Annotated in this window: 94 protein-coding genes, 2 tRNA genes, 1 rRNA gene and 2 riboswitches; of the genes, 20 read left to right on the forward strand and 77 right to left on the reverse strand. The window is 44.9% G+C overall.

All coding sequences use genetic code 11. From position 1 onward, the window contains the following. A partial coding sequence (locus tag BXO87_RS18985; RefSeq protein ID WP_139337736.1) for a type I polyketide synthase occupies window positions 1–2,085 on the reverse strand: 2,085 nt, incomplete at its 3' end. A gap of 878 nt (window positions 2,086–2,963) precedes the next feature. On the opposite strand from BXO87_RS18985, the gene BXO87_RS18990 reads away from it, so the two are divergent. Further along, window positions 2,964–3,317 (forward strand): hypothetical protein, encoded by a 354-nt coding sequence (locus BXO87_RS18990; protein ID WP_038457192.1) that lies wholly within the window; start codon window positions 2,964–2,966, stop codon window positions 3,315–3,317. A 61-nt stretch (window positions 3,318–3,378) separates the two neighbouring features. On the opposite strand, the gene BXO87_RS18995 is transcribed toward BXO87_RS18990, so the two are convergent. The 14 genes from BXO87_RS18995 to BXO87_RS19065 form a co-directional block, all read right to left on the reverse strand. Further along, on the reverse strand, window positions 3,379–4,119 hold the full coding sequence (locus BXO87_RS18995; RefSeq protein WP_038457190.1) for a hypothetical protein: 741 nt from the start codon (window positions 4,117–4,119) through the stop codon (window positions 3,379–3,381). Further along, complete coding sequence (locus BXO87_RS19000; protein WP_038457187.1) at window positions 4,116–5,045, reverse strand: ABC transporter ATP-binding protein; 930 nt, start codon at window positions 5,043–5,045, stop codon at window positions 4,116–4,118. The genes BXO87_RS18995 and BXO87_RS19000 overlap by 4 nt, the downstream gene beginning before the upstream one ends. A 183-nt stretch (window positions 5,046–5,228) precedes the next feature. Further along, the gene (locus BXO87_RS19005; protein ID WP_079978469.1) at window positions 5,229–10,127 is read right to left on the reverse strand and encodes a type I polyketide synthase; all 4,899 of its coding nucleotides are present in this window, start codon (window positions 10,125–10,127) and stop codon (window positions 5,229–5,231) included. 3 nt (window positions 10,128–10,130) lie between these two features. After that, window positions 10,131–10,973 (reverse strand): hypothetical protein, encoded by an 843-nt coding sequence (locus BXO87_RS19015; protein WP_139337737.1) that lies wholly within the window; start codon window positions 10,971–10,973, stop codon window positions 10,131–10,133. Between the two features lie 256 nt (window positions 10,974–11,229). Then, a complete protein-coding gene (locus BXO87_RS19020; RefSeq protein ID WP_038457185.1) occupies window positions 11,230–11,472 on the reverse strand; it encodes an acyl carrier protein in 243 nt (80 codons plus the stop codon). Window positions 11,473–11,923: 451 nt separating this feature from the next. Next, complete coding sequence (locus BXO87_RS19025) at window positions 11,924–12,682, reverse strand: polyketide synthase (RefSeq protein ID WP_038457184.1); 759 nt, start codon at window positions 12,680–12,682, stop codon at window positions 11,924–11,926. Further along, window positions 12,675–13,448 carry an enoyl-CoA hydratase/isomerase gene (locus tag BXO87_RS19030; protein ID WP_038457183.1) on the reverse strand — a complete coding sequence of 258 codons (774 nt, stop codon included), beginning with the start codon at window positions 13,446–13,448 and terminating at the stop codon, window positions 12,675–12,677. Before BXO87_RS19030 ends, BXO87_RS19025 begins: the two co-directional genes overlap by 8 nt. 99 nt (window positions 13,449–13,547) lie before the next feature. Next, window positions 13,548–14,444 carry a sensor histidine kinase gene (locus tag BXO87_RS19035; RefSeq protein WP_038457182.1) on the reverse strand — a complete coding sequence of 299 codons (897 nt, stop codon included), beginning with the start codon at window positions 14,442–14,444 and terminating at the stop codon, window positions 13,548–13,550. A gap of 19 nt (window positions 14,445–14,463) precedes the next feature. Beyond that, window positions 14,464–15,264 (reverse strand): ABC transporter permease, encoded by an 801-nt coding sequence (locus tag BXO87_RS19040; protein WP_038457181.1) that lies wholly within the window; start codon window positions 15,262–15,264, stop codon window positions 14,464–14,466. Beyond that, a complete protein-coding gene (locus BXO87_RS19045; protein ID WP_038457180.1) occupies window positions 15,261–16,181 on the reverse strand; it encodes an ATP-binding cassette domain-containing protein in 921 nt (306 codons plus the stop codon). The genes BXO87_RS19040 and BXO87_RS19045 overlap by 4 nt, the downstream gene beginning before the upstream one ends. Before the next feature lie 96 nt (window positions 16,182–16,277). Then, window positions 16,278–16,958, reverse strand: coding sequence for a response regulator transcription factor (locus BXO87_RS19050; protein WP_038457179.1), 681 nt, complete (start codon window positions 16,956–16,958; stop codon window positions 16,278–16,280). 536 nt (window positions 16,959–17,494) lie between these two features. After that, on the reverse strand, window positions 17,495–18,880 hold the full coding sequence (rlmD, locus tag BXO87_RS19055) for a 23S rRNA (uracil(1939)-C(5))-methyltransferase RlmD (RefSeq protein ID WP_038457178.1): 1,386 nt from the start codon (window positions 18,878–18,880) through the stop codon (window positions 17,495–17,497). A 147-nt stretch (window positions 18,881–19,027) separates the two neighbouring features. Next, window positions 19,028–19,939 carry a diacylglycerol kinase gene (locus BXO87_RS19060; RefSeq protein ID WP_007609891.1) on the reverse strand — a complete coding sequence of 304 codons (912 nt, stop codon included), beginning with the start codon at window positions 19,937–19,939 and terminating at the stop codon, window positions 19,028–19,030. A 152-nt stretch (window positions 19,940–20,091) separates the two neighbouring features. Further along, the gene (locus BXO87_RS19065) at window positions 20,092–23,235 is read right to left on the reverse strand and encodes an efflux RND transporter permease subunit (RefSeq protein WP_076851438.1); all 3,144 of its coding nucleotides are present in this window, start codon (window positions 23,233–23,235) and stop codon (window positions 20,092–20,094) included. A gap of 128 nt (window positions 23,236–23,363) precedes the next feature. Here BXO87_RS19065 and BXO87_RS19070 point away from each other — a divergent pair, with 128 nt between their 5' ends. Further along, window positions 23,364–24,212 (forward strand): TetR/AcrR family transcriptional regulator, encoded by an 849-nt coding sequence (locus BXO87_RS19070; RefSeq protein WP_032871752.1) that lies wholly within the window; start codon window positions 23,364–23,366, stop codon window positions 24,210–24,212. Between the two features lie 64 nt (window positions 24,213–24,276). On the opposite strand, the gene gatB is transcribed toward BXO87_RS19070, so the two are convergent. The 3 genes from gatB to gatC are packed head-to-tail and all read right to left on the reverse strand — an operon-like array spanning window position 24,277 to window position 27,483. Continuing rightward, window positions 24,277–25,707, reverse strand: a complete 1,431-nt coding sequence (gene gatB / locus BXO87_RS19075) for an Asp-tRNA(Asn)/Glu-tRNA(Gln) amidotransferase subunit GatB (RefSeq protein ID WP_003155730.1) — start codon at window positions 25,705–25,707, stop codon at window positions 24,277–24,279. A 13-nt stretch (window positions 25,708–25,720) separates the two neighbouring features. After that, complete coding sequence (gatA, locus tag BXO87_RS19080) at window positions 25,721–27,178, reverse strand: Asp-tRNA(Asn)/Glu-tRNA(Gln) amidotransferase subunit GatA (RefSeq protein WP_007609878.1); 1,458 nt, start codon at window positions 27,176–27,178, stop codon at window positions 25,721–25,723. 14 nt (window positions 27,179–27,192) lie between these two features. Further along, entirely contained in the window at window positions 27,193–27,483 is a 291-nt protein-coding gene (gene gatC, locus BXO87_RS19085) for an Asp-tRNA(Asn)/Glu-tRNA(Gln) amidotransferase subunit GatC (protein ID WP_003155732.1), read from the reverse strand. Between the two features lie 421 nt (window positions 27,484–27,904). Here gatC and putP point away from each other — a divergent pair, with 421 nt between their 5' ends. Together putP and BXO87_RS19095 are read left to right on the forward strand one after the other, a co-directional pair. Continuing rightward, window positions 27,905–29,383 carry a sodium/proline symporter PutP gene (putP, locus tag BXO87_RS19090; RefSeq protein WP_012117009.1) on the forward strand — a complete coding sequence of 493 codons (1,479 nt, stop codon included), beginning with the start codon at window positions 27,905–27,907 and terminating at the stop codon, window positions 29,381–29,383. 119 nt (window positions 29,384–29,502) lie between these two features. Beyond that, window positions 29,503–30,195: an MgtC/SapB family protein gene (locus BXO87_RS19095; protein WP_007609875.1), complete on the forward strand. Its 693-nt coding sequence runs from the start codon at window positions 29,503–29,505 to the stop codon at window positions 30,193–30,195. Between the two features lie 37 nt (window positions 30,196–30,232). On the opposite strand, the gene BXO87_RS19100 is transcribed toward BXO87_RS19095, so the two are convergent. The 5 genes from BXO87_RS19100 to pcrB form a co-directional block, all read right to left on the reverse strand. Further along, window positions 30,233–31,228 (reverse strand): phosphotransferase enzyme family protein, encoded by a 996-nt coding sequence (locus BXO87_RS19100; RefSeq protein WP_038457175.1) that lies wholly within the window; start codon window positions 31,226–31,228, stop codon window positions 30,233–30,235. A 238-nt stretch (window positions 31,229–31,466) separates the two neighbouring features. After that, on the reverse strand, window positions 31,467–32,663 hold the full coding sequence (locus tag BXO87_RS19105; protein WP_007609871.1) for a CamS family sex pheromone protein: 1,197 nt from the start codon (window positions 32,661–32,663) through the stop codon (window positions 31,467–31,469). 15 nt (window positions 32,664–32,678) lie between these two features. Next, window positions 32,679–34,685: an NAD-dependent DNA ligase LigA gene (ligA, locus tag BXO87_RS19110; RefSeq protein ID WP_038457174.1), complete on the reverse strand. Its 2,007-nt coding sequence runs from the start codon at window positions 34,683–34,685 to the stop codon at window positions 32,679–32,681. A 24-nt stretch (window positions 34,686–34,709) separates the two neighbouring features. Continuing rightward, entirely contained in the window at window positions 34,710–36,929 is a 2,220-nt protein-coding gene (gene pcrA, locus BXO87_RS19115; RefSeq protein WP_076851439.1) for a DNA helicase PcrA, read from the reverse strand. A gap of 57 nt (window positions 36,930–36,986) precedes the next feature. Further along, complete coding sequence (gene pcrB, locus BXO87_RS19120) at window positions 36,987–37,676, reverse strand: heptaprenylglyceryl phosphate synthase (protein WP_003155740.1); 690 nt, start codon at window positions 37,674–37,676, stop codon at window positions 36,987–36,989. 195 nt (window positions 37,677–37,871) lie between these two features. Here pcrB and BXO87_RS19130 point away from each other — a divergent pair, with 195 nt between their 5' ends. Then, window positions 37,872–39,446 carry an FMN-binding glutamate synthase family protein gene (locus tag BXO87_RS19130; RefSeq protein WP_038457169.1) on the forward strand — a complete coding sequence of 525 codons (1,575 nt, stop codon included), beginning with the start codon at window positions 37,872–37,874 and terminating at the stop codon, window positions 39,444–39,446. 36 nt (window positions 39,447–39,482) lie between these two features. Here the strand turns inward: BXO87_RS19130 and BXO87_RS19135 are convergent, their stop codons facing one another. Genes BXO87_RS19135 through BXO87_RS19145 form a run of 3 tightly spaced genes read right to left on the reverse strand, consistent with a single transcriptional unit; the run spans window position 39,483 to window position 42,559 of the window. After that, window positions 39,483–39,794 (reverse strand): YerC/YecD family TrpR-related protein, encoded by a 312-nt coding sequence (locus BXO87_RS19135; RefSeq protein ID WP_029326169.1) that lies wholly within the window; start codon window positions 39,792–39,794, stop codon window positions 39,483–39,485. A 2-nt stretch (window positions 39,795–39,796) separates the two neighbouring features. Continuing rightward, entirely contained in the window at window positions 39,797–40,792 is a 996-nt protein-coding gene (locus tag BXO87_RS19140; protein ID WP_038457167.1) for a DUF3048 domain-containing protein, read from the reverse strand. 24 nt (window positions 40,793–40,816) lie between these two features. Beyond that, a complete protein-coding gene (locus BXO87_RS19145; RefSeq protein ID WP_038457165.1) occupies window positions 40,817–42,559 on the reverse strand; it encodes an adenine deaminase in 1,743 nt (580 codons plus the stop codon). 121 nt (window positions 42,560–42,680) lie between these two features. On the opposite strand from BXO87_RS19145, the gene BXO87_RS19150 reads away from it, so the two are divergent. Further along, entirely contained in the window at window positions 42,681–42,911 is a 231-nt protein-coding gene (locus BXO87_RS19150; protein WP_032872536.1) for a YgaP family membrane protein, read from the forward strand. 169 nt (window positions 42,912–43,080) lie between these two features. Here BXO87_RS19150 and purD read toward each other — a convergent pair whose 3' ends face one another. The 23 genes from purD to BXO87_RS19265 form a co-directional block, all read right to left on the reverse strand. Next, window positions 43,081–44,349, reverse strand: a complete 1,269-nt coding sequence (gene purD, locus BXO87_RS19155) for a phosphoribosylamine--glycine ligase (RefSeq protein WP_038457163.1) — start codon at window positions 44,347–44,349, stop codon at window positions 43,081–43,083. A gap of 15 nt (window positions 44,350–44,364) precedes the next feature. Further along, window positions 44,365–45,903 carry a bifunctional phosphoribosylaminoimidazolecarboxamide formyltransferase/IMP cyclohydrolase gene (gene purH, locus BXO87_RS19160; protein ID WP_038457161.1) on the reverse strand — a complete coding sequence of 513 codons (1,539 nt, stop codon included), beginning with the start codon at window positions 45,901–45,903 and terminating at the stop codon, window positions 44,365–44,367. Further along, the gene (purN, locus tag BXO87_RS19165; RefSeq protein ID WP_007408902.1) at window positions 45,900–46,487 is read right to left on the reverse strand and encodes a phosphoribosylglycinamide formyltransferase; all 588 of its coding nucleotides are present in this window, start codon (window positions 46,485–46,487) and stop codon (window positions 45,900–45,902) included. Before purN ends, purH begins: the two co-directional genes overlap by 4 nt. Further along, on the reverse strand, window positions 46,484–47,524 hold the full coding sequence (gene purM / locus BXO87_RS19170) for a phosphoribosylformylglycinamidine cyclo-ligase (protein WP_007609857.1): 1,041 nt from the start codon (window positions 47,522–47,524) through the stop codon (window positions 46,484–46,486). The genes purN and purM overlap by 4 nt, the downstream gene beginning before the upstream one ends. Before the next feature lie 91 nt (window positions 47,525–47,615). Next, window positions 47,616–49,046, reverse strand: a complete 1,431-nt coding sequence (gene purF / locus BXO87_RS19175) for an amidophosphoribosyltransferase (RefSeq protein WP_007609856.1) — start codon at window positions 49,044–49,046, stop codon at window positions 47,616–47,618. Further along, complete coding sequence (gene purL / locus BXO87_RS19180) at window positions 49,022–51,250, reverse strand: phosphoribosylformylglycinamidine synthase subunit PurL (protein ID WP_038457159.1); 2,229 nt, start codon at window positions 51,248–51,250, stop codon at window positions 49,022–49,024. Before purL ends, purF begins: the two co-directional genes overlap by 25 nt. Next, window positions 51,234–51,917 (reverse strand): phosphoribosylformylglycinamidine synthase subunit PurQ, encoded by a 684-nt coding sequence (gene purQ / locus BXO87_RS19185; RefSeq protein ID WP_038457157.1) that lies wholly within the window; start codon window positions 51,915–51,917, stop codon window positions 51,234–51,236. The genes purL and purQ overlap by 17 nt, the downstream gene beginning before the upstream one ends. Continuing rightward, window positions 51,914–52,168, reverse strand: coding sequence for a phosphoribosylformylglycinamidine synthase subunit PurS (purS, locus tag BXO87_RS19190; protein WP_003155758.1), 255 nt, complete (start codon window positions 52,166–52,168; stop codon window positions 51,914–51,916). Before purS ends, purQ begins: the two co-directional genes overlap by 4 nt. Further along, window positions 52,168–52,887, reverse strand: a complete 720-nt coding sequence (purC, locus tag BXO87_RS19195) for a phosphoribosylaminoimidazolesuccinocarboxamide synthase (protein WP_038457155.1) — start codon at window positions 52,885–52,887, stop codon at window positions 52,168–52,170. Before purC ends, purS begins: the two co-directional genes overlap by 1 nt. 75 nt (window positions 52,888–52,962) lie before the next feature. After that, window positions 52,963–54,255: an adenylosuccinate lyase gene (gene purB, locus BXO87_RS19200; protein ID WP_038457153.1), complete on the reverse strand. Its 1,293-nt coding sequence runs from the start codon at window positions 54,253–54,255 to the stop codon at window positions 52,963–52,965. Then, the gene (gene purK, locus BXO87_RS19205; RefSeq protein WP_046702362.1) at window positions 54,255–55,436 is read right to left on the reverse strand and encodes a 5-(carboxyamino)imidazole ribonucleotide synthase; all 1,182 of its coding nucleotides are present in this window, start codon (window positions 55,434–55,436) and stop codon (window positions 54,255–54,257) included. The genes purB and purK overlap by 1 nt, the downstream gene beginning before the upstream one ends. After that, the gene (gene purE / locus BXO87_RS19210) at window positions 55,390–55,878 is read right to left on the reverse strand and encodes a 5-(carboxyamino)imidazole ribonucleotide mutase (RefSeq protein ID WP_007609846.1); all 489 of its coding nucleotides are present in this window, start codon (window positions 55,876–55,878) and stop codon (window positions 55,390–55,392) included. The genes purK and purE overlap by 47 nt, the downstream gene beginning before the upstream one ends. A 132-nt stretch (window positions 55,879–56,010) precedes the next feature. Next, window positions 56,011–56,112: riboswitch (purine riboswitch) on the reverse strand. Between the two features lie 78 nt (window positions 56,113–56,190). Beyond that, window positions 56,191–56,388 (reverse strand): NETI motif-containing protein, encoded by a 198-nt coding sequence (locus BXO87_RS19215; protein ID WP_007609843.1) that lies wholly within the window; start codon window positions 56,386–56,388, stop codon window positions 56,191–56,193. After that, window positions 56,385–56,939 (reverse strand): DUF2179 domain-containing protein, encoded by a 555-nt coding sequence (locus BXO87_RS19220; RefSeq protein ID WP_007609840.1) that lies wholly within the window; start codon window positions 56,937–56,939, stop codon window positions 56,385–56,387. Before BXO87_RS19220 ends, BXO87_RS19215 begins: the two co-directional genes overlap by 4 nt. Before the next feature lie 121 nt (window positions 56,940–57,060). Next, window positions 57,061–57,234 carry a Fur-regulated basic protein FbpA gene (locus BXO87_RS19225; protein ID WP_012116994.1) on the reverse strand — a complete coding sequence of 58 codons (174 nt, stop codon included), beginning with the start codon at window positions 57,232–57,234 and terminating at the stop codon, window positions 57,061–57,063. A gap of 138 nt (window positions 57,235–57,372) precedes the next feature. Beyond that, window positions 57,373–58,155, reverse strand: coding sequence for a hypothetical protein (locus BXO87_RS19230; RefSeq protein ID WP_038457149.1), 783 nt, complete (start codon window positions 58,153–58,155; stop codon window positions 57,373–57,375). A gap of 197 nt (window positions 58,156–58,352) precedes the next feature. Then, a complete protein-coding gene (locus BXO87_RS19235; protein ID WP_003155780.1) occupies window positions 58,353–59,675 on the reverse strand; it encodes an NCS2 family permease in 1,323 nt (440 codons plus the stop codon). 131 nt (window positions 59,676–59,806) lie between these two features. Further along, window positions 59,807–59,908, reverse strand: a riboswitch (purine riboswitch). Between the two features lie 123 nt (window positions 59,909–60,031). Beyond that, complete coding sequence (locus BXO87_RS19240) at window positions 60,032–61,471, reverse strand: DUF4179 domain-containing protein (RefSeq protein WP_038457147.1); 1,440 nt, start codon at window positions 61,469–61,471, stop codon at window positions 60,032–60,034. After that, entirely contained in the window at window positions 61,453–61,986 is a 534-nt protein-coding gene (locus tag BXO87_RS19245) for a sigma-70 family RNA polymerase sigma factor (RefSeq protein WP_038457145.1), read from the reverse strand. Before BXO87_RS19245 ends, BXO87_RS19240 begins: the two co-directional genes overlap by 19 nt. A 103-nt stretch (window positions 61,987–62,089) precedes the next feature. Beyond that, on the reverse strand, window positions 62,090–63,631 hold the full coding sequence (gene guaA, locus BXO87_RS19250) for a glutamine-hydrolyzing GMP synthase (RefSeq protein WP_007408887.1): 1,542 nt from the start codon (window positions 63,629–63,631) through the stop codon (window positions 62,090–62,092). Between the two features lie 163 nt (window positions 63,632–63,794). Next, window positions 63,795–66,002, reverse strand: a complete 2,208-nt coding sequence (locus BXO87_RS19255) for a DUF4129 domain-containing transglutaminase family protein (protein ID WP_038457143.1) — start codon at window positions 66,000–66,002, stop codon at window positions 63,795–63,797. Window positions 66,003–66,020: 18 nt separating this feature from the next. Beyond that, window positions 66,021–67,205: a DUF58 domain-containing protein gene (locus BXO87_RS19260; protein ID WP_038457141.1), complete on the reverse strand. Its 1,185-nt coding sequence runs from the start codon at window positions 67,203–67,205 to the stop codon at window positions 66,021–66,023. Further along, window positions 67,205–68,167, reverse strand: a complete 963-nt coding sequence (locus BXO87_RS19265; protein ID WP_007609822.1) for an AAA family ATPase — start codon at window positions 68,165–68,167, stop codon at window positions 67,205–67,207. Before BXO87_RS19265 ends, BXO87_RS19260 begins: the two co-directional genes overlap by 1 nt. Before the next feature lie 334 nt (window positions 68,168–68,501). On the opposite strand from BXO87_RS19265, the gene gabP reads away from it, so the two are divergent. The 4 genes from gabP to BXO87_RS20905 all read left to right on the forward strand — a co-directional run bounded on the left by gabP (window position 68,502) and on the right by BXO87_RS20905 (window position 72,205). Further along, window positions 68,502–69,887 carry a GABA permease gene (gene gabP / locus BXO87_RS19270; protein ID WP_012116987.1) on the forward strand — a complete coding sequence of 462 codons (1,386 nt, stop codon included), beginning with the start codon at window positions 68,502–68,504 and terminating at the stop codon, window positions 69,885–69,887. A 108-nt stretch (window positions 69,888–69,995) separates the two neighbouring features. Then, on the forward strand, window positions 69,996–71,534 hold the full coding sequence (gene cotA, locus BXO87_RS19275) for an outer spore coat copper-dependent laccase CotA (protein WP_014417082.1): 1,539 nt from the start codon (window positions 69,996–69,998) through the stop codon (window positions 71,532–71,534). 204 nt (window positions 71,535–71,738) lie between these two features. Further along, on the forward strand, window positions 71,739–71,948 hold the full coding sequence (locus tag BXO87_RS19280) for a cold-shock protein (protein ID WP_007408879.1): 210 nt from the start codon (window positions 71,739–71,741) through the stop codon (window positions 71,946–71,948). A gap of 98 nt (window positions 71,949–72,046) precedes the next feature. Continuing rightward, complete coding sequence (locus BXO87_RS20905; protein ID WP_038457140.1) at window positions 72,047–72,205, forward strand: hypothetical protein; 159 nt, start codon at window positions 72,047–72,049, stop codon at window positions 72,203–72,205. 30 nt (window positions 72,206–72,235) lie between these two features. On the opposite strand, the gene BXO87_RS19285 is transcribed toward BXO87_RS20905, so the two are convergent. After that, the gene (locus BXO87_RS19285; RefSeq protein ID WP_038457138.1) at window positions 72,236–73,282 is read right to left on the reverse strand and encodes a TolB family protein; all 1,047 of its coding nucleotides are present in this window, start codon (window positions 73,280–73,282) and stop codon (window positions 72,236–72,238) included. 65 nt (window positions 73,283–73,347) lie between these two features. Beyond that, complete coding sequence (locus tag BXO87_RS19290) at window positions 73,348–73,716, reverse strand: septal ring lytic transglycosylase RlpA family protein (RefSeq protein ID WP_014417081.1); 369 nt, start codon at window positions 73,714–73,716, stop codon at window positions 73,348–73,350. Between the two features lie 363 nt (window positions 73,717–74,079). Between BXO87_RS19290 and BXO87_RS19295 the strand changes: the two genes are divergently transcribed. From BXO87_RS19295 to BXO87_RS19310, 4 genes are all read left to right on the forward strand, one after another. Next, the gene (locus BXO87_RS19295; protein ID WP_003155800.1) at window positions 74,080–75,120 is read left to right on the forward strand and encodes a 2,3-butanediol dehydrogenase; all 1,041 of its coding nucleotides are present in this window, start codon (window positions 74,080–74,082) and stop codon (window positions 75,118–75,120) included. Between the two features lie 188 nt (window positions 75,121–75,308). Then, window positions 75,309–75,806, forward strand: coding sequence for an RNA polymerase sigma factor (locus BXO87_RS19300; RefSeq protein WP_003155802.1), 498 nt, complete (start codon window positions 75,309–75,311; stop codon window positions 75,804–75,806). Further along, the gene (gene rsiV, locus BXO87_RS19305) at window positions 75,806–76,666 is read left to right on the forward strand and encodes an anti-sigma-V factor RsiV (protein ID WP_038457135.1); all 861 of its coding nucleotides are present in this window, start codon (window positions 75,806–75,808) and stop codon (window positions 76,664–76,666) included. The genes BXO87_RS19300 and rsiV overlap by 1 nt, the downstream gene beginning before the upstream one ends. A 271-nt stretch (window positions 76,667–76,937) precedes the next feature. Next, window positions 76,938–78,869 carry an acyltransferase family protein gene (locus BXO87_RS19310; RefSeq protein WP_038457133.1) on the forward strand — a complete coding sequence of 644 codons (1,932 nt, stop codon included), beginning with the start codon at window positions 76,938–76,940 and terminating at the stop codon, window positions 78,867–78,869. Window positions 78,870–78,910: 41 nt separating this feature from the next. Here BXO87_RS19310 and BXO87_RS19315 read toward each other — a convergent pair whose 3' ends face one another. The 8 genes from BXO87_RS19315 to gutB all read right to left on the reverse strand — a co-directional run bounded on the left by BXO87_RS19315 (window position 78,911) and on the right by gutB (window position 86,705). Then, window positions 78,911–79,915: an SPFH domain-containing protein gene (locus BXO87_RS19315; protein WP_029973761.1), complete on the reverse strand. Its 1,005-nt coding sequence runs from the start codon at window positions 79,913–79,915 to the stop codon at window positions 78,911–78,913. 26 nt (window positions 79,916–79,941) lie between these two features. After that, window positions 79,942–80,703 (reverse strand): TPM domain-containing protein, encoded by a 762-nt coding sequence (locus BXO87_RS19320; protein WP_038457130.1) that lies wholly within the window; start codon window positions 80,701–80,703, stop codon window positions 79,942–79,944. Further along, on the reverse strand, window positions 80,703–81,728 hold the full coding sequence (locus BXO87_RS19325) for a TFIIB-type zinc ribbon-containing protein (RefSeq protein ID WP_003155811.1): 1,026 nt from the start codon (window positions 81,726–81,728) through the stop codon (window positions 80,703–80,705). The genes BXO87_RS19320 and BXO87_RS19325 overlap by 1 nt, the downstream gene beginning before the upstream one ends. Window positions 81,729–81,778: 50 nt before the next feature. Further along, on the reverse strand, window positions 81,779–82,465 hold the full coding sequence (locus tag BXO87_RS19330) for a PspA/IM30 family protein (protein ID WP_015239300.1): 687 nt from the start codon (window positions 82,463–82,465) through the stop codon (window positions 81,779–81,781). Between the two features lie 113 nt (window positions 82,466–82,578). After that, the gene (locus BXO87_RS19335) at window positions 82,579–82,896 is read right to left on the reverse strand and encodes a YjdJ family protein (protein ID WP_038457128.1); all 318 of its coding nucleotides are present in this window, start codon (window positions 82,894–82,896) and stop codon (window positions 82,579–82,581) included. Window positions 82,897–83,129: 233 nt separating this feature from the next. Beyond that, on the reverse strand, window positions 83,130–84,092 hold the full coding sequence (locus BXO87_RS19340) for a carbohydrate kinase family protein (RefSeq protein WP_038457127.1): 963 nt from the start codon (window positions 84,090–84,092) through the stop codon (window positions 83,130–83,132). Between the two features lie 101 nt (window positions 84,093–84,193). Beyond that, window positions 84,194–85,570 (reverse strand): MFS transporter, encoded by a 1,377-nt coding sequence (locus BXO87_RS19345; protein WP_038460658.1) that lies wholly within the window; start codon window positions 85,568–85,570, stop codon window positions 84,194–84,196. Between the two features lie 73 nt (window positions 85,571–85,643). Then, the gene (gene gutB, locus BXO87_RS19350; protein ID WP_038457126.1) at window positions 85,644–86,705 is read right to left on the reverse strand and encodes a sorbitol dehydrogenase; all 1,062 of its coding nucleotides are present in this window, start codon (window positions 86,703–86,705) and stop codon (window positions 85,644–85,646) included. A gap of 200 nt (window positions 86,706–86,905) precedes the next feature. On the opposite strand from gutB, the gene BXO87_RS19355 reads away from it, so the two are divergent. Beyond that, window positions 86,906–89,395, forward strand: coding sequence for a tetratricopeptide repeat protein (locus tag BXO87_RS19355; RefSeq protein ID WP_038457124.1), 2,490 nt, complete (start codon window positions 86,906–86,908; stop codon window positions 89,393–89,395). A 95-nt stretch (window positions 89,396–89,490) separates the two neighbouring features. On the opposite strand, the gene BXO87_RS19360 is transcribed toward BXO87_RS19355, so the two are convergent. Genes BXO87_RS19360 through BXO87_RS19375 form a run of 4 tightly spaced genes read right to left on the reverse strand, consistent with a single transcriptional unit; the run spans window position 89,491 to window position 96,081 of the window. Further along, on the reverse strand, window positions 89,491–92,649 hold the full coding sequence (locus BXO87_RS19360) for a type I restriction endonuclease subunit R (protein WP_038457123.1): 3,159 nt from the start codon (window positions 92,647–92,649) through the stop codon (window positions 89,491–89,493). A 21-nt stretch (window positions 92,650–92,670) separates the two neighbouring features. Continuing rightward, window positions 92,671–93,909 (reverse strand): restriction endonuclease subunit S, encoded by a 1,239-nt coding sequence (locus BXO87_RS19365; RefSeq protein ID WP_038457121.1) that lies wholly within the window; start codon window positions 93,907–93,909, stop codon window positions 92,671–92,673. Next, window positions 93,899–95,491, reverse strand: coding sequence for a type I restriction-modification system subunit M (locus tag BXO87_RS19370; RefSeq protein WP_038457119.1), 1,593 nt, complete (start codon window positions 95,489–95,491; stop codon window positions 93,899–93,901). The genes BXO87_RS19365 and BXO87_RS19370 overlap by 11 nt, the downstream gene beginning before the upstream one ends. A 20-nt stretch (window positions 95,492–95,511) precedes the next feature. Beyond that, a complete protein-coding gene (locus BXO87_RS19375) occupies window positions 95,512–96,081 on the reverse strand; it encodes a restriction endonuclease subunit S (RefSeq protein ID WP_038457117.1) in 570 nt (189 codons plus the stop codon). A 416-nt stretch (window positions 96,082–96,497) separates the two neighbouring features. Here BXO87_RS19375 and BXO87_RS19380 point away from each other — a divergent pair, with 416 nt between their 5' ends. Both BXO87_RS19380 and cdiI read left to right on the forward strand, forming a co-directional pair. Continuing rightward, window positions 96,498–98,390, forward strand: a complete 1,893-nt coding sequence (locus BXO87_RS19380; protein ID WP_038457116.1) for a T7SS effector LXG polymorphic toxin — start codon at window positions 96,498–96,500, stop codon at window positions 98,388–98,390. 21 nt (window positions 98,391–98,411) lie between these two features. Further along, window positions 98,412–98,771, forward strand: a complete 360-nt coding sequence (cdiI, locus tag BXO87_RS19385) for a ribonuclease toxin immunity protein CdiI (RefSeq protein WP_038457114.1) — start codon at window positions 98,412–98,414, stop codon at window positions 98,769–98,771. A 229-nt stretch (window positions 98,772–99,000) separates the two neighbouring features. Here the strand turns inward: cdiI and groL are convergent, their stop codons facing one another. Continuing rightward, window positions 99,001–100,635 (reverse strand): chaperonin GroEL, encoded by a 1,635-nt coding sequence (gene groL, locus BXO87_RS19390; protein ID WP_038457112.1) that lies wholly within the window; start codon window positions 100,633–100,635, stop codon window positions 99,001–99,003. Window positions 100,636–100,676: 41 nt separating this feature from the next. Continuing rightward, window positions 100,677–100,961 carry a co-chaperone GroES gene (gene groES, locus BXO87_RS19395; protein WP_003155970.1) on the reverse strand — a complete coding sequence of 95 codons (285 nt, stop codon included), beginning with the start codon at window positions 100,959–100,961 and terminating at the stop codon, window positions 100,677–100,679. A gap of 236 nt (window positions 100,962–101,197) precedes the next feature. Here groES and BXO87_RS19400 point away from each other — a divergent pair, with 236 nt between their 5' ends. Together BXO87_RS19400 and BXO87_RS19405 are read left to right on the forward strand one after the other, a co-directional pair. Continuing rightward, on the forward strand, window positions 101,198–101,932 hold the full coding sequence (locus tag BXO87_RS19400) for a CPBP family intramembrane glutamic endopeptidase (protein WP_038457108.1): 735 nt from the start codon (window positions 101,198–101,200) through the stop codon (window positions 101,930–101,932). Continuing rightward, the gene (locus BXO87_RS19405; protein WP_003155975.1) at window positions 101,929–102,120 is read left to right on the forward strand and encodes a YdiK family protein; all 192 of its coding nucleotides are present in this window, start codon (window positions 101,929–101,931) and stop codon (window positions 102,118–102,120) included. The genes BXO87_RS19400 and BXO87_RS19405 overlap by 4 nt, the downstream gene beginning before the upstream one ends. Window positions 102,121–102,157: 37 nt before the next feature. On the opposite strand, the gene tatC is transcribed toward BXO87_RS19405, so the two are convergent. Genes tatC through moaC form a run of 4 tightly spaced genes read right to left on the reverse strand, consistent with a single transcriptional unit; the run spans window position 102,158 to window position 104,268 of the window. After that, complete coding sequence (gene tatC, locus BXO87_RS19410) at window positions 102,158–102,916, reverse strand: twin-arginine translocase subunit TatC (protein WP_007609791.1); 759 nt, start codon at window positions 102,914–102,916, stop codon at window positions 102,158–102,160. Between the two features lie 6 nt (window positions 102,917–102,922). Further along, a complete protein-coding gene (locus BXO87_RS19415) occupies window positions 102,923–103,093 on the reverse strand; it encodes a twin-arginine translocase TatA/TatE family subunit (protein WP_003155981.1) in 171 nt (56 codons plus the stop codon). A gap of 18 nt (window positions 103,094–103,111) precedes the next feature. Continuing rightward, complete coding sequence (locus BXO87_RS19420) at window positions 103,112–103,759, reverse strand: redox-sensing transcriptional repressor Rex (protein WP_003155984.1); 648 nt, start codon at window positions 103,757–103,759, stop codon at window positions 103,112–103,114. Further along, window positions 103,756–104,268: a cyclic pyranopterin monophosphate synthase MoaC gene (gene moaC, locus BXO87_RS19425; protein WP_038457105.1), complete on the reverse strand. Its 513-nt coding sequence runs from the start codon at window positions 104,266–104,268 to the stop codon at window positions 103,756–103,758. The genes BXO87_RS19420 and moaC overlap by 4 nt, the downstream gene beginning before the upstream one ends. 139 nt (window positions 104,269–104,407) lie before the next feature. Between moaC and BXO87_RS19430 the strand changes: the two genes are divergently transcribed. Beyond that, on the forward strand, window positions 104,408–106,336 hold the full coding sequence (locus tag BXO87_RS19430) for an ABC-F family ATP-binding cassette domain-containing protein (protein ID WP_020953910.1): 1,929 nt from the start codon (window positions 104,408–104,410) through the stop codon (window positions 106,334–106,336). Window positions 106,337–106,558: 222 nt separating this feature from the next. Here the strand turns inward: BXO87_RS19430 and tsaD are convergent, their stop codons facing one another. The 8 genes from tsaD to rrf form a co-directional block, all read right to left on the reverse strand. Continuing rightward, a complete protein-coding gene (tsaD, locus tag BXO87_RS19435) occupies window positions 106,559–107,599 on the reverse strand; it encodes a tRNA (adenosine(37)-N6)-threonylcarbamoyltransferase complex transferase subunit TsaD (protein ID WP_020955419.1) in 1,041 nt (346 codons plus the stop codon). Next, window positions 107,592–108,047: a ribosomal protein S18-alanine N-acetyltransferase gene (rimI, locus tag BXO87_RS19440; RefSeq protein WP_003155993.1), complete on the reverse strand. Its 456-nt coding sequence runs from the start codon at window positions 108,045–108,047 to the stop codon at window positions 107,592–107,594. The genes tsaD and rimI overlap by 8 nt, the downstream gene beginning before the upstream one ends. A gap of 10 nt (window positions 108,048–108,057) precedes the next feature. Continuing rightward, complete coding sequence (gene tsaB / locus BXO87_RS19445; RefSeq protein WP_038457102.1) at window positions 108,058–108,747, reverse strand: tRNA (adenosine(37)-N6)-threonylcarbamoyltransferase complex dimerization subunit type 1 TsaB; 690 nt, start codon at window positions 108,745–108,747, stop codon at window positions 108,058–108,060. Continuing rightward, entirely contained in the window at window positions 108,728–109,204 is a 477-nt protein-coding gene (gene tsaE / locus BXO87_RS19450; protein WP_038457101.1) for a tRNA (adenosine(37)-N6)-threonylcarbamoyltransferase complex ATPase subunit type 1 TsaE, read from the reverse strand. The genes tsaB and tsaE overlap by 20 nt, the downstream gene beginning before the upstream one ends. A 15-nt stretch (window positions 109,205–109,219) precedes the next feature. After that, window positions 109,220–110,197: a thiamine-phosphate kinase gene (thiL, locus tag BXO87_RS19455; protein WP_038457099.1), complete on the reverse strand. Its 978-nt coding sequence runs from the start codon at window positions 110,195–110,197 to the stop codon at window positions 109,220–109,222. Between the two features lie 183 nt (window positions 110,198–110,380). Then, window positions 110,381–110,457 (reverse strand) — tRNA-Asp (locus BXO87_RS19460). Between the two features lie 7 nt (window positions 110,458–110,464). Then, a tRNA-Met gene (locus BXO87_RS19465) sits at window positions 110,465–110,541 on the reverse strand. Window positions 110,542–110,560: 19 nt separating this feature from the next. Continuing rightward, a 5S ribosomal RNA gene (gene rrf / locus BXO87_RS19470) occupies window positions 110,561–110,676 on the reverse strand. Window positions 110,677–110,687: the final 11 nt, after the last annotated feature.

Raw genomic sequence — 110,687 nt, forward strand, 5'->3', positions numbered from 1 at the left:
AGCTGACTCCGGCAGATAAGCAGAGCTTTCGTTAACGGAATAGAAGAAATCTTCTGTCTCAGATAATACAGAAGTGAAACGCTGCCTACTAAGATCAGATGTATTTTCATGGACCAACGGGTGTATGGTACTTTGCTGCAGCTCCGATTCAATATCTTTGAAGTTTTCAATATGATTAGTCCCCTCTGCCAAAACTTTTACTGGAGGCATCCAACAACTTTCTCTAGCAAAAGGATATGTAGGAAGACTTATTCTCCGACCTGTAGTATAAAAAACTTTTTCCCATTCAAAATCGCATCCTGCCACATAAAATTTTGCCAGATGAATGAGCTGATTTTTATATTTCACCGTATGACAATTTTTTATTTCTTTTATAGCTTCTGCCGCTTTTTCGATTTTTTTTGATAAGGCATTCCAATCTTCATTACCAAGCATATTGCTTCTGATACATTCATCTCTTTCTTGATTTTCCAGCACTGCTGCAAGCTTTTCCCGCAAATCGGATACACCATCTGCGATGACTGCGACTCTCTTTTTAAAAAGCTCTCGTCCAAAAAGCAAAGTAGCACTTACATCCGCAATTTCCACCTGATCACTATTTTTTTCAAGCCAATTTTTCAAATCCATTATTTTTTGTTTTAAGGATTCGTCAGTTTTCGCAGATAAACCAAAAAAATAATGAGATTTTGAAGGTTTTTTTGTCTTCTTGACCACTCGATGTTCTTCTAAAATCACATGGCCATTCGTTCCGCCAAATCCAAATGAACTCACTCCCGCTCTACGCGGAATAACCTCTTCCCCATCTTTTAAAGATTCCCACTCTTTTAATTGATCAACAATTGAAAAAGGACTATTATCAATCGGAATTTTTGGATTGATCTGATGATAACCCAAATTCTCTGGCAATTTACCGTATTTCATAGCCATCAGCACTTTAATGACTCCTGCAATTCCAGCTGCAGATTCCAAATGCCCGATATTAGTCTTAACTGATCCTAAGCCGCATTGAGCTTTTGTCTTGTCCTTTTCTTTTAAAAGAACTTGAGAGGCCCTCATTAGCCCTTCAAATTCTATCGGGTCACCTTTTGGAGTTCCTGTTCCGTGCGCCTCGATGTAATTAATGCTGTCAAAAGAAACATTCGCTCTGTTTACAGCCTCAATAATGACATCCGCCTGAGCATCAGGATTCGGATATGTCAATGTGAATGTTTTCCCGCCATGATTGATGGCGGATCCCTTGATAACTCCATGGATCGGATCTCCGTCAGTAAGAGCTTTATGAAAGGGCTTTATTAAAACTATGCCCGCCCCCTCACCACGTACATACCCATCTGCACTTCGGTCAAAAGTCTTACACGAACCCGAAGGAGATAACATCCCCATCTGGGAAAATGCAATTTGTCTGGAGGGAGAAAGTAATATACTGACCCCTCCAGCTAAAGCCATCTCACAATCTCCGTTCATAATTGATTGACATGCTGTATGTAATGCAGTGATAGATCCAGAACATGCATTATCAATTTCAAGGCTTGGACCTTTTAAATTATAATAATAGGAAATACGATTAGGAATAATTCCAGAAGAAGTGCCCGTTGAATGATGCGGGACAATCCTTTCCTGACTTCTTTCCACTAGCTCCTTATAATCAAAATTAAATGCACCGAGGAAAACCCCGATTTTATCCCCTGATACATTAGAAGGGCGGATTCCTGCATCTTCAAAACAAGACCATGTGAGCTCCAGCATCATTCTTTGTTGAGGATCCATGGCATCTACTTCTCTGTTAGATAGCCCAAAAAACCTTATATCAAAGGTGTTAACATTGTCTATAAATCCCCCCCACTTACTTACACTATTACTTTTATACTCCCCTCTAATGGTACAAAATTCTTTCCAATTCCATCTATCTTTTGGGATTTCTTTAATACTCGATCGTCCCTTTTTAAGATTATCCCAATATTCCTCATAATTCTCTGCTTCCGGAAAACGACATGCAATTCCGACAATAGCCATATCTGATGTTTTAGCACCATAGCGGGTTGTGGTTGATGAAATCCTCTTGCCCTTTGGCATGTCTTTATTCATATATATCCCTCCATAAAAATAGTGGATGAACTTATTAAATTTAAATTAAATAGTGAAACTTGTATTAATCTTCAGAAAAAACGAAATAAATTAGAAATAGAAGATCAGGGAGTGTTTAAAAAATGTTGAGTAGTCCCAATTTGAAGGATTCAGACATATTAATATAAGAGAGAACAATTGGTCAAAGAAGTATTGGTAAAGAAAAAATTATCATTTTTAACTGCATCAAAAAAGCTTTATTCACTTCATTAGTCCTTATAGAATTCTTTAGTGAAATTGTGATTTTATTCGGTTTGAACTTTTTTCAAAAAATAAAGCTCATATCACTGACTTAGATCCTGAATTTACATTCATCCTAAGACAATTCAATTTAAATATATATATAAAGGCTTCCCTTCTCTCATTGCGTAGGGATTATCTCCTGGTCATTATATCACTTATATCCATTAATGGCCATTTTTCTCCGTAAAAATAGCCCAAAAAAGTGAAAATAGACTAAATGATTTTCACCGTGTTTTGGACTTAGTCGTATTGAATGGAATATAATAGAATCACTTTTGATTTCACTATGCAAACGAATTTTCTATTTAGACAGAATGATACGTTCCTTTGATAGAAAAAATGAAAATCCTCCAACTAACCCCCACATGAAGACTGTTATAATTAAATAAATGAATGTAAATTTCCAAGAGGTGATATCCAGATAATTTGTGATCGACCCTAGAGGTACACCCGCTAACAATATTAATGCGATGAGATAAGAAGGTGCGATTGACATTTCAGAAGAATAGATCATAGACAACTGAATCGTAAGTACTGTCAATCCTAGAAATAATAAGGGAGTAATTAAAAAAATAGATAGCAGGAGTGACACTGAAATGCTCACTACATTATTTGCGACCAGCAAAACAACTAATGGCGATAAAATTGAAACAATAAAATTCGGCAAAAAAACAGCAAGACTTTTGCCGATCCAGATTTCAATCGGCTTCAGCGGAGTGGATAAAAGAGATGAGATTATTCCGTTTGCTTTTTCTTTAGTAAATGTACCGCTTGTAAAAAATGGTATGCTTATCATGAGTGGAATCAGTGTCAGCATAAAAAGGATATTGGAAATAATAGTACAAGAAATCATCCCGGAAGAAATTAGGAATCGATCAGGTAATAACCAATTAATAGAAACAACTGCTGCCGCTGTAAGAACGAGGAACATAAGCAAAAGAATCTTATAAGATTTCCAACTGGAATATTCATCGTAGTCTCTCTTAAAAATCACTTGTATTCGATTGAATTTTATTTTTGACATGATAAAATAATTTTCTCCTTTCTAAGTTTATAACGGAATATCATACATACACTAAAAAGAATTACTGCGAGACAGATATTCGAAATGAAAAATACAGAAGAATTTATGTCTAAAATTTGACGTGCCAAAAGATTAATAACCAAACCTGCAAATACCGGTAAAAATATAGTCGCAATCACATTGCCAGCCTCAGTATTTCCAACAAGTCCGACAAAATGGATTAATAAGCTTAAACATAGGTAGATAACCTGTACTGCAAAATACGTGCATAGAACAATCCAAACATTTGAAAACACAACAAAACTTGAGGATAAGTAAATTGAGCTAAAAATAAAAGTTAAAAATAATGGAATAATCGTTCCTAATAAAAAACCTGGCAAGAAAAGCGCAATACTTTTTGCAACCCAAAGCTCCTTAACACTGGAAATGGTAGCTAAAAGAGATTCTATATTTTTATTAACCTTTTCACGTGTTAAAGGAACTGAAAATAAAACACAATAATTAACGCCTGTTAAAATAACAGCAGCACAATATTCAAGAATACCGATGTAATAGACAAGCGTACTTTCATCAATTCTGCCGGATGCAGGTTCAATGATGAGCTTTGCCCCAGCTATACCAATAACAGCCGTACATATAAGTACGATCCCTAGATAAACCATTATCAATGACTTAAATTGAAAAATACTCTTCAAACTGACATTGATAATTGCCATTATTCTTCTCATTGGTTAACATCGCTCCTTATGATCTTGTTATACACATCTTCTAATGAAGCATCGTTTTTAGATACTCCCTCTACTTCAACTCCCTCTTTTGCAAGCATATTAATAATATCAGGCACTTTTATGTTTCCTGAGGGTTTAAAAATTAGATCTGTTTCATTTATTTCAGATAGACCAAATTCCTTCATACTCTTAAGTTTGTTTTTTGTATGATCATCAATCGTGGTATTGGCATGCACGACAATGATATTCCTACCTGCCTGTCTGCACAATTCATCCAAACGTCCATAAAGCTTAATTTCACCTTTGTTAAGCAAAGCAACCCGGTTGCAAATTTTTTCAACTTCATCCATATTATGAGAACTCAACAAAACCGTCTTATTCTCTTTATGAACAAGATTAAGTAAAATTTGTCTAATATCCAATTGAGCAGAAGGGTCAATCCCGGATGTAGGCTCATCAAGAATAAGGACTTCCGGTTTATAAACAAGGGCTCTTGCCAAGGCAAGTTTTTGTCTCATTCCTTTTGAAAATGTTCCAACTTTATCCTGTGCTCTATGAGCCAGTCCCACCATATCCAATACTTTTCTTATATGGGTTTTGTCTAAAGGTTTTTCATAAATTTTCAGGTAATATCCTAAGTTCGCTTCAGCTGTCATGTTATCGTATAATCCATCTCCGTCAATGACAAAACCAACTTTTTTCCTTGATTCATCGTTAGAAACATCATAACCCATAATTGAAGCACTGCCCTCATCCGCTGCGTACAATCCGAGCAAAATTCTTATTGTTGTCGTTTTTCCTGCACCATTTGGCCCAATGAAACCAAAAATATCTCCTTTTTCAACATTGAAGCTTATTCCTTTTAAAATTTCACGTCCTTGCAAAGACTTTTTTATGTTTTTAACTTCAATTGGTGAACTAACCATGGTTTACCTCTTTTCTTTTAAAAATTATCCGGCTGACAAATTAGAAGACCTTCCTAAGCGCTAGCTAGTAATACTTTCATCCTTAAACGAAAAACTCCGGAGTTAACGGATGAAACAGCCAGAATTTAAGAGGTCAATAAATCCTGGCTTGTTTGCTCCGTCTAGTAATTTTTAACACACTCATCAATCTATTTTTTGTATCATAGACTCATAAATTTCTTTATTTAAAAGCTCGATAATTCTTTCTTCTGATTGGCTCTTATCAATAAATACATGGTCGCCTGCCATTGTGTAAAGTGTAAATGAATTTGTTGTAATATCTTCCCAAGCATTCATATCCTCAAATAAAACCCTTTGGTCATCAATTCCGTGGAAACCGACAATAGGTATGTCAAAATCCTCTAAATGATTATATTGGAATTTTTCAATAATGCGATACGCAGAAATAATCAATGGCAGTGTCAATTTTGTTCCTTCCAACATGCCGTCTGTAACCTCGTCTTCTACGCCCCAACCTAATAAAAAGGCTCTGCTTACCATGTCAATAGATGATGTTGCCTTTATTTCATCAAAATCAGGAATATGATTGATACCTAGCAATTTTAATTCTTCAAGAATTTGCATAAGACTTGTATTCGGTAAAATGGGTGCAGTATACCCGGATACAAATAATTTCACATAATTTACACCGGGTGTCTTAGCAAGTTTGTTTCCCAGTCTGTACGCGAATAAAGATCCCCAGCTATGACCGAAAGTCATACAAGGTATGTCATAAATAACATCTGAAATCGCATCTATAAGGGTATCCATGAATTCATCGATATCCGTGGGAGTTTCTTCTTTCATTCTTTCAAAATCAAGTCCTGGGAGTTTAATTGGACAAACATCAACTTCAGGACCAAGCTTTTCTTTCCACTCCCTGTACATATCTGCACTTCCAAATCCATATGGGAAACAGAATAAGCGAACTTTTGCCTCACTGTTCGGCTTATAATCGTAGATCCATTTCCCTATACCTTCTTCAGCTTGAGGCTCTGTTATTTTGCGCTCTTCGGCAAGTGATTCTCCTCCAGGAAGAAATTTAGTCAATTCTAAAGCCATCGTTGTTATAGTTGTCGATTGAATTACTTCAACAAATGAAAACTCTGCTCCAAGTAGCTGTGAAAGCTTGCCATGGAAACGTAATCCCATCATGGAGTCTAGCCCGAAATTATCCAACTGCTCATTAACATCTAATTCCTCAGGCTCCATTTCCACAATTGAAGCGAGGATACCACGTACATATTCTATTAAGAGTTCGACCTTTTCTCTGTGATCTGCCTCTGAATATTTCAATAAAAAGTCTTTGTCTTCGTCAGTCTGAGATGCTGAGGTTGATTCTAACAGCTCCTTCATTGCTCCCATGTATTCTTCATCGAATTCTTTCATAATGACATTATCAATCATAATAATGGTTTTACCGTCTTCGCCAAGGATTTTTATATCTCCCTTGATTTGCATACTTTTGTCGTTATATTCTGAAATCCTGATTTGCGCAAACAGCTTTCCTTTATAATTGATCGATCTGAAAGTTGATTCTCCCAGATTTGAAATCATAAATTTTTTACTGCCCGACGAAGTACTTGTTGAAATAAAATTAAATACTTGAGCACAACTGTCGATAACGCCGGGGTGTAAATATAATGCATAATCATCTCCTGAGTTGGTATTTTGTTTAATACTGATTAATGCTTCCCCTTCTTTATGCCATATCTCATCAACCCAGCGTACAGACGGTCCAAAATGGAACCCCTCTTCTTCCAGGAGCTTATAAAAGTCTTCTCCAGAATCATGCATGTCTGATACAGAAATAACAGATTCAACTGACAATGACTCATCCGTTGCAAGGGAATTTTCTTTTAATGTCATATTTCCTTGAACATGAAGATTCCATTTGATTTGCTCATTATCTTTACTGTAGAAATGGAACTCAATTATTCCGTCATTATCTTCTAACACCAGTAAGATATCTTTCATTTCACCCTCAAATATCATAATCGGACTAAAAAAGTCCATATTCTTCAAACTGAATTTTACATTACCGTAAAGATTCCTAATCGTATCTGCAAGCATTTCTATATAGTAGCCCACATGTACTACTCCCGAGTTATCCATAAGTTCCGGTAAATTCTTATATGACAAGGTGTATTCATATTGCTTATGTCTGTAAGGCAGACTGATTTCCTTTCCTTTTAAAGCATTACTCAATTTTAAATCTGTTTCATTGAAGGAACCGGCATCTGGTTGAGTAATCCAATGTTTTGTTTTTGCAAAAGGATAGTTTGGCAAAATAATCTTATAATAAGAATATCCTTCATAAAAGCTGTGCCAATTGATATTCATTCCTAGACATATTAGTTTTGCCATTCCCTGCAGCATTTTATATAAGCTATTCTGGTCATCACTGATTAATGGGATATGTACCACACCATCCTTTTGGTACATTGTCGTTTCACTCTCTTTCAGGCTACTGGAATCACCTATCTCCACAAAGTAACGATAACCTTGCTGATAAAGAAACTCGAATGATTTCTCGTATTGCACCGGTGAAAACAATTCCTTCTTCCAATAATCGGTAGTAAGTCTTTGAGAGTTACGGATGGTTTCTCCTGAACTTTCTGAAATATAACGGCATTTAGGCTTGAAATAAACTTCATCCACAATTGTATGACCATAATCATTTGCATAATCTTCGAAAAGTCCAGATGGCCAGTCAGACTCAACCTCTTCAACTGTTTTAATTCCCCTACTTTGGAATTCTAAAACCATTCTATTAATATCCTCTGCCTGACCAGATAGCACAAATTCGTTTTTCGAATATATTGCAGAAATATGAACCTTACCTATAAATCTATTTAATATCTCTCCCGCATTCTTTCTATCGGCAAAAATTCTGTAATGAGTTGCTCTGTTTACTTTACTGATAATATTCTGAGCTTCTACAAAGTGTTTTACTGCCGATTCAACACTCATAATCCCCGCCGTTACAGCAGCTATATATTTGCCAGTTCTTTCACCAAAAGTGATTTCGGGTTTAACCCCAAATGATTCTATAAGCTTCATCATGGCATACTGAACAGCAAAGAGGTACATATATCTATGTTTATGTTTTGTAAACTTTTTATGCAGAAAAGCATCGACAAGCCCAGTTCCGTAATATGGTTCAAAATGCTTCAAGCACTCATCAAACTCACGTTTGAATATTGGGAATAAATTATAAATAAGGACTGAACTTTCTAGAGTTTTATTCGTATTTCCGTTAAAAACAAAGGCAATTTTAGGTGGGAACTGCTCATTGATTTTTGCTGTATAAACCGTATTATTCTTCAATAAATTAAACGGCATTCGAAATGCCAATTTATTGCTATAGTTATCACTGTCCGCATAAATGGTATTTTTCTTTTCGGCTTCATTTAGAACCTGTAAGAACCCTTCTCGGAAATCATCAATGCTATTTCCTACAAATACGGCACGATGGACATAACTCGAACGACATGCATTTGTAACATAACAAACATCCTCAATATTTACTTCAGGGTGTTTCACAAAGTATTCGTCGTATCTAGAAATTAACTCAATTAATGCTCTTTCATCCTTAGCGCTTAAAAATAAAATATTAGATTGAAAATTGTTTTTTGAAGAAAATTCCCTTAATGGTGCTTCCGATAAAATCATATGTGCATTTGTTCCGCTAAATCCAAATGAGCTGATACCGGCTATTCTTTCTTTTTCTCCGGATACCTCCCATTTCATATGCTCACGAGGAAGCACTGCCGGAATTTTTTTAAGGTTAATTCTCGGATTAGGAACATCAGAGTTAACAATACGTGGTATCTCTTTATAGTGAAGACTAAGAACTATTTTGATCACACTGGCAATACCCGCTGCACTCTCAAGGTGTCCAATATTCCCTTTAACCGCTCCAATGACTAAGGGATTATCTCTTTGTTGACCATTTTTATTCCCAAAAATCTCAGTAACTGCCCCGATTTCAATCGGATCACCTAATGGAGTCCCAGTGCCATGAGCCTCAAGATAACTAATCTGTTCAGGTTTTAAAGAGCATGCGTCTAATGCTGACTCTATGACCATCTTTTGTGCTTTTCCATTCGGAACTGTTAGACCGCTGCTGGATCCATCATTGTTAACTGCACCGCCGCGAATCACCGCATAGATGGTATCGCCATCTTTTTCTGCATCTGAAAGTCTCTTTAGCACTAGTACTCCACAACCTTCACCACGTCCATAGCCACTTCCATTAGCATCAAATGGCTTACATCTTCCATCTCTCGAAACCGCATCCATCATACATAAATTTGACATAACAATCGGTGAAAGCATTAAATTCACACCGCCAGATAATGCCATGTTACATTCTCCGCGCCGCAGAGATTCTACAGCTAAATGTGTGGTAACCAATGAAGAAGAACACGCAGTATCAATAGATAAAGACGGTCCATTTAGGCCAAAAACATAAGATATTCTTCCTGAGGCGATACTGGAAGTTGTACCAGTCCCAATATATTGATTTACTTTTGACTTATCCTGAGGAAGCATGGCATATTCACATGCTCCTGAAATACCTATAAACACACCTGTTTTACTTCCTCTAAGTTCAGTTGGATTTTGTCCCGCGTTTTCTAATGACTCCCAACAAACCTCCAACAACTGACGATGCTGAGGATCCATTGAATTGGCTTCGGCCGAAGAGATCTTAAAAAACTTCGCATCGAATTCAGACACATCTCTCTTTAAGAAACTTCCCTGCTTAACATACATTTGACCAATAGTCTCCGGTGATGGATCATAATGATCATCCGCACTCCATCTATCTTCAGGAATGTCGATAATTGTTTCAGTCCCTGCCTTTAGTAATTCCCAGTATTCCTCTGGAGAGTTACATCCCCCTGGGAATCTGCAAGCCATCCCAACGACTGCCACAGGCTCACTGCTCGATTTCTGCGCATCATCCAGTTGATTACGCAGTTTCTGAATAGTATAAAGTGACTGTTTTAATAATTTACTATTTATCGCATCTGCCATAATTTAATTTCCTTCTTCCTTTAGTAACTCATTTTGATTGGGATAACCTGCAGCGTATACGATAGGCGGTTGATTTTTTTTCGTTTGCACCATGTTCACTTCCCATGTGTAGCCCTCAACCTCAATCGAATGAACGATTTCTTCTAAATCCTTCTTTGTATAAATCCGCACAATTGATACAAAACCATCAAACATCATTACTAACGGAGCAATCGGAATCAAGTATGTAAAAATCAACCTTGCAAAAACAGTCTGAATATCCCCTCTAATAACTTTAGCAAACTGAACCCAATAAAAAACCAAAAATAATGGAGATAAAAGAATTAAGATAGGTAGTATAGTCCATGCAAACCCGGGAGGCATTAACATTGATTCTCCAACAACAATTCCCTGACGCTCCTCTGCGGCATTTTTGAAAATAGCCTTAGCAACAGAAGAATTCATGTGATGGAACCCTCCGAATATGGTCCTCATCCCTTTTAAATCGGCAGGTACTTCCGCTGCATCAACGGACTCAGGTATATATTCCAGTTTATTATTATAATCCCTTGTAACCCTCTCAATTGCTTCTTTATTTGGAAACTTATCTGTAAGTATTAGTTTCACAGACTCATCTTCCTTTTGAAGGGTATCAATCATTCCAAGCCAAGGTCCGCCGCCGCCAGAGCATAGATCAACAATCTGATTTGTATCTGACTTTTTCATTACCTTTTTTATCACCGGAATAACATCATCATAAGGTGATCCCTTTTTTAGCATAGAGTTAAGAACATCTGTAATTAGATCTCTTAAAAATTTAGGAAACCATTCAAAGTCCATAAACTCAAATAATTGCAAACGCTTCATTTTCATCCCCACTTCTACTCTTTATTTTATAAAGCCATACCATTAGGAATTCTATTAACCTTCAGTTAACAGGCTTGGTTGATATAATCGATACCAGACAAAGAAAAATCAGATCCTAAAGTACTTTCTTAAAGCATTATTAAACTCTACTTATTTATGACTTAAGCAGAGAATAGACACCGATTCCAGTTCATATACCACACTCTTAAACATTCCACAGAGACCCTTCTTTGATTATCTACCTATTCTGCTGGAGTCATATCAATCTGGCTGCTATAATTTCAATAATTTCTCTGATAGTTTTCAACTTTCCGAATTCAACCATAGGGATAGAAACTTTGACAGACTCTAATGTACTCATAATAATCTCAGCTCGATCGATCGAGTTTGCCCCCAAGTCTTGCAAGCTATCCTCAATCGTAATCTTTACACCCTCAATTTCAGGAACAACTTCGTAAATATTTTGTTTGAACACTTCAAAAATTTCTTTTCTATTCATTGGTATAATTTCCCTTCTAATGTTCAATTCATCCTCAATCAGGATTATTAAATTAGAACCGTTTTATCTAAAACAAGAAAACATTGATCAAAATATAATTCTCAATATTGAATCTTCACTTTTGGCCTAATCTCTCAAAATCATAATATGACTAACAGTTATTCACTCTTAGAAAGTTAATTAAAAATAAGACTTATCCTCGCACTCATTATCCCTCTATTGTTACTTAGAAGATTATGATGCATACAGCAGTGTTTCCCTTCCCCCTCTCACAATAATTGTGGTTAAATTTTCTTTTATTTACAACACACTAGTTAATATTACAATAAATTCACTCTTTTCACAATAAACACCTAACGACAAAAAGCCCAGAAGAAACATCAATCTGGGACCATTTTTCAATAACTTATTAAATTAATCGAGAGGAAATACACATAATAAAAAGCCAGCATTAATTATATAATTTCATAATTTTTTCTTTAACTTCCGATTGATGAAATGTTAAATCATGCATCTCTACTTCCAGTTTAATAACCTCAGAAATCTTTTTACGGTGCTCTGCAACTAGGTGATCCTTTAATGTAACCAATGATATTCTCGGCTTTTCGGCTATTATTTCTGCCAGTTCTAAAGCACGCTCTATCACTTCTTTCCTTGGATGTACTTCAAAGGGAACACCCCTTTTTTCCAATTCAGACCCACGAAAAGTACGAGCACTCAGCAAAAAGTCCTGTGCTAAAGTTAATCCTAATTTTTCAGGAAAAATATAAGTTGATCCAAACCCCGGAGTAAACCCATATTTCATAAAGTTAGCTGTATAAACACTTTCTCTTGATAAAATAATAAAATCGGCAAACAGTCCAAAAGCTAATCCCCCACCGATAGCATGTCCCTGCATAGCCGCAATCACCGGAATTCTGCAATCCAATGAAAGACTGTAGATATTCTTATCTCCAGGTGATTCATCAAAATTGGCCTTGCCTTCCTGGATAGCAATTAAGTCTTCTTTCGTGCCGCCCGATGCAAAATAATTATCATAGCCAGTAATAACTACCACTTTAAAATGTATATTTTCTTCTATTGTTTTAAAAGCTTTTTCCAGCCCAAGTAATAGCTCTCTGGTGAATGTATTTTTGTTTACTCTGTCTTGCATTGTTATGAGAGCAACGCCTGTACTTATCTCCTTTAATTCAACTGGCAAATTACTCATCGTTCCCCTCCCAAGGATATATCCCCTTTTCCACAAATAGACGAATTCTCTCCAAGTTATAACTATCTGAAAAAATTGATTGATTTGTTTCAACAGCGTGTTTCTTACTCTTAAATACAAAATCATTTAGTTCCATCATATAGTTCTTATATTGCTTAATTCCGGACTTTGGCAGTTTTATAACACGAGCTAACTGGCGTTTTAAAAGGCCGTTGCTATTTTTTTGATATTCGTCCACTAAACCTAATTCATAGGCCAATTGTACATTTACTGGTCTTGTCGTAAGAGTCAAATAATTTGATTTTTGATAACCTATTTTACGAATTAAAAAAGGTAAAACCATTGCTGGAAAGAGACCAAACAATAACTCCGATAAACTAAAAACTGCGGTATCGTCAGCTATTACAATATCACTAGCAGCAACAAATCCTATTCCACCAGCGTTTGCAACTCCCCGCACATGTGATATTGAAATAAATGGACCACTCGCCATTTTCAACCACAGGTCATAAAGCAAATCAGGACCGTGTGCTCTTTGTGTCTTACTATTCCCACTAAACTCAACTTCATTAAAATCTGCACCAAAGCAAAATGCTTGTGGCGAGCCTTCGAAAATAACAACACTGCTTTTCTTTTCACATAAGCTAACGGCTCTATGACATTCTTCAATTAGCAAATTATTTATGGCATTCTTTGTATTAGGGCGATTAAACTTTATATAACAAATAGGACCATCAAATTCGACCTTAATTGTTTTCCACTCCATTATTACACCTGCTTGTAATTTTTCATTCTAACAAATAAAATCAGCCTAGAGTTATATTAATTTTATACTCATTTTATAGATTAGCCCATCTAACTTTAACTAACCTTTATATAAAGGCAAACTTACTCTGATATCCAGTGATTCATTATGTACTGCTGCCTCTGTACTTCCTCCCATTTGTTCTGCAAGGAGTTTTACAATCGCTAAACCTAATCCGGTCGACTTACTTCTCGCCTTATCAGCTGTATAGAAACGATCGAAAAGTTGCTCTTCATCCACATTATAGGCGTCCTTAATTGGATTTTTGAATGATATTATAACTCTATCCTTCATTAATAGTAACTTAACCTCAATATCACCTTCTGAATGCTGAATACAATTCCTAGCAAGATTTTGAATGATTCTTTTAAGCATTTTCTTATCGACCAATGCAAATATCGGTTTAGTTTCTTTAAAGTGTAAAGACAAACTTTTTTCTTCGAGCAATGGTATAAATGTTATAAGAGATTCTGCGACAAAATTGTTAAGATTTGTTCTTTCAAGATCGATATCAGGTTCCGAATTTGTAAGATAGGAATATTCAAAAAAATATTGAATCAAGTTTTCTAGTTCATTTGTGTGTTTTATCGCAATCTCAAGTTTTTTAAGCTGTTCATATGGCAATTCGCCCTTTTTGATTAGTTGTTGATATCCTTTTATTGCAGTCAGAGGTGTCCGTAAGTCGTGAGAGATATTAACAATTAACTCTCTAAACTTTCTATCCTCACGAATCCTCTTAAGGCGAAGACTTTCCTCCGCCTTAAGGTATTTATTAATATTAACCACTAGTTTATTTAAATCTTTATTAATCAACTCAACACTAACAGGCTGACGGGTGTATTCAGTTAAACGTTTTTCAAGCTGGTAATTGATATTGCGAAGCTGCAACTGTATTAAAACAATATATAACACTAAAAAAATAATCAATACCGTCAAAATACCAATTACAATCTCCACGTTTTAACCAGCCTTCCAATTATTTAACTTCTGATTTTCTAAAAATCCCATTTGTGATACTAAGGAACCATACACAAAACAACAAACTGACACCTAAAGCCTTCAAAATTACATCTGGATCTGCATCCATTGTTAATACTGAGCTGCCTATTGAAAAAGGTGTATAAGATAAAATATTATTCACTACATCAGATTTACTGCCCAAACCTCCAAGGATTTGCAGGACCAATATTAAACCAAAACCGGTGAAGATAACCAAAGAGGACTTTCTGAATAAAAAGGAAAGAAGCACACATACAGTCATTTCTGATGCATAGACAAGTAACATAACAATCATGATAACAATCATTTTCCCAAAAACCAAAGGGGTTAAATCCAACCCATTTTCATTTGCTAAAATACTAAGGAATACTGATGCAGCAAACGGCTGAGAGAACTCTGCCCCAGTAGCAAATGCAATCAAAGTCACAACTACATAGGGTACAAGCATTAACATTACAATTAAATAGTATACAATTGCTTTACTAATGATAACGACTAACCGACTGATTCCACATGAAGAAATAGCATCATGTATTGTTTTATTATCAAAATCACCACATATATAGACTCCGGCTAAGAATGGTCCGACGATTGCTACCATCATAATATCAGTCAGTCCAGATAGAGGCCCGCTCAGTTCTTGGTCAATTTTCCCTTGTGCAACTAAATATGACACCAATGCAACTACCGCAGCAGCGACCCACATAATTAAAAATAATATTTTGATCGCTTTTGATTTCCTTAATTTATATAAATCGGATTGAATGAGATTCATCATTCTTCTTCACCACCAATAACAGAAATAAAGTAGTTTTCCAACGTATCTCCTTCTATTGAAAAATTTGTCGTTAAAATTCCTTTATTAAGAAGAGCTTGTGCTACTTTTTTCTTTTCATCAACTAGGTCATAAAGTTTAATCGTCTTATCAGGTAAGACCTTGAAGTTCGTTGTGTTAAATTCTGTTTCTAATATACTCAATAGTTTTTCAGGTTCTTCACATTCTATAAGGATATGTTTCCTGCATCGGTTCTCTAATTGTTCAAGAGTTAAGGTTTGCTTTATCTCTCCGTCATGAATAATAATATAATCTGTTGCCACCTGAAATAACTCTGGAAGATTATGACTTGAAATAAGAATGGTGATATGTCTCTCTTCACACAACTTGATAAGTAAATTTCTTACTTCTTTGACTCCGAGCGGATCAAGCCCATTTATGGGTTCATCTAAGATTAACAATTCAGGATTGTTGATAAGCGAAATTGCTATCCCCAATCTCTGTTTCATTCCCAGAGAAAAGTTTTTAACTTTTTTTTTCCCTGTATCACTTAAACCCACTAAGTGTAAAAGCTCATCTTCTATTTCCGTATTTGGAATCCCTCTCATAGTCCGGTGCGCTTTCATGTTTTCCTTAGCAGTCATATTCATAATGAGACTTGGAGATTCTATCATAGAACCGATACGTTTACGTTCAGATTGGATGGCTTTCGTACTTTTCTTCCCGAATAGCTCCACACTCCCTGAGGAAGGATAACTAAGCCCTGCTATTATTCTCATTAGAGTGCTTTTACCGGCTCCATTTCTTCCAATTAACCCATATATTTTCCCGGGTTCCAAAGTAATTGATACATTGTGCAATGCATTAAAGCCTTTATATGTTCTTGTTAATTCATTAGTTTTCAAAATGAATTTTTCCATTTAAATCCCCTCTCCTCTTTTCCTAAGGATAATATGCAAAGGTTAAGAAAAGGTTAAGAAATTTAAAATAAATGACAGCAGAATGTAATTAACGGCTTAAACCTTATATAGTCGATAACCCAACCCCCAAACTGTTTCAACATATTCTTCACATGGATTGGAGTTTTTTAACTTGTTTCGTAAATTACTCATATGTGTTTTTACTGCATTATCATCTCCAAGGTATTCTTCTTCCCATATTGATTCATAAATATTGATTTTTGAAAACACCTTTCCAGGGTTCTGCATTAATAATTCAATAATACAATATTCCTTGGCTGTAAGTTCCAATTCCTGTCCGTTTAAAATAACACGCTTTTTACTAACATCCAATTCCATATCCTTATATTTTAAGACTGTATTCTTCTTCTTTTCATTATCAAAACGGCGTAAGTTTGTTGTTACACGTGCAGCGACTTCCCCTAAATCAAAAGGTTTTGTAATATAATCATCAGCACCCAATTTCAATAAATTAATTTTGGTTTCAACTAAATTTTTCGAAGATATAATAATTATCGGAATGGAGGATTTTTTTCGGATTTCTACTAGAATCCTTTCGCCGCTTTTGTAAGGAAGCATTATATCCAATAAGACTAAATCATATTCCTTTTCCTTCGCCTCCTGCATACCTTTAGCTCCATCAAAAACTGAAGTTATTTCAAATCCTTCACTCTCTAAAAACTCAGCTAACATCAGATTTATATCTTTATTATCTTCAATAATAAGGATTTTGTTCAATTATAATTCACCTCTTCATGCGGTTCTCTTATTACACAATTTTATAACAATGATTATTTATAGAAATTTTTAAAAATCGCTAAATAAAATACATGAATGTAAGGAGACTTTTTTATTTTAGAATACTACGCTTTACCATTCTTAGCAGTAAATTCGTGTACTCATAATAACGTACGATTATCTTCTAAATGTCTTTTTTATTAAACCCGGTTTGCCTTGTGGAAATAACAAAAATTAATAAATGAAGTACCGAACAATTAATTCAGTGAGAAAAGTATTGATAACTAAAGAGGAATTATTTTTCAAATAATATTATACATGAAACGCCTTTATTTAGATATCTGTTTGAGGCGCGGTAATAATTTGTTTAACATTTTATAATAAGAAAGGTTCGTCTGATTAACTTGGTTTAACTAAAGAAATACTGAGGCATAAAAACCACCATTATGCTTTAGATAACCGTCACACCTAAACTTGACACAGAAATACGGTTGTTAAGCCGTCGTAAATAAATAAAAGGCAACCATCCCTAAGGGCTAGTTACCTTCTCTTAATTCCAGCACAGCCACACACTCCACATGATTCGTATGCGGGAACATATCCACAGGCTGCACTTCGAGCGTCTGATACCCGCCATCCTCAAGCACCCGCAGGTCTCTTGCAAGCGTTCCTGGATTGCAGGACACGTACACCACTCGCTTCGGTTTCATCTCGATGATTGTCCGCAGGAGGGCTTCGTCGCAGCCTTTTCTTGGCGGGTCGACAACGAGGGTGTCGGCCGTGATGCCTTCTTCATACCATTTCGGAATGACTGTTTCCGCTTCTCCGACTGCGAATTCCGCGTTTGTGATGCCGTTCAGCTCAGCGTTGCGTTTTGCATCCTCGATGGCTTCCGGCACGATTTCGACGCCGTATACTTTCTTCGCCTGCTTCGCTAAGAAGAGAGAAATCGTTCCGATGCCGCAGTAGGCGTCGATGACGGTTTCTTCCCCTTGCAGCTCCGCGTACTCAAGCGCTTTGTCGTAGAGCACTTTTGTCTGTTCCGGGTTGACCTGATAGAACGATCTGGCGGAGATGGCGAATTTGACGTCTCCGATGAGGTCGTAGATGTATTCTTCGCCCCAGATGACGTTTGTTTCGTTCCCAAAGATGACGTTTGTTTTGTTTGGATTGATGTTTTGCACGATGGATTTGACGTGCGGGAATTGCGCTGTGATGTCTTCGATGATTTTCGCTTTGTGCGGAAAATCGCTTGTTCTTGTGATGAAGACGATCATCATTTCGCCTGTGACGACGCCGTATCTGACCATGATGTGGCGGAGCCAGCCTTTATGGCGTTCTTCGTTGTAGGCTTTGACGCCGTAATTTGCACAGATGTCTTTGACGGCTTGGACGGCTTCGTCGTTTTTGGATTGCTGGATCAGACAGGCGCTCATGTCGATGATGTCATGGCTTCTTTGCTGATAGAATCCGGCGACGAGTCCGCCTTCTCTTTCACCGACAGGCACCTGTGCTTTGTTTCTGTAGTTCCACGGGTCTTCCATGCCGAGCGTCGGATGCACGGTGACATTGGACAGATCCAGCTTGCCGATCCGTTCTAAGACGTCTTTGACTTGTTTCTGTTTAAACAAGAGCTGGCCTTCATAGGTCATGTGCTGAAGCTGGCAGCCGCCGCATTGTTTGTAGATTGGGCACGGGGCATCCGTTCTGTGCGGGCTTTCTTCCTTCAGCTCAATCAAGCGGCCGAAAGCGAAGCCTTTTTTGACGCGTGTCACTTTGATTTGCGCTTTTTCCTCAGGCAGGGCGTTCGGCACGAAGATCGGGAAGCCCTGAACCTTTGCGACGCCCGCTCCTTCGTGCGTCAAATCCTCAAATGTCACATCATAGTATTCATTTTTTTCTATCGGGGGTTTCATTTTCATCTATAATCACCTCTAGTTTTACCAATAGCCTTGTTTCAGCGTGCTGGCAAACCTTCAAATTCAATGTCAGCCTTCAAAGGTTTCCGATCACGCTGAAAAGATGACAAAATCCTAAAACGAATACTGTTTTAGGATTTTGTCCGCGTATTAATCATCCAGCTGTTCCGCTTTCTCTTTCGGCATGATGACGTGAATATGCCTGTACAGATTCACGAATTCACCTGGCAGCATGCCGCCGTATTCGCCGTCCAGGTTCAGCTGCATCTTTTCTGATACATTGACTTTCACACGGTTCGCTTTTGTGTAAATAATGTGCTGATCGTTAATATGATCGCCTCTGAGCGCCATGCTCGCGACTCTGATAAACTCCGCGAGATTAGCTTTTTTCAAAATAATCAAATCAAACATGCCGTCATTCAGGCTGGAATCAGGGGCCAGCTTCTCGAATCCGCCGACCGAGTTGGTCAGCGTCACTAAAAACAGCATAATTTCCCCTTGAAACAGCTTGCCGTCATATTCAATCTCGACTTCTGTCGGTCGAAGTGAAGGCAGCATTTCCATTCCCTTTAAATAATAAGCAAGCTGGCCAAGCATCGTTTTCAGTTTGCTTGGCACATCATACGTCAGCTCCGTCAGACGGCCTCCGCCGGCGATGTTGATAAAGTACTGACCGTTCACCTGTCCGATGTCGATCGGGCGGGCTACGCCGTTAATGACGGTATCAGCGGCATTCAGTATATTCTCTCTCGGAATGCCCAGCGCTCTGGCGAAGTCATTTGTCGTGCCGACCGGAATGATGCCGAGTGTCGGGCGTTTGTCTAACGGCGCAAGACCGTTGACGACTTCATTAATCGTTCCGTCTCCGCCGGCAGCGATAATCAGGTCAAACTCCCGCAAAGCGGCTTCTGTTGCGGCGTGGGTGGCATCCCCCGCGCATGTGGTGGCATGGGTGGAGGTTTCATAACCGGCTTGTTCAAATTTTTGCAGGACCTGGGCAAGATTTTTCTTAAAAAGCTCCCGTCCTGAAGTCGGATTGTATATTATGCGTGCACGTTTCATTATCTCATCATCCTACTTAAGAGTATCCGATCCATTATTAACACTAACAACCTTTAATTATACTATGACTTGAGAAAATCGCAACAATATGTACAGGAATTGCCAGAAGAAAAAAGGCCTCGGCTCCGTTTAAGGAGCCAAGGCCCGCTGTCTTACTCTTCTTCCGTTCCAGGTTTTTTCTTACGGAATTTCGCCAATACTTCATATACGATCGGCACAATCAGAAGGGTAAGCAGAGTCGAACTGATTAAACCGCCGATAACAGTGACACCGAGTCCTTTAGAAATGACCTGGCTGCCGCCTTCGAAGCCCAATGCCAATGGAAGCAGGGCGCCGATTGTCGCGATCGCCGTCATCAGAATCGGACGCAATCTCGTAGAGCCGGCTTCAAGGAGCGCTTCTCTCGTCGATAAGCCTTCCGCTTCTTTATGGATGACGCGGTCAATTAAGACAATCGCGTTTGTGACGACGATTCCGATCAGCATCAGCATACCGATCATGGCATTCAGACTGATCGTCTCTCCGGATACATACAGGCCGGCTAATGCGCCGATGACTGTAAACGGAAGCGAGAACAGAATCGCAAACGGCGCTAATGCTCCGCCGAACGTGATCACAAGAACGAGGTATACGATGGCGATTGCGGCAAGCATCGCTAACCCAAGTTTCGTAAAGGAATCAGCAATATCCGCTGATACACCGCCGGTATCAATGGATACATTGTCCGGCTTATCCAGTTTGTCAACTTTCTTTTGAACGGCTGATGACACCTTCGTGACATTGTCAGAAGTGACGGTTGCCGTTACGTCAGCGTACACTTTGCCGTCGCGTTTGGAAATGGTATCGGATGTCGTGCCATTTTTCACTTTCGCCACATCGCCGATTTTTACTTCTTGGCCTGCAGGCGATGTGATGGTTTTATCCTCTAATTCTTTTACACTCTTATACTGGTCTTTTTCTGTTTTGATGTTGACGTCAAGCTCTTTGCCGTCCTTTTTCACCGTTGTCAAAGGAGACTGTGACGTTTGGGACATCAGGGCTTGGGAGATTTGCGAAGCCGTCAGGCCCTGCTTGCTGAGTTTCTCCTGGTCAGCGGTGAACGTGTACTCATCATATGTGCTGGAAAGGCCTGAGTTGATGTCTTTCAGATCCTTCTGCTTTTTCATGATGCCTTCGATGTCTTTGACCGTGCCTTTAATATCAGACTCTGAATCTCCGTACACATAGTACGTTAATTCGTTGTTGTTGCCTGACGAACTGAAATTTTGTGATTTCCATTCGCCGCGGCTGGATGTTTTTTTGATTTCTTTTAAGACATTGTCTTTTTCTTTGTCAAAATCAGGCGTGTCATCCTCGTATTTCACGTAGAACAATGCGCCGTTTGAGCTTCCGCCGAGCGGACTTTGCGAGCCTAAAGAATACTGAACGGTATCGACATGTTTGCGTTTAAGCAGCATGTCTTCCGCTTTTTGCGCAGCTTTTTCAGCTTCGCTTTTCGTTTCGCCCGGTTCAGGCGTATATGTGAGCTGCATCGTTTTGTCCGCTTGCGCAGGCAGGTAGCTCGCGCCGATCAGAGGTACGAGGAACAAACTGCCGACAAGCATCAGAACCGCGATGATAGATGTAATCCATTTATGTCTTAATGACCAATTCAGCACTTTTTTATAGAAATTGGCCAATCTGCCCGGCTTATGCTCTTTCGCTTTAACAGGCGCGCCTGTGAGCGATTTTTTGAATAAGCTGTGCGCAAGCATCGGCACCAGTGTGATCGAAATCAACAGCGATGCGGCAAGCGCGAAGACGATTGTTAATGCAAACGGCATAAACAGTTCGCCGATCTGTCCGCCGACCATGGCAAGCGGCAGGAATACGGCAATGGTTACGATCGTTGATGACATGATCGGTTTAAACATTTCTTTCGTCGCTTCACGCACCAATTGCTTCCCGCGTAAAGGTTCATCTTTCAGCCTCATGCGGCGGTAAATGTTTTCGATCACGACAATCGAGTCGTCGACTACCCGTCCGATGGCGACCGTCATCGCACCGAGCGTCATTATGTTCAATGTGACATCAAGCTGATTCAGCACAAGAAGCGCAATCAGCAGTGACAGCGGGATGGAAATGATAGAAATCATCGTTGATTTAATATCTCTTAAGAATAAGAGAATGATCACGACCGCAAAGATCGCGCCGAAAATCGCTTTGCTTAACATCGTATCCACCGACTCTGTAATCGGCTCTGCCATATCAAGAGTCGAGCTGTACTTGAACCCTTTATGGTCTTTTTTGTATTGATTCAGTTCATCTTTAATCGCATCGGCCACTTCTACCGTGTTGGCGTCATTGGCTTTTACGATATTAATTCCGATGCTGTCCTTTCCGTTCGTGCGGGAAATGGATTCAGCTTTTTTCACATCTTTAATGTCGGCAATATCAGAAAGCTTGACTGTCGGCACCCCTGCTGACGCGCTTTTCTGTGCCTGCTGCATAGCCTGAGCGTCCGCCGCAGATGCCGCACCGGCTCCGCCCGCTTGACCTTGAGCGGCAGAAGAAGATGCGACCGGAATTCTCATATCTTTCAGATCTTTAATTGACGTAATATTTCCGTTAACGACAACTGATTTTTCTTTGTTGCCGAACGTGTACAATCCAAGCGGCGTATTGACATCAGAGCCTTGGATCACTTTCTTGACGGTATCTTCATCAAGTCCGTACTCTTTCATTTTTTTGTCTTTGAAAGAGAATTCCACCTGCTCTTCCTGCTGTCCGGAAACTTGCACGGACGCAACACCCTGAATGCCTTCAAGCTTAGGAACGAGAGTGTTTTCCACATTTTTGGTCAGGTCTTCAAGCGAGCTTTTGCCGCTTGTCACACTGAGCGTCAAAATCGGGAAAGAGTTGAGGCTGTAACGGGAAATGTCAGGTTTTTTCGAGTCGTCAGGAAGGCTGACACTGTCCAGCGCTTCAGCGACTTCGGTTTTCGCCTTGTCCATATCCTTGCTGTAATCATATTCAATCATAACCGATGAGACGTTTTCAGAGGAGGTGGACGTTACGACGCTCACTCCTTCTAAATTCTGGACCGCCTGCTCGATCGGTTTTGTCACGTCATCCGCAACTTGACTCGGAGCCGCTCCGGGATAAGTCGTATTTACTGAGAGATAAGGCATGTTGACGTCCGGTATGGATTCCTGCTTCATATTCAGACCGGCATACAGCCCTGCTACAGTAACGATAATCGTCATCAGCCAAACTGCGAATTTGTTCTTCAGTACAAAGTTAATAATGTGGTTCATCATGTCCTCCGTTAATTTTTATTGACTGACTGGTCATTCTATATAATACTAAACGGTATAACTCAACATCGTCAACTAATAAGGCAGTAAATTTTTCTAAATTTTTCAGGATTAAGGGGAAGCACGTCATGAACGAAAAAAAAGAGAAAATCATAAAAACAGGCATCCATTTATTTGCCAAAAAAGGGTTTTCTTCAACAACCATTCAGGAAATCGCCGGTGAATGCGGAATTTCAAAAGGGGCCTTCTATCTCCATTTCAAATCAAAAGAAGACCTTTTGCTCTCAGCATGTGAGTATTACATCGGCATGTCTATGGAAGAAATAAAGAAAATTAAAACAGAACATCAGCATAAACCGCCTAAGGACGTATTCCGAAAACAAATCGCATATCAATTCCAGGAATTTATGGAACACAAGGACTTTATCATTCTCTTGCTGAGCGAAAAGGTCATTCCTGAAAATCAAAAGGTCAAGCAGTATTTTCATGAGGCCAATATTCAATTTAACATGCTGTACCGGGATGCGTTGCTCTCCGTTTACGGAGATGCCGTCACACCGTTTTTAGCGGATGCGTCCGTTATGGCGCAAGGAATTGTGAGCTCCTATATTCATTTCTTGATTTTTAATGAACATACGGCATTCCGGACGGAAAACGTGGCGGCCTTTCTGATTGCCAGAATCGATGATCTGATTACGGGGCTGATAAGAGACAATCCCGATCCGCTGCTGCCTGAGGATATCTTCACTCAGCCCGCGGCGGACAGAGAAAGACTGCTTGCGGATATTCAAAAGATTAAAACACAGCAGGAGCTGCCTGAGGACGTCCTCGTATCGCTTGAAGTCATTGAAGAGGAATGTGCAAAGGAAGAGCCGCGAAAACCGATTATTAAAGGAATGCTGTCCAACTTGGCAGGCAGCGGTAATGAGCAGATTGAAATGCTGCGGGCTTCCATTGAAACCTATTTCAGCTTATAAAAAAAAGAGACCGGCGCTTACCGGTCTCCATGTCAGCAGCGCCCTTACAGGCGGCTGCTTTTTTTTATCGTTTTTTGATTTCTTCAAGTAAGATCTTGTTGACCATCGGCGGGTTGGCCTGTCCTTTTGAGGCTTTCATAATCTGCCCGACAAGGAAGCCGATCGCGCGGTCTTTTCCGTTTTTGAAGTCTTCAATTGACTGCGGGTTGCTGTCAAGCGCATCTGTTACCAGCTTCAGAAGCACGCTTTCGTCAGAAATCTGCACAAGGCCTTTTTCTTTGACGATTTTTTCTGCGTCGCCGCCTTTTTCAATTAATTCTTTAAAGACTTTCTTCGCGATTTTGGACGAGATGGTTCCTTTTTCAATCAGCTTAATCATGCCGGCAAGGCCTTCAGGAGTCAGTGCGACATCCTCAAGCTCTTTTTGTTCGGCGTTCAGGTAAGCTGAGACTTCACCCATCAGCCAGTTTGATGCCTGCTTGGCTTCTGCGCCTTTATTGACCGTTTCTTCGAAGAAGTCAGCCATTTCTTTCGTCAGCGTCAGAACCATTGCGTCATAAGCCGGCAGGCCGAGCTCTTCGATATAACGCTTGCGGCGCTCATCCGGAAGCTCAGGAATGGTTGCTCTTACGCGTTCTTTCCATTCGTCATCAATGTAGAGCTCGACAAGGTCAGGCTCAGGGAAATAACGATAGTCGTCCGAACCTTCTTTGACACGCATCAAAATGGTTTTTTTCGTCGCTTCATCGTAGCGGCGCGTCTCCTGCTGAATGACTCCGCCTGACAGAAGCACCTGCTCTTGGCGTTTTTCTTCATGCTCAAGGCCTTTTTGCACGAATGCGAAAGAGTTGAGGTTTTTCAGCTCCGTTTTTGTGCCGAATTTCTCCTGGCCGATCGGACGGAGGGAAATGTTGGCGTCACAGCGCAGTGAACCTTCTTCCATTTTACAGTCGGAAACACCTGTGTATTGGATAATTGATTTCAGCTTTTCGAGATATGCGTAAGCTTCCTCCGGTGTGCGGATATCCGGCTCAGATACAATCTCGACAAGCGGCGTGCCCTGGCGGTTGAAGTCAACGAGGGAATAGCCGTCGCCCGTATGCGTCAGTTTTCCCGCATCTTCTTCAAGGTGAAGACGGGTGATGCCGATTTTTTTCGTTTTTCCGCCGACTTCGATTTCGATCCAGCCGTTTTCGCCGATCGGCTTGTCAAATTGAGAAATTTGATATGCCTTCGGGTTGTCCGGGTAGAAATAGTTTTTCCGGTCAAACTTCGTATCCGTTGCGATTTCGCAGTTCAAAGCCATTGCGGCTTTCATCGCGAATTCGACCGCTTCTTTGTTCAAAACGGGCAGCACGCCGGGATAGCCGAGGTCGATGACGCTCGTTTGGGTATTCGCTTCCGCGCCGAATGGCGTCGGTGAGCTTGAGAAAATTTTAGATTTTGTTTTTAATTCCACATGGACTTCAAGTCCGATTACCGTTTCAAAGTTCACTTCATTTCACCCCTTACAGTTCAGGTTTCGCTTTATGATGATCTGTTGCCTGCTCAAAAGCATGAGCGACGCGGTATACAGTGCCTTCATCGAAGTGTTTTCCGATGATTTGCAGTCCGAGCGGCAGTCCGTCCGCAAATCCGCACGGCACGCTGATTCCCGGCACACCCGCGAGGTTGACAGGAATCGTTAAAATATCGTTGGCGTACATTGTGAGCGGATCGCTGGTTTTTTCGCCTATTTTGAATGCCGGTGTCGGCGTTGTCGGTCCGACGATGACATCGTATTTCTCAAATACGTCTTCAAAATCTTTCTTAATAAGCGTGCGCACTTTTTGCGCTTTTTTGTAATACGCGTCATAGTAGCCGGAGCTGAGCGCGAAGGTGCCGAGCATGATGCGGCGCTTCACTTCATTGCCGAAGCCTTCTGAGCGTGTCTGTTTATAAAGGTCGATCAGGTTGTCCGCATTGTCTGAGCGGTAGCCGTAGCGGATGCCGTCAAAGCGCGCAAGGTTTGCAGACGCTTCGGAAGAAGACAGCAGATAATAGGTCGCAAGCGCGTATTTGCTGTGCGGCAGAGATACTTCTTCCCATGTCGCTCCGAGGTCTTCAAGCACTTTTAAAGCGGCTAAAACCGATTCTTTCGCTTCTTTGCCGACGCCTTCTCCGAGATATTCTTTCGGTACGGCGATTTTTAAGCCTTTAATATCGCCAGTTAATGAAGAAAGAAAGTCCGGCACTTCGACATTGGCGCTCGTAGAGTCCATTTTGTCCGGGCCTGAAATCGCCTGAAGGAGGAATGCGTTATCTTCTACGTTTCTTGTGATCGGTCCGATCTGGTCTAATGAAGACGCAAAAGCGACCAAACCGTAACGTGACACGCGTCCGTATGTAGGCTTTAATCCGACGACGCCGCAGAAAGAAGCCGGCTGGCGGATGGAGCCGCCCGTATCAGATCCGAGTGAAAACGGCACTTCGCCCGCGGCAACCGCAGCTGCTGAACCGCCGCTTGATCCGCCGGGAACCGTATCGAGATTCCAAGGGTTTTTCGTCGCTTTGTACGCGGAGTTTTCAGTAGAAGAACCCATCGCGAACTCGTCCATATTCAGCTTTCCGATCGTGACGGCTTCAGCAGCTTGAAGGCGCTCCACAACCGTCGCATCGTAAATCGGATCGAAGTTTTCGAGGATTTTGCTTGAGCATGTTGTGCGAAGCCCTTTGGTCACGATGTTGTCTTTGACGCCGATCGGCATTCCGAAGAGAAGACCGTGTTCAGACCGTCCGTCAACCGCTTCGTCAAGTTCTTTCGCGTAAGCGCGGGCTCTTTCTTCATCAAGCTGCAAAAACGCCTGCACCTTATCATCCACGGATGCGATCCGTTTGTAAGATTCATCAACAAGATCGGAAATCTTGATTTCTTTTTTATGTATCATTTGTTTCAGTTCTGTGATTTTGTGATCAAATAATGACATACTGTCTCCCTCCTTTAATCCAGAATAGATGGCACACGGACATAGCCGTCTTTATGATCGGGAGCATTTTTCATGACATCCTCGACCGGAAGGCCTTTACCCGCTTCATCTTCTCTCATTACGTTTTTCATTTTCAGCACGTGTGTTGTCGGTTCCACGTTATCCGTGTCCACTTCATTAAGCTCCTCGGCAAACGAGATAATGCTGTCAAGCTGTTCTGTGAACATTTCAGCTTCTTCATCCGTAATGGCGAGTCTCGCCAAATGAGCGACATGCTTTACTTCTTCTATAGAAATTCGTGACATAAGATCCACCTCCGCATAATTCTCCGTTTCGTCATATAATACTGATCATATCAAAAACGAGCCCTCTAAAGCAACAAAACGCCGCCTTCTGAGGCATGATGAAACCCTCTCTATTTTATCCTAAATCGGGGAGAAAGAGAAACGAATTATATGTCAGAAAATTTTTACTTTTATAATCTATTGGTAGCGTTTTCATCTCTAAGCTGTTCTATGTTGGCGGGGATTTTTTCCTTGAGTGGGCCAGGTTTCGAGAGTTGATTGATCGGGGATACTTTGTTAGGTTTAGTAACCATAGCCAGCACTAAATCATGCGATCCGCATGGAATGATGACTAAAGGCTGGATCGCCGGCGCATATTCCGGCACTACTAATCTACAGAGGTGATGCAACATTTACATGAAAGAAGAGAGGGACCAAAAACGTGAGTATTGAACTAATTATATCTCTTGGCATTTACTTTGCTGCCATGCTGTTAATCGGCTGGTACGCATTCAGGAAGACAACGAATATTAATGATTACATGCTGGGCGGAAGAGGACTCGGCCCGTTCGTAACGGCGCTGTCCGCAGGTGCGGCCGATATGAGCGCATGGATGCTGATGGGAGTTCCCGGCGCAATGTTCGCAACGGGGTTATCGACCTTATGGCTGGCGCTCGGTTTGACGATCGGCGCGTATTCAAATTATCTGCTGCTTGCTCCGAGGCTGCGCGCTTACACGGAAGTTGCAGATGATGCGATTACGATTCCCGATTTTTTCGATAAACGGTTCCGCCACTCGTCATCATTGCTGAAAATTGTTTCCGCCGTGATTATTATGATCTTTTTCACACTGTACACATCTTCCGGGATGGTATCCGGAGGCAGGTTATTTGAATCGGCATTCGGCGCCGACTACAAATTCGGTTTGTTTTTAACGGCCGGTGTTGTTGTGCTTTACACGCTGTTTGGCGGTTTCCTCGCTGTCAGTCTGACTGACTTTGTGCAGGGAGCGATCATGTTTGCGGCATTAGTGCTTGTGCCGATCGTTGCTTTTACCCAGCTCGGGAGTGTTTCAACGACGATTGATTCGATCAACGCCGTTAACCCGAAACTATTGGATATCTTTAAAGGCGCGAGCGTCATTAGCATTATTTCTTATTTGGCATGGGGACTCGGCTATTACGGCCAGCCTCATATCATCGTACGATTTATGGCGATTAAAGAAGTGAAAGATTTAAAACCCGCCCGCAGAATCGGGATGAGCTGGATGGCCATTTCAGTTGTCGGTTCATTGCTTACCGGGATTATCGGGGTTGCGTATTCTCATCACTTCGGAGTCTCCGTAAAAGATCCGGAAACGATTTTCATTATTTTTTCTAAAATCTTGTTCCATCCGCTGATTACGGGCTTCTTGCTGTCCGCGATTTTAGCGGCGATCATGAGTTCCATTTCCTCACAGCTTCTCGTAACGGCAAGCGCCATTACGGAAGATTTATACCGCGCCTTTTTCAGACGGGAAGCGAGCGATAAAGAATTGGTCATGACCGGACGCCTGTCGGTATTGATCGTAGCCGTTATCGCCATCCTGCTTTCCATGAATCCGAACAGCACCATTCTCGATCTGGTCGGATATGCGTGGGCAGGCTTCGGTTCGGCTATCGGCCCGGCGCTCTTGCTCAGTCTGTACTGGAAACGGATGAATGAATGGGGAGCGCTTGCGGCGATGATTACCGGGGCCGCGGCCGTTTTAATCTGGATCACCACAGGGCTTGCCGCTTCAACCGGCGTATACGAAATCATTCCGGGGTTCTTCCTCAGTCTGATTGCCGGTATTGCCGTCAGCCTGCTGACCAAAAAACCGGCCGATGCTTCTTATCAGCTGTTCAGCCGGATGGAAGCTCTTTTGAAAAACAAGAAATAGACAAAAAGCCGTCAGATTTATCCCTGACGGCTTTTTTCTTCCGCACTTGTCCTGCTATAAATACTGTGAGAAAATCATATCAATTTATTATAAGAAAAATTGCGGAGGTGCTGTGCAAATTGAGCTGGCCTATCGAACCAGACATTTTATTAAAGCTGGGCATTGCCACGCTGATCGGCATGATCATCGGTCTTGAACGCGAGCTGAAAAACAAACCGCTCGGACTGAAAACCTGTATCGTCATCGCCGTCAGCTCCTGTATGCTGACGATCGTCAGCATTAATGCGGCATATCATTTCCCAAAATATTACCGTATCATGATGGATCCGCTCCGCCTCCCCGCCCAAATCATTTCCGGCGTCGGTTTTATCGGCGCGGGCGTGATCCTGCGTAAAAGCAATGACGTCATATCCGGCCTGACGACATCGGCCATCATCTGGGGCGCAGCCGGGCTCGGTCTGGCTACAGGCGCCGGCTTTTATAAAGAGGCGTTCGCAAGCCTCTTGTTTATCCTGATCAGTGTCGAATTTCTTCCGTGGCTGATCAGAAAAATCGGTCCCAACCGCTTGAAGGAAAAGGATATCCGCGTGAGAATGTCTCTTTCCGATAAAGACAAAATGACCGAGATTCTAAAAGAAATGAAAAGCAAACGGCTCCGCATTCACTCCGTCCGGATTGATGATTTGCGCGAAAAAGAATTTCCGATTATGGAAGTGAAAGTCAGTGTTCACAAAAACCGCTACACCACTGACGTCTATTATGATATTAAAGAAATTCAAGGTGTCGTCGGAGTGAAGTGTGATACGTTATAAAAAAACGCCGGGCTGGATTCAGCCGGCGTTTTTCTATTTATACGAATGCAGAAAAGTTATACTCCGTAATCGGGGTTTCGTTTTCGATATCGCGCCTGAAGGCTTTCAGCATCTCACGTTCCTCGTCCCCGAGTGAATTGAGGTCAAACGCCTGATGCAATAATCCGTAGATCAGCATATGGCGCAGCCGGAGAAAATCCGGGATGTGTTCAAGCCAGGCGGGGTCAAGGTCATTTTCTTCCCTGTAGCCTTTCATAAAGTGTGTCATGAACTCACCCGTAAACGCGGCCTTGTCTTCATACGGGATGACCGGATACCACAACATGTTGTACAGCAGAATACTGATATCATTCACAAACCAATTGTAGCCGATATCATCAAAATCAAATGCAGTAATTTTTCCGTTGTCCCAATTGAAATTGCCATGATGCAGATCGGCGTGCACAAGGCCGTAGTTTTCAGGATTCTTCGGCAAACGGCGCAGTTTTTCCATTAGAGCATCCGCCTGCTCAAATACGAGATGCTGATCTGCGGGCACGTATTTTCTCAGCTTCAGCTGCTCCTCCTCATCCCATTCCTGCCTTTTATATGCCGGGTCGCTCAGACGGTAGCTTTTTGTCAGCCGGTGCATGTTCCCCGTGTACTTCCCAAGCTCGTAAAACAGAGTTCCGTTCCAGTCTGATTCCTCCACTTTGCGTCCGGGCGCTTTTTCATAGACTCTTACTAAAAACGCTCCGCCTTTTCCATCCGGCACTTCTTCGACATCTCTGCCATTTAATGAAGGAATCGGCTTTGCTGCTGAAAGCCCTCCCTTTGCCAGATGATGAAGCCATTCCATTTCTCCGAGAATATATTCCGGTGTTCTTCTGATCGTATGCGTAATTTTTAAGATATACGGTTCGTTATCTTTCACAATTTCGTATACGTAGTTCTCTGCGTCCGCAATAAATTGAAACTTGGTAAAGCCGTATATTTCACCGGCCTCAGCCAGTACCTTATCTTCCTCAAAAATCGCTTTAATATCTTTATGCATGCTGATTCACCCTTTTCATAACGTTTGTAGGCGGTGTGTGTACTCAGCAAATGTCATTCATCAACATTCCTGCCCTTCTTTTTTTCACAGCAGATTAGTAACATCCGCTTAGAAACGAAATGTGTTTTCCTGTTAATTCCTAATTATACAAATATCTTAACATACCTCATCCCTCTCTCCAACGATATTCACAATAAAAAAACCCTTGCTCATACAGAAATGAACAAGGGCATCTTGGTTAATCGTAAATATGGACGGTCGGTTCTTTGTCACCCGCATTGCGGACGATCAGCGCTTCCTGGCCGTCAGACGAGGTAATGTTAATCTCGACATCAACTGAGCCTTTTGAATAATAATCCATCAGCTCACCTGTTAAGTATTGGGTAAAGGCGATAACTTCGCTTTTCCCGTAAAATTGCATCGGGATTTCAATCTTCATTTTTCTCATTTCATCGTTTTCGTACATTGCCGTTCCGACGACTCCGGTGTAATTCGGGAAGTAGCTGTCGATGGCGTTTTTGAAGCGTTTAAATACTTCGGAATCATCAGGGTATTTCTTTGCCGTGTCTGTATCCGCCGGATAGAAGACGTACTTTTCTTTGACATCATCCCAGTTTGAAATGGTGGATGAGCCGGCCTTGACTTCTGTTTTCGCAATGTAATTCCCCGGTACGATTGATGTTTTCGGCGCTTGTTTATAAAGGGCGACGGTGATCGGCACATTTTTCAGGTTATCCATTTTCCGAAGGCGGTTAACGACTTCCTGGGCGATTTCTTCACCGTGGCTGCGGATCGTTTTGTCGCTGAGCTCAACTTCCTGCTGCGGATCACCTGTGTTTTCGCGGTAATAGTATACAGAGTTGAGAGCGAGACCGATCATGACACCGCCAAGCTGGATGGAATTTTTATCTTTTCTTACTAAGTAATCCTGTTCAAGCATGGACGCTAAGTAAATCGGGCTGTTTTCATTTTTCTCTTTTGCCGATCCCGAGCTTGGCAGCACAGGGTTTAAGCCGAGATTCTGAAAATTGGCATCTGCCTTTTTCGCCTTTTTCAGATCACTGCCCTCTTTTTTGCGGTCAAGCCAGCTGAGTACCGTGTCCTCATCTAAATACTGGCCTTCCTGATACAAATAGTCATCCGTCGGGAACGTGTCTTGAGCGAGCCGCATCAGACCCGTCTCGAATTCATCGATGTCCAGCCTCGTGTTCAGCCGGTCCGCGGTCAGGCCGCGCGCTTTTCCGGCCTTAAACGGAAGCACCATTTTATAGTAGGAATCAGAGATATTATATTTCGGTATGATCGCTTTTTCAGAAGACTTTGCCGTTTTCTGCGTGATCTCTTCCTCTTTGTTCCCCCCGAAACTCGGCGAACAAGCCGACAGCATGAGTACTGCCGCCGTTGCCGTCGCCGCCAATGCCAACATCTTTTTCAATAGAAAACACTCCTCTTATTTCTTTAGCTCTCCCAATAGCTGTGCTTCATTCCATACTTCAATGTTTAATTCCTGCGCTTTTGTCAGCTTGCTTCCGGCCGCTTCTCCGGCAATCAGCAAGTCTGTTTTTTTGCTGATAGATCCCGTCAGCTTTCCGCCGAGCGCTTCAATCTGCGCCTTGGCTTCATTTCTGGACAGCTCTTCAAGCTTTCCGGTTAACACGATGGTTTTGCCGGCAAAATAAGAGTCGCTGTCCTCCGCTTTTACTTTTTTCGGGCCTTTGTAGAGTGTGTTCACACCGAGTTCCTCAAGTTCATTCAAAAGCTCAAGCATTTCTTCTTTGCGGAAATAGGTGACAACGGCATCGGCCATCTTTTCGCCGATTTCATCTACCGCAAGCAGCTCTTCTTCCGTGGCTTGTTTCAGATTTTCCAGGCTTTCAAAATGCATGGCGAGTGTTTTGGCCGCTTTTGAGCCGATAAAACGGATGCCGAGACCGAACAGCAGGCGTTCCAGCGAATTCTCTTTTGACTTTTGGATGGAGCTGATCAGATTGTCAGTTGATTTTTCCCCCATCCGCTCAAGCCGGATAACCTGTTCTTTCGTCAGCTTATACAAATCAGCGACATTACGGACGAGATGTTCACGGAAAAGCTGTGTGATGACACGTTCTCCGAGCCCGTCAATATTCATCGCGTTGCGTGAGACAAAGTGAATCAGGCCTTCTCTGATCTGCGCCGGACATTCCGGATTGATGCAGCGCAGCGCGACTTCCCCTTCAATGCGGACAAGTTCGCTTTCGCACTCAGGGCAGCTGGTCGGCATATTGAATTCTTTTTCTTCCCCGGTCCGCTGTTCGATTAAGACATTGACGACCTCAGGGATGATGTCGCCCGCTTTTTTGACGACCACTTTATCGAGAATGCGGATATCCTTCTCTTTAATTAAATCTTCGTTATGAAGGGATGCTCTTGAGACCGTCGTTCCCGCGACTTTTACCGGTTCCAGAACGGCGGTCGGCGTAATGACGCCCGTTCTTCCGACATTCAGTTCGATATCGAGCAGTTTTGTCACGACCTCTTCCGCCGGGAATTTATAAGCAATCGCCCAGCGCGGGCTTTTTGCCGTATACCCGAGCTCTTCCTGCTGGTCGAGCGAATCGACTTTGATGACGATTCCGTCAATTTCATACGGGAGATCGGCCCGCTTCGCCTGCAGCTCTTCGATCATTTCAATGACTTCATCTATCGTGGCGCATTTTTTCCGTTCCTGGTTTGTTTTAAAACCGAGCTCATCCAGAAAATCCAGGCCCTGACTCTGTGTTTCCACACCCATCTCGTCAAGCTTCGCTATACTGTAGACGAAGATGTCAAGATTTCGTTTCGCTGCAATTTTCGGATCGAGCTGTCTGAGTGAACCCGCAGCCGCGTTCCGGGGATTGGCGAACGGCTCCTCTTCATGTTTCAGCCGTTCTTCATTGAGCGCTTCAAATGACTGTTTCGGCATGTACGCCTCTCCGCGCACTTCTATGGAAAGGTTCCGTTTCATTTTCAGCGGAATGTTGCGGATCGTTTTTAAGTTTTCCGTGATATCTTCGCCTGTCGTTCCGTCTCCTCTTGTCGCGCCTCTGACGAAATAGCCGTCTTCATAACGGAGAGAAACAGCAAGACCGTCTATTTTCAGCTCCACATTATAAGCGACGCCGTCACCGACAGCCTGACGGACGCGGCGGTCAAAATCGCGGAGATCATCATCGTTAAATGCATTGCCGAGACTGAGCATCGGCGTGCCGTGCTGCACCTTTTGAAACGATTCAAGCACTGCTCCCCCGACCCGCTGTGTGGGCGAATCAGGCGTTCTGAGCTCCGGGTGCTCTTCCTCTATGGCAATCAGCTCCTGCATCAGTCTGTCGTACTCGGAATCCGGCACGCTCGGTTCATCTAAGGTGTAATATTCATAACTGTACTGATCGATGGTGCGGCGCAATTCTTCTGCCCGGTGTTTCGCTGTTTCTTTGTCCATCATGTTCTTCCTTTCCTCTTCAGGTTACTGCTTTTCAATCGGCGCAAAAGCGGCAAGCAGACGCTTCACGCCGACTGGGCTCGGGAATGCGATATCAAGCTCGGTGCTTTCGCCTTCTCCTTTTACGCTGACAACCGTTCCGGTGCCCCATTTTTTATGGCCCGCTTTATCGCCGACCGCCCAGCTGAGCGAGTCGCCGCCTGTTTTGTTCGCATAGGAAACGGGACGGGATACGGGCCCGCGTTTCGGCTGCACTTTTCTTCCCGGCTGCATGCGAGGTGTTTTCTTCTCATTTAGGTTCTCCAATAAATCGCCAGGTATTTCCCTGATAAAGCGGGATTCCGGATTCATATTGGTGCGGCCGAATAAGGTGCGCATTTTGGCATTCGTTAAATACAGTTCTTCTTCCGCCCTCGTAATGCCTACATATGCGAGCCTGCGTTCTTCTTCCATCTCGGCTTCTTCCATCAGGGAGCGGCTGTGCGGGAACACGCCTTCTTCCATGCCCATTAAGAACACGACAGGAAATTCAAGCCCCTTAGCGGCGTGCAGTGTCATTAAAGTGACGGCATCCTTTCCGCCTGATTCCTCTTCCTTCTCGTCGAGCTGGTCAATATCCGCGATCAGCGCCAGATCAGTCAGAAACGCGACGAGAGACTTGTCTTCGCTTTTTTGTTCGAAGTTTTTCGTCACGGAAAGAAACTCGTCGATATTTTCAAGGCGGCTTTGGGCTTCGATGGATTTTTCGGCCTTCAGCATTTCTCTGTATTCCGTTTTCTCGAGAATTTCTTCCGTGAGTTCCGTAATGGACAGGTAATCCTGCATATTCGTCAGATTTTCAATCATCGCGCCAAAGCCGTCAAGCGCGTTTGCCGCTTTCGCGCTGACGCCGATGAAATCAACCTGTTTGATCGCCTGGAACATTGACATTCCGTTCATCGCCGCATATGAAGCGATTTTTTCTAGTGAAGTTGCGCCGACGCCCCGCTTCGGCACATTGACGATCCGCGTAAAACTGATGTCGTCGTCCGGGTTTGACACAAGTCGCAGGTATGCGAGAATGTCTTTAATTTCTTTCCTGTCGTAGAACTTGGTTCCGCCGACGATATTGTAGTTCAGACCGGATTTTAAAAGGGTTTCCTCAATGACGCGCGACTGGGCGTTTGTCCGGTATAAAATCGCGATATCGGAAAGCTTCCGCCGGCCCGAGCTGTGCAGCTCATAAATTTTGCCTGCGACGAATTGGCCTTCGCCGAATTCATTGTCTCCGCTGTAATAAGAAAGCTTGATGCCTTCGTCATTTTCCGTCCACAGGTTTTTCGGCTTGCGGTTTGAGTTGTTTTTGATCACTTCGTTAGCCGCTTGCAGAATACGCTTTGTTGAGCGGTAGTTTTGCTCGAGCAGAATCACGTTTGCGCTCGGGTAATCTTTTTCAAAGGAAAGGATATTCGCGATATCCGCCCCGCGCCATCTGTAAATGGACTGGTCGGAGTCACCGACGACGCAGATATTTTCAAGACGGGCCGCAAGCTGCTTCACAAGCAGGTATTGCGCCCTGTTCGTATCCTGATACTCGTCTACGTGAATGTACTGGAATTTGCGCTGATAAAACTCAAGCACTTCCGGCACACGCTCGAAAAGCTTAATTGTCGTCATGATTAAATCATCAAAATCGAGCGATTGGTTTTTCAGCAGTTTTTTCTGATAATCGGTATACACGTCACTCGTGACCTGATCGTAGTAGCCGCCGGCCGTTTTTGCGAATTCCTCAGGTTCGATCAGCTCGTTTTTTGCGCTGCTGATGGAGCCTAAAATACTTCTCGGATCAAACTTTTTTGGATCGATATTCCGCACTTTCAGAATCCCTTTAATAACGGAAAGCTGATCAGCCGTATCAAGAATGGAGAAATTTCGGTTGATGCCGATTCTGTCAATATCCCTGCGCAGAATCCGCACGCACATGCTGTGGAAAGTGGATATCCAGATTTCATCCGCGCCGGGTCCGAGAATGCTCTCCACCCGCTCCTTCATTTCTCTGGCGGCTTTATTTGTAAATGTAATCGCCAGAATGTTCCATGGCGCCACGTGTTTTTCCGCCATTAAGTATGCGATTCTGTGCGTCAGCACACGTGTTTTTCCGCTTCCCGCGCCCGCCATCAGAAGCAGCGGACCGTCCGTCGTCTTGACTGCTTCCTGCTGAACGGGATTTAATCCGCTTAATAATTGATTGCTAATGTAATTCATATCCGTTCACCGCCTATCAAACATATGTTCTATCACAAATCAATTTCGTCCGCTTGGCTACTTTGTCTTTACAGCCGCCACCGTTTTAAGCGCCTGATCAAAATCTTCATATACGGCATTTCCGACAACGATGACATCGGCATGACGGCCGAACCGTTCCGCCGTTTCCGCGTCCTTAATGCCGCCTCCGTAAAACAGGACGGACTTGTCCAGCACAGCCTTCGTTTTCTCCACCGTTTCTATGTCCGCCAGCATCCCGCTGTATTCCAGATAAAAAATCGGGAGATGAAGCAAATGTTCCGCGACCCGCGCATAGGCGAGAATATCTTCTGTTTCTATATGTGTATCCGCCTCCGTCAAAGCGGCCGCCTTACAATCAGGGTTGACGATGCAGTAGCCCTCCGTCACGATTTCCTCCATTGACATGAGCTCTCCGTATTCTTTCATCGCCTGATGATGCATGCCGACAATCCAGTCCGCCTTTTTGCTGTTGAGCACACTCGGAATGAAATAAAGATCAAACCCGGGCACAATGGAATCAATCGTCGACACCTCAAGTACGCACGGCACTAAAAACCGCCGCACCTTTGACATCAGTCTCAGCACATTGTCCTCGGTGATATTGTCGCTTCCTCCGATCACAATAGCGTCAGTCCCTGATTCACAAAGCCGTTCCAGCTGTTCATCCGGTAAATCTTTATTCGGATCGAGTTTAAAAACATGCTTCCACTCGTTAACATCGTACATGCGTTTTCGTTCCTCCATTCGTTTCTTGCCATTTAAACATTATAACAAATTCGTTTGGCCCGGAAAAACGGAAAAAGACGTCATTCACCTGATTCACAAAAAAAGATTGCGCTCCGCCGGACGGGAAACGGCTATGTTTGAAAACAGACAATATGTGGAATGTCAAAGAGAAAAAAGACAAGGAGTCTGATCTCAATGGAACAAGCCATTATCGTACTGATTTGTATATTGATTTTTATTATTTTAGTTCCCGCCGTATTGTTTCTCTGGATATACATAAGAGACGAAAAGCAGGAAGAACATTCAGTGCTGCGCAATTATCCCGTAGCGGGAAAACTGCGCTATATATTTGAAAAAATCGGACCTGAGCTGCGGCAGTATTTATTCAGCAATGATAACGAAGAACAGCCGTTTTCCCGGAGAGAATATGAACAGACGGTCATGTCGGGAAAGTATAAAAGCAGAATGATGGGCTTCGGCTCAGAACGGGATTTCGATCAGCCGGGCTATTATATCCGTAACGCCCTTTTCCCGAAACAAAGGGAGGAGCTGCGCGCAGATCAGACGCCGAAGATCGACACGATGGTATACAAGATTGACAAAGACAACCTGCTGAAACGCAGCGAACACCGCGAAAAAGCAAAGGCGGACCCTTATTACCTGCATCCGGACGATGTGCAAGTGATCGGCCGCGATACATGCAAGAAGCCGTTTTATGTGAAAGGGTTAATCGGACAATCAGCGATGAGCTACGGCTCACTTGGCGACCGGGCAATCACCGCCCTGTCAAAAGGGCTGCACCAGGCCGGCGGCACATGGATGAATACAGGCGAAGGCGGCCTGTCTGAGTATCACCTGAAAGGCGGCGCGGATATTATCTGCCAAATCGGCCCCGGGCTGTTCGGCGTGCGCACTGAAGATGGAGAATTTTCATGGGAAGAATTCAAGAAAAAAAGCCGCCTCGAACAGATTAAAGCCTTTGAATTAAAGCTTGCGCAAGGGGCGAAAGCAAGAGGCGGGCATATTGACGGTTCAAAGGTGACCGAAGAAATTGCCGCCATCAGAAATGTGCAGCCCGGACAATCCATTGACAGCCCAAACCGCTTCAACGAGTTCTCAAATGTTCCGGACATGCTTGATTTCATTGAGAAATTAAGGACTGTCGGTGAAAAACCGGTCGGCATCAAAATTGTCCCGGGCAGCCGCAAAGACCTTGAAGACCTTATTTCCTGTATGAGTTCATCAGGCAAACTTCCCGACTTTATTACGATTGACGGCAGTGAAGGGGGAACAGGAGCTTCTTTCCATGAGCTGGCGGATTCCGTCGGCCTGCCGATTCTGAGCGGTCTCCCCCTTGTTGACGGCCTTTTGAAGACATACGGGATAAGAGATAAGCTGAAAATTTTCGCATCCGGAAAGCTGCTCACTCCGGATAAAATTGCCGTTGCCCTCGCGTTAGGCGCGGATTTTGTCAATATTGCCCGGGGAATGATGTTTTCAGTCGGCTGTATCCGCGCTCAAGTATGCCACACCAATCATTGTCCTGTCGGAGTGGCGACAACCGATCCAAAACTTCAGCGCGCGCTCAGTATCGAGGATAAACAGCACCGCGTCTGCAACTACGTGCTCTCGTTGCGTGAAGGGCTGTTTCACCTCGCCGCGGCGGCGGGCATCAGCTCGCCGATTCATTTCTCAGCTGAACACATCGTATACCGGGAGGAAGACGGAAGCCTGAGGGAACTTCCCGGCCTTTTGAATCAGCACGCATAAAAAAAAACCGCCTGCCGTCATCGGCAGAGCGGTTTTTTACGTAGCTGAGGAGGATTCTCCTTCGTTTACGCGGTCAAGCGCCATTTCATAGGCGTCGTTACCGTAATTTAAGCATCTCTTCACCCGGGAAATCGTCGCTGTGGAAGCACCCGTTTCGCTTTCTATTTTGTGATACGTATTTCCTTCGCGGAGCATTCTTGCCACTTCCAAACGCTGCGCCAGCGATTGGATTTCATTAATCGTACAAAGATCATCAAAGAAACGATAGCATTCCTCCAGATCTTTCAGCGATAAAATAGATAAAAATAACTGGTCCAGTTCTTTTCCGCGTAATTTATCGATTTGCATCGTCAAACACCTTCTCCTTTACTAATGGAAGCTGCATCGAGATCAGGCACGATATTAATCCATGTCTTTCCTGGCACAAACGGAAGAATCTCACCGCCTTTTACGGGCAGAATACGGCCGTCTTTATATTCCCAGTCTGACTCCATAACATCGCCGTGCTGAAGCAGGAGGCCCTTCCCCCCTGACTGAATATCGATGGCCCGCCTTCCATCTTTGTCTGTCATGCGATGGCCGGCTTCAACAATAAAAATATTGTGCATGGCTAAAGGCTTTCCGGTCTCCCGGTCTGTCGCTTTCACACCATCAGAGCTTCTTGTATAAGTATCAGCTTTTTTATCATAATCGTATTCGACAAGATTTGTAACGTTTTGTGTTCCATAATCTATCCGAATATTGTAGGTTTCGTTTCCGGGTTTTGCATCTGATGTCTGAAATGGGAGCGGTTCTGTTTTTCCGTTCAGCTTGTATCCTTTTTGTTCCGCCGCCTTCCTGATATTGTCATACGACGTGTAGGAATTGTGGGGCGGCTTGCTGAAATCGGCTCTCAAAAACAGGCTTCCGTCAAAATCCAAACCGTTTATATAATCGTAAGCTCCGGACTCCAGCTGCTTTTTTGCGCCGGGACTCCAGCCATGATGGACAAATATGCTGTTAAACCCGCTGCTGAGCGTGACAAAATATTCCCTCGCGCTCCGCACAGGCCCGACCGTTTCCGGCATCTCACTTTGAAAAATCGCGAGAAACCGCGTAATCCGGCCCTCCGCGAGCGCTTCGATGACAACATCCGCCTTTGACAGCCCGGATTGGGGCCTCGCCTTCGGATGATTGTTCACTGCGACTGCAATCGGACGGCGTTCTGCAAGCTTCTGCTCAGTTTTCAGCCCCGTTAAAGGAGCTTCCGCTTCTTTCGGCTGCACCTGATCGGCATTGTTCTGCCGGCAGGCGGCAAGCAGCAAAAACGCAAAACAAAGCATACAAACGGTTTTCCATCTTTTCATATGTCGGCTCCCTGCTTTTATATTTTAACGCATTATCGATGGAAAGAGTACAGTTTTTTTCATCACGTCGAATATTCCTCTCGGCGTAATGCGGATATAAGGCAGGTGTGTGCTCTGCAAAAAGAGCAGCGTATAGATCGGATCGCAGAATCGGTAGCCCCGCTCCTCCAGCAGCGTCCTCAGTTTTTGCTCTTTCTCAAGCACTTCTTCATACTTCTCCGCAGATGCAGAACCGTTTAAGGCGAGGGGAATCTCATGAAGAATCTTCCCGTTTTCGGCAAGCACGATTCCGCCGCCGATTTCTTTCATCCGTGAGAAAGCGAGCAGGATATCTTCCTTATTTTTTCCGACAGCGATAATATCTCCGGTTGTCGTGTAGGAACTGACAAAGCCCTGCACTCGATCGGCAAAACCTTTCAGCATTGTATTGACCCGCCATTTTCCATGCTTATCGAGAAGCGTGAGATAGCATTCATCATGATCAAAAGAAAGCTGGTCAACAGAATTATCAATCGCAATCATATACGGCTCCATAATGACCGCGTTGCGCATGGTCACACCCATCGGCATTGAAAACTGTAAATCATCCATCGTCATATCATATGAAAGCTCAAGAGGGACAAGACCGCCCTTTTTCCAATCCGTTTCTGTAAACGCATTCATATTTCGGCCGTCTTCCCTCAGCAGGATGCCTTTGGAGATCACCGTGACCGGGTCCGGATTCATCGGGTCATCGAGAATGTTCAATGAAGCAAGCCGGCCCGGACCGACCACACCGAGAAAGTCGTCCATCTGATAATACTTCGCGATATTAAAGGAGGCCATATTATAGGCATCGATCGCCGGAACTCCTTCCTCCAAAGCGATTTTGATCAATTCATTCGTCATGCCGCCTTTATAAAAATGCGGCGTCGCTCCATCCGTCGTGTAGAAGAAATGATCATAATGCCGGAAGCCTTTTTGATGGAGATCCTGCAAAATCGTTCTCAAATCAGGGCGGATGGATGAATGTCTGAGCGAAACATAGTAGCCCAATTCAAGCCGTCTCATCACCTCGCCGCCATTCATCGCCTCGTGGTCGGAATCCGCTCCGAACAGTTTCATCTTCGTCAGTGTTTTTTCAGAGGCTCCGGGAAAATGCCCTTCTATCCGCTTGCGCAGTTTCTTTGTCGCCTGCATGCAATGAAGCATCAAGTCATCGCCGTCCATGAGGCGCGGCCATCCGGTCAATTCTCCGCCTTGAATGACATCCGGGTGCTCCATCCATTGCTTGCGGACATCAAAAGAAAGAAGCTGATCCTCATTCAGCACTTCAGTCTGCAGATCATATCTGGACCACCAGAAGTATTGCACCGGCTGTTTTTTCAGTTCCTCTAATATAGTAAGCGCTTTCTTTTTACCGCTGTGCAAAAGAAAAAACAAGTTATCATTAACAAACGTCGTTGTTCCGAATTGAGACACATATTCGGCGAGCGTTTGGGGATTATATATTTGAAAAGGATGTGTATGCGGTTCAATGTAACCTGGCACAATGTATTTTCCTTCACAATTTATGGTATGAATGTGCTCTGCTGCATCAGGAAGCTCATGACCAACATATACAATTCGGTCTCCATAAATCCAGACATTCTTTTTCAGCCATTGTTTTAAAAAAGGATTTAATACGAGAGCATCCCGTAAAAGTAGCGTTGGAAGCAGCTTTGAGTCTACAACATCCGCCTGTGATCTGATGTCTTTATTTTTCCAGTTAAAGGTACGTTCGGACATTCACATACTCTCCTTCGCTTATATTAGACCCATCGTATCACATCCGCACAATTATCGCACGGCTAAAACGTTACAAATTATTGAAGATGAATGAAAAACTTTTTCTAAGGGAGCTGAAATGATGAAACCGAATATCAGTTTATTAAATGCCGTTATGCGCATCACTTGCGGCCTCACCATTTTGTCTGCTGCGTCAGCGAAATACACGAGAAAACCATGGTGCAAGATGCATCTCTTCTGTATGATAATGGGCGCGATGAAAGCGGCGTCCGGCATCCTCCGCTTCTGTCCGGTGACATATATGTTCCAAACCGGAATGAATCAGGATGACAGCCATCAGCAAGAAAAATAACAAGCCGTTTCGGCTTGTTATTTATTTTCTCCTGTCCCGCGAGTCTGAGAAGAATCCGTCTATACGCCGGAAGACTTCATCGATGACTGCGTGTCACACGGCAAACCGACAGTCTTAGTCGTCTTTTCAGAAGAAAACCCGCATCTTAGATGACACGGGGTTTTCCTCTTTATCGCTGAGAAACTTTCAGCGCACGGGCGCCGATGTCGCTTCTGTAAAACAGTCCGGGTTTTGTCAGCCCTGAAACGGCGCTGTACACTTTATCTCTCGCCGCTTCAAATGTCTCAGCAAATGCCGTGACATTGGCGACCCGGCCGCCGTTTGTAACAAATTTTCCGCCGTCTTTTTTCGTTCCGGCATGAAAAACGGCGATCCCGTCTTCAGCGGACGTCAAACTGCCGATCGGCGTGCCTTTCGCATAGCCTTCCGGATAGCCCTCAGAAGCCAGTACAACGCTGACAGCGGCCGTATCCTTCCACCTTAGGTCAACATCCTTCTCCTGCAGCAGATCTAAGAGCACCTGGATGAGGTCAGATTCCATTCTCGGCACGACTACCTGTGTTTCCGGATCTCCGAAGCGCGCGTTGAATTCAATGACTTTTGATCCGTTTTCCGTCAGAATCAGCCCCGCGTACAGCACGCCCGTGAAGGAACGTCCCTCTTTTACCATTGCTTTTGCCGCCGGCTTCACAATCGTTTCGACTGCGCTTCTGACGATATCATCGGAAATGTGCGGCACCGGTGAGTAGGCGCCCATTCCGCCCGTATTCGGCCCTTTGTCTCCATCGAAGGCGCGTTTATGATCTTGAGCGATTACCATCGGATAGACGGCCTCCCCTTTTACAAACGCCATTAAAGAAAATTCTTCGCCGGCGAGGAACTCTTCAATGACAACGGATGCGCTCGCCTCGCCGAATTTCTCATCCTCAAGAAAATCGTGCAGGCATTCAATCGCTTCTTCTTCCGTCATCGCGACCGTGACACCTTTTCCGGCGGCAAGTCCGTCCGCTTTAATGACAATCGGCGCACCTTTTTGCTGCACATATGCTTTCGCCTCTTCAAATGAAGTAAACGTCTCATACTCCGCCGTCGGAATGCCGTATTTTTTCATTAAATCCTTGGCAAACTGTTTGCTCCCTTCAATGATTGCCGCTTTTTCAGACGGTCCGAAAACAAGCAGTCCGGCTTTTTCAAACTCGTCGGCTATCCCTTCAATCAGAGGAACTTCGGGGCCGATAATCGTCAGCCCGACATGATGTTCTTTCGCAAACGCAATGAGTGCGGCATGATCGCCTTCTTCAATGTTGACCAGCGTCGCGCAGTCTGCCATACCGTCATTTCCGGGCGCGGCGTACACCGTGTCAACAAGCGGGCTTTGCGCCGCTTTCCAAGCCAATGTATGCTCTCTGCCGCCTTTTCCGATAATCAATACATTCACGCTTCGTTCCCCCTCTTAATGTTTGAAATGTCTGATCCCGGTGAATACCATGGCGATCCCGTATTCATCCGCTTTTTTAATCGAATCTTCATCGCGGACCGATCCGCCTGGCTGGATAATCGCCGTGACACCGGCTTTTGCGGCTTCTTCGACTGTATCCGGCATCGGGAAAAACGCGTCTGATCCGAGCGCGCTGCCTTTTGCTTTTTCTCCGGCCTGCTCAATGGCGATTTTAGCTGAACCGACGCGATTCATCTGCCCCGCTCCCACACCGACCGTCATATGGTCTTTTGCAAGAACGATCGCGTTGGATTTCACATGTTTGACGACTTTCCAGGCCAGCTTCAGATCTTCCCATTCCTGCTCGCTCGGCTCTCTTTTTGTCGGGATGCTGATGTCGGCGTCATCAAATCCATGGACGTCTAAATCTTGAATCAAAAGACCGCCCTGTACGGATGTCAGCTGTTTTTCTTTCTTCCCTGATGCGGACACGTCAAGCGTGAGCAGACGAAGGTTTTTCTTCGCCGTCAGTACGTTCAGCGCTTCTTCACTGAAAGAAGGGGCGATAATGATTTCTAAAAAGATGCCGTGAAGGACTTCAGCCGTTGCCTGATCAACTTCACGGTTCAGCGCGATGATGCCGCCGAAAATGGAGGTTTTATCAGCTTCATACGCTTTATTGAATGCTTCCTCAATTGAAGCTCCCGTACCGACTCCGCACGGGTTCATATGTTTAACGGCAACAGCTGCGGGTTCTGTAAATTCCCGGACGATTTGAACGGCCGCATCTGCGTCCTTAATATTGTTGTAAGAAAGCTCTTTGCCGTGAAGCTGTTTTGCCGCCGCGATGGAACCGGAGACGGGAAGTGCGCTTTGGTAGAAAACCGCCTCTTGGTGAGGGTTTTCACCGTAGCGGAGCGATTGTTTTTTCTCAAATGTAACGGTGAATTGCTCAGGGTCTTTCTCACCGGCCTCGCGTGTTAAGTAATCAGCGATTAATGCGTCGTATGCCGCGGTATGGCGGAATACTTTGGCCGCAAGCTCGCGTTTTCTTTTAAGAGAAACGCCGCCGTGTTCTTTAATCTCATTGAGCACGGAGCTGTAATCGGCCGGATCTGTGATGACCGTCACATCCTGATGGTTTTTCGATGCGGCGCGCAGCATGCCGGGACCGCCGATATCAATGTTTTCTATCGCTTCATCGTATGTTACGTCTTCTTTTGAAATCGTTTCTTTAAACGGATAAAGGTTGACAACCACAAGGTCAATGGGGGCAATGCCGTGCTCATTGATCTGCGCCATATGCTCTTCATTGTCTCTTACGGCAAGCAGGCCGCCGTGAATATTAGGATGGAGGGTTTTTAACCGTCCGTCCATAATTTCAGGAAATCCGGTCACTTCTGAAATGCCGATGACATCCACACCGTTTTCCTGAAGAAGTTTTTTTGTTCCTCCGGTCGAAATGACTTCGACGCCGAGCTCTGTCAGTTCCTTTACGAAAGGTACGAGATTTGTTTTATCAGAAACACTGATTAGTGCGCGTTTGATTGTCATGCCTTTTCACCTCTGTTATTTAGTCCCAGCAGCTGTTTCACAACGCTCGGATACCATTTGTGCTCAAGCTCGTGTATTGTATGCTCTATGTCTTCAAGCGTATCGTTTTCCTGTATTTCGAATGCTTTTTGCGCGATAATCGGTCCTGTGTCCATGCCTTCGTCGACGTAATGAACGGTAATGCCCGCCACTTTCACACCGGCCCGATACGCCTGTCCGACAGCGTCAATCCCGGGGAATGCCGGAAGAAGCGAGGGATGTATATTAATAATGCGGCCCCCGTATGCTTCAAGCAGCGTATCTCCAATCAGTCTCATATAGCCGGCGAGAACGATTAATTCCGCCCCGTGCAGGCGCAGCTGTTCAATAACGGCCCGTTCAAAGGCCGCTTTGTTTTCAAAAGATGACGGTTCAAAGGCGAATGACGGAATGTGTAAAGCCTCCGCCCTTTCCACCGCCTTTGCCTGAGGCTTATCGGTCACGAGAAGCGAGAGCTCCGCATCCCACTTCTCTTCTCTCATGCGTTTGGCAATGGCCTCGAAGTTCGATCCGTTTCCTGAAGCAAATACCGCAAACTTTTTCATGAAAGAGCCGCACCGCCGAAAGAAATGCCTTCGCCCCGCTTGACCCGGCCGATCAGATAAGCCTTCTCGCCCTGAGCTTCAAGCGTGTCGATGACGTCTGTCAGGTTTTCTTCTTTAACGGCAAGGACAAAACCGATGCCCATATTAAAAACATTGAACATTTCTTCTTCTTTCAGCTTGCCGTGCTCCTGCAGAAACGGAAAAATCGGCGGGATCGGCCATGATCCGTGATCAATTTCCGCGCTCAATCCGTCCGGCAGCATCCGCGGGATGTTCTCGATGAATCCTCCGCCTGTCACATGCGCCATGCCGTCCACCTTACCGCTTTTCACCGCCTTGAGCACCGGCTTCACATATATTCTCGTCGGTTCCAGCAATTCTTCTCCGAGAGGACGCGCAAACGGTTCATAGACAGTATCCAAATCAAGTCCGCCGTCATCAAGAAGCACTTTTCTCACAAGGGAAAATCCGTTGCTATGAAGGCCGCTTGAAGTAAGTCCGATTAAGAGATGCCCCTCTTCGATATGTTCACCGGTGACGATTTCGTCTTTTTCCGCGACGCCGACTGAAAAGCCGGCAATATCGTATTCATCAGCCGTATACAGCCCCGGCATTTCCGCCGTCTCACCGCCGATAAGCGCTGATCCTGACTGCTCGCATCCGTCCGCCACGCCCTGAACGATCTGCTCAATTTTTACCGGATCAGCCTTGCCGACTGCTAAATAATCAAGGAAAAACAGCGGCTCCGCTCCTTGGGCAAGCACATCATTTACACACATCGCGACCGCATCGACGCCGATCGTGTCATGCTTATCCATTGAAAATGCGAGTTTCAGCTTGGTGCCGACACCGTCTGTTCCGGAAATTAAAACAGGCTTTTGATACGGAAGCTCTGACAGATCAAACATTCCGCCAAAACCGCCCAGGCTTCCCATAACGCCGAGCCTTTTCGTGCGCTCCACGTGTTTTTTCATTCGTTTGACGGCTTCGTATCCGGCTTCGATGTCAACTCCGGCATTTTTATAAGCATCAGACATCCCTATCACTCCTTGTCAATTCGTTTCTCCTTAAAAGGCAGAAAGAGAAAGGCAGCCTGAATTCCCGCTGCCTTTATATCATTTTCAGATTTTATTTTGTCAGCACCGCTTCTTTTACGTGAGGAAGCACTGTATCCTGATAAATTTCCGTCGGATATTTGCCCGTAAAACAAGCGAGGCATTGTCCGCAGTTGGTGTCTTCAAATTTTCGGCCGACTCCTTTTAACAATCCGTCTACACTTAAGAAAGAAAGCGTGTCGGCACCGATGATCTGACGGATTTCTTCCACAGAATGAGAAGAAGCGATCAGCTCCTCATGTGTTGATGTGTCAATGCCGTAAAAGCACGGATGAGCGATCGGCGGTGAACTGATCTTGACGTGCACCTCTGTCGCTCCCGCTTCTCTGAGCATTGTGACAATCCGGCGGCTTGTCGTCCCGCGCACGATGGAATCATCAACCATGACGACCCGTTTTCCTTCAACAACACCGCGGACGGCGGACAGCTTCATTCTGACGCCTTGCTCACGGAGAGCCTGTGACGGCTGGATAAACGTTCTGCCGACATAACGATTTTTAATGAGACCGAGTTCGTACGGGATGCCCGTTGCCTCGGCATAGCCGATGGCTGCAGAAATACTGGAATCAGGCACGCCTGTGACGACATCCGCTTCAACCGCGGACTCCTGGGCAAGCATTTTTCCGAGGTTTTTCCGGGCGCTGTGCACGTTAATGCCGTCGATATTGCTGTCAGGTCTTGAGAAATAAATGTACTCCATGCTGCAGATGGAACGGTTGATATTCATGGAGAAACGCTCTGATTTCATGCCTTCATCATTGATGATCAGCATTTCGCCCGGCTCTACCTCACGAAGGTATGTCGCACCGACCACATCGAATGCGCACGTTTCTGAAGCGACGACGTAAGCATCACCCATCATGCCGATTGACAGCGGTCTGAGTCCGTTCGGGTCAAGCGCTACGATCATTTCTGTTTCAGTCATAATCAGGAACGCGTAGGCGCCTTTCAGCATGGACAGCGAATTTTTGATTTGATCCTTCAGCGAAAAGTGTCCGCTGCGTTTAATCAGGTGAGCCAGTACTTCCGTATCGGAGGAAGTCTGAAAGATGCTCCCTTGGTTTTCAAGCTGCTGCTTCAACTGTGTGGCGTTGACCAAGTTGCCGTTATGGGCGAGCGCGAGGCTGCCGTTGTTTTGCGAACGGAACAGGAGCGGCTGAACATTTTCATATCCGCCTCCGCCTGCCGTCGCATAACGGACATGCCCGATCGCGCCTTTTCCCTTCACTTTGCTCAGTTCGCCGTTTTGAAAAACCTCGGTAATAAGCCCCTGTCCTTTATGTGCCGTCAGTTTTTCACCGTCAGTTGCGACAATTCCCGCGCCTTCCTGTCCTCTGTGCTGGAGGCTGTGCAGGCCGTAATATGTGATCTGCGGAGCTTCTTCATGTCCCCAGATGCCAAACACACCGCATTCTTCATTCAGGCCTTTGATTTCAGCAAGCATGGAATAGCTCCTTTCCACGCGCGCTCAAGTTCTTTCGTTTGCGCGTGAACCAATTGTTGTCCGTCCTGGTTTTGAATCGCCAGAAGTCCGTCAGCCGTTACCTCGCCGATATGAACCGCATCAGCCACAGCCGCTTCAAACGCCGCTTGGTGTTCTTTTTTCACCGAAACGACGAAGCGGGATTGAGATTCAGAGAATAATAATGCCGCTTCCCCTTCTACAGTCACGTTGGCGCCAAGGTTTTCCGTCGTCATGACGCTTTCTGCAACCGCTACGCCTAAGCCGCCTTCTGATACGTCATGCGCTGATTGAACGAAGCCTTTTTTAATCGCGTCAAGTAATGCTTTTTGACGTGACAGCTCTATATCAAGATCGATTTGCGGCGCTTTGCCGTAAATGCGGCCTTCTGTCATTTTTTGCAGTTCGCTTCCGGCAAACTCAGGTTTTGTTTCGCCGATCACGTATACAAGATCCCCCGCTTGTTTGAAATGCTGTGTCGTAATATGAGCGGTATCTTTAATTAAGCCGACCATGCCGATAACAGGCGTCGGGTAGATCGCCGTTCCGTTCGATTCATTATAAAGTGATACGTTACCGCCGATGACGGGAGTGCTGAGAACATTGCACGCCTCGCTGATGCCGTCGGCCGCTTTTTCGATCTGCCAGAAAATTTCAGGTTTTTCCGGGTTTCCGAAATTCAGATTATCCGTGACCGCAAGCGGTTCGGCGCCTGAGCATACGATGTTGCGCGCCGCTTCGGCAACTGCGATTTTCCCGCCTTCTTCAGGATCAAGATAGAGATAACGCGCGTTACAATCCGTCGTCATCGCCAGCGCTTTTTTCGTGCCGCGGATTCTGAGCACTCCCGCGTCAGAGCCCGGAGCGACCACCGTATTTGTGCGCACCATGTAGTCATATTGATCGTACACCCACTCTTTGCTGGCGATTGTCGGCTGCTGCAGCAGGGCAAAAAGCGTCTCTGTCGCATCTTTTACTTCAGGCGCGGGAACTTCTGTTTCCTGAAACTCGCGGTAGTACGCGGGTTCTGCTGACGGCTTGTGGTATACAGGCGCTTCTTCCGCCAGCGCGTCGACCGGAAGCTCGCAAACAACCTCTCCGTTATGGCGGAGGCGGAGCATTTTATCATCCGTAACATGACCTACGGAAACCGCTTCGAGATCATATTTATCAAAAATATCGACAATTTCCTGTTCACGTCCGCGTTCAATGACGAGAAGCATGCGTTCCTGAGACTCGGAAAGCATCATTTCGTAAGCGGTCATACCTGTTTCCCGCTGCGGAATGAGATCAAGGTTCATTTCAATGCCTGAGCCGGCTTTGCTTGCCATTTCAGCACTCGAACTTGTCAGTCCGGCCGCCCCCATATCCTGAATGCCGACTAAGGCGTCGCATTGGATGACTTCAAGGCATGCTTCCAGGAGAAGTTTTTCCATGAAAGGATCGCCGACCTGCACCGCGGAACGTTTTTCTTCAGATGAATCTGACATTTCTTCCGATGCGAAAGTAGCGCCGTGTATGCCGTCGCGGCCCGTTTTAGCGCCGACGTACATGACCGTGTTGCCGACACCTTTCGCCTGGCCTTTTTTAATATCTTTATGATCAATTAAGCCGACGCACATTGCATTGACAAGCGGATTGCCCTCATAGCTTGCGTCAAACTGCACTTCTCCGCCGACCGTCGGAATTCCGATACAGTTTCCGTATCCCGCGATTCCCGCCACTACTTCTTCAAACAAGTACTTCACACGAGGTGAAGTGAGCTCACCAAATCGAAGAGAGTTTAATACAGCTATCGGACGGGCGCCCATTGAGAAAACATCACGGATGATGCCGCCCACTCCCGTCGCAGCACCTTGGTATGGCTCAAGCGCTGACGGGTGGTTATGAGATTCAATTTTGAATACGACCGCCTGATTGTCACCGATGTCAACGATTCCCGCGCCTTCCCCGGGACCCTGCAGCACGCGTTCGCCGCTAGTCGGGAATTTGCGTAAAATCGGTTTTGAGTTTTTATAGCTGCAGTGCTCTGACCACATGACGGAAAAAATCCCGATTTCCGTGTAGTTCGGCAATCTTCCGATAATAGATTCAATGAGTGCGAACTCGTCATCACTGACACCCATTTGCTGATAGAGTTTCTCTTCTTTTATTTGTTCTTTACTTGGTTCAAGCAGTAGCGACATGAGTTTCCCTCCAATTTTTCACGATAGACCGGAACAATGTAAGACCGTCTGCGCTGCCGAGCAGTTCATCGACTGCGCGCTCAGGGTGAGGCATCATGCCTAATACGTTGCCTTTCTCATTCACGACACCGGCAATGCCGCTGACGCTTCCGTTAATATCGCCGCCGTATGTGAAGGCGATTTGATTGTTTTCTTTTAATCTTTCAAGCGTTGCGTCATCACAGTAGAAATTGCCTTCGCCGTGGGCAACCGGAATCGTAATCGATTGTCCATTTTCATATGAAGATGTGAATAACGTATCGCCGTTCTGCACGATTAATTCAACCGGGCGGCAGATGAACTTTAAATCTTTGTTGCGTCTCATCGCGCCTGGCAGAAGTCCGAGCTCCTGCAGAATCTGGAATCCGTTGCAGACGCCGAGAACCGGTTTTCCTTCGGCAGCCGCTTTTTTCACGGCCGGCATGATGTTTGCGAATCTGGCGATGGCGCCGCATCTCAAGTAGTCGCCGTATGAAAACCCGCCGGGGATGAGCACGCCGTCAAATCCGTCAAGGCTTGTTTCCTCGTGCCAGACATACTCGACTTCTTCGCCGAGTTCGTCCTTTACGGCGTGGAACATATCAATATCACAGTTGGAGCCGGGTAACACAATCACCGCAAATTTCACTGTGCGACAACCTCCTCAACTTCATATCGGTAGTCTTCAATGACTGTATTGGCAAGGAGCTTTTCACACATTTCTTTCACGAGCGCGTCAAGATCGCGGTCAGATTTTTCAATCGTCAGCTCCATGTATTTTCCGATACGCACATCCTGCACTTCATTGTAGGTCATGCTGTGCAATGCATGCTGCACCGCGCTTCCTTGAGGATCGAGCACACTTTCTTTTAAGCTGACATAAACTTTCACTTTATACATTATGAAATGCCTCCCAGTCTTTTGAAAATCTCTTCATATGCGTCGGTTAAGCTTCCCAGGTTCCGTCTGAACAAATCTTTATCGAGCTTTTCGTTTGTGTCTTTGTCCCACAGACGGCACGTGTCAGGAGAAATTTCATCCGCTAAAAGCACCCGTCCCTCTGCGTCTAAGCCGAATTCCAGCTTAAAATCTATTAATCTGACGCCGCAGTCTTCAAAAATATGCTGCAGTTCTTGATTCACCTGGCTTGTAATCGATTTGATCATTTTGACCTGCTCAGGAGCCGCCGCTTTCAAGAGCCAGATATGATCTTCTGTGATGAGCGGATCGCCCAGCGCGTCATCTTTATAATAAAATTCGATAATCGGCTGCGGAAGCTCAGTTCCTTCCGGGATGCCGAGACGTTTCGACATGCTTCCGGCAGCAATGTTTCTGACCACGACTTCAAGCGGAATGATGCTCACTTTTTTGATAAGCTGCTCTGATTCTGAAACACGCTCCACAAAGTGGTTGTCAATTCCTTTGGCGTGCAGATGTCTGAAAATCAGGCTTGAAATTTCATTGTTCAGACGGCCCTTTCCGCTGATCTCCGCTTTTTTCTCACCGTTAAAGGCTGTTGCGGAATCCTTGTAGACCACGCGGAGAATCTGTTCGTCTTCTGTTTGATAAATTCGTTTCGCTTTTCCTTCATAAAGAAGATTATTGTTCACAATATTCACGGAAGGCCTCCTAACCCGAATGTTGGGAATATTCAATCTATGGCGGCTGAAGAAGCCGCCTCCGGCTGGCTTCTTCTATAAACCTAAACGCTCAAAGATCAAGTCGACGTTTTTCAGATGATAATTGTAGTCAAAGCAAGCAGCAATCTGTTCCGGTGTGAGACGGGACGTGATTTTTTCCTCCGCTTCGACAAGCTGGCGGAACGGCACTTGTTTTTCCCACGCTTCCATCGCTTTCGGCTGAACCGTGTCATATGCTTCTTCACGAGGCAGACCCGTGTCGATTAAAGCAAGCAGCACGCGCTGAGAATAGATCAAACCGAGTGTGCGGTCCATGTTGCGTTTCATATTTTCCGGGAATACCGTTAAGTTTTTGACGATATTGCTGAATCGGTTCAGCATGTAATTCAGCGCGATTGTCGCATCAGGAAGAATGATGCGCTCAGCTGATGAATGAGAAATATCACGCTCATGCCATAACGGTACATTTTCGTATGCCGTCAGCATATACCCGCGGATCACGCGCGCCATGCCCGTCATATTTTCCGACCCGATCGGATTCCGTTTATGAGGCATAGCCGATGAGCCTTTTTGTCCTTTAGCAAAAAACTCTTCCACTTCACGTGTTTCACTCTTTTGCAGACCGCGGATTTCCACTGCGAATTTTTCAATGCTCGTCGCGATCAAAGCCAGTGCCGCCATGTAATCCGCATGACGGTCGCGCTGTAATGTCTGAGTGGAAATCGGCGCCGCTTTCAGGCCGAGTTTTTCACAGACATACTGCTCTACGAACGGATCAATATTTGCATATGTGCCGACCGCGCCGGAAAGCTTCCCGACCTCGATCCCTTCTTTTGCCTGCTTGAAACGTTCAAGGTTGCGTTTCATTTCTTCGTGCCAAAGCGCGAGCTTCAGGCCGAATGTCGTCGGTTCCGCGTGTACGCCGTGCGTGCGGCCCATCATGACCGTGTATTTATGTTCTTTCGCTTTTTCTTTTATAATGTCAACAAATCTCTCAATGTCCTTGAGCAAGATCTCATTCGCCTGTTTTAATAGATAGGAAAGAGCGGTATCCACGACATCTGTTGACGTCAGGCCGTAGTGAACCCATTTTCTTTCTTCGCCTAATGATTCTGAAACCGCACGGGTGAATGCAACGACGTCATGGCGCGTATCCTGCTCGATTTCCAAAATGCGGTTGATGTCAAAAGACGCGTTTTCGCGCATGACCTTGACGTCTTCTTTCGGAATGACGCCAAGCTCAGCCCAGGCTTCACAGGCTAAAATCTCGACTTCCAGCCATGCCTGGTATCTGTTTTCGTCCGTCCAGATCGCGGACATTTCAGGTCTTGAATAACGTTCGATCATTATGCTCGTCCTCCGTCTCTTTTCATCCATATGTTCGTGATGTCCTGAATCCATGTTTCATCAGGCTTCCGCAAAAATGTCATATGTCCCATTTTGCGGCCTTTTTTTATCTCATGTTTCCCATACAGGTACAGTTTGGCTTCCTTTAAAAGCTCCGTATGCTCCTCCGCAAGCTTCACTTCATCACCGAGCAGATTCACCATCATTCCCGATTTGAGAAGATCGGTTCTGCCGAGAGGAAGTCCGCAGACCGCTCTGATGTGCTGTTCGAATTGGCTCGTTTCACAAAGGTCGAGCGTATAATGCCCGGAATTGTGAGGACGCGGCGCCAGTTCATTAATCAAAAGGTCTCCGTCTTCCGTGACGAACATTTCCACCGCAAGGGGCCCGACAAGTTCCAATTTCTCCGCGAGCTGAACGGCAAGCGCCTCTGCCCGCTTTTGAACCGTTTCCTCCGCTCTCGCGGGTACGATGCTTTGGAACAGAATATTATTTTTGTGGATATTTTCAGCAGCCGGAAAGGTTGAAATCTCACCGTGCACCGATCTCGTCACGATAACGGAAAGCTCCATCCGGAACGATACCCAGCTTTCAAGTATGCATGTGCCGTTTTCTAACAGCGCAGCCGCTTCATCTGTCTGTCCTTCTTCCTTAATGACAAATTGGCCTTTGCCGTCATATCCGCCGCGGCATGTTTTCAGCACCGCCGGGAGCCCCAGTGCCTGAACGGCTTCCTCAAGCTCCCGTCCGCTGTTTACGATCCGATAAGGAGCGACTTGACAGCCTGCTGACTGGATCGCCTTTTTTTCCGTTTCCCTGTTTTGGGTGATGAGCAGCAGCTCGCTTCCCTGGGGAAGATATGCATGTTCTTTGAGCCAGTTGAGCGCCTCGTAATCGATATTTTCAAATTCGTAGGTAATGATGTCACTGACTCCGGCCAATTTTTGAATCGCTTCACGGTCATTGTACTGGGCGGTAATCTCAATATCGGCGATCTGTCCGCATGGCGAGTCTTTCACGGGATCGACGACAGCGACTTTATAGCCCATCTGTTTTGCGGCGACAGCCATCATTTTTCCGAGCTGTCCGCCTCCGATAATGCCGATGACGGCGCCGGGAAAAATCGTTTTTTTATCAGACAAGCTGATCACTGCTTTCCAGCACCGTTTGTTTTGTCGCATTTCTTCTCGCCTCTAGTTTATCCGCAATGTCATCGTCAAATGCCGACAAAATTTGCGCGGCTAACAGACCCGCGTTCACTGCGCCCGCTTTCCCGATCGCCGTCGTCGCGACCGGCACGCCGCCGGGCATCTGTACGATAGACAGAAGAGAATCAAGCCCGTTAAGCGATTTCGTCTGAACCGGTACGCCGATCACCGGCAGCGTCGTTTTGGCCGCCGTCATTCCCGGCAGATGCGCCGCTCCTCCGGCTCCGGCAATAATGACTTTTAAACCCCTGTCTCTTGCGCTTTCTGCATATTCAAACATCAAATCAGGCGTCCGGTGCGCGGATACCACCTGTTTTTCATAAGGAATGTGAAGTTCGTCAAGTATGTCGCATGCATGTTTCATTGTCTCCCAATCGGAAGTGCTTCCCATGATGATTCCTGCTAGCGGCTGCATTCTGTTCCCACCTTCTCATGCTTTGTTTTTCAGAAAAAAAAGCCCGGCTCGTATTGCAACTATGAGGAAGCAATACAAACCGGGCATGGCGCGCGTATCGTCAGTCGTTCGCTTCTGCGATATCCATGTCAGCTGTTTATCACTTTCCTGCATAGTCCGGCCGTTTACGGCAGCCGGGTAGAAACTTATGGGCCATATTCCCAAGATTATATGAGGTCGTGTTTTGATTTCATGTTTATCTTAACAACGGACTTGGATAATGTCAACGACATTATCGAACGATATAAAAATTCTTTCTTTTAATGTTCGTGTTTAGATCAATTTCCCTTCAAATACGATTTTTTTCCCGCAAGGAACGACTTGAATTGATCCATTTTCTTTCTTTTCTGTAAAGATCGGCTCTTCCATCCGCCGGACGGGCATATAGCCCTCTTCCTTCATTAAAGTGAGAATGGTGTCAATCGTTTCGTCTTCCGTTACTTCAAACCGTTTCTTTTTTGGCTTTGTCATTCCTTAATTCTCCTCTTCTTCACTGCTTTCACCCAGAATCCGCCATGGATCGTTTTCGGCTCAAAGGCGATCATAAACGCTTTTTCATCAAGCGTTTTAATCGTATCATAAAGCTGAAGCTCATATTTGCGCGGTGTCAGTATCTGCATGGCGGTCCGGTCTCCTTCAAGTCCTCCCGCAACCCAGCTTGTAACCCCGTATCCTTTTTCCCGGAGCTGTTTTGGCAGGTCCAGATCGAGCTCCTTCGTAATGACGTTGACTGTAATATAGCCGAGCGCCAGTTTTTCTTCAATTTTCATTCCCACTATGACGCCGAGACCGTAGCCAAGTGCATAGGCAATGACGTTTTGAATTTGATTCAGATTGCCGAGCACGAGACTCAGGCCGGTCACATACACAAGGATTTCAATCGTACTGATGCCTGCGGCGAAATAGCGCTGTCCCTTTAATGTCAGAATCATCCTGATCGTAAAGAAAGAGACATATATAATGTTAATGATGAGAATAATGAGAACCATACCTATACTGTTGGATAAAATCGTCTGCATCATTGATTCCCCCTCCTCTGATAATTTGAAAAGCCAATCTTTCAATTAAGGATAGTTTACCCTCTTTTGATCATTTTCAAAAGAAAAAAAAGCCCGCCCCGCAAGGCAGACTTTCAAGCTCTTATCAGTGAAGCTCGGCTTTTTTCAATCGTTTGACGGCTTCATATTCCTTCTCAAGCTCACTCAGCGTGTATCCGGACAGTTCCTGAACATGGTTTTGGTAAAACCCTGAGCGGATCAGCTTTGTCCTCAGATGCTGTTTTTTCCGATTAATGGCTTCTCGCAACAATGGGGCCATCTTCATCATCCCTTTCCGAATCATAAAGAGTAGTGCCGCTTTCGAATTGCTGTTGCTCTCATCATATCTCGGCCGGGTCTTCAAAACAACACGCTTTATTAGAAATATTTGTAAACATTGTGAAAGACAAATTTCGACTTATAAAGGGATCAGCGAGGCAGTAAAGTACTCTGAAATAAGCGGCCATGTCACAGCCGTAAAGACGAGCATGATGATGACCGCCGCAGAAATACAGTACATCACGTCAGCCGCAGGCTTTTCAGCCGATTTGTAAAGAATCTGCACAAACTGCACCATCGCCGAGGCGGCCAGAAACAAGGTCAGCGCCGTAAACACCACGGTGACGACCGGCAGATTCAATATCGCGAAAATCATCCACACGATAGAGCAGGCGACAGCCGGAACCAAAAGCGATCCGACCCCCGCGGCCGCATCCCGCATCGTAATTTTCTCTTTCATCATATAACGTGATACAAGCCAGACCGCGCCGGCCGCAGCGGCAAAAAAGACGAGCGTATACACGAGAACGACGGTAAAGCCGTCAAAAAACGTATGATGCCGCTCTCCGTATCCGAGAGGCCTTTGCTGGCTTGCCCTCAGCTGAAACCAATTTCCGATTGAGAAAAAGATACTGAATACAAGCATTGAAATAAGAGCATATTTAAAGCGGGAAAAGCCGTCTTCCCCAACGACCTTCACCGGTGATGTCAAAATGCGCAGCGCGAAACGGCAATAACGTTTGACCGCGGCCCATACAGAAGCGAGTTTTTCCGTAAAAGCCGGAGCCGGGCGCCGTTCCTTTTCTTTCTTCTTTTGCTTTTGATAACGTCCCGCTTTTCTGGACATTCTCGAGAGCGGTTCTTCATCAGTTCCCTGATGCTGTTTTTCTTCTTCCAACGTTTCTTTTCTTTCTTCCGTCATGTCAGCAACTCCTATCAAAAAAATACGGCGGAATTTGTTAAGCAAGAAAATAAAACACTTATATAAGGTACCGAAGCGTCCTTAAACAGTCAAGCGGTTTTCTTCACCCGGACACCCACATGACGTTTTATATTATGTATTGGTTTTACGGAATAGGACAAAAACAAAAAACCGGCTGAATTCAGCCGGTTTTTCCGTTATTTCAAGAAGATAAAATACAGAATAAAGATGACGAACAGCCCGTACATAATCGGATGAACGCTTTTTCCTTTTCCTTTGCAGATCATTGTAATCGGGTAGAATATAAAACCGATCGCAATCCCTGTCGCAATGCTGTACGTCAGCGGCATCATAATCATCGTTAAGAATGCCGGCACAGCCACCTCGAATTTATCCCAGGCGATCTTACCGAGCGGCGCCACCATCAGCGCGCCGACAATAATTAAAGCCGGAGCCGTCACATTCGTGGTGACAACTGACAGAAGCGGCGAGAAAAACATCGCCAGCAAAAAGAGAATGCCCGTCACAACAGCCGCGAAGCCGGAGCGCGCCCCCGCCGCAACGCCTGAGCTGGATTCAACATAAGAAGTCGTTGTAGACGTACCGAGTACGGCTCCGATAACGATTGATGTCGAATCCGCCAGAAGCGCTCTTCCCGCACGCGGAAGTTTATTTTCCTTCATCAGCCCGGCCTGTGTCGCTACAGCCACCAGCGTTCCGGCCGTATCAAAAAACCCGACGAACAGGAACGTTAAAATGACAATCAGCATTTGTACGGAGAAGATATCCGGAAGATGCATCCACGCCTGTCCGAAAGTCGGCGCAAGACTCGGCACGCTGCCGACAATGTGCGTCGGAACCGGAATCAGTCCGCAGATCATGCCGGCAACCGCCGTCAGAAGCATTCCGATAAATACGCCGCCGTTTACGCGAAGCACCATCAGAATGACAGTCACAATAACACCGAAAACCGTCAGCAGCACAGGGCCGCTGTGAATATTGCCGATAGACACCAAAGTCGATGAGTTCGCTTCAATAATGCCCGAACCCTGCAAACCGACAAATGTGATAAACAAACCGATACCCGCGCCGACCGCCAATTTCAGCTCAGGCGGAATCGCATTAATGATTTTTTCCCGCAGTCCCGTCAGTGAAAGCGCCACGAAGATAATTCCGGAAATCAAGACGCCGGAAAGCGCAGCCTGCCATGAAATCCCCATGCCGAGGACGACAGAGAAAGCAAAAAACGCATTTAATCCCATACCCGGCGCAATCGCGATCGGATACTTTGCAATGAGCCCCATTAAAATACAGCCGGCCGCAGACGCCAAGGCTGTAGCGGTGAACACCGCGCCCTGATCAATTTTTAATGCTTCGGGAAATCCCTTCACACCGTTTAAAGACAATGTCAGCGGATTGACGAACAGAATGTACGCCATTGACAAAAAGGTCGTTAAACCGCCGATGATTTCATTACGATAGCTTGTCCCCAGCTCATCAAACTGAAAAAATTGCTTCAAGCCAATTGCCTCCTTCATTCTCTCCCATTTATTCTGCCCGATATCCGCCAAATAAAAAACGCCCCAAATACATTTGGGACGCTTGACTACATACGTTCAGTCTGAATAAATAAGAATGGATTATTTATATCAAACGATTGAGATTGATCCGTAGTCAAGCCATTTACGGTAGCTTGGTAGAAACTTGCGGGCCATATCCCCGCCATTATACGATATCTGCATATTTGATTTCTGAGTCTATTGTATCAATTCAATTTTGAAAACTCAATAAAAAAAACGAACAATCCCGTTAAAAAAATTTGGTTTATTCGTTAATTGACCAAAAATGGAAGACGGCAAAAGCCGCCTTCCCGACATCATTTTCCGTCCGCAGGCCGGACCGGCACCGAGAATGTAATCTTGCCGTCACCTGCTAAAATGTTCATGAACGTTCGATTGACATACAAAGCGTATGAATCGAATGAGAAATCGCGCAATGAATAGTCTTTATCGGATGAATCATCTAATTCAAAAACGGATTCCATTTCACCCGTTTTAAGGTTCGTGACTTTCGCCTTATTTCCTTTCAGATAATAGCCTTTTTCATACTCATTAAGCGATGGCCAGGTTTTCATTTTTTTCGTATTGCCGAGACCGATAGACTCACCGATATTCATCAGCTGATCTTCATCCGCCTTGCTGTAATTGATTCCGGTGAATTGATAATCAACGATTACCCGTCTGCCTTGCTGTTTGATCTTTTTGATGGTAATGCCGACATGATGATGTTTCGTTTTATAGCTGGCGGGCAGTTTTGTTTTCAGAGGGACGATTTCTCCCGGCTCTGATTCTGATTTTAAATTACCCGTTATGAAAAGTGTTTTCGCTTTCGGGTCTATCGGTTTGCTGAATTGAGTTTGGCCGCGTACTCTTTTCCCGCCGCCGTGAAGGTTCTGCCTGTTGCCAAGTTCAATATTCGACATCGTCATTTCATAATGGTTTCCAGCATCATCCGATGCCTCGTCAATCGAGATGGCATCATTTTTAGCGGCATCTTGAAAGTCGACTGAATACAGGAGAGCCGATCCCATCGTTCCGTTTTCCGCCCGGATATCGAAAAAGCGGTATAACCCGTTTACATTCACAGCTTTCGTTCCTTCAAGAGAAACGGACTTTTGTTTTTTAATCGGGAGTGTAAAGCGCCAGTTTCCGGGAATATCCTTGATTTGTGTAATGACAAGCGGAAGCTTATCACCGTCTTTCATCTTTGGGCCGTCCGCAAAAAAGCGAAGCTGCCCCCCGTACTGCCCGTCTTTCACTTTTTTCATGCCCTGACTGTCATAATCCAAAGATAATATATTCCGGCTGTCTTTATAATCTACTTCAAAAGGAATATCCTCCTCATCAGATTTCAAATTGTCAACAGTAAAATTGTAAACGAGCTGTCCGCTGTCGTAATACACACTTTTCACTGTAACCGTAATCCCGCGCGATTCCGCTTTCTCGTTCAGTTTTGTCACCAAATTGCTTTTAAACAGCGCAGAACCTGCCTTATCCTGAAATACCCTGTAAATCTGCCCGGCAACAGGAATGTTTCCCATAGCCGTATTAACGGAGGGCATGAATAAGCCTGAGGACAAATACAGAATAAACAAAGCAGCAGCAACCGCGAGGCCGTTTATCACTTTTCGTCCCCATCTCCGTCTGACGGCGCCTTCTTTTCCGGCACGGACAGCAGCGCTATGTATCACGTTTTTCAATTCAGCTTTCGGCACGTCAATGTCCTGATACAATTGCTTCATTTGATGCTTTTCCATATATGTTTATCCTCCTTTTCCAGCTCCTGCTTCAATGCTTTTCTCGCCCTGTGGAGATGCGTTTTTACAGTGCCTTCCGCCATACCGGTCTGTTCAGCGATCATAGCAATCGAGAAATCTTGAAAATAATAAAGCTGAATGGTCAGCTGTATATGTTCGTCAAGCGTTTCCAGAGCATTCCGAAGATCTATGTATTCTTCAATGTTCTTATTCTCCGCGCGTGTATCATGTTGCGGCTCAAACGGGATGACGTCTCCGTTCTTTTTCCTCATTGCAAAAATCGTATGAAGCAAAATCCGGATCAGCCACGTTTTAAAATATTTCGGCTCCTTCAGCTGCGCGATATGAAGAAAAGCCTTGTAAGCTGTTTCCTGAACAGCGTCCAGTGTATCTTCCTTGTGATGCAAATAGAGATAAGCTGTTTTATATAAAGTATCCTGGTGTGCTGTGATCAGTTTTTCAAAGGCTGCGGCATCACCTTTTTTCGCCTTTTTGATCAATCGTTCTTCCTTCACCTTATCCACCTCCTATGCTGTTAGATATGAATCGAGGCAAAACGGTTTCAAAAAGATGAAAAAAAACGCCTCTTTTTTAAAAAGAGACGTTTTTTATCTTCATTTATTCCCACTCAATCGTTGCAGGCGGCTTGCTCGTAATGTCATACACGACGCGGTTGATGTGTTTCACTTCGTTGACGATCCGTGTCGAAATCACTTCAAGCACATCCCAAGGGATACGCGCCCAGTCAGATGTCATGCCGTCAATTGATGTTACGGCACGGATACCGATTGTGTAATCATACGTTCTCGCATCTCCCATGACGCCTACGCTGCGGATGTCAGGAAGAACCGTGAAGTACTGCCAGATGTCGCGCTCTAGGCCGTGGTTCGCCACTTCTTCACGCAGAATCGCGTCTGATTCACGAACGATCTCAAGTTTTTCTTCCGTTACTTCACCGAGTACGCGGATGCCAAGGCCAGGGCCAGGGAACGGCTGACGCCATACGATATCATCCGGAAGGCCGAGCTCCGTGCCAAGCGCGCGCACTTCGTCTTTGAAAAGGGTGTTCAGCGGCTCGATCAGTTCAAACTGCATATCTTCAGGAAGTCCGCCGACATTGTGATGCGATTTGATCGTTTGCGCCGTTGCAGTACCGCTCTCGATAATATCCGTGTAAAGCGTTCCTTGCGCAAGGTAATCGATGCCTTTCAGCTTGTCCGCTTCATCATCAAACACGTAAATGAATTCGTTGCCGATGATTTTGCGTTTTTGCTCAGGATCAGAAACACCTTTCAGCTTGTTTAAGAATCTGTCTTTCGCATCAACTTTAATGACATTCATATTAAAGCCTTCGCTGAACGTTTTCATGACGCCTTCCGCTTCGCCTTTACGAAGCAGGCCGTGATCGACGAAAATACAAGTCAGCTGGTCGCCGATGGCTTTATGAATTAAAGCAGCCACAACAGAGGAATCAACACCGCCGCTTAGCGCGCAAAGAACCTGCTTGTCTCCGACTGTTTCACGGATTTTTTGCATTTCGATTTCGATAAAGTTTTCCATTGACCATTTGCCTTCACAATCGCAAACGCCGAATACAAAGTTTTTCAGAAGATCATTGCCGTATTCAGAGTGGCGCACTTCCGGGTGGAACTGAACGCCATACCAATTCTTGTCCGCTTTGCTCATCGCTGAATTCGGGCAGTGATGGCTTGTTGCGTCAACAGTGAAGCCTTCAGGAACTTCTACAACCAAATCGCCGTGGCTCATCCACACAACCTGTTCTTCCGGAAGATCTTTGAACAAGTCAGGAGTTCCTTGAATCTGAATGTTCGCTTTTCCGTATTCGCGCTGGCTTGCCGCCTCGACTTTCCCTCCGAGGTAATGAGTCATCAGCTGCATGCCGTAGCAGATGCCCAATACAGGAATATCGAGTTCAAAGATTTTTTCGTCACAGCGGAAAGATCCTTCATCATATACACTGTTCGGTCCGCCTGAAAGGATAATTCCTTTTGGATTCATTTCTTTGATTTCCTCAGCTGTCAACGTATGGGGGTGCAGCTCGCTATATACGCCAAATTCACGGATCCGGCGGGTAATCAGCTGGTTATACTGACTGCCGAAATCAAGAACAAGAATCATTTCATTCACTAACTTCGTCATGGTTGTCACCTAATCTCCTCTAAGTTTTTGACACAGAAAAAACGGAGGACAAACGTTCAGCCCTCTGTCGCGCAAGACTTGTACGGAAGCCCGGCTTTTTAACGCTCCCGGGCTCCCATTTAACATTCATTTATTCTAACAACAGGACGATATGCGGTCAAGACTATCTTGTTTTAATTATATTTTCCCACAACTGTCCCGATTCATTCCAAAGCTCCGCCGCATTATCCCTGCGGTATAAGGCCCGCTCATAGCGCAGCGTCAGCTCGGACATGTCGTTTGTATGGTGCGCCTCGTCAATCCTCGCAGCAAAATCGCGCAGTGTTTCTCCGTCTCCCCTGCTGAATCCTTTTCGTTTCAGCTGGCGGAGCAGCGCGGCATATGCATCGAAAAAGACGTCTTCATCCGTACGCCGCTTCAATCTGGCTGCTGTAACGTGCGGAATCCAGCGCGCCCGGAGCACCCAGGCGAGTGCCGCCGCGGCTGAAATCACGATGACGATGGCTGCATACGGCCACAGGTGTGCCGCGGTTTTGTTGCGGATCACAGGATGCGGTGCCGCGCTGTGATCCCGCTTTTTCGGTGTTTCTTCTTTTTCCGGCTTTGTTTCCTGACGCTGCTTGTCAGACGGTGAATCCGAACCCCCCGCTGAGCCTCCGCTGTCTTTTGCCGCGGTATGATTTTGCTCTGACGTAAACTCCGTCGGATTGGTGAAGCCTTTTGTCGGCTCAAACGTCACCCAGCCCTGATCGGGAAAATACACTTCTACCCACGAATGGGCGTTGTTGTTTGTGACTTCATAAATGTGGCCGTTATGGTCGCCTGCCCCTTTATATTCGCCGGATGTATAGCCCTTCACCCAACGGGCGGGAATTCCCGCGGAGCGGAGCAGCACCGCCATTGCCGATGAAAAGTTATCACAATATCCTCTTTTCGTTTCAAACAGAAATTGATCGACATAATCCTGATTGTGCTCCGGAATCGCGACATCCTGTGTATTATACGAAAATGCGGAAGATCCGAGATAATCCTCGATCGCCTTCGCTTTATCGAACATATTATGATGATTCCGCGTCAGTCTGTCCGCAAGCTGTCTCACTCTTTTCGGAAGGCTGTCGGGGACCTGTAAATACCGGTCATTGAATTGATTCTGCTCACGGTATCGTTTCACTTTCACTTTTCTGAGATCATTCAGCTTAAAGACGGGCGCCTGAAAAGTCACCGTGTACCGTCCCATATTGCGGATGTTGCCCACTTGTTCACTGACCGGCGTAATTTGCTCGGTGTTTCCGTTCATTTCAAGCTGAATCGAGTGCTTCGGTTTAATATTGGAGACGCCGATCGGATACATGACGTGATTATAGAGATAATTCTCATCAATGGACACCTGTGCCGTATACCGTCTCGTCTGCACACTCCGGTCAAACCATATATCTTCCACGTTGCCGCCGTTCAGTTTATAGGACATGCCCTGATCGGTCTCCACCCAGCCTTTCCCCGTGTATGTATCCTTCGTTTCCACCCGGAAGTACGCCCGTTCTTTTCCCTTCCATGTAAAAACCGGCGTATCATCCTGCTGAAAAGGGCCGCCCAATGTTTCATCATGATTGCCGTAGCCGATTTTGCTTTCGGCGGCGGGCACTTCTTTGTGGTTTGTTATTTTTTTAAGAAACGGCACGGGGTCCGGCCAGTTCGGGTCTGATTTCGGAGCCGCCAGACCGAACACGACAGAAGCGCAGATAAACAGCATCAGCGGCAGAAACCATTTGAGTATCAATCTTTTTTTAAACGCTATGTGTTCCGTAAGCCGGATGCGCTCCATATACAAAAGCCCCATCATCAAAAAGCCGATAAAGACGATCCGGATGACGGCGTACGCGGCATCATAAGGAGTAAACGTATCAAGCACGGTGATATACGCCACCGTCATGATAAAAAAGAATAATATTTTCCGCTGATAGATCACCCAGTAATGCAGTAAATACACGAGCAGCCATAAAAGCACAAAAAACAGCAACGTGCGGAATGACGGGTTCATGTCATTCCATCTGCCGGACCCGATGTGGCGGGCATTTTGCATCACGTCCCGCAAAAAAGAAACGAGCCATTCCGGCTGAAAAACCGAACCTTTATAAAACAGGATGTGAATACTGATCAACGTAAACAGAATGCAGGACGGCACGGTGACGTACCACCTCATCCGGAAGAATGACAGCAGAAATGCCAAACCGATAAAAACGATGAAAAAACCTGTATGTTTTGTATCTGTAAAATTGTGCAGCGGCCTGAGCCATTCCCATAACAATAAAAAAGCGAGAAAATAAAACAGCAGCAGACTCAGCCTGCTTCCCTGGTTCTCGTCATGCGGCATGGCGCGCCACCTCTCTTTCTAAACAACATGGGACACCCGTTTGTCCCTGATCATTTGCACCTTAATATTTTTTTGAGCGAAGATGAGAGCGAGTTTCCGTTCTTTCTCCGAAAGCGCGGCATTCGTTTCTTTCGCCAAAAACACCGTCATGTCAGCACGGCCGGGCTCAGCCTGTTTGAGAAGGTCTTCTGTAAGACTGCCCGTCACGACGGCAATGGAAGCTTTGCGGACACGCGGATCCGCCAGCTCTTTTCCTAAACGCCCGCCTGCATCGGCTTCTTCCGATTCTGAAGCTGATGCCAGGTAACGCAGCATCTTTCTGAAATGCCGGTCTCCCTCCCGGACGGGAAATACGGTCCGGTCGCTCCCCAATGAGATAAATCCTGCGGGAGAGCCCTTCACAAGCGCCGTGTAAAGCAGGGATGCCGAAGCTGATACCGCGGCTTCAAACGATGGGGACGGCCTGCAGTCCAAAAGGAGAATCATATTCACACTCTGCAGCGGGTCAAATTCCTTCGTCATCAGCTCATTTCGCCGCGCCGATGTTTTCCAGTCAAGTGCGGAAAACCGGTCGCCCGGCTGATAATTTCTGACGCTCGCAGCCATTGCGGAGCGGTGTACCTGAAACGGAGCGCCGGCAGCCGCACCCTCTTCCCCGGAGGCAGCCTGCGGCTTATAGTGAACAGACCCGTACGCCGGGAAAACCAGAACCGTAGCCGTAACGGAAAACGACGCCGTCTTGTCCAAAAGCCCGAGAACATCTCCCGTCCGCACTCTTATCGTATGTAAATGATGCTCTCCGCGCGGCACCTGCGGCAGCTCATATTGTAACGTCAGCTTCCTTTGAAACCACGGAAACACAAGCTGTTTCGCACTGCGCCTCTCGCCAAGCGTTTCCGGCATCACATCTTCAATGACCATATATGTCAGCGGAAACGGCAGGCGCCTCGCCAGCCTGATGGTGACAGACAGCCTGTCGCCTGAGGTTAACTGGGCGGAGGACACGTCACGCGTCACCTGAAACGCCCGCAGCGGGTACACAGCGACCAGCCCGGCGTAAACGGTAAACGGCAAAAACGCATAAAATAAAAACCAGCTCACAAATCCGCCCTGAAACATGGCATAAGAAAAGACAGCCGCCGTCAGTACGGCCAACATAAGCAGCTTCCAGCCATATAGAAGCCAATGCATCTTCTTTCTCATTAGCGGACCGACATCCTTTGGACGGGGACTTTTTCCGTTTGCATGATGTCTTCTATAACCGCTTCCGGTGTCACATCGTTAAATTTCGCCTCGGCGGTCAAGATCATTCTGTGCGGCAGCGTATACGGAGCCAAATACTGGACGTCATCAGGAATGACGTAATCGCGGTCATGAAGCAGCGCGTACGCCTGCGCGGCTTTCATTAATGAGATTGAACCGCGCGGACTTACGCCCAGATGTACGGACGGATGCCGGCGGGTATGCTGAGTAATGCCGACGATATACGCTTTTATTCCATCATCCACCCGCACCTGCTCCAGTTTTTGCTGAAGGCTGATAAACTGTTCTTTAGAAATGACGGGCTCGATTGTTTCAAGCGGATTGCGCCCTTCCTGCAAAGACAGAACCCGAAGCTCTTCCTCGGCAGTCGGATAGCCCATGCGCAGCTTAAATAAAAACCGGTCAAGCTGGGCTTCGGGAAGCGGATACGTTCCTTCATATTCAACCGGGTTTTGTGTGGCCATGACGAAAAACGGCTCAGCCAGCCGCATTGTCTTTCCGTCAATCGTGACATTCCCTTCCTCCATTGCCTCAAGCAGAGAAGACTGCGTTTTCGGAGAGGTTCTGTTAATTTCATCAGCCAGCACGATATTCCCCATGATCGGTCCCGGGCGGTATTCAAATTCCATCGTTTTCGTATTATAAATAGAGACACCCGTCACATCTGACGGCAGAAGATCCGGAGTGAACTGAATCCTCTTAAAGTCAGCTCCGATCAGCTTGGCCAAAGCGCGGACCATCATCGTTTTTCCGACTCCCGGCACGTCTTCCAGCAGCACATGCCCTTTTGCGAGAATGGCGGCCAGACTGAGTATGGCGATATCCCGTTTTCCTATGATGATGTTTTCAATATGCTCAACGGCTTTCTCCAGCAGCGGATGCAGCTCTTCTTTATAAGCCATTCTTCTCCTCCTAGTCATCTCTCAAATTTCAATTATCGTAACCTAACTTTACCACAAAATATAAACAGTATAAAAAAACGTTTCCAGCGAATTGTTTCCAGTCTGAAAAAGGAAAAAGCTCCCTTTAGAAAGGAAGCTTTATTTCAGCTGGAGAGGCTCCATATGAACGTGTGAATGATCAATGGCATGTTCCTCTTTCATCCCGGCACCTTCTGCTGTACGGACGAGAAAAAATGTCATATTTTCTTACATCATTTTCAACTGCCTGTGGCATTTATGATAGAATAATACTTGTCGGAATATTCAGCATAAACAAACCAAAAGGAGGCAAAGAATGAATCAGCCTAACTCTTTATCAAAGGGATTAAAAACCCGGCATATGACTATGATTTCAATTGCCGGCGTGATCGGCGCCGGATTATTTGTCGGAAGCGGATCCGTCATTCATTCCACCGGACCCGGAGCGATTGTCTCCTACGCTTTAGCAGGATTATTAGTGATTTTTATTATGAGAATGCTGGGGGAAATGTCCTCCGTCAACCCGACAAGCGGTTCGTTTTCACAGTACGCGCATGACGCCATCGGTCCTTGGGCCGGTTTTACGATCGGATGGCTGTATTGGTTTTTCTGGGTCATCGTCATTGCCATTGAAGCCATTGCAGGCGCCGGAATCATACAGTACTGGTTCCCGGGCATTCCGTTATGGCTGACGAGTCTGCTTCTGACCGTGCTGTTAACACTGACGAATATTTATTCAGTTAAATCGTTCGGCGAATTTGAATACTGGCTTTCCTTAGTGAAGGTAGCGACGATCGTTGTCTTCTTAATCGCGGGATTTGCGTTCATTTTCGGAATCGTCCCCGGCAGCAAACCGGTCGGGCTGGAAAATCTGGCGGGCAGCGGCGGATTTTTCCCTAAAGGTCCAAGTTCCGTTCTGCTCGGCATCGTCGTTGTCATTTTTTCTTTCATGGGATCTGAAATCGTCGCAATCGCAGCGGGAGAAACGTCAAATCCGGTCGAATCCGTCACAAAGGCGACCCGCTCAGTCGTTTGGCGGATCATTATTTTTTACGTCGGTTCCATTGCGGTTGTGGTCACACTGCTGCCGTGGGATTCAGCCAATATTTTGGAAAGCCCCTTCGTTGCCGTTTTGAGCCATATCGGGGTGCCCGCAGCCGCTCAAATCATGAATTTCATCGTCCTGACAGCCGTTCTGTCCTGCCTGAACTCCGGGCTTTATACGACGTCACGGATGCTGTATTCACTGGCAGAGCGAAATGAAGCGCCGCGGCGTTTTATGAAACTGAGTAAAAGAGGCGTACCGGTTCAAGCCATTATCGCCGGCACCTTTTTCTCCTATATTGCCGTTGTTATGAACTACTTTTCTCCCGACTCCGTATTTTTGTTCCTGGTCAATTCATCAGGGGCGATCGCACTGCTCGTCTATCTCGTTATCGCCGTCTCACATCTGAGAATGAGAAAGAAAATCGAACGGACAAACCCTGAATCTCTTAAAATCAAAATGTGGTTCTATCCGTACTTAACCTACCTGACGATCATCGCCATTTGCGCCATCTTGTTATCTATGCTGTTTATCAGTTCAATGCGGTCTGAATTTCTGCTGACAGGATTTATTACTCTGCTGGTACTTGCCTCATATGTATTCCGCAAAAAACAAAAACCGAAAGAGAGCGCTTCCGAAAGCCGGGTTGCGCAATAACCGCAAACACCCCCCTCAAAAAAGGGCGGGTGTTTTTTTAACCAACCTGTTCAAGGCAGCATTAACTGTAGTACAGGATTTCAATAAATGATAAGGACAGGATGAAAAATGGCACTAGAAAAATTTGCAGATGAACTGCCGATCATCGAAACACTCCAGCCGCAGAAGAAATCAGACGGCAGCACGTATTATGAAGTCACCATGAAGGAATGCTTTCACAAGTTGCACCGCGATCTCCCGCCGACCCGGCTGTGGGGGTATAACGGTTTATTTCCCGGTCCGACGATCGACGTGAACCAAGATGAGAACGTCTATATTAAATGGATGAATGACCTTCCGGATAAGCATTTTCTGCCTGTGGATCATACCATTCACCATTCAGAAAGCGGCCATCAGGAACCCGATGTCAAAACCGTCGTCCATTTACACGGAGGAGCAACCCCGCCGGACAGCGACGGCTACCCGGAAGCATGGTTCACAAAGGATTTTAAGGAAACGGGTCCTTATTTTGAGAAAGAGGTATACCATTATCCAAACAAACAGCGCGGGGCTCTGTTATGGTATCACGATCACGCCATGGCGATTACGAGGCTCAATGTGTACGCCGGGCTTGCCGGGATGTATATCATTCGCGAGCGAAAAGAAAAGCAGCTGAAGCTTCCCTCCGGAGAGTATGACGTACCGCTTATGATTTTGGACCGTACGTTAAATGACGACGGTTCCTTGTCTTATCCGAGCGGACCTGCTAACCCTTCCGAAACGCTGCCCGATCCTTCCATCGTCCCGTTTTTTTGCGGAAATACCATTCTCGTTAATGGTAAAGCGTGGCCGTATATGGAAGTTGAACCGCGGACATATCGTTTCCGCATCCTTAATGCCTCCAATACGAGAACATTTTCTCTCTCGCTCAATAACGGCGGCAAGTTTATCCAAATCGGTTCTGACGGCGGACTGCTTCCCCGCTCTGTCAAAACACAATCTATCAGCTTAGCCCCGGCAGAGCGGTATGATGTGCTCATCGATTTCTCCGCCTTTGACGGAGAACATATCATTTTAACGAACGGCACCGGCTGCGGGGGCGACGCCGATCCGGATACAGACGCCAATGTGATGCAATTCCGCGTCACAAAACCGCTGAAGGGAGAAGACACAAGCCGGAAGCCTAAATATCTTTCAACAATGCCTAATGTAACATCAAAGAGAATACACAATATCAGGACGCTTAAACTCACAAATACGCAAGACAAATACGGCCGGCCCGTTTTGACGCTGAATAACAAGCGATGGCATGATCCTGTGACAGAAGCGCCGAAGCTCGGCACAACGGAAATCTGGTCGATTATCAATCCGATGGGGGGAACCCATCCGATACACCTGCATCTTGTTTCCTTCCAAATCCTTGACCGGCGTCCTTTTGACTTAGAGCGTTATAACAAATTCGGCGACATTGTGTATACAGGGCCAGCCGTCCCGCCTCCTCCAAGTGAAAAAGGCTGGAAAGATACCGTGCAGGCGCACTCGGGAGAGGTCATCAGAATCGCGGCGACCTTCGCTCCTTACAGCGGACGCTACGTATGGCACTGTCATATTTTAGAGCACGAAGATTACGACATGATGAGACCGATGGACGTCACGGATAAGCAGTAAACAAATATCACCCCCTTTAAAGAAGGGGCTTTTTTATTTATCCAAAAAGAAAAAATAAGAAGACACTTATTTGCATATACTGTAATAACAGGAAGACGATGCACCCTCATTGGAAATCTGGATAGAAAAAGGAATTAGGAGATTAGGGAAAAGTATGAGACAATGAAGGAGTGCACGAAAATTCATAAGGGAAGAAGTGACTTTATGTCTTACTACAACAAACGTAATCAGGAACCGCTGCCTAAAGAAGATGTCAGTACGTGGGAATGCACAAAAGAGGACTGTATTGGCTGGAGCAGAAAGAATTTTGCCGGCAGTGATACCCCGACTTGCCCCCTTTGCGGCAGTAAAATGATCGACGGCGTCCGTTCGTTGGTAAATCTCCAAAACAATAATCAAACGGCATCAAGTTAGACCTCCCTTTTACGAGTCTCAACATAGAGAAGGCCTCCATGTCTCATGAGAGGCCTTTGCGTTATCATGTCCTTTTATGATGCAAAGGAGCAATGAACATGAAAAACGATCGGCAGCAGAAAGATCTGAAGGAAATGGCAAAACGGCCGAAAATGAACCGTGCCGCACAGTCATTCATCGAAACGCTCCATTTTGCCGTTCCGATTCTCCGTTTTTTCAAATGGCTCGCCTCAGCCGCAGCCAGCTTTGTTCATTAAAAAACACCCAGCGGGCGCTGAGTGTTTTTTTCATGATTGGATGACGGAAAAACTGTTGATAATGCCGTTGTCATTTTCCCAGACTTTTTCGCATTTTTTCGTATCCAAATGATAAGCATAAATGGTCCGGACCTTCGCATTCCGCCCCGTTTCATCCTTCAGACGCTTAGCGCCTTTTGCTTCCGCCATGAAATAAATAATGCTGCCGTCTTTAGAAAACTGAGGCTGGGCATCAATCAGCGGAGTGAAGTCCTTCCCGTTTGAGATAATCGTTTCATCTTTTTTCGACTTGACATTCATCAGACGGATGGACGCTTTTTGTTCCGTCCCTTTTTGTGTATAAGATGTAAAGACAAGGTTCTTTCCGTCCGGTGACACCGCCACGTCGCTGATAAACTGTTCAAGGTTTGTCAGATCCTGAAGGTGTTCTTCCGCTCCTGCTGCAAACCGGATATTCGTCGGTTCAGGGTCAATCCCCTTCTCATTTGCCTCATCCGTTTTTTGATAATCCTCTTTCACGGAATAATGCAGAAGCGCAAAATCGTTTTGGCTGCGGTTATAAAAGAAGCTGCTCACACTGTCGTCTTTCTCATCGGCGGCGGGATACAGATTTTCATAACGTTTCGTTTTCAAATCAAAAGATGCGAGACGGAAAATATCTTCATCCGCTTTTCCGAGACGGAAATAAATGTGCGTCAGATCCTTTGATAAAAACAGACTGTCAGCGCTTGCCGTTCCTTTATAAAGCACCGTCTTCTTTTTCGTCTTCAGATCAAGCTTATACAGACGCATCTCATTTTGGTCATTATTCCCGACAAAATAGAGCACCTGATGGGCGTCATCCAGCGCAAACGCCGGATATGCCGAAAGCTTTTCCTCGTACAGCACGCGGCTGTCTTCGTAATATTTCGTCATCAGATCTTTGTCTGTAATGGAAACAAGCAGCTTGTCATGGCCGCCGGAGACAACGGCTTTTCCGCCGCCGTCGCTTTTTCCTTTAATCAGTAAAACGGCCGCGATGACCGCCGCCGCCAAAACGGCGGCCAGCAACACCCAGATCCATCGTTTCTTCTTCATTATCAATCTCTCCGTCAATCAGAAAAAGCAAGAATCAGTGTCCTTGCTTTTTAAGATGGTCTATTTTAATAGCTGTAGTGTCCGGATACTCTTCCTTTGCTTAACGGATATCCGAGCGCTTTGAACGCTTTCGGGCTGACATCCAATACGGCATTCGGCATACGGCCTACATCATTTTTGTATACGGTGATAACCTTTTTCGGTTTTGCTTTTGCATAAGCTCTGATCTTCGTTCCGTTTCTCGGAACGTCAAATCCTAATTTTGTCGCGCAATCCCAGTGTCCCAGTTTTTTACCGGACGATCCTTTTTTACCGACTCCATTATACCATGTAATATTTCCGTTCACTTTTTTAGCACTTGCATCAGAAGAGTAACTGATCGCTCCCAGTGTGCTTCCTGCTAAAATCAATAAGGCTAAGAATAACTTCTTCAAGCTTTCGTCCTCCTGATTCTTTATTCTAGGCAAAATTATACACCAAGAAGACGATTATAATATTTCAATCACTTTACATGTTCATTACAACGTGATGAGACATGCACATAACGACGGCACAATTTCCTGTTCTATATAATCCCATGGTAAATTATACTACAAAATTTAATTCATTAGCGTTATAATATTCATAGAGTATTTCTGCATTCAATATGGACTTTTTATAAGGCCTATTGATAGTTGCATAATATGATATATTTTGAGAAATCAGGCTTTAGGAAGCAGGCACTTTATTCCTTTTAACCGTGGTTCATATTGATCATGTACCTATACTCGTTTCAATCAGACTAGGAGTGATAATCAATGAAAGCGGCAAGATGGCACAATCAAAAAGACATTCGAATCGAAAACATTGATGAACCTAAAGCAGAACCGGGTAAAGTCAAAATTAAAGTCAAATGGTGCGGGATTTGCGGAAGCGACCTTCATGAATATTTGGGAGGCCCGATCTTTATTCCGGTCGGCGAACCTCATCCGTTAACAAACGAAATGGCGCCCGTCACGATGGGTCACGAATTCTCAGGAGAAGTCGTGGAAGTGGGCGAAGGCGTCAAAAATTACAGCGTCGGCGACCGTGTCGTCGTGGAACCGATTTTTGCCACACACGGACATCAGGGAGCCTATAACCTTGATGAACAAATGGGATTCTTAGGCTTAGCCGGAGGCGGCGGCGGATTTTCTGAATATGTATCCGTTGACGAAGAATTGCTGTTTAAGCTTCCTGAAGAGCTTTCTTACGAACAGGGCGCGCTTGTTGAGCCGTCAGCGGTAGCGCTTTACGCCGTCCGCCAAAGCAAATTAAAAGCGGGCGACAAGGCGGCAGTTTTTGGCTGCGGACCGATCGGGCTGCTTGTGATTGAAGCCCTGAAAGCGGCCGGCGCCACAGATATTTACGCGGTTGAACTTTCACCGGAACGTCAGGAAAAAGCGAAAGAACTCGGCGCTATCATCATTGATCCGTCAAAAACGGACGATGTCGTTGAAGAAATCGCTAAACGCACAAACGGCGGCGTTGATGTTTCTTATGAAGTAACAGGCGTTCCTGTCGTTCTCCGCCAGGCGATCCAGTCAACAAACATTGCCGGTGAAACGGTTATCGTCAGCATCTGGGAAAAAGGAGCGGAAATTCATCCGAACGATATCGTCATCAAAGAACGGACCGTAAAAGGCATTATCGGATACCGTGACATCTTCCCTTCCGTTCTTGCACTGATGAAAGAGGGCTACTTCTCAGCAGATAAGCTCGTCACGAAAAAAATCGTGCTCGACGATCTGATTGAAGAAGGCTTCGGCGCTTTAATCAAAGAGAAAAACCAAGTGAAAATCTTAGTCAAACCGAACTAAACCGTTCAGCTGAATATCAGACACATCCGAAAAAGAGCCGTTCCGGCTCTTTTTTTCACCTCTTCGTCTTTCCTTCCTTTTCCTTTTAAAAATGATCCCCTCTGCGCAAACTATTTTTCACCCTGTCCCGTCTATCCTTAGGCAGCAGCCTATGATACGTATTTTTAAAAAAGGAGCCCTTTGAAGCAATGAAGAACGAAACAGCCAAAGCGTCGCTTGTGACGTGCATAACTGAGCGCAAGGAAGACTTTTACCGGCTTGCGTACAGTTACGTAAAGAACAAGGATGACGCGTTAGATATTGTTCAGGAATCAATTCAAAAAGCGCTGACATCGGTCGAATCCGTCAAAAACCCCGATGTGATCAAAAGCTGGTTTTATAAAATTTTAGTACGCACGGCCATTGATTTTCTCCGCAAACAGAAAAAACTGAAAGTGATGGACGATGAAACGATCGAGTTTTTGAGCCGCGGAAAGGAAGATCACTACAAGGACACAGACCTTCACGAAGCGCTTGATGACCTGCCGCATCAATATAAAACCATTATCATTCTGCGTTTCTTTGAAGACCTGAAATTAGAAGAAATCGCGGACATCACGGGGGAAAACATCAACACCGTCAAAACACGCCTTTACAGGGGGCTGAAGCTCATGCGCATTCAGCTGACAAAGGAGGATCTTTCTTAATGGAAAAGAGATTAGAACAATTAAGAGAAGAGTATAAAAGTGTGCCCATTCCTAAGGAACTGGACAGCATTGTCGAAAAAGCCCTTCAGCAGAAACCGAAGAAAAAACGAATCGTGATGTGGCCGACATCCGCGGCAGTCGCTGCGGCCGTCTTATTTACCGCCGTTGTCAATATCAATCCGGATGCCGCACAAGCCATGTCTAAAATCCCCGTCATCGGCAAAGTCGTCCAAGCTATCACATTCACGGAGATGAAGGAAGAAAAGAACCAATCAAGCATTGATGTGAAAACGCCCGCTCTGTCCGGCCTTTCCGATCATAAACTCGAAGACAGCATCAACCGGCATTATATGAAAGAAAGCAAAGAGCTATATCGGGAATTTATGAAGGCGACCTCAAAAAGCAAAAAAGGCCACCTCAGTATTTACAGCGATTATGAAACCGTTACTGACACAGCGGATTTGATCTCAATCCGCCGTGATATCGAAAAAACGCAAGCTTCATCTTATACACAAAGCCGTTACATCACGATTGATAAAAAGAATGAGGCCGTGCTTACATTAAAGAGTTTATTTAAAGATGACCGTTATATTAAAGTCATCAGCCAAAATATTAAAGAACAAATGAAAAAACAGATGAAAGAAGATCCGAATAAAATATACTGGGTCGAAGATGATGATATGACGGAGCCTTTTAAAGCCATCCGCGCCGACCAGAATTTTTATATTACAGATAAGCACAAACTTGTTATTTCATTTGATGAATACGAAGCGGCACCCGGATATATGGGCGTTACAGAGTTTACAATACCGACCTCCGTCATCTCCAAGCTGCTTGTCGGAGACCGCTACATCAGATAAAGAAAGAAAAAAATCCATGATATCCGCAGATCATGGATTTTTTCTTTCGTCCCGCAACAGCCAAGATGCATAAGGGACCCTTTTCATATAACAGACGCCGGACGGGGGCTGAAAAGTTTAAGAAAATCACAGCATTTCATTCATTTTTTCTGAAACAAAATCCCCTTCCGAATGCGTCTAATTAACGGAACAAATGGAAGACTGTACAGAAATCTGCCATAGCCATCCGCAAAACAGCGAGAATTTCCGCACACATTATTGGAGGAATACCATGTCAGACAAGTCACTGCATCACCGCTATATTCCCGGACTGGATGGACTTCGCGCCTTTGCCGTCCTCGCAGTTATCGCATATCATCTGAATTTCAACTGGGCCGACGGCGGTTTCATTGGTGTTGATATCTTTTTTGTTTTATCGGGGTATTTAATTACATCTATTATATTGCCTGCCCAAGGCAATGCCATCACCCTTGATTTGCGTGATTTTTGGGTGCGCCGGATCAGGCGGCTTCTGCCGGCGGCTTATCTCATGATTATCACGACGGTCATTTGGGTCGTATTGTTTAACAGCGAGCTCCTGCATACCGTACGCGGGGATGCGGTCTCCTCACTTTTTTACATAAGCAATTGGTGGTTTATCTTTCATCAACTTTCTTATTTCGACAGCTTCGGCTCCCCTTCGCCATTAAAAAACCTTTGGTCGCTGGCGATTGAAGAACAGTTTTATATCATATGGCCCTTCCTGCTGCTTGCGGGAATGTACATATGTAAAACACGGGCCCGGCTTGCGGCCGCGGTCATGTTCCTCGCGTTATGTTCGGCAGTCGTAATGAGTATGATGTATGTGCCCGGCGGAGATCCGAGCCGCGTTTATTACGGGACGGATACCCGCTCATTTGAATTGCTGATCGGCTGCGCTTTAGCTTTAGTGTGGCCGATGAAACGATTATCTTCCAAACGGCTGCCGAGCAGCATGAAACACCTGCTTCACGGGACGGAGCTTGCCGCTTTTGCCGCGCTGTTGCTTTGCGTCTTTTACACAGATGAATATGAACCCTTCTTGTACAAGGGCGGCATGCTTTTGATCAGCATCACCGCAGCGGTTCTTGTCGCATGTTTATGCCATCCGAGCAGCTTTTTGGGACATGTCCTTTCATGGAAGCCGCTTCGCTGGATCGGAACGAGATCATACGGAATCTATCTTTGGCATTACCCGGTTATCGTGCTGAGCACACCCGTACAGGAAATCGGAAATCCGGTTTATTGGCACTGCGCCGTCAGAATCGGCGCCACTTTCATTCTTGCCGAGCTGTCTTACCATTTCATTGAACAGCCGATCCGCACTGCGGGCTTCCGGCCATTTTTACGCCGCGTGTTTCTGAACCGCTTTCTGGAATGGAAGACGTCCTCTGTCATCAGCCGAATGTCGCTCGGCCTTATTCTTGCCGCCATTCTCGTATTTGCGGGCGGGCTGTCAGGGATAGCCGAAGAGAAAAAACAGCCGCAATGGACGTACGCGCAAAATGATCAGCAAGAAACCGCCGCCTCTTCGCACAAAACGGCCGATCACGATCAGCCTGCAAAAGAAGAAGACAGCAAGAAAAAACACGGCGGCGAAAAAACGGACACCGCGTCAGACAAAAACAAGAAAGAACCAGCAGACAAATCAAATACAAAGAAAAACGAAGAGAAAAAGGAACGGTCATCTCAAAAAGCGGCTGATTCAAAACAAACACAGCCTCAGCAAGACGTGCTGGCCATCGGTGACTCGGTGATGCTGGACATTGCGTCATACCTGCGGCAGTCCCTCCCTCATGTCACCATCGACGGAAAGGTAGGAAGACAAGTCTCTCAAGCACTCCAGCTCACTTCGGAATATGCGTCATTTAATCAGCCGGACAAAGCGGTCATCATCGAGTTAGGGACGAACGGCTATTTCACAAACAGCCAAATTGAATCACTGATCAGCTCCTTTTCAAAAGCCGATATCTATCTTGTCAACACACGTGTGCCGCGGCAGTGGGAAAGCAAAGTAAACGAATCATTGCGCCGGCAGGCCGAGTCACGGAAAAATGTGACGCTTGTCGATTGGCACGCAAAAGCATTGCAGCACCCTGAATACTTCACACCGGACGGCGTCCATCTCATACCTGAGGGATCAAAAGCGCTGACATCCCTCATCGTCCAAACAATGAAATCATGACAAAAAAAGAGGCCCAAAAAAGGCCTCTTTTTCGCATATCGTCACGCAAGCTTCTGTCCGCAATTCGGACAAAAATTCGCGCCTTCCGTTTTCGTTCCGCAGTTCGGACAGAATTTCGGCTTAGCCGCTCCTTCCGAGCCGTTTGCCGGTGCCGTCCCCTGATTCTGCTGACTTTGATCTTGCTGCGGCTGGTTCTGCTGATTTTGGTTCATTTGGTTCATCATTTGATTTGCCACATTCATTCCCATCATCATGCCCGCCATGTCTGAGGCGGCGCCGCTTCCGTTCATTTTGCCGGATGACATTCCGTCCGTCATGGAAATCTGCTGATAGCGGTTCACATCGCCCACCATGCCGTAAGAAGCGTTTTTCGTAATCATATCCTGAACTTCCTGCGGATAGTTAAAGCTCATAATATTGAAGCCCGTAATCGACATGCCGTCTCCGATCAGCTGCATATCAAGATCTTCTTGAATCCCTTTTCCGATTTCAAATGAATTCGACTGCAGATTGAACATGTCTTTTCCTTCTCTGGTGATCCATTTCATCAAAAGCTGATCGAGAATAGACGTAATCCGGATTTTAATGTCCTCCACTAAATAGCTGTCTTTGACACCCGCAATCTTATCAATCAATCCGATGTAGTCAATGACCTTGAAGTTAAATGTGCCGTTTGCGCGGATCGGCATACCGCCCGGCATACCTGCCGCCGGAATGTTGATAGCGTTTTTTGTGCCCCATTTCACGGTGAACTCCTTCGTATTCACAAACAGCACTTCAGCCCGCATGCCGCTGTTAAAGCCAAACTTAAACCCTTTTAGTGTAGATAGAAACGGAATGATTTCTGATTCGATATCATAATCGCCGTCATCACGGAAAATCCCTTCAATCTTCCCGTTGTATAAAAAGATGGCATCCTGTCCCGGCCGGATAATCAGACGGCTGCCTTTTTTAATTTCACGGTTGTTCCATTTATAGAAAACCATGTCGTCTCTGAATTCTTCCCATTCCACCACATTTGCTAACTGATTTCTGAAAAAACCCATGTATGCTCAAATCCTTTACATATAATTTAAAAACTACCCTTGCTTCCGCTGTAACTCGTGCCGCCCCTCGTGACTCCGCCGTCATTGTCATTATCTTTATCAGGCTTTTTTTCTCTTGTAACGTCGGTTCGGATATATGTGTCGTGCTGGCTCAGCACTTCAGACGTATCATGATCCATATACGTGCTGCCGGTGACGGTGACCTTGCCGCCGGAATTGTACACCATCACAGTGACGGCGATTCCGGCCGCGGCTGCGGCAATAATGAGCTGAAACCACCATGTGAGCAGCAGATTGTCAGACTTGTCGTCCGGGCTTTTCCCCATATCTTTATAAGCCAACTTGATGTAGGTCTGAAACGCCTTTTCATAATGGCCTGCGGAAATATCTGACGAGATCGTATTTCTGATCGTATTCAGCCGGCTGTTATTCAAATACGTCTCCGCCTTTTTATATCCGGAGATAAATACTTCCCGATTTTTCATATCAATTGTCAAAATCGCCGTGCTTCCGCTAAAATGACTGTCATAAAAATCACCGGCGTACTGCTCGATGTCCTTACCGCCCGTTCCGTTTGCGGTAAGAATGATAAAATCGGTATGGCGCTTTGCCCCGAGCTTCCCGGCCAATTCCTCAAGTTTCTTCGTTTCATCCTTCGTTAATAAATGAGCATTGTCATAAACATATTGCTTCTGTTCCGCGGCAGACGCCGATGTATGTAAACCAAAAGACAGCATCAGAAAAAGGACGAAGCAGAAGAGACACACTTTTTTCATCGATACTTTCATCAAAAACCGCCTCCTATCATAAGTGAGACGAGTCTTAATGCTAAAAACGCACCGGCGGTTATGCCGCCGAACCACGCGGCCACTTTTCCGGCACTGATCGGCGGTTTGCCGACAACCTTGCCCGTCTGCCCGTTCATCGCAAAAATGTGTTCAGCCCGCTCATAGTCGTAGCTGACCATCCAGACCGGAAGCAGTACGTAAAAGCTGCTGATTTTATCGGTCTGAATCTGCTCATCCGTAATGTCAGCCGTCGTATATCCGGAGAAGGTGGATCTGATATAAGAATCAATATAATGGCTGATTTTATCCTTCGCCCGCGGAAAGAGATCGTCATCGGTATAATTGTACTTTTCCGCTATATATCCCGCTAAATAGGCCGTATTAAACTCCTTCAGCTCACTGTATGAGTAAGGCTCCAATTTGTCCATTAATTCATCATTCATTTTTTCTGAAGCGTCGACCGGAATTTTGAGATAATCAAGATTGATATCGCGGTACGCGTTGTAATACTCGGTCTCCGTCACCCGGTATTCTCCATCATCATAGTGATGCACTCTCGTACAAACGGCATTGACCTGAACCTTGCTGTTTAAGTCAAACATCCAAAACGGCACGTACATGCCCGTTATGCTCTTCACCCGATCAGCAGACATAAATCCTTTCGGTGTCAGACGGCCGTTTCGGCACCACTTTTTAAAAGCGCTCATGGCTTCTTCTTTACTGATCGTAAAAGGAATCACCATCGAAGGCGCGAGATTTCCCGATAATCGGTCGGCGAGAACGGCGGCTCCTCCGCAAAACCCGCACGTCGTGGCCGTCGTTTCCGCCTCAGTCATTAATACTGCGCCGCAATTCTCACACCGGTACTCGTTCGCCTCATTTTCAGAAAATCTCGTCGTTATATACTCTTTTGGCAGGCTCTCAATCTGATCCTGCCGCCCGCAGCTGTGACATGTCAGCATGCCGGATGAACTGTCAAAGACCATATCATCGCCGCAGTTCGGGCATTTATAAGAAATGATCATTCTGTTTCTCTCACTTTCTCTTTATATCGGACAAAGCTGCAGCCCGCTGTCTATTGATCTTTACTGAAAAGCATTTTCTGCTTGAGCGCCGCCAATTCATCATCGACACTGCTTTGATTGCTGTCATATTTAGCCGTCAGATCGTCAATATCGTCTTTCGGAGACGCGTTCAGCTCAGCCATCGCATTGGCATGATCAAGCGCTTGGTTGACCTTGTCTTCCATTCTGCCGAAAGCTGTCATCGATTGGCCCGCATTTGACACAGAGGACCCCAATTTGTTCATTCTCTCCTGCGTCTTTGCCACAGACCACTTCGCTTTGATGGCATTTCGGCGCGACTCAAGCTCTCCGATATCAGCGACAAGCTTGTCATGCATTTTGCGCATTTGAGACGCGTTGGAAGAAGCGAGCTGATAAGCCGTCTGCAGCTCAGTCAGTCTTGATTCAACAGCCGCTTTCCTTTCCAAAAACGTCCGCGCATCGGCTTCATTGCCGGCCTGCAACGCTTTCATCGCATAACTTTCCATCTTTTCGGCATCAGCCTGGCATTCTGTTAACGCTCTTTTCGCCCGCTGTTCCTCAGCCATGACAGAAGCCGTCTCCGCTTTCACTTTTCCTAAATCACTGTTCAGATTCCGCAAATATTGATCAACCATTTTTTCAGGGTTTTCAGCTTTATCCAGCAGCGCATTGATATTGCTTGACATGATGTCTTTAAATCTTCCTAAAATACTCATTTTTCATTTTCCTCCCAAAATTAAATAGTAACAAGTTCATAGTTATATATACTGTTTTTTTCAAAAAAAGTTTCATTTTCTCATGAATTTATGTATTTTATATGAAAATAGTCTCATTCAGCCCATTTGTGCCGGCGGAAATTCTTTATGACCAGATACAGTGAGAACAAAAAATAAATAAAAAGCCCGATCATCAACCCGCTCACTAACGGGTAATGCTTCGCCGCATACACAAAGAAATCCAGCTGCGAAATCTGTTCCGGACTTGTAATCGTATCCGTCCCATTCAAAAGCTTTGAGAATTTAGCCGTATCATTCCAATCAAACGAATCAGAAACAAGCTCACTCCCCTGATACCAATTGACAGCGGCGAGACAAAGAAAACAAAAAACAGAAAACGCGCATTGCACAATAAGAAAAACATGTTTCATGAAAAACATTCCTCCGCGGTTCAATATCACAGGCCGTCATAGTATACATGACGGCAGCAGCAGAAACTTGGTTTTACTCAGAACTGATAAAAACGTTATTGTATGTACTTCACAGCAGTTCAATTTACTGGATGCCTTTCTAAAGTATACCGTATATCGAAAAGGGTTTCAGACCTAAATAAAAGAGGATGCTTCCCGAAGTCCGATGACTTTCAAGAAGCATCCTCGATATTTTACAGTGATACTTCAACCTCTTTTAAACTCGGCAAAGCATCGATCGCACCGATTTTGGTGCACACGAGCGCCCCCACCTTATTGGCAAATGAGACAATATCACGCAGCTTCGCAAAATCATCGGCTGCCGTCTGAATCTCATCGGTGCGCGCCAGCTGATACAGCGCCGCGCCGACAAACGCATCTCCCGCTCCCGTTGAGTCTATTGATGTCACCGGAATGCTCGGAATGATGTCAATATCCTTCCCATTTGAAAGAAGGGTCCCGCTTTTCCCGAGTGTCACCGCCACAATACCGGCCCCGAGCTCATGAAGAACCGCAACACCTTCTTTATGATCCTTCGCACCGCTGATGATCTCAAGCTCTTCGTCACTGACTTTCACAAAATCACTTACGGCAATGGCTTTTTTTGCGGTGTTTATAAACTCTGAAACTCTTCCTTTCCATAAATCCTCACGGTAGTTAGGATCGAAGGAAATAAACTGTCCATTGTCTTTCGCAATCGACATCAGCCGTAAATAGGCTGAGCAAAACGGTTCAGATAACAATGCCGTCGCTGATCCGAAATGTAGGATTTTGGCATCGTTTACCTTTTCCAGATCAATATCATCCAGCGTAAACAAAGCGTCCGCTCCTCTGTTAAACACAAAGTCGCGCTCCCCGTTTTGTTTTAATGAAACAAACGCAAGCGTTGTAGGCGCTTTCTCATCCATGACGAGCATAGAGGTATCGACATGTACGGCGTCCAATGTCTGCTTCAGAAAATACCCGAACGGATCTTTGCCTGTTTTTCCGCTGAAAGCCGCGTCTCCGCCCAGCTTAGCAATCGCTGCCGACACATTCGCCGGTGCCCCGCCGGCACTTTTTAAGAAATTACGTCCTTTCGTCAAATCAACATCCACATCGGTACAAAAGAAATCAATTAACAATTCTCCAATACAAATAACAGATTGGCTTCCCACATTATCACACTCATTTATCAATTCTCGATTATAGTTTCAGTATAGTGCTTTCTGTCATAAATACAACAGTTTACATAGAATATTTTAAATTTTACGTATACTCATCTTGCAGCTCTTTGCTCCAGATCAGACATCATCTGCTGATATTTTTTTTCAGTTAAAGGATAAAAAGAAATAAGAATAATAGACAGCAGAATGAACAATCCCGGAATGAGCGCATTCATATTTTTAATCGCATTTAATGACGAGGCCGTCTGATCGGTATTCGCGGCATATCCGGCGATTCCGAGATAAACGGCCGAAAATGACCCGGCTAACGCAACTCCGAGCTTATTGATGAAACTCATGCTCGAAATCACCACGCCATCAGCCCGGACTCCGGTTTTCCATTCCGCATAATCGACACAATCGGCAACCATTCCCCAAGCAAGCGTATTTAAAGGCGTCGTAAAAAATCCCGAAACGAAAAGCCAAAAGAAAATAAGCGGCAGCGAAGAATACGATGTAAACTGAAGGCCCGCATAAGAAATCAGCGATAGCGCCGCCGTGATGATCATAACCTGCTTCCGGCCCCGCTTCTCAGAAAAGAAAGGAATAAACAGATTGCTGATCAGCGCTGCGCCGAAAAACAACACGGTTCCTAAAAACACAAATTCCTTATGGCTGACGTTATACGTAAAATAGTACACCATCGTGCTGAGCTTAATGTTAAACCCAATCGCAAACGCTAAAAATGCAGAAACCAAAATGAGCAAAGGCTTGTTTCGGAACAAAACAGACAACGTCTTTTTCACTCCTTGTTTTTTTCTTTTTTCAGGCTGAATCCGTTCCCGCACAGTAAAGAAACTGAACAGATTCAATGCGATGCTCACCGCCGCATAGATAAGCGCCGTCATCTGGAATCCAAACGCCTGATCTTTCCCGCCGATCAGATCTGCAAGCGGTGTCGCACAGGAAATCGATAACAGAATTCCGATATAAACCAAAATCATCCGGGTCGTCGTCAGAACCGTCCGTTCCTCCACGGAATTCGTCATCCGCCCCGTTAAGCTGTTGACCGGAATCGTCTGCATGCTGAAGGACATCCCAAGCAGAATATAAGTGATGTACGCATAAACCATGTTCCCCGTCTCGCCGAAATGAGGGGTCGTGAAGCATAAGAACGTAAATAGCGCAAAAGGAAACGCCACCCACAAAAGATACGGCCTTGCCTTTCCCCATCTAGTATTCGTCTTGTCTAAAATCACGCCCATAATCGGGTCAAAAATAGCGTCCAGCACCCTTACGATAAGAAACAAAGCTGCAATGACCGCAGGCTTAATGCCGCCGACGTCTGTATAGTAGAATAATAAGTATGCGTTTACAAACTGAAAGATAATATTGTACGACATATCGCCGAATCCGTAGCCGATCCGTTCCATCCAGGACAGGCCGCGATATTTCGTCTTTACTGCCGCTGCTTTTTCTGTTTCAATCATCATTTCCCACCCCAAGAATCCGTTTTCATTTTTGATAAGCAAGAGGGAGAATGCAAAGATCCTCCCCGTTCACTCAGCGATTTGGATACACCATCACTTTTAAGCATTCATTTTTGTATTGAAAGGCCCGTTCCATCGCCTCTTGCGTCTGCTCCAGCGGATAGTGGTCCGTTATAAGGTGCTTCGTGTCCACTATGCCGGAAGCGAGAAATTCAATTCCCTTCGGATACGTATTCGCATAACGGAAGATTCCGTATATATCAATCTCGTTATCTGCAATAAATGGCACATTGAGCGGAATCTCGTTCTGAGAAGGCAAACCGACAATCGCCAGTTTTCCGCCCCGGCGCACGGAAGCCAGTGCGGATTGCAATGCCGCCGGATTCCCCGCTGTTTCCCAGGCAGCATCAACGCCTCTGCCATTCGTGATCGTTGTGATTTCTTCACCGGCATCCTGTTCCCGGACATTGATGACATGAGTCGCTCCCATTTTTTTCGCGGCATCTAACCGCAGCGGCTCCAAGTCGGTCACAATGATTGTGCCTGCCCCGTATGCTTTCGCTGCCGCAACAGCCATTAATCCTACAGGCCCCATTCCCATAATCGCAATTGTTGATCCGGGCTGAAGCTTTGTTCTCGCGGCCGCATGAATGCCGACAGAAAACGGTTCGATCAAAGCCGCATCTTCATAGGATAGTGAATCCGGAATCGAGAAAACAAAGTCCTGACGCATTTTGATATATTGGACAAACGCGCCGTCAACCGGCGGTGTCGCCAAAAACTGTACATCCGGGCAAAGATTATAACGCCCCTCCTTACACGCCTCACAGCGTCCGCATGTGACACCGGGTTCGACGGCGACACGGTCTCCCACCTTGAATTGATCGACAGACGATCCGACGGCGGCAATTTCTCCCGCGCATTCATGACCGAGGATAAATGGTTTTTCCACTACATAATTGCCTATTCTGCCATTTGTATAGTAATGCAGATCAGATCCGCAAATTCCGACAGCCATCACCTTAATTAACACTTCATCATAATTGATGTCAGGCACGGGCAATGTTTCGATTTTGATTTCTCTCGTGTTGTGCATAACCGCCGCTTTCATATTTTGAGGCACTGTGTGAGTCATTTGGCAAAATCCTTTCTCTGCTTTGAAATGTAAGTGCATACATTTTTGTTTTCTCTATTACTGCCCCTATTTTATCTGCTTTTCAAGACGTACAACAGCCTTTCCTGCTGTATAAAAGGACAGCCGCACTGTACTTTTTATTTTTTCATATACAAAAAACACTGAATTGATAAAATAGTACTAATAGGAGGTGCAGGCTAATGGCTGAACTTGAAAACCGGACACAATTTGCAGAACTGCTGGCACCTGCCGTCAAATCGCTGAAACATCATCCTGATTTCAAAATTAAAAGGACAAAGAACGTAAAAGCCGGACAGTCTTATATAGAGCAAATCGCACTCCGATTAGGCGTTTCCTCTAACACGATCAAAAGCTGGATCGGACAGATGGGCGCAAACTACATTCCCGGACGAATTGACGACGGAAAGTTGTTCGGCATGATCTGGATCATTATAGAAAAGACTGATATGGATCCTGAATGGCTGACCGGCCTTCTGGAAACCACAACCATTCCCGTCATCAAACCCGCATTGCCCGTTTGGACGGCGTCTTGTCTAAAAAAAGCAAAAATACTCCGGAAAGACGGATCATTCGGAGCGCCGAGTGATGAAGATGTTGAAAAAGCAGTAAAGCGGCTGTTTCATGACAGACCAAGCCACGAAACGAATGCGCTTACAAGAAAGTCCGTCACGCATAACTTACCGTCACGCCGGACCGGAAACTTTATCGGACGCGGCTTTGATATGGAAGCAATCCGGCAATGGATGCTGTCTCCGTCACCGGTCTGTTTAATCACAGGCTGGGCCGGCATGGGGAAAACAACGATCGCTCTTGAAGCAGCCTACCTTTGTGCCGGCGGTTCACCAGATTGGCCGGCATTCAACAGCATCATCTGGAACAGCGCGGATTGGAAAGGATTGAGCTTCAGCGATTTTTTAAACACGATCGCCTATCAGCTCGGACGCACCGAACAAATCGACAAATCAATCAACGAAAAACGGTTCGTCGTCCGCAATGCATTAGCCGCTCATTCAAATGAAAAACCGGTATTGCTGATCGTTGACAGCATTGATACAGCGGAATGTGACATTCACGAATTTATCATCGGCCTTCCGCAAGGTGTAAAAGTCCTCCTTACGGCACGGGAAAACGTAAAACAGACATACCGGGACGGCCTCGGGGAACTGGCGGCCATCCAGCTGAGCGGGCTTGAACAAACGGATGCCCTTGAATTTTTCCATCAAGAAGTGCACCGCTGTCTGCAAACATGCAACCTCCCGCATAAACGGGAAAAGCTGGAGCAGCTGTTGCAGCTATCACCTGACCTTAAGAATGAATTCGTCTCGGCAGCCGCCGGCAACCCGAAGGCCATGGCACTGAGCATTGCATACATGTCAGACGACGACATCCCCGCTCCGCAGCTCATTCAAGAACTTAAACAAGCAGGCTACTCATTATTGGAATTGTTTGAGGTTCTCTTTGGCCGCACATGGGACAGATGTCATGAAGACACACGAAAACTATGGCAGACGCTTTGCTTTTTCGCTAAGCCTCCTGATGAAAAAAGCTTGGCTCAAGCGGCCGGATTAGACGTCCGGCGGTTTCATTACGCGATTGAGCAAATGCGGTCATATGCTTTAATACAGCCGGAACGAAGCGAAGGAAGAATTCAATACGCAGCCCATCAAACCGTTGTCGCTTACGGAGAACAGCACTTATCCGAAAATCACGAATTTGCAAAAGAAGCCCGCAGCCGCTGGGCGCATTATTATATTGATTATGCGGAAACCCATATAAAGCGGGAACAGCCCAATTCTGTCTATTGGAGCTACTTGCTGGGACGGAATTTAGAGCAAATGAAAAAGGAATGGCCGAACATCCTAAAGGTCATCGAATGGTCGAGCGAAACCGGACAACATGACATCCTAATCAAACTCATCATCCGCATCAGCCATTTTCTAAGCAGAATCAACCTGCCCCTGCGAATCGAATACGGATTAAAAGCCGCCGATGCCGCCAGTCAATCAGGCGAACACACACGGGAAGCCTACTTCAGGATCGACACGGCAGGCTGGGCGCTGATGGAAGTCAACGATTCAGACGGAGCTCTCAGGCAAATAGAAGCCGGCCTGAAGATACTCGAACAATCAGGCGCGCCGGATCACGACGACTTGAAAGTATGGGGAACCGCCCTGCAATCGAGGCTGCTGTTAAAAATCGGAGAACCGAAAAAAGCGGCAGCAATGCTGGACGGCATCAAAGATCAGCCTGTCTCCCCCATTATCCGGCACAGGGTTCTTCTGGTTCGCGGCGACCTGAGTTTCGCCCGCTCTCACTACGAAGAAGCCATCACATTATACGAAGCGGCAAACACAACCAGCGCCGCATACGGCGGCGAAAAAACGATAGAAGCCTATTTCAACCTGGGCATGGCTTACGTAAAGTGTGATCAGCTCGAAAAAGCGGAAAAAGCCTTTGAGCAGATGCTCTATGACAAAAACAACGCCAATCAGGTTGAGTTGATCTACTATTATTACGGGATGGCACAGCTCTTTTATCGTAAAGGAGAAAATAAGAAAGCGATGGAATCGAATCAGAAGGCGATTCGTTTGATTGATTCGTGGGAGCCTGGGATTGGGATTCGGGGTGAGGTGGAGCGATTGAAAAAGGTGATTAAAGAAAACGACTAGTACGCATAGTAGTTCTGTCAGCAATCTCATGATATTTCTTCATAATAAATAGAATAGGCCAACTCAAGATTCGCAGTAGTTGGCCTATATAGACTTTATCTCAGCTCGCCATCCAAAGGTACAATGACTTCATCTAACATCTTTCTCCACTGACGCTTCAACTCTGGTCCGTATTTCAACGGTTTTGCATCTGGATGTACGGCTTTGTACCGATCAAATTGCTTGCTATTGATGATTCCCCCGATATTCGGAATAGGATCTGCCCCTATCACATATTGAACTGCAGATAAATGCAGCTCATCCTCTTCCACAAACCAACTATTCGCAAATTCCCTAACTGCTTGGCTGCGTTTTTTCGTGAAGAAGCGTCTTTTCACTACAAGAATATCTTCCTCTTCATCTACGTTTTTCGTATCAATGGCATTTAACATCTCACGGTATACATCTTTAACAATGTCTGATTTCTCCAGTTTTTGAAGTGCGCTTTCGATCTCATCACGGATATTCTGGTTATTGGCCGAGTATGTTTCTAATAGTCGATCAATATACGTTGAATCAATATCATAGATCTTCACTGCGTTTTCTCCATAGAATTCAATGTCCGAGAAATCCGGCTCCTGGCCATCATGACGCTCTTCATCTATAAGTGAACCTTTAATCGTGTGATAGATACCAATATATTCTTCTAGTGTTTCCACCTGTTCTTGAAGTGCTGCTGATTTTTCCATATCATCGTTGTAGTCATCATATGTAACTAACGCTTCGTATGAATTGTTTAGCTCTTGAAATGCTTTCACGAACTCAATTCGGGTTTCAAGAGATGTGTGCTCATCAATATCGGTTGGATTGGGAATTAACATAGTTAGCGCTTTGTGAGCCTTCTTAAAACGTTTCTTCGATTCATCATACGTTGGGTAAACAAGACTAGAATCCTCTTGTGCATGAGAATATAACTTCGTCGCATTCTTTACGTTTTGTTCCATTGTGAAAGGTTTACGGAATGTCACAATTAATCCTTTTGTCTTTCCTGGATATGTACGATTGGTCCTAGAAAAGGCTTGAATCAAATTGGCATAACTTAAATTCCGATCCACAAATAACGTTTGAATCGTTGGGGCATCAAAACCAGTCAATAACCGATCGACAACAATGACAAGGTCAATTTGTTTCCCAAATTCTTTGAATTCCCCTTTTTTACGAGCTAACCGATTGTTAATATCACCATTATATCGTTCAATATCTTCTATCGACCAAGCAGTATGATAGTAATCGTTATAATCCTTAATAATTTCCATCATTTCATCTTGAATTTGTTTGGAATCTTCCTCATTTTCTTGCATTGAATACGTAATTGCTATCCGAGGAAAGTCAGGATCCTCAATTGTACGACCTGTTCGGATCGGGTGTCCCGCAAACTCTTTTGTTAACCAATCTGGACCTGTCGTCATTTCTTTAATTGCCTGATAGTAACGTTTCGCCATATCAATGGAACTCGTTGTTAAAATAGCTGATTTTTGCGGGCGGCCGTTTTGAAAATCAAATTTAATATAGGCATTATCCGGCCTAAAAATCTTATGAATGACTTTTTGAATATGTTCATCATTCTCGAACGAAGATGGTTCAAGATATGCTTCTTTTTCCATTCCATCCATTTGATCAATCATATCGTTCACTTCATCTGCACTACAATTGGCGTATTTTTCAAGATGACGCAGTTGTTCAAAAATATGATTATTTAATGAAGTGGGCTCAATCGTATCTTCGTGCTCTACTTGAAACCCTAAAACAGCACCATCGTCTAACGCATTCTTAATGGTATACGTGTGCAAAACGTCTCCATATTGGTCACGAGTGGTACGAGCTAATCGACCTTTAGCCTGTTTTTTATTTTCATTAAATATCGGTGTCCCTGTAAATCCAAACCAAGTTGAATTTGGAAAGAATCCCTTAATGACTTCCATACCTTCTGCACTTAACGCACGATGGCATTCATCCACGACAAAGACAATATGTTGTCCTAGCAGTTTCTTAAAGCGCTGAGTACCTTTTTGCTCCTCTTGCCTTTGGGCATAGCGCAAGGCAGCTTCTAGTTTTTGGCGAGTGGTAATGATCACTGTATTCGAATTGGTATCAGACAGCAGAGTTTGACTTAACTCCTTTGCGCTCCCAGTTCCGACAATCAAACTATTTGATTTAGCATGACCAGAAGAAATCCCCGTGTTAAACTCAGACGCAAATTTAGTAAATTCTGTCGTCGTTTGGTTATCTAAGTCTTTTCGGTCAATGAGCATAATCGTGCGGTCTACACCTGTTTTGCGGGCTAATAACTTCGTAGAAACAAAACTTGTCAACGTTTTTCCTGAGCCGGTCGCATGCCAAACATAGCCGGATTGATGTTTCATGGCAGATGTAAACAAGGCTTGGATCGCATGAATTTGATACGGTTTTAATACTATTATAGCTTTGTTGTCTTGATCCTCACTTACAATTGTATAATCGGCAATCAATCGATGGGCATCCGGAATATTTAAGACTCGTTTAACAAATTCATAAAGATTTTCTACTTTTTGATTATCCTTTGTTCGCCAGCTAAAGATCAATTTCTTATGCATATCTTTTGGTAGCGCATTGGCGAAATAGCGAGTCGTTTGTTCATTGGAAATGACAAATAACTGCAGAGTAGAAAAGATATTGTTTCGAAACATTCCTTCTTCTGCGTATTTCTTGATTTGATGATAGGCTTGGAATACGCCGTCTTTTGCACTGGCCTGTTTTAACTCAATTTGAACAATGGGCAATCCATTAATGAGAAGTGTCACGTCAAATCGCCGATTTCGACCGTCAACGTTTGCTTTTTGTTTCGCTATCTGGTGAACGACTTCGTATGTAGAAATTCCTCCGCCAATGTCTTGATTGGAATATAGCACCAGAGACATCGAACCTAAAGAGACATCTTCACGTTCAATCGTAATTCGAGCTATTCCATTTTCCCCTTTGAGCCACTTAGCAGCATCAAAGGGAGTCTGTGTTTTCGATAATAACTCTGTCTTTATCTTGTCAAATTCTTTATCAGTCATGGGATGTTCCCCAATTTCTGATAGGTTGTTTTGCGTGATTTTTTGACGCAAGTTCTCCCATAGGTCTTCTTCCGATTTTAAATCTGGACGATAATTCCACTGATTATACCCTTCACCTAACACTTCAATCAGGCGGCGCTCTACCTCTGCTTCATCTTTATGCTGGATCGTTGCCATGATTCTCCCCCTCTTTATTCGTTAAACAAACATCTTTTGTAGAAATGCTTTTTTCGTTTTTTTCAAGGCTTCTAATTCACGCTGATGAAGGGTGATGAGATTGTCGAGTTGCTGGAAAAAGGCACCGATTTTCTTTTGTTCCTCAAGATTAGGGGTGATTTGTGTATGGAATTTTTCAAGTTCTCGCATACCTAAATTTGGCTGAGTACCGCTAGATGCTTTATCTTTTACTTGGTTTTGCATCTTTCTTGTTTGCAATAAGAAATACAAAAAGTACGGATCAGACACTTCACCAACGCGCATGGCAGCTAATGGAGACCAAATATTAAAACGCTCTTTAGTTTCAACGATTGCCGTCTTACCCACAGTTGAACCTGACTTAACCAAAAAGACATCATGATATTGAGGTCTGTACTTTTTAGAGTACAACTCATCAGTCTCTTCAGAAATATATCCACGTTTTCTGTCAAAATCAATCTGATTATCAACGATTGCATCAACTGAGATAAATGGGATTCCACTCTCTTCAAGTTTGGGAGTTTCATGAGGTCCATCAGTAACAGGCTCTGCCAACATTTCACGAAGTTTACGCTGTTCCCAATCGCCAGTAAAACCTGAGAAACGAACCTCCGGCACAGATTCCCCTTCTTTTGGAAACATTTTTTGCAAGAATCCCTGTTTTGTTTGTTTGAGGGTGGTTAGTTCTTGTTGATGAAGAGCGATCGTGTCGTCTAGTTGTTTGAAGAAGGTGCCGATTTTAGTTTGTTCTTCTAATGACGGTACAAATAAAACCATTTTTCCCAATTGCCTTCCGGATATTTCTAAAAAAGTTGATCCCGATGCATGTTTTAATGCAAACTCTTTTATTTTATGTCCTATAGAATAAACAAAATAAGTATTGTAATTAGTGTTAACTACTAAAGATTGAAAGCCTTGGTTTGTAGCTCCATCTTTTTTTAAGATAGCCATATCTCCAATTCCAGCACGAGAGGTGAACAAAATTGTTTTGTTCGCAGGTAGTACTTTGGCAGAACTCTTTTTTAATCCAAGTGAAGTTATTTTTCTTTGACTACCAACAGCATATATTTCTTTTCCAATTTCTACTGGTGAATACCAATCTATATCACCATCCCAATATTCTTGAACAGCAGTACTTGGCGTTCCTCCACCAATAATTTCAGCTACTTCATTCAACTTACGCTCTTCCCATTCTCCACTAAATCCCTCAAACCTCACTTCTGGTACACGCTTATTTTCCACGATGAAACACCTCTAACGCGCCCTTGATCCACTCTGCATTTTCTTCATCATATTGCAGTGAAGAAATCATGTCATACAAGCTAGATTCTAGTTCCGCTTTTTCTTTTCGAATGTCTTTAATGGATGCACCAATCGCAGCCATATCCACAGGTTCTTCTTCTTCAAACGTATCGACGTATCGAGGGATGTTCAAATTGAAATCATTCTCTTTGATTTCATCGAATGTTGCAACGTGGGCATATTTCGCGACATCTTCTCGTTTTTGATACGTTTCGACAATCCTATCAATATGTTCTTTAGAAAGTTTATTTTGGTTCTTTCCTTTTATAAACTCTTTACTTGCATCAATAAATAACACATCACGAGTACTGCGATTTTTCTTCAAGATGATGACTGTTGTTGGAATCGATGTGCCAAAGAATAAGTTACCTGGCATACCAATCACGGCATCAATACTGCCATCTTCCAATAATTTCTTACGGATCACACCTTCCGCCGCTCCACGGAACAGAACTCCATGTGGTAAGACGATCGCCATTGTTCCCGAATCTTTCAAATGGTAGAACCCATGTAAAAGAAAAGCAAAGTCGGCTTTTGATTTTGGTGCTAACTTGCCGTAACGATTGAAACGTGAATCATCTAAAAATGTAGCATCTGCAGACCATTTGGCAGAGTACGGCGGATTCATCAAAACTGAATCAAACGTATATGGCTCATCTGTCGGCCAATCTTTGTTCAATGTATCCCCATTGCGTAACCGCATATCTTCTTTATTCACACCATGCAAAATTAAGTTCATCTTCGCTAGATTAAAAGTTGTTGTGTTTAGTTCTTGCCCATGATACTTTACACTTTCAGGATAGTTAATATAGTTTCGAATATTCAACATCAAGGAACCTGATCCCATGGTAGGGTCAAATACGCTAAATAATTTTTTGTCTTCTTGACCGATTGCGGCAATACGCGCCATCATGTCAGATACTTGATGAGGTGTGTAAAATTCTCCCGCTTTCTTACCAGCTTCTGAGGCAAATTGACCAATTAAGTACTCATAGGCATCCCCAATGACATCCCCGTCATGACCGATTACATTGACATCATTTAGTTTCTTCAATACTTCAGTAATCGTGATGTTTCGCTGTTGATCATCCGATCCCAGTTTTTTTGATGTCAAATCCACATCATCAAACAGACCGTTGAATTGGTCATATTTCGTAGACAAATCGATAAATGCTTTATTTAAGTCATTCAGCTGGAATGTGTTTTGTTTCGCTTGATTGGCTAATACATTGAATAAATACTCTGGCTCAATATCATAGCCCAAAGTATCCACTAACGTTTCAATCAAATCATTTTTGATCTCTTCATCCGCTAATAAATTCCGGTACAATTGCGTTTGTTTTTCTTGTGTGTTGTATTCTTCTAAAGATTCATCTGCGATTTCAACGACTTTTTCTAATAACTTATCAGACAAGTATTTGTAAAAGATCAATCCCAATAAGTAGTTTTTATATTCTGATGCATCCATTTTGCTTCGCAAGTTGTCTGCGGCACTAAATAATTTTGAGTGTAATTCAGCCATAGTTGTGTTCCTCACTTTTTCTATTGTTGGTCTAATCTCTTCAATGCTTCTAAATAAAGTTGCTCTTCAAGTTCCGCTTGTTTCTTCGCCAAAGCTTGACGCTTTCTCAAACAAAAATAAGCAATTCCAATCGTCCGTTGTTTCTCAATACTTGGTAATTTGATCTCCAATTCTTTTAATATTGCAGGAGTCAATTTTGGCACAGTGCTTCCTTGCATGGAAATTGCCATTTGCTTTTTCATTGCGTGCGACTCATTTAATGCATAACATAAATATCGACTATCCAAATCAATATGTTCAATCATGAGTTTTGCAAAGTTTTGATTGATGATCTTCCCATGATTTAAGTCACTCACGATCCCAGCCTTGGAACTGACAAAGCTGAAAACAACATCCCCGGCACTGCTCAAATAGCTTTCTTTATGATTTGATTGTTCAGCACCAAGACTAACTTGTGAGTCTAGAAACGAGCCATCTAAATCATTTATTAAATCCTCATATGTATAAGCAACTAATGTCGGATCATTTTTCTCGTGTCCTCTAGAAAGATTTCTCCCTATTTTAACCGTCACAATCTCTTCAAGTCGCATATCCCGCCCTCTTCAAAAGTAATTCTTTAAAATTACTGATTTTCATTACCATTGAATCTTATCACTTCAAAAATACTCCGTCAACATCTTTTATGTACTTTTTAAGAATTACACCACCAAATGTAAGCAAACAGGGTATAGAAATTTTCTCGACTCTGAGATCCTAATAAAAGATGGATCCTTTTCAGTAATAGCGCTTCTTCAATTTTCGCTTTTTCTTAGATTCATCAAAGCCGTCAGCTTTACATCCAACTGGAACCGTCTAACGACATTGCCAGTCTCCCAAAAAGTGATTCATATAGGTAAAATAACACAGATCAAATTGATCATTTCACACTTTTGTATCACATTTCGTCTGTTTCTTCATTTTCCCATGGTAAAATCTTGTTGATCTATTTAAATGAAAGGATATGAATATGAAAGTATTTGAAGCCAAAACACTGCTTTCAGAAGCAGATAAACGTGCAAAAGAATACAAAGAATTAAGAAGCCAGATGGTCAATCTTAAAAAAGCCTTCAAAGCCGTAGCTGATTTAGATGACAGTGAGTTTTCCGGAAAAGGCGCTGACAACATCAAAGCATTTTATCATGATCACGCTGGTGTGGCTGACAATTGGATTGATCTAATTGATATGAAGATTGCTTTTTTAACAAGCATTTCAGGCGCTTTAGAGGACGCCAGCTTGTCTGGCGCATACATAGAAGAATCCTTCCTGGAACACGAACTGGCTAACGCCTACACCAAGTCAAAATCTATTATGTCTGAACAGAAGAAAGCAATGAAAGATATCCTACTTGATATCAATGATATTCTTCCGCTTGATTTGTTCTCGACAGAAGACTTCAAAGACGAACTTGCAGATGCAGAGGACAAACGTAAAAAAACAGTCGATAAATTAGGAAGCGTGGACGAAGCACTTGTTACTGAATATGCCCAGTCAGAGCCAATCGAGCAATTCATCAAGAAAGACTTCCAAAAGCTTGAGGAATCTACAGGCAAGGGCAAGAATGCCACACCCATTCACTACAATGCCAATGCTTATCGAGAAAGTGACATACATAAGAAGAAAGGCGATATTGAGAAACAAACTGAAGCTTATTTGAAGATCAAGAAAGACGAAGCGAAAGAACGAGAAATCAAAGAATTGAAGAAGAAGCTAGCTGACGGAGTGACAGATCCGGATGAATACTTAGAAATTGCCAAGAAGGTCGGCTATGAGAATCTTACCCCTGAACAGCTCCAGTATGTGGTACAGCTTGAACAAGCAAAACAGCTGAAGGCCGTCGGTGAAAGTGTGATCAACGCAGGTAAAACGGCATTGGATATCATCGATGGGGTTAATGATGGGGTTAATGATGCGATTGATGATACGATATATGGAATCAAGGACTTGGTTGTGGGCGCGTGGGAATTTTCACAACTCCCTATTGAACTAAAACTTACAAAAACGATTACAACAGTCTTAAGTGTCCCCTCCTACCCTAAAGTAATTTGGAAAAACATCGTCGATTCATGGAATGATAAAATGATAAATGGCGATGCATACACAAGAGCACATTATATCAGTTATGCGGTCGGTAATATCGTTGGTCCAAAAGGTGCAGGCGCCGCAGTGCAAACCACTACCAAGCTTTCTAAAGTAGGTAAAGTGGTTGAGAGCGGAACAGCTGCTGCTCATGTAAATAAAGGAATTACAAAAGGCAACAATTTTTTTAATCCCTTTTTTAAAAACAGATATGAACCTGCACTTGTAGGAATTGCACAAGATATTGAGAATACTCACAATGTTAAAAACACACCATTGTTAAAAAGTATAATTGAAGAAGAAAAAAATAATGCTTTTTCCAAAATAAATGTTACTTTTAGGCAAGGATATGATACCCATTTAGTTGAGGTAGAAGATATAGTCAGAAAGAAAAATAAAGGTATTGTCGGCGGTCACAATCTACAGAGTTTTGAGAAGGCATTTATTGATAAAGGTTGGGATTTAAAGAGTTGTATAATTTCAAAAAGGGAACACCCCACAATTGATGGTATCTATGAAATTGAATATGGATTACCTGCATTAGATAGAGAGGGAAATATCAAACCTGGAGAACTAAAAAAAGTTCGTACTCCAAAGACAGTTTATGATCCCGAGAAGATCTCAAACGAACAAATGTTGCAGTGGGGAGAAGAAGCAATGAGAAATGGAGAAGTAGTCGGGAGAAAAGTAACTGGATACGCTAAAAACGGTCTCAAGTTTGAAGGTTATATTGATGAAGCAACTGGAGAAATAACAAATTTTTTCCCAACTTTAAATGATTAAATAATTCGGAGTGAAAATGAAATGGATAATAAAAGTAAAGATTTAATTAACTACTTTTTTCAGGTGATGGGTGATGAACGTTTTTTACGAATTTTAGAGAAATTCTCCAACGGGGAAGGTTATGGTATAGAGAATGTCTGGTGTGTATTTGCTGATGACTACGAAGAGTGGGAAGATGATTACTTTGGAGATGAAGGTATTGCTTTTTATTTCGACTACCCAGCAGTCAAAGAAGATGAAGAAGTAATTTTAGATTACGAAAATTTCTATAAATATTTAAATAAAATTGTTGATCAATATCTAGAACGACACCCAGAAAATAAATCAGACGTAGAAGATTACATGCGAAAAATTAAAGAAAAATATAATATTAAGCTATAGGAAAAGCCGTTAATATTTCTTTGATGAACATGCTATGTTTTTTGTTTTGAATTTAAAGCTTTAATCGATTACCTAATTTAACCGTAAGCCCGCAAGACGGAAAAAAGAAGCTTCTCACAAGTTCAGTGAACTCATGAGAAGCCTCAAAAAGTTAAATTGGCATCAAGTGGGCATTAAAAATGACGTCCGTTGCCGACAAACCCTTGTAAATCAAGGATTTTTTGTCGGTTTACATCATGCCGCCCATACCGCCCATACCGCCCATGTCAGGCATTCCTGCGCCGCCGGCGTTTTCTTCCGGTTTGTCAGCGACAACAGCTTCAGTTGTTAAGAGCATTGCTGCTACAGAAGCTGCGTTTTGCAGAGCAGAACGTGTCACTTTTGTCGGGTCAACGATACCTTTTTCGATCATGTTTACCCATTCGCCGGTTGCAGCGTTGAAGCCTACGCCGATTTTTTCGTTTTTCAGGCGCTCAACGATGACAGATCCTTCAAGACCTGCATTGTGCGCGATTTGACGGATCGGCTCTTCAAGCGCGCGAAGCACGATGTTGATACCTGTTTGCGCATCGCCTTCAGCTTCAACTGCAGCGACTTTGTTGTATACGTTGACAAGCGCTGTACCACCGCCGGATACGATACCTTCTTCAACAGCTGCGCGAGTTGAGTTGAGGGCGTCTTCGATGCGAAGTTTACGCTCTTTCAGCTCAGTTTCAGTCGCAGCGCCGACTTTGATGACAGCTACGCCGCCGGCAAGTTTCGCAAGACGCTCTTGTAATTTTTCTCTGTCGAATTCAGAAGTTGTTTCTTCCACTTGAGCGCGGATTTGGTTGACGCGTGCAGCGATTTTTTCAGTGTCGCCGGCGCCTTCTACGATTGTTGTGCTTTCTTTCGTTACCACAACTTTAGAAGCGCGTCCCAATTGTCCGATTTCAGTAGATTTCAGGTCAAGGCCTAAGTCTTCTGTGATCACTTCTCCGCCTGTAAGAACAGAGATGTCTTCAAGCATTGCTTTACGGCGGTCACCGAAGCCAGGAGCTTTAACGGCAACAGCGTTGAATGTGCCGCGAAGTTTGTTGACAACGAGTGTAGCAAGAGCTTCCCCTTCAACATCTTCAGCGATCAGAAGCAATGGTTTGCCTTGCTGTACAACTTGCTCAAGCACAGGAAGGATTTCTTGAATGTTTGTGATTTTTTTGTCTGTGATTAAGATGTAAGGATTGTCAAGAACCGCTTCCATCTTATCAGAGTCAGTCACCATGTAAGGAGACGCATATCCGCGGTCGAATTGCATACCTTCAACAACTTCAAGCTCAGTTGTGAAACCTTTAGACTCTTCGATTGTGATGACGCCGTCGTTTCCTACGCGCTCCATTGCTTCAGCGATAAGGCTTCCGACTTCCTCATCAGCAGCAGAGATCGCAGCAACCTGAGCGATAGACTCTTTGCCTTCGATCGGCTTAGAAATTTCTTTTAAGTTTTCGATTGCTACAGTCACGGCTTGTTCCATACCTTTACGCACGCCGACAGGGTTAGCCCCCGCAGTTACGTTTTTAAGGCCTTCGCGGATCATAGCCTGCGCAAGTACAGTCGCAGTCGTCGTACCGTCACCGGCAACGTCGTTTGTTTTGCTGGCTACTTCAGCTACAAGCTTCGCACCCATGTTTTCAAACGCATCTTCAAGTTCAATTTCTTTTGCGATTGTGACACCGTCATTTGTAATTAACGGAGAACCGAATTTTTTCTCCAGAACCACGTTGCGTCCTTTTGGCCCTAAAGTTACTTTTACAGCGTCAGCAAGCGCATCGACACCGCGAAGCATAGCGCGGCGTGCTTCTTCACTAAACTTAATATCTTTTGCCATGTTAACGAAACCTCCTCGAATTTTTAAAAATATTTATTTGCTTAGCCGATTACAGCTAAAATGTCGCTTTCACGTAAGATTAAGTATTCAGTACCTTCGTATTTCACTTCAGTACCGGCGTATTTTGAGAAGATAATGCGGTCGCCCTCTTTTACTTCTAAAGCAACGCGCTCTCCGCTTTCCAACACGCGACCTGAACCGGCTGCCACGATTTTGCCTTCTTGCGGCTTTTCTTTTGCAGAATCCGGTAATACGATTCCGCTGGCAGTTTTTTCTTCAGATTCTACGAGTTCAATGACAACGCGATCACCTAATGGCTTTAACAATGTAATAACCTCCTCAATAGTATGAATATGTAATTTTAGCACTCAGCTCTAAAGAGTGCTAACACAGTTATTATAATAAAGAATCTCACTTCCAATTTCAAGTCATAAGAATAAAAAATTTTCACGCTTACATGATTCTCTCTCGCACTGATTTTCTCCTTTTTTCACGTCAAGTTCACTTGTGTTACAATAAGAACAAATAAGTTGATTTTATAGGATAAAGGAGTACATATCATTTGAGAAAACAGTATTGGTATATCATTTTGACATATGTTATCATGCAGCTTTCCGCATTGATCGGCATTCCTTTAATGTACAAATTCGGCTATGCGGGCGGGCACCCTACGAATGCGAATCTCACCATGGCTCAGGGGATTTATTCCGTCGTAAGCTTTTTTATCTGCCTGATTATCGTTCTCTTGATTTTGAGAACCGCGCCGAAGCAGACATTAAGAAACGGGAAGAAAGCATCCGCCGGCATGTCCGTTCTCTGGGCGGTCGCGGGAATATGGCTCGCTTTATTTTCTCAGGGAATCGCCGGGATGATTGAGCAGTATGTCTTTCATGTGGGCAGCGGTTCCGAAAACACGAAAGCCATTCTCAACATTATTAAAGCCATGCCGCTCATGATTATCGTTTCTTCTATCGTCGGGCCGATTCTTGAAGAAATCATTTTCCGGAAGATCATCTTCGGTGTATTATATGAAAAAACGAATTTCTTTTTCGCCGGACTGATCAGTTCCGTCATTTTCGGCATTGTGCATCAAGACCTCACGCACCTGCTGCTGTATACGGCCATGGGCTTTACCTTTGCGTTCTTGTATGTGCAGACGAAACGGATTATTGTGCCGATATTCGCCCATGTCATGATGAATACCATTGTCGTGGTCATGCAGCTCGGCCCCGCCCAAAAATATATTGAACAGCATAGTGAGCAAATGCAATTAATTATTGGAGGATTGTTTGTATGAGGAACCCAATGACTTGGGGCTTGATTTATTTCGCAGTCGGCTGTATCTTTACGTATTTGGCCGCAAGCTCTCCGGGAAGCATGTGGTCTTTTTATTCCATACTGCTGATGGTTTTCGCCGCTTATAATATCAGCATCTCGTTTAAAATGTTCGCCTTCTCATTTAAAGTGAAAAAAAATCAAAAATAAAAGAAAAGCCATTTCTCATCATTGAGAAATGGCTTTTTTATGCTGATACGTCCTGGTCAGATTCACTGCCGGTCTGCCTTTTCCGGTACGCCGCTTTTGAAATCAGGATACTGATCTCGTATAAAATGCAAAGCGGAATGGTAATCATCAAGTGAGACAGCAGCTCAGGCGGCGCAATCATCGCGGCGATCACAAGCAGCACAAAATATGCGTACTTCCTGATCTTCGATAAAAACCTAGGCGTGATAACACCGAGTCTCGTTAAAAACATGATCAGCACCGGCATCTGAAACAGCAGTCCGAACGGAATCGTCAGCTGCAGCAGAAAATGAAAGTACTCAGTGATCCCGATCACCTGGTTGACATCGAGGTCATTCGAGACCCGCTTCATAAAATCAACGACCAGCGGAAATAAAATATAATAAGAAAACGACACACCGCCGACAAACAGCACGATCGAAATCGGAATATAGCTGAGTGTTACTTTGCGCTCCTTCTCATACAGACCCGGGCTGACAAACGCCCAAATCTGATAGAGAATAATCGGCGAAGTCAAAATGATGCCGATGATAAACGCGAACTGCAAAAAGATAAACAGCGGATCCGTCAGGTTAAAAGCATTAAGGGTGAGCTCTTTTACTTCATCGGCTTTTTGAAGATACACAATGATAGGTTTTGCCAGAAAAAAGCCGGCAATAAAGAAAACCGTAAAGGATAACGCCACAATCAGCAATCGTTTCCGAAGTTCGGCAATATGCTCCACAAGCGTCATTTGATTCACTCTCATACGCGTCATCCTATCTTACTGTTCTTCTTTCTTTTTTTCCTCTTCTTCACCGGCTAATCCCTTAGTAGCGTTCTTAAATTCACGAAGCGTGTCTCCCGCCGCTTTTCCTAATTCGGGAAGCTTCTTCGGACCGAAAATAATCACCGCCACCACACCGATAACCGCCAGGCTTCCAGGACCAATCATGTGCAGCTCCTCCTTTCGCTATTCAATTTCTTCCAAAACAGAATAATGCTTTAAGAAATAAACCAATGATTGAAGCTCTACAGCTAAATCTATATGATGAATTCGAATGTGATCCGGCACATTCAAACGGGCCGGCGTAAAGTTAAGGATTCCCTTGATTCCGAGCGACACGAGCCGATCGGTGATTGACTGGGCGGCAACCGCCGGAACGGTAAGAATCGCCACGGGTTCATCCTTAATATGAAGCTCTAAATCATTAAGATCAAAGACAGGCACACCGCCTACCTCAGTTCCTATTTTACTCTGATTCACATCAAAAGCCATAGATATTTTTGTGTTATTATTTTTTGTGAAATTATAGTGAAGAAACGCCGTCCCTAAATTCCCGACACCGATCAAAATGACGTTCGTCGTTTCATCCTGATCCAGTGTTTTTCTGAAAAATGACAGCAGGTAATCCACATTATAGCCGTATCCTTTTTTGCCGAGCGCCCCGAAATAGGAAAAATCCCGGCGGATCGTGGCCGAATCGACTTTTACCGCGTCGCTCAGTTCAGCTGATGAAACGCGCTGCTTTCCTGACGCGTGTAAATTCTTTAAAAAGCGATAATAAAGCGGCAGCCGTTTTGCCGTCGCCTGTGGAATTTTTGATTGATCCTTGTTCATGATTGGTCCTCCACTTTATACTCAGATGCATCTCTTTTAAAATCACCGTTTTTTCCTCCTGTTTTTTCCAAGAGGCAGGTCGGGCCGATGACCATTCCTTTATCCAGCGCCTTGCACATATCATAAACGGTCAAAGCGCAGACTGAAGCGGAAGTTAGCGCTTCCATTTCCACACCTGTACTCCCTTTCGTTTTTACGCTTGCCTGTATATGAAGAACGGCTTCGGAATCCTTTTCCTCCCAGCCGAATGAAATGTCGACGCTGCTTAAAGAAAGCGGGTGGCACATCGGGATAATCGCTGACGTCTGTTTTGCGGCCATAATTCCTGCCACCTGTGCGACAGCCAGCACGTCTCCTTTTCCGATCTCGCGGTTTTTAATTCTGCTGTACACGTCATGCTTCATGTGTACGCTGGATATCGCAGCGGCAGTACGGACTGTTGAAGATTTATCGCTTATATCCACCATGCGGGCACGGCCTTCTTCATTAAAATGAGAAAATCCATTCATATTTAAACTCTCCTTACTTCTGATCATACACTATTTTCTCCCTGATGTCTTATCCTATAATGTTCCAATTCTGATGTATTGTTTGCTGACAGCAGGTTGATAAGCTACACTTAACTTATTATAACAGAGGTGAAATAATATGATGATCTTACAAATTAATCAGCTATCCAAATCTTTTGGCGCTGATCCTATTTTAAACAATATAAAGCTTGAAGTCAGATCTCGGGATCGCATCGCCATAGTAGGCAGAAACGGAGCCGGCAAATCAACTCTCCTTAAAATTATCGCAGGTCACCTTTCATATGAAAAGGGTGAATTAATCAAACCGAAAGAATTAACGATGGGATATCTTGCCCAGCACACAGGATTGGAATCCCAGCTTACCATAAAAGAAGAACTGCTGAGCGTTTTTGATTTCCTGAAAGCAATGGAAAAAGAGATGCGCTCTATTGAAGAAAAGATGGCCACGGCCGCCCCCGCGGAGCTTGAGACGCTGATGAAAACCTATGACAGGCTTCAGCAGGATTTCAAGGATAAAGGCGGCTATCAATATGAAGCGGATGTCCGATCTATTCTTCACGGCCTCGGCTTCGGAAAATTTGACGATTCCGTGAAAGTGCAAAGCCTGAGCGGCGGCCAGAAAACAAGGCTTGCGCTCGGAAAGCTGCTGCTGACCCAGCCTGATCTGCTTATTCTGGATGAACCGACGAACCATCTCGACATCGACACGCTTACATGGCTTGAGCATTATTTACAGGGATATTCAGGCGCGATCCTGATCGTTTCCCACGACAGATACTTTCTTGATAAAGTCGTCAGCCAAGTGTACGAGGTCTCACGGACAGAAAGCAAAAAATACCTCGGCAACTACAGCGCCTATTTAGAACAAAAAGCTGAGCAGTATGAGAAAGACCTGAAGCTGTATGAAAAACAGCAGGACGAAATCGCCAAGCTTCAAGATTTTGTCGACCGCAATCTGGCCAGAGCTTCTACAACGAAAAGAGCTCAAAGCAGACGAAAACAGCTTGAACGGATGGACGTCATGGCAAAGCCGCTCGGGGATGAAAAATCAGCCGCCTTCCGTTTTGACATTACAAAACAGAGCGGAAACGACGTCCTGCGCGTACAGGATGTTTCCATCAGCTATGACGGCCAACCTCCGCTCTTGAAAAACCTGACCTTCGGCATTACAAGAGGCGAAAGCGCCGCCCTCGTCGGACCGAACGGAATCGGCAAATCAACCTTGCTGAAAACCATTATGAATACAATCAGTCCGGAATCCGGATCGATCACGTACGGTTCCAATGTCACAATCGGCTATTACGATCAGGAGCAGGCTGAACTGACCTCGTCCAAACGCGTGCTGGACGAGCTGTGGGATGAATATCCGGACATGCCGGAAAAAGAGATCAGGACATGCCTCGGCAACTTCCTGTTCAGCGGAGACGATGTCCTGAAACCGGTCCGCTCGTTAAGCGGCGGGGAGAAAGCAAGAGTCGCGCTTGCCAAGCTGATGCTTCAAAAAGCAAACTTTCTCATCCTTGATGAACCGACAAACCACCTTGACCTGGACAGTAAAGAGGTGCTGGAAAACGCCCTGATCGACTACCCGGGAACACTGTTATTTGTATCGCATGACCGCTACTTTATTAACAGGATCGCCACAAGAGTACTGGAGCTGTCACCTGATCATGCAGAAGAATATTTGGGAGACTATGACTATTACACTGAGAAAAAAGCCCAGCAGCTGGAACTGGAAGAAATGAAGCGGCAGGAAAAGGAGCAGGCTCAGCCTGCCGGCAAGGTCAAACAGGATACGAAAAGAACTTACGAGGAAGAAAAAGAATGGAAGAAGAAAGAACGGCAGCGCCTGAGACGCATTGAAGAAATCGAAGCGGCCGTCTCATCCGCCGAAGAGAAAATCAGCGCCAATGAGGAGCTGCTGTGCGATCCTGACGTGTATCAGGATCATGAAAAGGTACAGACCATTCACGCGGAGAATGAAGCTCTGAATCAAGAGCTCGAGAACTTATTAGCAGAATGGGAGGAACTCTCCTCAGAAGAATAGAAAAAGTCAAGCACCTCTTTAAGGGGTGCTTTTTTATCCACAGCTATCCTCCTTGTCAGCCATGTAAGTAAGCGTTTTATACACACTATCCACAAAATTTTCTGACTTTATCCACTTTACTAACAACTTATAGCCTCTTATCCAGCCTGGATTTCTGAATATATTCACAATCCTGTGGATATGTTAGAATTATCTGTTAATAAGTAAAAAAAGCCTCACGTTTTACAACGTGAGACGATCAAAGGATGTTAATTCCAAACCGGGCTGTCCGTTCATATCATATGAGCCCCTGATCCCCTTTTCAAAAGCAACGGTTCCGGCAGCCGCAATCATCGCTGCATTGTCCGTGCATAAAGAAAGCGGCGGGATGACAAGCTCGGGATCTCCCGAATGGCTGAATTCCTGCTGCAGTGCGGCTCTCAGCCCTTTGTTAGCGGCTACGCCCCCTGCCAGCAGCACTTGTTTAACCCCGTATTCTTTCGCGGCCTTAGAGGTTTTTGCCGTCAGTACATCAATGACACTCTGCTGAAAGCTTGCGGCAAGATCCTCCGGAGGAATCACCTCATTTTTTTGCGAGGCGTTATGAAGTGTGTTAATCACAGCTGACTTTAGGCCGCTGAAACTGAAATTGTAAGACCCTTCTTCCAGCCACGCACGCGGAAGCGGAATGGAATCCGTTCCCACAGCAGCCAGCTTATCAATCTGCGGCCCTCCCGGATAAGGAAGCCCCATCGTTCTTGCCACTTTGTCGTAAGCTTCGCCTGCGGCATCATCCAGCGTTTCACCGATAACCTCGAATGAACCGTGCTCTTTCATATAAACCAATTCCGTATGTCCGCCTGACACAACCAAAGCAAGCGCCGGAAATTGAAGTTCTCCTATCAGCCTGTTTGCATAAATATGGCCCGCGATGTGATGGACGCCGACTAACGGTATTTGATGGGCAAAGCTTAACGCCTTTGCCGCATTGACTCCGATTAACAGGGCTCCGACAAGTCCGGGTCCTTCCGTTACGGCAATCGCATCAAGATCATCAAAGCCCATCTCCGCTTTTGAAAGAGCTTCTTCAATCACAAGGGTAATCTGCTCCACATGATGTCTGGACGCTATTTCAGGCACGACCCCGCCGAAACGTTTATGGCTTTCAATTTGAGAAGCGACAACGTTTGAAATAATTTCATTCCCGTTTTTTACGACTGAGGCCGCTGTTTCATCACAGCTTGTTTCGATTCCTAATACATAAATATCTTGTTTTTCACTCATGTAATGTCACCCACATTAATAACGCATCTTCCCCGTTATCTGTATAGTATTGTTTTCTGATTCCTCCGGCCTGAAGACCGAATTTTTTATATAAGGATTGGGCGGGATGATTTGAGACCCTGACTTCGAGAGAGAGCCTTCTTGCCTTTTTTTCTCTGCACAATTCTATCGCAGAGCGAAACAGCGCTTCTCCCAATGATTGGCCCCGATATTCCGGCTTAATGGCTATATTCGTAATCTGCGCGTCATCTATAATAATCCAGATTCCGCAATACCCCGCCAGACAGCCGTCCTTTTCAATGACAAGGTAGTGGGCATACGGATTTTCCAAAAGCTCATGATAAAATGAATCCTTCGTCCACGGAGAAGTAAAGGATGCTGTTTCAATTTCATAAATTTGATCAATATCTTCCGGACGCATGCTTCGAATCGCCGTTTTCGTTTTCATCCCTATCACCCTATTTTTGAGATTCCATCCATTTCGCTTCAGCCTCTGCCAGACGCAAATAATCCGGAACAAGGCTGTGGACATCCGCTTCTTCTTTTTCCAAGCCTAAAAACGCCAGCTCTGACGGCCGCGGATTATGCTGTGCAGCCGTTCCTATCACTGCTTGAGATGTCAGCTCATGCAGAATGGTTTCTTCATGAATGGCTGTATCGTGCCCTAAAAATAAAACCGGAGACGCTTTTTCTTTCAGCATGCCGAGCCAATCAGTCAAAAGGACATTCTGATCTGGAAGAACGGATTGTAATCGGCCGTCCTGATATTCATAAAGTCCCGTATATACCTGTCCGCGCCGGGCATCAAATAACGGGCAGATCAGTCCTTGAAAGTGCCGTCCGTTAGCCGCCAGCACCTCCAGACTCGAGACAGCGGAAACCGGAAGCTTCAGCGACCATGCTAATGTTTTTGCCAGTGTCACACCGATTCTGACACCTGTGTACGATCCCGGTCCTTTCGCCACCGCTATTTTCGTAAGGTCCTGCGGTGTTAGGCCGCAATCCTGCAGCAATGAATTGACAGCAGGCATGGCCCGCACGGAATGATTCTTTTTTAAATATGTAATATACTCCGCCATCACCGTTTTGTCACGAACGAGCGCGGCACCCAGCGTGTAATTTGACGTATCAATTGCCAGTATTGTCATGTTTATTTATCTCCTCACAAAGCGTTTCATACCGTGTTCCGCAAGCCGTAAAGGTAATGTCCCTTGCCTCATCACCGGCTCTTGTGATGACGATCTGCAGCCGTTCAGCAGGCAGCTGATCCTGAATTAAATGAGCCCATTCAATTAAACAGACACCTTGTCCCTCAAAATATTCTTCAAGCCCTAAGTCTTCGCTTTCATCCTCCACACGATACACATCCATATGATATAGAGGAAGCGAACCGTCATGATATTCTTTTATAATTGTAAAAGTCGGGCTGTTTACCACTCTCGTGATTCCCAGTCCTTCGGCAAAACCCTTTGTAAAAGTCGTTTTTCCCGCGCCTAAGTCGCCTTCCAGTGTCAAAATGTCTCCCGGCTTTGCCAAAGAAGCGGCAAGCTTGGCTACGGCTTTCGTTTCTTCGGGGTTTTTCGTTCTCCATTGTAATGTCTTCAAAGTGAGTCACCCGTCTTATTTAAAATGATTGTATCCTTTTTTCTCAAGGACGATTTGTCTCTGATCATTGGCTGTCAAAAGAACACAGGCTTCCTTCCGTTCAGATACCGCTCCTATCTTCGCAATCGGAATGCCCGATTGAGTGCAGTAATCAAGCAGAGAGGTCCACTCTTGCTGAGAAACCGTTCCAACCAATTCAAAATCTTCACCGCCGAATAACACCCATTTTTCCCACTCAGAATCTGCCTCAGGCAAATCCGGATGCACCGGCAGAAGTTGTTCTTCAATTTCTATCGTAACTGAACTTGCCGCAGCTATTTCATGCAGCTCACTGGCCAATCCGTCACTGATATCATTCAGAGCCGCGCGCTGAAGCTGAGAGCAGAAGCGGCCGACCTGAACTCTCGGAACGGGCCGTTTATGTTTTCGGATAAAATAATCACTCGTGTGAAAAGCAGAAGGAAGTGTTTCTCCCAACAAAAGAGACAGTCCTGCTGCGGACGAGCCGATATCCCCTGTAACAAACACAACATCTCCGGGTCTTGCCGAGCTTCGCAGACAAGCGCGATCCTTCTCAACTTCTCCGATGACAGTAACGGTAATAACAGCTTGACCGGAAGCGGAGACGGTATCTCCCCCGATCAAATCCATTTGATATAGTTTCGCCAGTTCCGCCATTCCTTCATACATTGCCTGGACGTCAGCTTTCTGCCAGCAAGAAGGAACCGCTAGAGACACCAAATAAAACTTCGGAATGCCTCCCATCGCCGCCACATCACTAATGTTAACAGCAAGCGCCTTATAACCGATATCATGAGGAGAGGAATACTCTAATTTAAAATGGACATTCTCCACCATTGTATCAAGGCAGACAATTTGCTGCATATGGGGTGACGCTGTATAAACCGCACCATCATCACCGATCCCTACATTGACGGAAGGATGATAATGCGAATGCGGCGTAATACTGTGAATCAAATCAAACTCATCCATATATCTCCCGTCTCCCTTTCTGACGCTCTTGTGAAATACAGCTCTTTCTAGTGTATCGGATTATGTTTCAATATCCAAGACTTTAACGATATAAAAGAAAGCTTGGTTAGATACCAAGCTGCCAGCATTTAAAAGAAAACACAAAAAAAAACGAAAACATGATCGTTTCGTTTACAATAAAAATGGCGGTCCGGACGGGACTCGAACCCGCGACCTCCTGCGTGACAGGCAGGCATTCTAACCAACTGAACTACCGGACCATTTTTTTGGTTGCGGGGGCAGGATTTGAACCTGCGACCTTCGGGTTATGAGCCCGACGAGCTACCGAACTGCTCCACCCCGCGATGATAAAATTTTAGAAAAGCTTGGCGGCGTCCTACTCTCACAGGGGGAAACCCCCGACTACCATCGGCGCTGAAGAGCTTAACTTCCGTGTTCGGCATGGGAACGGGTGTGACCTCTTCGCTATCGCCACCAAACCATTGAGAGT

Origin of the sequence: Bacillus sp. GZB (assembly GCF_001975995.1) — a bacterium.
GTDB classification, from domain to species: Bacteria; Bacillota; Bacilli; order Bacillales; family Bacillaceae; genus Bacillus; species Bacillus velezensis.

Excerpts from the sequence above, each read along its gene's own strand:
- BXO87_RS18990 (WP_038457192.1), top strand. The coding sequence starts at position 2,964 with ATGCTCACTACATTATTTGCGACCAGCAAAACAACTAATGGCGATAAA.
- BXO87_RS18995 (WP_038457190.1), bottom strand. The coding sequence starts at position 4,119 with ATGAGAAGAATAATGGCAATTATCAATGTCAGTTTGAAGAGTATTTTT.
- BXO87_RS19000 (WP_038457187.1), bottom strand. The coding sequence starts at position 5,045 with ATGGTTAGTTCACCAATTGAAGTTAAAAACATAAAAAAGTCTTTGCAA.
- BXO87_RS19005 (WP_079978469.1), bottom strand. The coding sequence starts at position 10,127 with ATGGCAGATGCGATAAATAGTAAATTATTAAAACAGTCACTTTATACT.
- BXO87_RS19015 (WP_139337737.1), bottom strand. The coding sequence starts at position 10,973 with ATGAAGCGTTTGCAATTATTTGAGTTTATGGACTTTGAATGGTTTCCT.
- BXO87_RS19020 (WP_038457185.1), bottom strand. The coding sequence starts at position 11,472 with ATGAATAGAAAAGAAATTTTTGAAGTGTTCAAACAAAATATTTACGAA.
- BXO87_RS19025 (WP_038457184.1), bottom strand. The coding sequence starts at position 12,682 with ATGAGTAATTTGCCAGTTGAATTAAAGGAGATAAGTACAGGCGTTGCT.
- BXO87_RS19030 (WP_038457183.1), bottom strand. The coding sequence starts at position 13,448 with ATGGAGTGGAAAACAATTAAGGTCGAATTTGATGGTCCTATTTGTTAT.
- BXO87_RS19040 (WP_038457181.1), bottom strand. The coding sequence starts at position 15,264 with ATGATGAATCTCATTCAATCCGATTTATATAAATTAAGGAAATCAAAA.
- BXO87_RS19045 (WP_038457180.1), bottom strand. The coding sequence starts at position 16,181 with ATGGAAAAATTCATTTTGAAAACTAATGAATTAACAAGAACATATAAA.
- rlmD (WP_038457178.1), bottom strand. The coding sequence starts at position 18,880 with ATGAAAATGAAACCCCCGATAGAAAAAAATGAATACTATGATGTGACA.
- BXO87_RS19060 (WP_007609891.1), bottom strand. The coding sequence starts at position 19,939 with ATGAAACGTGCACGCATAATATACAATCCGACTTCAGGACGGGAGCTT.
- BXO87_RS19065 (WP_076851438.1), bottom strand. The coding sequence starts at position 23,235 with ATGAACCACATTATTAACTTTGTACTGAAGAACAAATTCGCAGTTTGG.
- BXO87_RS19070 (WP_032871752.1), top strand. The coding sequence starts at position 23,364 with ATGAACGAAAAAAAAGAGAAAATCATAAAAACAGGCATCCATTTATTT.
- gatA (WP_007609878.1), bottom strand. The coding sequence starts at position 27,178 with ATGTCATTATTTGATCACAAAATCACAGAACTGAAACAAATGATACAT.
- gatC (WP_003155732.1), bottom strand. The coding sequence starts at position 27,483 with ATGTCACGAATTTCTATAGAAGAAGTAAAGCATGTCGCTCATTTGGCG.
- BXO87_RS19100 (WP_038457175.1), bottom strand. The coding sequence starts at position 31,228 with ATGCATAAAGATATTAAAGCGATTTTTGAGGAAGATAAGGTACTGGCT.
- ligA (WP_038457174.1), bottom strand. The coding sequence starts at position 34,685 with ATGGACAAAGAAACAGCGAAACACCGGGCAGAAGAATTGCGCCGCACC.
- pcrA (WP_076851439.1), bottom strand. The coding sequence starts at position 36,929 with ATGAATTACATTAGCAATCAATTATTAAGCGGATTAAATCCCGTTCAG.
- pcrB (WP_003155740.1), bottom strand. The coding sequence starts at position 37,676 with ATGTACGATGTTAACGAGTGGAAGCATGTTTTTAAACTCGATCCGAAT.
- BXO87_RS19130 (WP_038457169.1), top strand. The coding sequence starts at position 37,872 with ATGGAACAAGCCATTATCGTACTGATTTGTATATTGATTTTTATTATT.
- BXO87_RS19135 (WP_029326169.1), bottom strand. The coding sequence starts at position 39,794 with ATGCAAATCGATAAATTACGCGGAAAAGAACTGGACCAGTTATTTTTA.
- BXO87_RS19140 (WP_038457167.1), bottom strand. The coding sequence starts at position 40,792 with ATGAAAAGATGGAAAACCGTTTGTATGCTTTGTTTTGCGTTTTTGCTG.
- BXO87_RS19145 (WP_038457165.1), bottom strand. The coding sequence starts at position 42,559 with ATGTCCGAACGTACCTTTAACTGGAAAAATAAAGACATCAGATCACAG.
- BXO87_RS19150 (WP_032872536.1), top strand. The coding sequence starts at position 42,681 with ATGAAACCGAATATCAGTTTATTAAATGCCGTTATGCGCATCACTTGC.
- purH (WP_038457161.1), bottom strand. The coding sequence starts at position 45,903 with ATGACAATCAAACGCGCACTAATCAGTGTTTCTGATAAAACAAATCTC.
- purN (WP_007408902.1), bottom strand. The coding sequence starts at position 46,487 with ATGAAAAAGTTTGCGGTATTTGCTTCAGGAAACGGATCGAACTTCGAG.
- purM (WP_007609857.1), bottom strand. The coding sequence starts at position 47,524 with ATGTCTGATGCTTATAAAAATGCCGGAGTTGACATCGAAGCCGGATAC.
- purF (WP_007609856.1), bottom strand. The coding sequence starts at position 49,046 with ATGCTTGCTGAAATCAAAGGCCTGAATGAAGAATGCGGTGTGTTTGGC.
- purL (WP_038457159.1), bottom strand. The coding sequence starts at position 51,250 with ATGTCGCTACTGCTTGAACCAAGTAAAGAACAAATAAAAGAAGAGAAA.
- purS (WP_003155758.1), bottom strand. The coding sequence starts at position 52,168 with ATGTATAAAGTGAAAGTTTATGTCAGCTTAAAAGAAAGTGTGCTCGAT.
- purB (WP_038457153.1), bottom strand. The coding sequence starts at position 54,255 with ATGATCGAACGTTATTCAAGACCTGAAATGTCCGCGATCTGGACGGAC.
- purK (WP_046702362.1), bottom strand. The coding sequence starts at position 55,436 with ATGCGACAAAACAAACGGTGCTGGAAAGCAGTGATCAGCTTGTCTGAT.
- purE (WP_007609846.1), bottom strand. The coding sequence starts at position 55,878 with ATGCAGCCGCTAGCAGGAATCATCATGGGAAGCACTTCCGATTGGGAG.
- BXO87_RS19215 (WP_007609843.1), bottom strand. The coding sequence starts at position 56,388 with ATGACAAAGCCAAAAAAGAAACGGTTTGAAGTAACGGAAGACGAAACG.
- BXO87_RS19220 (WP_007609840.1), bottom strand. The coding sequence starts at position 56,939 with ATGATGCAGACGATTTTATCCAACAGTATAGGTATGGTTCTCATTATT.
- BXO87_RS19225 (WP_012116994.1), bottom strand. The coding sequence starts at position 57,234 with ATGGCCCCATTGTTGCGAGAAGCCATTAATCGGAAAAAACAGCATCTG.
- BXO87_RS19230 (WP_038457149.1), bottom strand. The coding sequence starts at position 58,155 with ATGACGGAAGAAAGAAAAGAAACGTTGGAAGAAGAAAAACAGCATCAG.
- BXO87_RS19240 (WP_038457147.1), bottom strand. The coding sequence starts at position 61,471 with ATGGAAAAGCATCAAATGAAGCAATTGTATCAGGACATTGACGTGCCG.
- guaA (WP_007408887.1), bottom strand. The coding sequence starts at position 63,631 with ATGACGAAGTTAGTGAATGAAATGATTCTTGTTCTTGATTTCGGCAGT.
- BXO87_RS19255 (WP_038457143.1), bottom strand. The coding sequence starts at position 66,002 with ATGCCGCATGACGAGAACCAGGGAAGCAGGCTGAGTCTGCTGCTGTTT.
- BXO87_RS19260 (WP_038457141.1), bottom strand. The coding sequence starts at position 67,205 with ATGAGAAAGAAGATGCATTGGCTTCTATATGGCTGGAAGCTGCTTATG.
- BXO87_RS19265 (WP_007609822.1), bottom strand. The coding sequence starts at position 68,167 with ATGGCTTATAAAGAAGAGCTGCATCCGCTGCTGGAGAAAGCCGTTGAG.
- gabP (WP_012116987.1), top strand. The coding sequence starts at position 68,502 with ATGAATCAGCCTAACTCTTTATCAAAGGGATTAAAAACCCGGCATATG.
- cotA (WP_014417082.1), top strand. The coding sequence starts at position 69,996 with ATGGCACTAGAAAAATTTGCAGATGAACTGCCGATCATCGAAACACTC.
- BXO87_RS19280 (WP_007408879.1), top strand. The coding sequence starts at position 71,739 with ATGTCTTACTACAACAAACGTAATCAGGAACCGCTGCCTAAAGAAGAT.
- BXO87_RS20905 (WP_038457140.1), top strand. The coding sequence starts at position 72,047 with ATGAAAAACGATCGGCAGCAGAAAGATCTGAAGGAAATGGCAAAACGG.
- BXO87_RS19285 (WP_038457138.1), bottom strand. The coding sequence starts at position 73,282 with ATGAAGAAGAAACGATGGATCTGGGTGTTGCTGGCCGCCGTTTTGGCG.
- BXO87_RS19295 (WP_003155800.1), top strand. The coding sequence starts at position 74,080 with ATGAAAGCGGCAAGATGGCACAATCAAAAAGACATTCGAATCGAAAAC.
- BXO87_RS19300 (WP_003155802.1), top strand. The coding sequence starts at position 75,309 with ATGAAGAACGAAACAGCCAAAGCGTCGCTTGTGACGTGCATAACTGAG.
- rsiV (WP_038457135.1), top strand. The coding sequence starts at position 75,806 with ATGGAAAAGAGATTAGAACAATTAAGAGAAGAGTATAAAAGTGTGCCC.
- BXO87_RS19310 (WP_038457133.1), top strand. The coding sequence starts at position 76,938 with ATGTCAGACAAGTCACTGCATCACCGCTATATTCCCGGACTGGATGGA.
- BXO87_RS19315 (WP_029973761.1), bottom strand. The coding sequence starts at position 79,915 with ATGGGTTTTTTCAGAAATCAGTTAGCAAATGTGGTGGAATGGGAAGAA.
- BXO87_RS19320 (WP_038457130.1), bottom strand. The coding sequence starts at position 80,703 with ATGAAAGTATCGATGAAAAAAGTGTGTCTCTTCTGCTTCGTCCTTTTT.
- BXO87_RS19325 (WP_003155811.1), bottom strand. The coding sequence starts at position 81,728 with ATGATCATTTCTTATAAATGCCCGAACTGCGGCGATGATATGGTCTTT.
- BXO87_RS19330 (WP_015239300.1), bottom strand. The coding sequence starts at position 82,465 with ATGAGTATTTTAGGAAGATTTAAAGACATCATGTCAAGCAATATCAAT.
- BXO87_RS19335 (WP_038457128.1), bottom strand. The coding sequence starts at position 82,896 with ATGAAACATGTTTTTCTTATTGTGCAATGCGCGTTTTCTGTTTTTTGT.
- BXO87_RS19345 (WP_038460658.1), bottom strand. The coding sequence starts at position 85,570 with ATGATTGAAACAGAAAAAGCAGCGGCAGTAAAGACGAAATATCGCGGC.
- gutB (WP_038457126.1), bottom strand. The coding sequence starts at position 86,705 with ATGACTCACACAGTGCCTCAAAATATGAAAGCGGCGGTTATGCACAAC.
- BXO87_RS19355 (WP_038457124.1), top strand. The coding sequence starts at position 86,906 with ATGGCTGAACTTGAAAACCGGACACAATTTGCAGAACTGCTGGCACCT.
- BXO87_RS19360 (WP_038457123.1), bottom strand. The coding sequence starts at position 92,649 with ATGGCAACGATCCAGCATAAAGATGAAGCAGAGGTAGAGCGCCGCCTG.
- BXO87_RS19370 (WP_038457119.1), bottom strand. The coding sequence starts at position 95,491 with ATGGCTGAATTACACTCAAAATTATTTAGTGCCGCAGACAACTTGCGA.
- BXO87_RS19375 (WP_038457117.1), bottom strand. The coding sequence starts at position 96,081 with ATGCGACTTGAAGAGATTGTGACGGTTAAAATAGGGAGAAATCTTTCT.
- BXO87_RS19380 (WP_038457116.1), top strand. The coding sequence starts at position 96,498 with ATGAAAGTATTTGAAGCCAAAACACTGCTTTCAGAAGCAGATAAACGT.
- cdiI (WP_038457114.1), top strand. The coding sequence starts at position 98,412 with ATGGATAATAAAAGTAAAGATTTAATTAACTACTTTTTTCAGGTGATG.
- groL (WP_038457112.1), bottom strand. The coding sequence starts at position 100,635 with ATGGCAAAAGATATTAAGTTTAGTGAAGAAGCACGCCGCGCTATGCTT.
- BXO87_RS19405 (WP_003155975.1), top strand. The coding sequence starts at position 101,929 with ATGAGGAACCCAATGACTTGGGGCTTGATTTATTTCGCAGTCGGCTGT.
- tatC (WP_007609791.1), bottom strand. The coding sequence starts at position 102,916 with ATGACGCGTATGAGAGTGAATCAAATGACGCTTGTGGAGCATATTGCC.
- BXO87_RS19415 (WP_003155981.1), bottom strand. The coding sequence starts at position 103,093 with ATGATTGGTCCTGGAAGCCTGGCGGTTATCGGTGTGGTGGCGGTGATT.
- BXO87_RS19420 (WP_003155984.1), bottom strand. The coding sequence starts at position 103,759 with ATGAACAAGGATCAATCAAAAATTCCACAGGCGACGGCAAAACGGCTG.
- moaC (WP_038457105.1), bottom strand. The coding sequence starts at position 104,268 with ATGAATGGATTTTCTCATTTTAATGAAGAAGGCCGTGCCCGCATGGTG.
- BXO87_RS19430 (WP_020953910.1), top strand. The coding sequence starts at position 104,408 with ATGATGATCTTACAAATTAATCAGCTATCCAAATCTTTTGGCGCTGAT.
- tsaD (WP_020955419.1), bottom strand. The coding sequence starts at position 107,599 with ATGAGTGAAAAACAAGATATTTATGTATTAGGAATCGAAACAAGCTGT.
- rimI (WP_003155993.1), bottom strand. The coding sequence starts at position 108,047 with ATGAAAACGAAAACGGCGATTCGAAGCATGCGTCCGGAAGATATTGAT.
- tsaB (WP_038457102.1), bottom strand. The coding sequence starts at position 108,747 with ATGACAATACTGGCAATTGATACGTCAAATTACACGCTGGGTGCCGCG.
- thiL (WP_038457099.1), bottom strand. The coding sequence starts at position 110,197 with ATGGATGAGTTTGATTTGATTCACAGTATTACGCCGCATTCGCATTAT.